The sequence below is a fragment of the Corynebacterium jeikeium genome (assembly GCF_000738175.1).
Lineage (GTDB): Bacteria > Actinomycetota > Actinomycetes > Mycobacteriales > Mycobacteriaceae > Corynebacterium > Corynebacterium jeikeium_C.
On sequence record NZ_JFCH01000007.1, the window covers coordinates 1 to 98,540 of the forward strand.

General features: G+C 63.1%; 78 protein-coding genes and 2 pseudogenes. 41 read left to right on the forward strand and 39 right to left on the reverse strand.

Annotation, left to right across the window (positions count from 1 at the left end; translation table 11 throughout):
* The first annotated feature begins 122 nt into the window (after positions 1–122).
* The gene (locus tag JQ46_RS00045) at positions 123–1,634 is read left to right on the forward strand and encodes an MFS transporter (protein ID WP_034984367.1); all 1,512 of its coding nucleotides are present in this window, start codon (positions 123–125) and stop codon (positions 1,632–1,634) included.
* A gap of 12 nt (positions 1,635–1,646) precedes the next feature.
* Here JQ46_RS00045 and JQ46_RS00050 read toward each other — a convergent pair whose 3' ends face one another.
* Positions 1,647–2,588, reverse strand: a complete 942-nt coding sequence (locus JQ46_RS00050) for a pseudouridine synthase (protein WP_034984368.1) — start codon at positions 2,586–2,588, stop codon at positions 1,647–1,649.
* Between the two features lie 96 nt (positions 2,589–2,684).
* Between JQ46_RS00050 and JQ46_RS11285 the strand changes: the two genes are divergently transcribed.
* The 3 genes from JQ46_RS11285 (at position 2,685) to JQ46_RS00060 (ending at position 4,792) form a co-directional block, all read left to right on the forward strand.
* The gene (locus JQ46_RS11285) at positions 2,685–2,840 is read left to right on the forward strand and encodes a hypothetical protein (protein ID WP_162145167.1); all 156 of its coding nucleotides are present in this window, start codon (positions 2,685–2,687) and stop codon (positions 2,838–2,840) included.
* Between the two features lie 161 nt (positions 2,841–3,001).
* On the forward strand, positions 3,002–3,913 hold the full coding sequence (locus JQ46_RS00055; RefSeq protein WP_034984370.1) for a universal stress protein: 912 nt from the start codon (positions 3,002–3,004) through the stop codon (positions 3,911–3,913).
* A gap of 135 nt (positions 3,914–4,048) precedes the next feature.
* On the forward strand, positions 4,049–4,792 hold the full coding sequence (locus JQ46_RS00060; protein ID WP_034984372.1) for a TetR/AcrR family transcriptional regulator: 744 nt from the start codon (positions 4,049–4,051) through the stop codon (positions 4,790–4,792).
* Here JQ46_RS00060 and yidC read toward each other — a convergent pair.
* The gene (yidC, locus tag JQ46_RS00065) at positions 4,789–5,730 is read right to left on the reverse strand and encodes a membrane protein insertase YidC (RefSeq protein WP_034984461.1); all 942 of its coding nucleotides are present in this window, start codon (positions 5,728–5,730) and stop codon (positions 4,789–4,791) included. The two genes, JQ46_RS00060 and yidC, sit on opposite strands and share 4 nt — an antisense overlap.
* 79 nt (positions 5,731–5,809) lie before the next feature.
* On the opposite strand from yidC, the gene JQ46_RS00070 reads away from it, so the two are divergent.
* Together JQ46_RS00070 and JQ46_RS11290 are read left to right on the forward strand one after the other, a co-directional pair.
* Positions 5,810–6,610 carry a class E sortase gene (locus JQ46_RS00070; RefSeq protein WP_034984373.1) on the forward strand — a complete coding sequence of 267 codons (801 nt, stop codon included), beginning with the start codon at positions 5,810–5,812 and terminating at the stop codon, positions 6,608–6,610.
* On the forward strand, positions 6,611–6,784 hold the full coding sequence (locus JQ46_RS11290; protein ID WP_034984374.1) for a hypothetical protein: 174 nt from the start codon (positions 6,611–6,613) through the stop codon (positions 6,782–6,784).
* Here the strand turns inward: JQ46_RS11290 and JQ46_RS00080 are convergent.
* From JQ46_RS00080 to JQ46_RS00095, 4 genes are all read right to left on the reverse strand, one after another.
* Positions 6,774–7,358, reverse strand: coding sequence for a DUF2020 domain-containing protein (locus tag JQ46_RS00080; protein WP_034984375.1), 585 nt, complete (start codon positions 7,356–7,358; stop codon positions 6,774–6,776). The genes JQ46_RS11290 and JQ46_RS00080 overlap by 11 nt on opposite strands.
* 37 nt (positions 7,359–7,395) lie before the next feature.
* Positions 7,396–7,740, reverse strand: coding sequence for a histone-like nucleoid-structuring protein Lsr2 (locus JQ46_RS00085; RefSeq protein WP_034984377.1), 345 nt, complete (start codon positions 7,738–7,740; stop codon positions 7,396–7,398).
* Positions 7,741–7,983: 243 nt separating this feature from the next.
* The gene (locus tag JQ46_RS00090; RefSeq protein ID WP_034984378.1) at positions 7,984–9,762 is read right to left on the reverse strand and encodes an alkaline phosphatase D family protein; all 1,779 of its coding nucleotides are present in this window, start codon (positions 9,760–9,762) and stop codon (positions 7,984–7,986) included.
* A gap of 54 nt (positions 9,763–9,816) precedes the next feature.
* Complete coding sequence (locus JQ46_RS00095; protein ID WP_034984379.1) at positions 9,817–10,443, reverse strand: DUF6474 family protein; 627 nt, start codon at positions 10,441–10,443, stop codon at positions 9,817–9,819.
* 380 nt (positions 10,444–10,823) lie between these two features.
* Here JQ46_RS00095 and JQ46_RS00100 point away from each other — a divergent pair, with 380 nt between their 5' ends.
* Both JQ46_RS00100 and msrA read left to right on the forward strand, forming a co-directional pair.
* Positions 10,824–12,293 carry a TM0106 family RecB-like putative nuclease gene (locus JQ46_RS00100; protein WP_080719461.1) on the forward strand — a complete coding sequence of 490 codons (1,470 nt, stop codon included), beginning with the start codon at positions 10,824–10,826 and terminating at the stop codon, positions 12,291–12,293.
* Positions 12,294–12,333: 40 nt separating this feature from the next.
* Entirely contained in the window at positions 12,334–13,038 is a 705-nt protein-coding gene (gene msrA, locus JQ46_RS00105; RefSeq protein ID WP_192817213.1) for a peptide-methionine (S)-S-oxide reductase MsrA, read from the forward strand.
* Positions 13,039–13,057: 19 nt separating this feature from the next.
* On the opposite strand, the gene JQ46_RS00110 is transcribed toward msrA, so the two are convergent.
* Positions 13,058–13,819, reverse strand: coding sequence for an LppP/LprE family lipoprotein (locus tag JQ46_RS00110; protein ID WP_034984382.1), 762 nt, complete (start codon positions 13,817–13,819; stop codon positions 13,058–13,060).
* Between the two features lie 267 nt (positions 13,820–14,086).
* Positions 14,087–14,689 (reverse strand): superoxide dismutase, encoded by a 603-nt coding sequence (locus tag JQ46_RS00115; protein ID WP_034984383.1) that lies wholly within the window; start codon positions 14,687–14,689, stop codon positions 14,087–14,089.
* A 313-nt stretch (positions 14,690–15,002) separates the two neighbouring features.
* Between JQ46_RS00115 and JQ46_RS00120 the strand changes: the two genes are divergently transcribed.
* From JQ46_RS00120 to JQ46_RS00130, 3 genes are all read left to right on the forward strand, one after another.
* On the forward strand, positions 15,003–15,932 hold the full coding sequence (locus tag JQ46_RS00120) for an L-lactate dehydrogenase (RefSeq protein ID WP_034984463.1): 930 nt from the start codon (positions 15,003–15,005) through the stop codon (positions 15,930–15,932).
* 109 nt (positions 15,933–16,041) lie between these two features.
* Complete coding sequence (locus JQ46_RS00125) at positions 16,042–16,968, forward strand: glycerophosphodiester phosphodiesterase family protein (RefSeq protein ID WP_034984384.1); 927 nt, start codon at positions 16,042–16,044, stop codon at positions 16,966–16,968.
* Between the two features lie 34 nt (positions 16,969–17,002).
* Complete coding sequence (locus JQ46_RS00130; RefSeq protein WP_424647989.1) at positions 17,003–17,875, forward strand: DUF5926 family protein; 873 nt, start codon at positions 17,003–17,005, stop codon at positions 17,873–17,875.
* A 44-nt stretch (positions 17,876–17,919) separates the two neighbouring features.
* Here JQ46_RS00130 and JQ46_RS11395 read toward each other — a convergent pair whose 3' ends face one another.
* The 3 genes from JQ46_RS11395 to JQ46_RS00145 all read right to left on the reverse strand — a co-directional run bounded on the left by JQ46_RS11395 (position 17,920) and on the right by JQ46_RS00145 (position 21,508).
* On the reverse strand, positions 17,920–19,335 hold the full coding sequence (locus JQ46_RS11395; RefSeq protein WP_237744652.1) for an LCP family protein: 1,416 nt from the start codon (positions 19,333–19,335) through the stop codon (positions 17,920–17,922).
* 81 nt (positions 19,336–19,416) lie between these two features.
* Positions 19,417–20,151, reverse strand: a complete 735-nt coding sequence (locus JQ46_RS00140) for a CPBP family intramembrane glutamic endopeptidase (protein WP_034984465.1) — start codon at positions 20,149–20,151, stop codon at positions 19,417–19,419.
* Positions 20,141–21,508 (reverse strand): amidase family protein, encoded by a 1,368-nt coding sequence (locus tag JQ46_RS00145; protein ID WP_034984387.1) that lies wholly within the window; start codon positions 21,506–21,508, stop codon positions 20,141–20,143. The genes JQ46_RS00140 and JQ46_RS00145 overlap by 11 nt, the downstream gene beginning before the upstream one ends.
* 120 nt (positions 21,509–21,628) lie before the next feature.
* Here JQ46_RS00145 and pheA point away from each other — a divergent pair, with 120 nt between their 5' ends.
* Together pheA and JQ46_RS00155 are read left to right on the forward strand one after the other, a co-directional pair.
* Positions 21,629–22,648, forward strand: a complete 1,020-nt coding sequence (gene pheA / locus JQ46_RS00150; RefSeq protein WP_051876171.1) for a prephenate dehydratase — start codon at positions 21,629–21,631, stop codon at positions 22,646–22,648.
* 3 nt (positions 22,649–22,651) lie between these two features.
* On the forward strand, positions 22,652–23,503 hold the full coding sequence (locus JQ46_RS00155) for a histidine phosphatase family protein (RefSeq protein WP_034984391.1): 852 nt from the start codon (positions 22,652–22,654) through the stop codon (positions 23,501–23,503).
* On the opposite strand, the gene JQ46_RS00160 is transcribed toward JQ46_RS00155, so the two are convergent.
* Positions 23,500–23,850 (reverse strand): metallopeptidase family protein, encoded by a 351-nt coding sequence (locus JQ46_RS00160; RefSeq protein ID WP_034984394.1) that lies wholly within the window; start codon positions 23,848–23,850, stop codon positions 23,500–23,502. The genes JQ46_RS00155 and JQ46_RS00160 overlap by 4 nt on opposite strands.
* 13 nt (positions 23,851–23,863) lie before the next feature.
* The gene (locus JQ46_RS00165) at positions 23,864–24,952 is read right to left on the reverse strand and encodes a septum formation family protein (RefSeq protein ID WP_034984395.1); all 1,089 of its coding nucleotides are present in this window, start codon (positions 24,950–24,952) and stop codon (positions 23,864–23,866) included.
* 149 nt (positions 24,953–25,101) lie between these two features.
* Between JQ46_RS00165 and serS the strand changes: the two genes are divergently transcribed.
* From serS to glf, 5 genes are all read left to right on the forward strand, one after another.
* A complete protein-coding gene (gene serS / locus JQ46_RS00170) occupies positions 25,102–26,376 on the forward strand; it encodes a serine--tRNA ligase (protein ID WP_034984396.1) in 1,275 nt (424 codons plus the stop codon).
* A 98-nt stretch (positions 26,377–26,474) separates the two neighbouring features.
* Positions 26,475–27,425, forward strand: coding sequence for a lysophospholipid acyltransferase family protein (locus tag JQ46_RS00175; RefSeq protein WP_034984398.1), 951 nt, complete (start codon positions 26,475–26,477; stop codon positions 27,423–27,425).
* A gap of 9 nt (positions 27,426–27,434) precedes the next feature.
* On the forward strand, positions 27,435–28,253 hold the full coding sequence (locus JQ46_RS00180) for an HAD family hydrolase (protein ID WP_034984399.1): 819 nt from the start codon (positions 27,435–27,437) through the stop codon (positions 28,251–28,253).
* A gap of 6 nt (positions 28,254–28,259) precedes the next feature.
* Positions 28,260–28,721: a TIGR02611 family protein gene (locus JQ46_RS00185; RefSeq protein ID WP_034984400.1), complete on the forward strand. Its 462-nt coding sequence runs from the start codon at positions 28,260–28,262 to the stop codon at positions 28,719–28,721.
* Positions 28,722–28,797: 76 nt separating this feature from the next.
* Positions 28,798–30,015 (forward strand): UDP-galactopyranose mutase, encoded by a 1,218-nt coding sequence (glf, locus tag JQ46_RS00190; RefSeq protein ID WP_034984402.1) that lies wholly within the window; start codon positions 28,798–28,800, stop codon positions 30,013–30,015.
* A 15-nt stretch (positions 30,016–30,030) separates the two neighbouring features.
* Here the strand turns inward: glf and JQ46_RS00195 are convergent, their stop codons facing one another.
* Positions 30,031–31,212 (reverse strand): ATP-binding protein, encoded by a 1,182-nt coding sequence (locus JQ46_RS00195; RefSeq protein WP_080719458.1) that lies wholly within the window; start codon positions 31,210–31,212, stop codon positions 30,031–30,033.
* Positions 31,213–31,378: 166 nt separating this feature from the next.
* Here JQ46_RS00195 and JQ46_RS00200 point away from each other — a divergent pair, with 166 nt between their 5' ends.
* The 11 genes from JQ46_RS00200 to JQ46_RS00250 all read left to right on the forward strand — a co-directional run bounded on the left by JQ46_RS00200 (position 31,379) and on the right by JQ46_RS00250 (position 50,538).
* The gene (locus tag JQ46_RS00200; RefSeq protein ID WP_034984403.1) at positions 31,379–32,260 is read left to right on the forward strand and encodes an EamA family transporter; all 882 of its coding nucleotides are present in this window, start codon (positions 31,379–31,381) and stop codon (positions 32,258–32,260) included.
* Between the two features lie 113 nt (positions 32,261–32,373).
* Positions 32,374–34,437: a glycosyltransferase gene (locus JQ46_RS00205; RefSeq protein ID WP_034984405.1), complete on the forward strand. Its 2,064-nt coding sequence runs from the start codon at positions 32,374–32,376 to the stop codon at positions 34,435–34,437.
* Between the two features lie 87 nt (positions 34,438–34,524).
* Complete coding sequence (locus JQ46_RS00210) at positions 34,525–35,127, forward strand: phosphatase PAP2 family protein (protein WP_034984407.1); 603 nt, start codon at positions 34,525–34,527, stop codon at positions 35,125–35,127.
* Positions 35,124–36,152: a decaprenyl-phosphate phosphoribosyltransferase gene (locus JQ46_RS00215; protein ID WP_034984408.1), complete on the forward strand. Its 1,029-nt coding sequence runs from the start codon at positions 35,124–35,126 to the stop codon at positions 36,150–36,152. The genes JQ46_RS00210 and JQ46_RS00215 overlap by 4 nt, the downstream gene beginning before the upstream one ends.
* Positions 36,153–36,471: 319 nt before the next feature.
* On the forward strand, positions 36,472–37,485 hold the full coding sequence (locus tag JQ46_RS00220) for an alpha/beta hydrolase (protein ID WP_034984410.1): 1,014 nt from the start codon (positions 36,472–36,474) through the stop codon (positions 37,483–37,485).
* A 519-nt stretch (positions 37,486–38,004) separates the two neighbouring features.
* Complete coding sequence (locus tag JQ46_RS00225) at positions 38,005–39,966, forward strand: alpha/beta hydrolase-fold protein (RefSeq protein WP_237744653.1); 1,962 nt, start codon at positions 38,005–38,007, stop codon at positions 39,964–39,966.
* Between the two features lie 2 nt (positions 39,967–39,968).
* A complete protein-coding gene (locus JQ46_RS00230; protein WP_034984412.1) occupies positions 39,969–40,568 on the forward strand; it encodes a DUF732 domain-containing protein in 600 nt (199 codons plus the stop codon).
* A gap of 124 nt (positions 40,569–40,692) precedes the next feature.
* Positions 40,693–41,625, forward strand: coding sequence for a cutinase family protein (locus JQ46_RS00235; protein ID WP_034984413.1), 933 nt, complete (start codon positions 40,693–40,695; stop codon positions 41,623–41,625).
* 216 nt (positions 41,626–41,841) lie between these two features.
* Positions 41,842–43,731, forward strand: a complete 1,890-nt coding sequence (locus tag JQ46_RS00240; protein ID WP_034984414.1) for a FadD32-like long-chain-fatty-acid--AMP ligase — start codon at positions 41,842–41,844, stop codon at positions 43,729–43,731.
* 97 nt (positions 43,732–43,828) lie between these two features.
* Positions 43,829–48,871 (forward strand): polyketide synthase Pks13, encoded by a 5,043-nt coding sequence (gene pks13, locus JQ46_RS00245; RefSeq protein ID WP_034984415.1) that lies wholly within the window; start codon positions 43,829–43,831, stop codon positions 48,869–48,871.
* 74 nt (positions 48,872–48,945) lie between these two features.
* Positions 48,946–50,538, forward strand: coding sequence for an acyl-CoA carboxylase subunit beta (locus JQ46_RS00250; RefSeq protein WP_034984417.1), 1,593 nt, complete (start codon positions 48,946–48,948; stop codon positions 50,536–50,538).
* Between the two features lie 9 nt (positions 50,539–50,547).
* Here the strand turns inward: JQ46_RS00250 and JQ46_RS00255 are convergent, their stop codons facing one another.
* From JQ46_RS00255 to JQ46_RS00270, 4 genes are all read right to left on the reverse strand, one after another.
* A complete protein-coding gene (locus tag JQ46_RS00255) occupies positions 50,548–51,315 on the reverse strand; it encodes a hypothetical protein (RefSeq protein WP_034984418.1) in 768 nt (255 codons plus the stop codon).
* Entirely contained in the window at positions 51,299–51,907 is a 609-nt protein-coding gene (locus tag JQ46_RS00260) for a DUF6114 domain-containing protein (protein ID WP_034984419.1), read from the reverse strand. The genes JQ46_RS00255 and JQ46_RS00260 overlap by 17 nt, the downstream gene beginning before the upstream one ends.
* On the reverse strand, positions 51,894–52,463 hold the full coding sequence (locus JQ46_RS00265; RefSeq protein ID WP_034984420.1) for a DUF6230 family protein: 570 nt from the start codon (positions 52,461–52,463) through the stop codon (positions 51,894–51,896). Before JQ46_RS00265 ends, JQ46_RS00260 begins: the two co-directional genes overlap by 14 nt.
* Positions 52,464–52,623: 160 nt before the next feature.
* The gene (locus JQ46_RS00270) at positions 52,624–53,856 is read right to left on the reverse strand and encodes an MFS transporter (protein WP_034984421.1); all 1,233 of its coding nucleotides are present in this window, start codon (positions 53,854–53,856) and stop codon (positions 52,624–52,626) included.
* A 197-nt stretch (positions 53,857–54,053) separates the two neighbouring features.
* Between JQ46_RS00270 and JQ46_RS00275 the strand changes: the two genes are divergently transcribed.
* On the forward strand, positions 54,054–54,962 hold the full coding sequence (locus JQ46_RS00275; RefSeq protein ID WP_034984467.1) for a LysR family transcriptional regulator: 909 nt from the start codon (positions 54,054–54,056) through the stop codon (positions 54,960–54,962).
* A gap of 10 nt (positions 54,963–54,972) precedes the next feature.
* On the opposite strand, the gene JQ46_RS00280 is transcribed toward JQ46_RS00275, so the two are convergent.
* The 5 genes from JQ46_RS00280 to trmB all read right to left on the reverse strand — a co-directional run bounded on the left by JQ46_RS00280 (position 54,973) and on the right by trmB (position 62,025).
* Complete coding sequence (locus JQ46_RS00280; RefSeq protein ID WP_034984422.1) at positions 54,973–57,075, reverse strand: PhoX family protein; 2,103 nt, start codon at positions 57,073–57,075, stop codon at positions 54,973–54,975.
* A 142-nt stretch (positions 57,076–57,217) separates the two neighbouring features.
* Positions 57,218–57,703: a DUF3054 domain-containing protein gene (locus tag JQ46_RS00285; RefSeq protein WP_034984424.1), complete on the reverse strand. Its 486-nt coding sequence runs from the start codon at positions 57,701–57,703 to the stop codon at positions 57,218–57,220.
* A gap of 30 nt (positions 57,704–57,733) precedes the next feature.
* Positions 57,734–58,804, reverse strand: a complete 1,071-nt coding sequence (locus JQ46_RS00290; protein WP_051876172.1) for a lysylphosphatidylglycerol synthase transmembrane domain-containing protein — start codon at positions 58,802–58,804, stop codon at positions 57,734–57,736.
* Positions 58,804–61,173 (reverse strand): MMPL family transporter, encoded by a 2,370-nt coding sequence (locus JQ46_RS00295; RefSeq protein ID WP_034984425.1) that lies wholly within the window; start codon positions 61,171–61,173, stop codon positions 58,804–58,806. The genes JQ46_RS00290 and JQ46_RS00295 overlap by 1 nt, the downstream gene beginning before the upstream one ends.
* Before the next feature lie 87 nt (positions 61,174–61,260).
* Positions 61,261–62,025, reverse strand: coding sequence for a tRNA (guanosine(46)-N7)-methyltransferase TrmB (trmB, locus tag JQ46_RS00300; RefSeq protein ID WP_034984426.1), 765 nt, complete (start codon positions 62,023–62,025; stop codon positions 61,261–61,263).
* A 52-nt stretch (positions 62,026–62,077) separates the two neighbouring features.
* On the opposite strand from trmB, the gene JQ46_RS00305 reads away from it, so the two are divergent.
* The 3 genes from JQ46_RS00305 (at position 62,078) to JQ46_RS00315 (ending at position 65,858) form a co-directional block, all read left to right on the forward strand.
* A complete protein-coding gene (locus JQ46_RS00305; RefSeq protein WP_155271062.1) occupies positions 62,078–63,067 on the forward strand; it encodes a hypothetical protein in 990 nt (329 codons plus the stop codon).
* Positions 63,067–63,759: a DUF6802 family protein gene (locus JQ46_RS10745; protein WP_237744654.1), complete on the forward strand. Its 693-nt coding sequence runs from the start codon at positions 63,067–63,069 to the stop codon at positions 63,757–63,759. Before JQ46_RS00305 ends, JQ46_RS10745 begins: the two co-directional genes overlap by 1 nt.
* A 278-nt stretch (positions 63,760–64,037) precedes the next feature.
* Positions 64,038–65,858 carry a phosphoenolpyruvate carboxykinase (GTP) gene (locus JQ46_RS00315; RefSeq protein ID WP_034984429.1) on the forward strand — a complete coding sequence of 607 codons (1,821 nt, stop codon included), beginning with the start codon at positions 64,038–64,040 and terminating at the stop codon, positions 65,856–65,858.
* 479 nt (positions 65,859–66,337) lie between these two features.
* Here the strand turns inward: JQ46_RS00315 and JQ46_RS00320 are convergent, their stop codons facing one another.
* The 3 genes from JQ46_RS00320 to ahpC form a co-directional block, all read right to left on the reverse strand.
* A complete protein-coding gene (locus JQ46_RS00320) occupies positions 66,338–67,585 on the reverse strand; it encodes a hypothetical protein (RefSeq protein WP_034984470.1) in 1,248 nt (415 codons plus the stop codon).
* Between the two features lie 902 nt (positions 67,586–68,487).
* On the reverse strand, positions 68,488–70,068 hold the full coding sequence (ahpF, locus tag JQ46_RS00325) for an alkyl hydroperoxide reductase subunit F (RefSeq protein ID WP_034984430.1): 1,581 nt from the start codon (positions 70,066–70,068) through the stop codon (positions 68,488–68,490).
* Between the two features lie 187 nt (positions 70,069–70,255).
* Positions 70,256–70,819, reverse strand: a complete 564-nt coding sequence (gene ahpC, locus JQ46_RS00330) for an alkyl hydroperoxide reductase subunit C (protein ID WP_034984431.1) — start codon at positions 70,817–70,819, stop codon at positions 70,256–70,258.
* A 392-nt stretch (positions 70,820–71,211) separates the two neighbouring features.
* Between ahpC and JQ46_RS00335 the strand changes: the two genes are divergently transcribed.
* Positions 71,212–72,666, forward strand: a complete 1,455-nt coding sequence (locus JQ46_RS00335; RefSeq protein ID WP_034984432.1) for a YeeE/YedE thiosulfate transporter family protein — start codon at positions 71,212–71,214, stop codon at positions 72,664–72,666.
* Between the two features lie 109 nt (positions 72,667–72,775).
* On the forward strand, positions 72,776–73,507 hold the full coding sequence (budA, locus tag JQ46_RS00340) for an acetolactate decarboxylase (RefSeq protein ID WP_034965553.1): 732 nt from the start codon (positions 72,776–72,778) through the stop codon (positions 73,505–73,507).
* Positions 73,508–73,625: 118 nt separating this feature from the next.
* Here the strand turns inward: budA and JQ46_RS00345 are convergent, their stop codons facing one another.
* From JQ46_RS00345 to JQ46_RS00355, 3 genes are all read right to left on the reverse strand, one after another.
* Positions 73,626–75,953, reverse strand: coding sequence for a 3-hydroxyacyl-CoA dehydrogenase NAD-binding domain-containing protein (locus tag JQ46_RS00345; protein ID WP_034984433.1), 2,328 nt, complete (start codon positions 75,951–75,953; stop codon positions 73,626–73,628).
* 107 nt (positions 75,954–76,060) lie between these two features.
* The gene (locus JQ46_RS00350; RefSeq protein ID WP_034984436.1) at positions 76,061–77,290 is read right to left on the reverse strand and encodes an acetyl-CoA C-acetyltransferase; all 1,230 of its coding nucleotides are present in this window, start codon (positions 77,288–77,290) and stop codon (positions 76,061–76,063) included.
* Positions 77,291–77,524: 234 nt separating this feature from the next.
* Entirely contained in the window at positions 77,525–78,373 is an 849-nt protein-coding gene (locus JQ46_RS00355; protein WP_034984443.1) for a class I SAM-dependent methyltransferase, read from the reverse strand.
* Positions 78,374–78,467: 94 nt separating this feature from the next.
* On the opposite strand from JQ46_RS00355, the gene JQ46_RS00360 reads away from it, so the two are divergent.
* Complete coding sequence (locus JQ46_RS00360; RefSeq protein ID WP_034984471.1) at positions 78,468–79,628, forward strand: glycosyltransferase family 4 protein; 1,161 nt, start codon at positions 78,468–78,470, stop codon at positions 79,626–79,628.
* Here JQ46_RS00360 and JQ46_RS00365 read toward each other — a convergent pair.
* Positions 79,625–81,436 carry a membrane protein gene (locus JQ46_RS00365; RefSeq protein ID WP_034984472.1) on the reverse strand — a complete coding sequence of 604 codons (1,812 nt, stop codon included), beginning with the start codon at positions 81,434–81,436 and terminating at the stop codon, positions 79,625–79,627. The two genes, JQ46_RS00360 and JQ46_RS00365, sit on opposite strands and share 4 nt — an antisense overlap.
* Positions 81,437–81,476: 40 nt before the next feature.
* Positions 81,477–82,754, reverse strand: a complete 1,278-nt coding sequence (locus JQ46_RS00370; protein ID WP_034984446.1) for a DUF3068 domain-containing protein — start codon at positions 82,752–82,754, stop codon at positions 81,477–81,479.
* Between the two features lie 171 nt (positions 82,755–82,925).
* On the opposite strand from JQ46_RS00370, the gene JQ46_RS10855 reads away from it, so the two are divergent.
* Positions 82,926–84,221 carry an acyltransferase family protein gene (locus JQ46_RS10855; protein ID WP_080719459.1) on the forward strand — a complete coding sequence of 432 codons (1,296 nt, stop codon included), beginning with the start codon at positions 82,926–82,928 and terminating at the stop codon, positions 84,219–84,221.
* A gap of 1,379 nt (positions 84,222–85,600) precedes the next feature.
* Here JQ46_RS10855 and JQ46_RS11400 read toward each other — a convergent pair.
* From JQ46_RS11400 to JQ46_RS00385, 3 genes and pseudogenes are all read right to left on the reverse strand, one after another.
* A pseudogene (locus tag JQ46_RS11400) lies at positions 85,601–87,673 on the reverse strand (DUF3367 domain-containing protein); the annotation flags it as partial.
* A gap of 14 nt (positions 87,674–87,687) precedes the next feature.
* On the reverse strand, positions 87,688–87,894 hold the full coding sequence (locus JQ46_RS00380) for a DUF2613 domain-containing protein (protein WP_005297166.1): 207 nt from the start codon (positions 87,892–87,894) through the stop codon (positions 87,688–87,690).
* A 98-nt stretch (positions 87,895–87,992) separates the two neighbouring features.
* Positions 87,993–88,532, reverse strand: a complete 540-nt coding sequence (locus JQ46_RS00385) for a universal stress protein (RefSeq protein ID WP_051876174.1) — start codon at positions 88,530–88,532, stop codon at positions 87,993–87,995.
* A 92-nt stretch (positions 88,533–88,624) separates the two neighbouring features.
* On the opposite strand from JQ46_RS00385, the gene JQ46_RS00390 reads away from it, so the two are divergent.
* Together JQ46_RS00390 and JQ46_RS00395 are read left to right on the forward strand one after the other, a co-directional pair.
* Entirely contained in the window at positions 88,625–89,830 is a 1,206-nt protein-coding gene (locus JQ46_RS00390; RefSeq protein WP_034984451.1) for a glycoside hydrolase family 3 N-terminal domain-containing protein, read from the forward strand.
* A gap of 41 nt (positions 89,831–89,871) precedes the next feature.
* Entirely contained in the window at positions 89,872–91,593 is a 1,722-nt protein-coding gene (locus JQ46_RS00395) for a VanW family protein (RefSeq protein ID WP_034984453.1), read from the forward strand.
* Positions 91,594–91,835: 242 nt separating this feature from the next.
* On the opposite strand, the gene JQ46_RS00400 is transcribed toward JQ46_RS00395, so the two are convergent.
* Both JQ46_RS00400 and JQ46_RS00405 read right to left on the reverse strand, forming a co-directional pair.
* Positions 91,836–92,195, reverse strand: a complete 360-nt coding sequence (locus JQ46_RS00400; RefSeq protein ID WP_034984455.1) for a hypothetical protein — start codon at positions 92,193–92,195, stop codon at positions 91,836–91,838.
* A 54-nt stretch (positions 92,196–92,249) separates the two neighbouring features.
* Positions 92,250–92,612: a hypothetical protein gene (locus JQ46_RS00405; RefSeq protein WP_034984456.1), complete on the reverse strand. Its 363-nt coding sequence runs from the start codon at positions 92,610–92,612 to the stop codon at positions 92,250–92,252.
* Positions 92,613–93,119: 507 nt separating this feature from the next.
* Between JQ46_RS00405 and JQ46_RS00410 the strand changes: the two genes are divergently transcribed.
* Positions 93,120–94,481, forward strand: a complete 1,362-nt coding sequence (locus tag JQ46_RS00410) for a UDP-glucose dehydrogenase family protein (RefSeq protein WP_034984457.1) — start codon at positions 93,120–93,122, stop codon at positions 94,479–94,481.
* Positions 94,482–94,531: 50 nt separating this feature from the next.
* Positions 94,532–95,098: a dCTP deaminase gene (gene dcd / locus JQ46_RS00415; RefSeq protein WP_034984458.1), complete on the forward strand. Its 567-nt coding sequence runs from the start codon at positions 94,532–94,534 to the stop codon at positions 95,096–95,098.
* A gap of 60 nt (positions 95,099–95,158) precedes the next feature.
* Here the strand turns inward: dcd and JQ46_RS00420 are convergent, their stop codons facing one another.
* The 3 genes and pseudogenes from JQ46_RS00420 to JQ46_RS11300 all read right to left on the reverse strand — a co-directional run.
* Entirely contained in the window at positions 95,159–96,403 is a 1,245-nt protein-coding gene (locus tag JQ46_RS00420; RefSeq protein ID WP_172457266.1) for a pyridoxal phosphate-dependent aminotransferase, read from the reverse strand.
* Between the two features lie 95 nt (positions 96,404–96,498).
* Entirely contained in the window at positions 96,499–97,386 is an 888-nt protein-coding gene (locus tag JQ46_RS11295) for a hypothetical protein (protein WP_034984460.1), read from the reverse strand.
* A 320-nt stretch (positions 97,387–97,706) separates the two neighbouring features.
* Positions 97,707–98,540: pseudogene (locus JQ46_RS11300) on the reverse strand (Fe-S oxidoreductase); the annotation flags it as partial.

Consider the following 98,540-nt stretch of genomic DNA (forward strand, 5'->3'; position numbering starts at 1 on the left):
GTAAACCTGCAGAGCTCTGCGTCGCTGCTCCTTGGTGTATGAGCGGTTCATGATGGAATCCTCCAAGATTCCGTCCGCATCCCCTTTTGACCCTTTAACCCGCAATTGCTAAAGTCTCATCTATGAATGCTCAGCCAGCTCTAAACACACCCCTCCAACGCTGGTTGCTACTAGCCGCAGTCGGCGTAGCTATTACCATCATTACGATCGATAACACCATCCTCTACACAGCGCTTCCGAGCCTCGTAGAAGATCTCGGTGCATCCAGCACCCAACAGTTATGGATTGTCAATATCTATGCAATTGTCATCGCCGGCTTACTACTCGGCACCGGAACCCTTGGAGACAAGATCGGGCATCGACGAATGTTCGTGGCGGGGCTTGTCATTTTCGGAATTGCTTCGTTCGTAGCAGCTTTCGCCCCTTCCCCCGGGATTCTTATTCTTGGCCGCGCCTTGTTAGCAGTAGGTGGCGCTACGATGATGCCGTCTACGTTGTCGCTTATTCGGCTTACCTTTTTAGATCCGGCAGAGCTAAACCTCGCAATCGGCATCTGGGGCAGTCTTTCAACCGTTTCCGCCGCTCTCGGACCTATCGCCGGCGGATTGCTTTTGGAACTGTATTGGTGGGGATCCTGTTTCCTGATCAACGTTCCCCTTGTTATCGCAGCGCTGATCGCTGTGCCTTTCGTCGCTCCGAAGGATCAGCCGCAGCGGGATAAGCATTGGGACTTTATCTCTTCCTTCTACGCAATGGTCACCCTGGTAAGCGCAGTGATGCTCATCAAGGAGGGCAGTCACTCCCCGCAGAATTGGCCAGTTATTGGCATAGCAGCCATTACGCTCATCCTCGGCGGTTGGGCCTTTACTCGGCGTCAAAACAAACTAGACCAGCCGTTGATCACCCTTGACATCTTTCGATTCCCTGCGTTTCGCGCCGGCGCGTTGGGAGCAGCGCTTTCCATGTTTGCTCTTGCTGGCCTGCAGTACGTCATTACACAAAAACTGCAGCTTGCCGACGGCTTATCGCCGCTGCGCTCCGGCGTCTACGTGACATTCGCGGCCATTGGCGCCCTCTTCTCGTCTATTTATGCCGGTGCTCGTTTAGCGCGCTTCGGAATCAGGCGACTGATCGCTGGCGGCTTCGGACTAGCCACCATCGGTGCGGTGATTGTGTGTCTTTATGGTCTTTGGGAGTCGACGCCCCTACTGCTCGGCGGCCTGTTTATTAAGGGTATGGGGTTGGGCGCGGTGATGGCGGTAGCCTCCATCGCCATGATCTCTGGCGTACCCAGCCATCGTGCAGGCATGGCCTCCTCAGTGGAGGAAGTCAGCTACGAATTCGGCTCCCTTACGTCCATTGCTGTTCTCGGTAGCTTGGTGACGGCCTTCTATTCGGCGCTGATTACTCTGCCGACCGGTGCTCCCGAGGAGGCTGCGGACAGCTTGCACGCCGCCGTGCATCTTGCGCATTCTTCAGACGCCAGCTGGGCGGAACCGCTGATAGCTGCCGCAGACACGGCCTACTCTCATGCCTTCGCGCTGATTACAGTCTTGGTCGTGGTGGTTTTGGCGGCCGGCTGCCTCTACACAGCCCGTATCCTGCGGGGCGTAACTGTGGAGCTGCAGGACTGATCTCGCAGATGGCTAGAAGCGGCTGACGAACTTCCGCTCCTGGCCACTCAAAGGGTCGGGGAAGCGGAGCTCCTTGGCGATAAGCCCCATTGGGGAGGAAAAGTCCTCGTCCTCCACGTAGACCGGCCGGGGCGTAGGGGCGTCAATAGAAAAGAGCGCCGCGTCTGTGAGTTCGGTGTACAAGGGATCATTCAGAATCGGCAGACCAAGCGAACGGAGGACGACGCGCAGCTGGTGGGTCTTGCCGGTGTGGGGTTCCAGGCGCCAAACAAGGATCTTGCGCCCCTCGCGCCGCTCCGTGCGCAGTCCTGTGACCAGGGTAAGAGCATTGGGTGGCCCGTCGGTAAGGATGGTGCTGAGGTGCCCGCGTGTCTTCGACATGCTGTGCTTCAGACGCCACGGACGCTCAGGCGTGGGCGGATCCCACGAGCGCCAGTCAGCTAGTGGAGCGATGGGAGCGAATGGAGCCTCCTCAGGCAGAGGAGTCAGTGCCTCGTAAACCTTGTGGGGGACTCGGCGCTCGAACATCGTCTGGTAAGCGCCGCGGATTTCTGGGCGGGCGGTCATCAACAGCACGCCGCGAGTGAGGCGATCGAGGCGGTGAGAGGGGGAGAGCTCCGGGATACCGAGCTGTACCCGGGCCTTGACCAGTGCGGTCTCGGTGATGTGCTGCCCCCGCGGGAGAGTAGCCAAGAAAGGTGGCTTATCTACTACGACGATATCCGCATCTTGGTGCAGTACTGCGATCTCACCGGGGACGGGACGCTCCGGGGCAGGGCGGCGGTAGAAATTGATAAAGCTACCAGGACGCAAAACGTCGTCCGGGGCGAGTGCCTCGCCTGAATCCAGGCACACTTCGCCTGCAGCGAAGCGATCTAAAACGGCGCTAAAATTATCATCTTCTGCGCGGTGGCGCTGGGAGGAAATAAGGTGCCACAAAAAATCTTTTGCCACCCACGGCGTGTCGGTAGCTGGGGGAACAAGAATCCGCGTAGGATTTAGTCCCTTTTTTACTGGTAATGGTCCCATCAATCCGTTATGCTACCCGGCATGGATATTGCTGCAATTACCGGTTCCCTGTCTTCCCTGTTCAAGAGCGAGCTTGGCGGTGTTCTGCTGAACATCTTCCGCACGCTCCTCGAGTTCTTCTCCCCGTCCAACGCGCCCGGCGCTGAGGACGTTCCGCTGCCCGACACCCAGGCCTAGTCCCTCAACCTAAAATCTATATTCCCACCCAAAGGGTGCCCGATTTGTCCCGAAAATAGGGGCAAATGGGCACCCTTTCTGCATTGATTAGCGCTTTTAAGGATAATGGGAAGTGTAGAGGATCAATCAAATAATGCCCTTGCAAGGAAGGATCGTTTCCCATGGCTACCACGAGCGATAAGGAAATCATCGTCGCAGTTGATGGCTCTGATGCCAGTAACGAGGCCGTTAGGTGGGCCGCGAACGCCGCCCTGAAGCGCAAGCAGCCGTTGAAGCTGGTTAGCGCTTACACCATGCCCCAGTTCATGTACGCCGACGGAATGGTTCCGCCGCAGGAGCTCTATGACGAGCTCGAGAGCGAGGCCGGCGACAAGATCGAAAACGCCCGCAAGATCGTCACCGACTTCAGCGCCGACGTCGAGGTCAGCTACCTCGTCAAGGAAGGCGCCCCGATCGATACTCTCCTGGACCTCTCCGAGACTGCGGAGATGATCGTCATGGGCTCCCGCGGCCTGGGCGGCCTCTCCGGCCTGGTCATGGGCTCCGTCTCCAGCGCTGTTGTCGCCCACGCCGAATGCCCGGTGGTGGTTGTGCGCAAGGACAACGACGTGACCGTCGACAACAAGTACGGCCCCGTCGTGGTCGGCGTGGATGGCTCCGAGATCTCCCGCCAGGCACTGAAGATTGCCTTCCGCGAGGCCGAGGCACGTGGCGCCCTGCTGCGCGCCGTGCACTCCTGGACCGACACGCAGATCCACACCACCTACGTTGGCCTGGTGGATGCGCAGAACCAGATGGATCGCATGATCGTCGAGCGTCAGAACATGATGGAAGACGAGCTGAAGGAGCTCATCAAGGAGTACCCGAGCGTACAGGTCGAAGAGATCGTCGAGCGCGAGCGCCCGGTGCAGTCTCTCACCGAAGCGTCCAAGGATGCGCAGCTGCTGATCGTCGGCTCCCACGGTCGTGGCGGCTTCAAGGGCATGCTGCTGGGCTCCACCTCCCGTACCCTGCTGCAGTACGCACCGTGCCCGATGATGGTTGTCCGCCCGAAGGACCAGAAGCGCAAGTAATTGAGCGCAAAATAATAGCGCGAGATAACACAAATCCTGTAGAGTCCAATGGGCTCTGCAGGATTTTGTAGACTTATGCGAGTAAGCGCGCTAAAGGCCGACGGTCAGAGATGACAAGGTTAAGGAGAGAAGTAGATGGCAACGGCAGAGGATAAAACCCGCACGGCGGGCTCCGCGGCCTCTACTGATTCCTCGGTCAACGCAGAGGGGGCGAAGGCGGCCAAGAAGGCCGTAAAGAAGACGGCTAAGAAAACCGGGAAGGCCACGAAGCAGACGGCCCGCTCTAGCCGCCGCAACCGGCCCGGGCCGCGCCAGCGTCTGCTGGCAAGCGCGACGAACCTCTTCACCACGCAAGGCATTCGCGTGATCGGCATCGACCGCATCCTACGCGACGCAGACGTGGCGAAAGCCAGCCTGTACTCCCTGTTTGGATCGAAGGACAACCTTGTTGTTGCTTACCTGCAGGAACTGGATCAGAAGTGGCGCGAGGACTGGCACGCGCTGGCGGATGAGCGCGAAAAGCCGGAGGATCGCATCATCGCGTTCTTCGACCTGTGTATTCAGCAGGAGCCAGAGAACAACTTCCGCGGCTCGCACTTCCAAAACGCAGCCAGCGAATACCCGCGGCCAGAGACCGATTCGGAACAGCGCATCCGCGATGCGGCGATGGAGTACCGTCGCTGGTGCCGCGACACGATGGCCGAGCTGCTTACGGAACGTTTCGGCTATGCCTCGCAGACGCTGGCTGACCAGTTGATGGTGTTCATGGACGGCGGGCTGAACGGCGCGAAGATGTCCCGCAACACTGTGCCGCTGGAAACCGCCCGCGGCCTGGCGAAGCAGCTACTGCTGACGGCGCCGATGAGCTACAACATCTAGCTATTTCGCTTGGCCTTCCGCGCCAGCTTTTTCTTCTCCTTCTTTTCCTTCTTCCGCTCGATGAGCTGGTTCTTCATCAGTTTGTGGTGCTCCAGGAACTCCTCCGAGTAGGGGATCTTGCGGTCCAGGATTCGCTGAATGGTGATCGTCTGGGTGGTGGTCCACAGGTTGTTACCCACCCAGTAGATCATCAACGCAACCGGGCCGACCGCGCCCAGAGCAATGGTGAACGGGGCAATCAGCACGATCGGACCGATCAGCCACATCAACTTCAGCAGTCCGCGGGCCACTCCTGAGTTGTGATCCACCGTGAGGTAATTCCGATACATGGAGTAAGCCCAGTTAGATGTGGTGAAAATCGCCGCCAGAATAGCCATGGGGAACACTACCCAAAAGACCTGCTCCTTGGTGGTGTGAATTTCCGCGAACTGCGAATCAGCCATCTGCACATAAGCGGCCATAGGCACTCCGAAGAGCTTTGCGGAAAGCAGTGACTGGACTTCCTCGGCATTCAGAGGGCCAAAGCCGTTGACGGAAGCGTTGATCTCTGGGTCCGGGCTGGTGACGTGGATGAGCATGCGGTACAGGCCAATCAGAACCGGAATTTGGATAAGCGCTGGAATACAACCGTCGGAGAAGCGATACTCGTGTTCCTTCTGTAGCTCGCGTCGCCTCTTGGCCAGCTCCTTGCGACCTTCGGCTGTTTTATCGTCGCTGTATTCCTGTTCCAGCCGATAAACCTTTGGCCGGATGTTAATCAGAATACGGCTGGAATAAGACTGCCGGTAGACGAAAGGCAAAAGCAGGGACCGAACGGTAACAATCAGAAGCACAAGCGCCAGCAACCAAGATTGTGCTGCATCCCAGCCAAAAATATCGGCAAAAAGGTAATGCCATGCCTTCAGGAATAGGGCAACGGGATACTCGACAATCTTCATGGAGGAGAGCTTACCCGCCATGAGAGATAGCTGCGGGATACGGTGGGGTAGCGCCCCAGAACGTAGTAGCATGTGACGCATGGCGCGACACCGACGACAGGCGGAAACACGACTCGACCCGATTAGTGTTTTCGGCGAAATCCTCATCACCTTTGGTGTTATCGCCCTGCTTTTCGGTTTCTGGGATGTTTTTTGGACGGATGTTCAATCCGGACGCGAACAGGCCGCAGTCGCCCAGGAGCTGGATGATCAGTGGGATGAGAAGAACCCCCGCCCGCTGACCGAACCGGCCGAAGGCGCCGCCTTTGCCCGGCTGTATATCCCTTCTTTCGGCTCGGACTTTAACTTCTCTGTGGTCAAGGGCGTGGCCGACGAGGATCTGAGCAAGGGGCCGGGCCACTACCAAGACACTCAGGCGCCGGGTAAACCCGGCAACTTCGCCATGGCCGGCCACCGCGTGGGCCGCGGTTCCCCCTTCAACGACCTAGGGCTTCTGAAAACCTGCGATTCCGTGGTGGTGGAAACCGCCGGCAGCTGGAATATCTACCGTGTGCTGCCGATCGACGTAGCTCCGGGTGATCGCCTGGCGGAGGCCGAGAAGTGCATGCCCCCAGAGCTGGCGCAGAAAATCTCCAGCGGTGAATACGCGGGCGTCAACGGCCGTTACATCACCACTCCGAACGACATCAACGTGATCAATCCCGTCCCCGGTCAGGAGCGCGTCGAGGTGCACCCCAAGGACGATGCGGCGTTGTTAACGATGACGACCTGCCACCCGCAGTTTTCCAACAAGGAGCGCATGATTGTCCACGCGGCGCTCGTCCGTTCGGAGCCGAAGAAGGGCGGCGAGGTGCCCGAGGAATTGACGGAGGGAGCTTAAATGTACGCGATGTTGTGGCGTAACCTGCCGGGCCCCTGGTGGGTCAAGCTGCTGATCGTCCTGGTGCTGCTGGTGGGTATCTTCTTCCTCCTTATGGAGGTCGTGTTCCCCTGGATCGGGCCGATGATGCCCTGGACCGATGTGGGCGTTTCGGAGGGACTGCTTAGAGCTTGAGGTTCTTGATCGTCTCTTCAGCGATCTTCTGCGCCTTCACTGACTGCTCCTGTGCCGTGGTGACCACCACGGCCGTTTCGTCCTTCCACACCGCGTACACTGCGCCGGATTCCCCGTCGCCACCACGGCGCCCGCCGCTCCACCCCTCTGGGTCAAGGGCCTTGAGCGTGGAATCGATCGGCGCGGCATGGTCGACCACCGCGATCGCATCGGAGTTAGTGCGCATGTGACGCACCATCACCGTGGCCTGCGGGTAGTCCTCGTAAGACCAGAAAACACAGGCGGGAGGGTCGAAGCGCTCGTCCGTGCCGGTGCCGGTGAGGCGCTGGCCGTTGGTGTTCTGCAACCATTCGCCGTCCAGGTAGGGACAAACCTCCTGGCCACCCTGCCCCACTGGCTCCGGGGCGGCGTCAATCGGCAGCTCCGTGCCCTTCACTGGGTCGACGGTGCGCTCTGCGGAGGTTTCTGAGGTTGGCTCGTCGTCCCCCGCGCTCCCACAGGCGCTGATGCTAAAGACCAGTGCGGTGCCTGCCACCAGCGCTAGGGAAGCTCTTTTTACTTTGTGACGCCTCATTTTCGACAACCTCGAATCTCTAAAAAGCGAAAAGCGGTTACTTGCCCCGAGCCTTTTCAAACTTTTCAATAACGTCGGCGGAGATGCGACCGCGCTCGGAGACCGGGACGTTGTTCTCGCGTGCCCACTCACGGATCATGCGGTTGCGCTCCGGGTTGGTGCTGCGGCCAGCGGCACGGCGCCCGGCACCACCGCGGGTCTTGCGGCGGGCAACCTGAATATAAGGCTCCAAAGCCTTTTCAAAAGCCTCTCGATTCTTGGTGGACAAATCCAGGGTGTAATCAATTCCGTTGACGCTGAAATCAACAACGTTGACCTCGTCCTCGGAAAGTGGGGCATTGTCCAGGTCGTCAAAGAACTGGGTAATTTCACGGCGTGCCATCGGAGAATTCCTTTCTTTTAAGTGTTTGTTGCCTATAGCTTCCAGGGGGGGGCTATCTGCGTGACTTAGTTAATAGTTTTTCACGCACTAGTCTAACCCATTAAAGGCAAGTCTCAATCATGAGCTTTGTTTAAAAGCTTAATGGGCAGTAAAGGCGCTGGAAAGGGTGGCGTCATTAAGGAAAGAATAAATAAAAATACCCCCAAGTGTGAACCTGAGGGTAATAAAGCGCTGTAAAGCTTTTTAACGAGCGGAGTGCTTAGCCGGGTCGATGCGCACGTTGGAAGTGTGAATGCCCTCGCCCCACTTGGTGGTGGCGGCCTTGCCGAAGTGCAGCGGCTGGTTCGGCTTCAGCTTGCCGTCCGGGGCCAGGAAGATCCAGTTAGCGTCCACCGCATCCTTCGTTACACGCACGACCGTGTAGCCGTGGGAGTCGAAGTCCAGGTACTTCACGTGGCGGTTCATGTTGGTGAAGGCGTACTCCACGGTGTGGGACAGCGCGTTATCCTCCGGCAGCTTCAGAATGTCGTCGATGTTGGAGGAGGTAACGGAGGTGCAGACAATCTCCACGCCTGCGGTACCGCCGTTCGGGTAGGTGCCCGGCTTGGCCGGAATGTCGTTGGCCCAGGAGGAGTGGATGTCGCCGGTCAACCAGACAGTGTTGCGGATCTTGTTGTCCACCAGGTACTTGATCACGCGGCGACGCTCGGCGGCGTAGCCATCCCACTGGTCGAAGTTGTAGGGCATACCCTCTTCCGGCAGACCCAGCAGCTGGGTGACGGCCTTGGTGGCCTCCGGATCCAGCGGCGGAATCAGAACTGGGCTGAACATGACGGAGTTGCCGATGAAGTTCCAGCGTGCCGTCGAGGTGGACAGCTTCTTGGTCAGCCAACCGAACTGCTCGGAGCCCAGCATGGTGCGGGAGTCGTCGTCGGTCTTGCGGGCAGCGGTGAAGCCGGGCTTTTCGTTGCGGTAGGTGCGCAGATCCAGCATGTTCAGCTCGACCAGGTTGCCGAAGGACAGGTTGCGGTAGATGTGGCCCTTCTCGGATAGCGGGGTGGCGCGGATCGGCAGCCACTCCAGGTAGGCCTGCATGGCGGCGTTGCGGCGGGCGATGAAGTCACCCTCCTTGTCCGGCTGGTGGTTCTCCGCACCGTGGGACCAGTTATCGTTGGCGACCTCGTGGTCATCCCAGGTGACGATCCACGGGCATGCAGCGTGCGCGGCCTGCAGGTCCGGGTCGGTGTGGTGCTGAGCATAGCGCTGGCGGTAGTCGGCCAGGGAGACGATCTCGTTGGCCGGCTCGTGCAGGCGGACGGAGCCGGTCTTACCGGTGTACTCGCCACGCGGGTACTCGTAGATGTAGTCGCCGACGTGCAGCGCGTAGTCGATGTCGCCGCGCTTGGCCATATCGCGGTAGGCGCTGAAGAAGCCAGCCTCCCAGTTGGAGCAGCTAAACAGCGCGAAGCGCAGCTCGGACACGTCGGCACCCTTGGCGGGGGCGGTGCGAGTCTTGCCGACCGGGGAGGTGTGACCCTTGCGGGGGCCATCGACGGTGGTGAAGCGGTAGAAGTAGCCGGTGTAGGGCTTCAGACCTCGAGCCTCTACCTTCACGGTCATGTCGCCGGCAGGCTCAGCCTTCGCTGTGCCGGAGGTGACGATCTGGGTGAACTTTTCGTCGCTGGCGACCTCCCACTTGACGTTGGTGGCCTGGCCTTCGCCGTCACCTGGGTAGTCGTTTTCGTTGGAGGTCACGCGGGTCCACAGCAGCACGCTATCCGGGTATGGGTCACCGGAAGCAACGCCGTGCTGGAAGGCTGCCTTGCCCATCTTCTTGTTGATGGGCGGGTTCGGGCGCTTGGCGGAACCCAGCGGCGCGGCGGAGGCGGTGGAGTTGGCGGCAACGGCGCCGATGCCGGCGGCAGCTGCACCGGCCGCACTGGTCTGTAGGACTTGGCGGCGGGTGAACTGGCCGGACCGAGCCGGGGTGGGGGTGGAGTTTTCCTGAGGCTTGTTCGTCATAGCCCAATGAAACCACGCTCAAACGCGTTTCGCTGGGTGAGATCCCCCCAAGCTCTACTTGCGCTTGGCCTTAATCTGGGCCTCCACCAGATCCAGCTCGTTGGATACGGAACGCAGCACACGCTTTGCCTGGCCGTCGTTCATAGAGCGGGAGTTCTCGACGGCCTTATCCAGGTCGTCCATACGCTCGGAGATGTCCTTGGCGAAGCCGGTCGGCACGCCATCGTCCAGGGACTTGCGGATCTTCTTGATGCGTGCCTGCTGCAGACCCCCATCGCCCGGGAACTGAGCGGTTGCCTTGGTGGCCAGGCCGCTGCGGCGGGCCGCGGAGCTATTGGAGGCCTCCTGCAGTGCAGTCATGCCACGGTAGAACAGCGGGATTGCAAAGGGTGCGGCCACGCGGGCGGCGCCGGCGACCTTCAGTACCTTCTTAGAGTTGAAGCGACCGGCCTTGATCTGCTCCAGCGAGGCCTTTGCCATCTTCTCGTTGTGCTTGCGCTGTGCCTTGAGCTCCTTGGCATCCATCTTGCGCACCTGCTTAGCCGTCTTGCGCAGGTAGGCCTCCTTGCGCTTCTCCAGCTTCGAGTCGGCCTTTACCTGTGCCTTGGCGCGAACCTTCGCTGCCTTCTCGATGGCCTTCTTTTCCTGACGGCGCTTGCGCATACCGCTGAGCAGTCCCATGTCACTCCGATGCGAATTGATCTGTCTTGATCTGTCTTACTGTTCAACCAGATTACTTAAGAAACATCTTTACTGTACTTGCTTCACTGTACTCCGACACCCCGAGGCGCAGGCTTAGCCACTTGGGGAGGCGCGCTGACTGTCCGGAGGACGCGCTAGGCTTAGAAACTATTGTGAGCCTGCCTGAAGATTTTCCGCCGCTTAGCCCTAGCGACCTCGTGGGCTGCCGCCACCGTGCGGTACTGCGGCGTCATCAAAAGGCGCGCCACGAAGATCAGCAGGAAGCATCGGCCACCCCGCGTATCCACATCGCACAGGATCTCGAGTCCTACGTGGAGTCCGTCCAGCGCAAGGCCAACGCGGCGCTCCGGCGGGAACAGGTGTTTCGGCGCCTGCCGACGAAGCCGCGGATCGGCGACAAAGTGTTCCCCACCAGGGTGGATATCGACCCTAGCGAGCCCGACACCGCCGTCGAACAGACCCTGGAGGCGCTGGCTTCCGGAGCTCGACTGATCACCCGCCCCATGCTGGCCGAAGGGCCTTTCCGGGTGGAGTTGGATCTGCTCGTCCGCGCGGACCGGGGCAAGGGGGTCGACGAGTTTATGCAGTACACGCCCGTCGCGATCTCCTTGCACTCCGTGGCGCGCCGCGCGCGGGCCACGCAGTTGGCGGATTGTCGGGTGACGGACATTAGCGCCCTGGGTTTGGCCGTGCCGGCGCCGATCGACTTCCGCCATCGCGCCGCCGCCGGGGACGCCCAGAAGGTGGCCATCGCCCACGTTGTACTGCGACAATGGGGTTTTGCCGCCAGCACCGTTGCGCTGATCGGTCGCGCCGGGCCGGACAGGCCGCGCTGTTTCTTTTTTGACGCCCCCTCCGTGCTCCCCGGCCTGCAGGCCGCGTTAGAGGAGCCGATCCCTACCGGGCCGCGCAGGATCAAGGAATGCCAGACCTGTGAATTTCACAATCACTGCCGGGCCCAGTTGCTGCAGGCGCGGGAGATCAGCCTGCTGCTGCCGGGGGATAAGGCCCGCAAGTGGCGGGAAAAGGGGATCGAAACTCTGCCGCAGTTGGCGGCCTCCGGGAACGGGGAACAGGCAGAGCTGGCGCAGGCCTGGATGGACGGGCAGGTGGCTTTGCGCCGCCCGAAGAAGAACTGGCTGGAACAGCCGGAACTCTGGGGCGGCAGTGAGTGCAGCGCCGCCGGAGCCTTGCGCGACTGGGTGGAGATTGACGTGGACATGGAGGCCCACCCCAACCGCGGCACGTTCCTTTGGGGTACCTTCGACGGCTCGCGCTACATCGGGTTCGGGGACTTCAGCCGGGATGGCGATGAAGGCCAACACGTAGCCGAATTTTGGCACTGGATGCAATCGCAGAAGGACCGCGCCCTGGAGGACGGAAAGAACTTCCAGGTGTGGGTGTATGCCGCGCAGGGGGAAAACTACTGGCTGCGCCACGCCGCCGAGCGCTACGGCGGGCGCCGCTACGAGGTCGCGGGCACCAACATGAAGGTGACCATGCCCACGCTGGAGGAGGTGAATGCCTTCATCGCCTCCGAGCACTGGTGCGACTGCTTCGGCCTGGTGAAAAAGGCGCTGGCGCCCACGGATTCGCTGGGGCTAAAGACGGTGGCGCCGCTGGCGGGATTCGAGTTCAGCCAGGCGGGCATCAACGGCAAGGCGGCGGTAGAGCTGTTTGAGCAGGCCATCGGCGGATCCCGCACCACGGCGCAGGCGGCCAGGCGTAAGCTGGAGCGCTATAACGCCGACGACTGCGTGGCGACCTCGGCGGTTCGCGCGTGGCTGCGCCGGGGCGCGCCGGGCTTGCGGGAGCTGTGGCGTCAATAAGAAAGAGGGAAAGGGCATGACGAACTTCTTCGAACGCATCATGGCGCTCAACAGTCAGGGGCCGTATCGGGCTGAAAGAGTCGGTCCGGGGGACGCGCTGAAGGGCGGCCGCACGCCCGTGCTGGAGAATCCGCAGCCGAACGTGGTTCTGGGCACGCCGCTGACCGGCCTGGAGGATAGCTACTGGGCCGAGGCCGACGGGCTAGAGCAGCCCGCGCAGATCGTCCTGGGCCTGGGCTGCTTCTGGGGTGTGGAGCGCATGTTCTGGGGCATGGACGGAGTGTGGGGGACCTCTGTGGGCTACGCCGGAGGCTACACCCCAAACCCCACCTACCGCGAGGTATGCACCGGGCGGACCGGCCACGCCGAGGTGGTGCGGATTGTCTTCGACGCTGCCGCGGTGAGCCTGGAACAACTGCTGCAGGTGGCCTTCGAGAACCACGACCCCACTCAGGGCGACCGGCAGGGCAATGACGTGGGTACGCAGTACCGCTCGTGCGTGTATACGCAGGACGCCGAACAGTTGGGGCGCGTGCGGCAGGCCATCGCTGGCTGGCAGCAGCGCTTTAGCGACGCGGGCTTCGGGGAGATCACCACAGAAGCGGCCGAGCTCGCGAAGATTGGCGACGGGCAGTACTACCTGGCCGAGAACGAGCACCAGCAGTACCTACACAAGCACCCCGGCGGGTACTGCAACCACGGCCCGAATGGTGTGAGTTGCCCCGTCGGGGTGCTGGGGGACTAGCGAGCCAGCGACTGCGAGCCTACTTGGAGAGGTTCTGGTTCGGAATGCGTCCCTCTGGCACGACCTTGCTGCCGTTCCAACGGAAAGTGACGTCCGAGTAGTAGTTGGGGGCCTGCGCGTTGGCCTCGCCGGACTCTTGCAGTGCCTCCCAGTCGCGCATGCGCACGGTGACGGAGGAATCCGTGGCGGAGAGGATCTCCGTCTGCTGAACCGTGTCGGAGCCAACGCCGATGTACTTGCCCTTGTGGAAGAGCATCAGCTGGGTCGCAAACTGGCTGTTACCCTGCTGCGCCTGGGTGATCAGCGCGTAGCTGAGGTCGTTGCAGGGGTTGTAGTTTGACTCGCCCGTGGGCTTCCAGCCGAACTGGTTCGGCGGCAGCTTGCTGATGTTGTTCGTGATCTCTGGGGAGTCTGGCTGTTCGGAGCAGTCCTGGTTACCGCCGTCGGCGCCACCTTCGTTAGCGTCGCCTTCGGCATCCTCGCCTTCAGCGGGGTTTGGCACTGCGGCGTTTTCGGTGTTCGCACCTTCTGCGTTCTGGTTGTTGCCTTCCTTAGGCGCTTCGCCCTTGTCGGCGGAGCCAGCGTCCGTGGTTTCCGCGTTGGAGGTTGCAGATGCAGCGGGAGCACCTTCATCGTTGCCGTCGTCGCCGCAGGCTGCAGTGCCCAGCAGCAGGCCAGTCAGGGCGACCACGGCACCAAACTGACGGGTGCGGCGACCACCGCGCGTGCGCTGGGAATCGGGGGAGTGGTTGGAACGGATGGTTCGTACTTGAGCCTTCATGGTTCTTCTCCAATCTCAGGTGGGTGTGTAGTTGACTTGTGAGCCAGCTGCGAAAGTCCAATCGAGCGCGTGAAGTGAGTGAGTGCTCGTTTAAGAAACCGTTCGCCGGGCCCGTTGCGTTTCTAGGGGTGCGTTTCTAGGGACGCAAAAGGCCCTGTATCAAATGGCCGGAAGATGCTTCCGGCTGATACAGGGCCAGCTCCATTTAGTTTTCAGTGCTGGGGAAGCGCCTACGCGGGCGCTCCCTTGAGGCAGCTTAATTCTGGGCTACTTCTGGGCAGCCTCGTAGCGCTTTGCAACCTCGTCCCAGTTGAAGACGTTCCAGACAGCCTTCACGTAGTCTGCCTTAACGTTCTTGTACTGCAGGTAGAAGGCGTGCTCCCACATATCCAGCAGCAGCAGCGGGGTCAGGTTGATGGACAGGTTGCCCTGCTGGTCGGTCATCTGCTCGACAACCAGGCGGCCAGCGATGTGGTCGTAACCCAGGACTGCCCAGCCGGAGCCCTGCAGACCCAGAGCAGCGCCGTTGAAGTGCTCCTGGAATGCCTCGAAGGAGCCGAAGTCGCGGTTGATAGCCTCAGCCAGCTCGCCGGTCGGCTCGCCGCCACCGTTCGGGGAGAGGTTCTTCCAGAACAGGGAGTGGTTGGTGTGGCCACCCAGGTTGAAAGCCAGATCCTTGGACAGTGCGGTAACTACGCCAGCGATGGAGCCATCCTTGCGGGCAGCCTCCAGCTTCTCGAGGGCAGCGTTAGCGCCGTTAACGTAATTCTGGTGGTGCTTGGTGTGGTGCAGCTCCATGATCTCGCCGGAGATGTGGGGCTCCAGAGCGTCGTATGCGTAATCCAGCTCGGGAAGTTCGTACTTAGTCATAGTTTCTAAAATTCCTTTCACACGTCGGGAGTGCTTATGACAACAAGTGTGGCGCGAAAATATGGTTCCTGCAAGGTTTTCTATTAGGAACTTATTAGTTATTGACGCCACGTATCAAAAGTTCAATGCCCAGAAACTCTTGTGGTGAGCGTGTCTGGGCCGAGCGCTATGCTGGCCGTGGGCGTCAATAAAGAACGAAGGCACCTACAGGGCAACCAGAAGGAAGAAGGCCACAGTGACTGCTCCACAACCGCACAATGACACCAACGGCGACACCAACGGCACCACCACGCCACCGACCCCCGGCTCCAAGATCGTGCTCATCGGCGCGGGCGACGTCGGCATCGCCTACGCATACACCCTGGTCAATCAGGGTTTGACCGACCACCTGGCCATCATCGACCTGGACGAGCGCAAGACCTGGGGCCACGTACAGGACCTCAACCACGCAGTGCCGTGGTCGCACCACAACACCCGCGTGACGGTTGGCACCTACGAGGACTGCCGCGATGCCGCAATGGTCTGCATCTGCGCAGGCGCGGCGCAGAAGCCCGGGGAAACCCGCCTGGACCTCGTTGCCAAGAACACCGCAATCTTCAAGACGATCGTCGGCGACGTGATGGAACACGGCTTCAACGGCATCTTCCTGGTCGCCAGCAACCCGGTGGACATCCTGAGCTACGCGACGTGGAAGTTCTCCGGTATGGACTCCAGCCGCGTGATCGGCTCCGGCACGATCCTGGATACCGCGCGCTTCCGCTACGCGCTGGGCCGCTACTTCGACCTCGCGCCGACTTCCGTGCACGCCTACGTGATCGGCGAGCACGGGGATACCGAGCTGCCGGTGCTATCCGCCGGTTCGGTGGCAGGCACTTCCATCCACCACCGACTGGAGTTGATCGGCGAATCCGCCGACGAGGACGTCGACGAAATCTTCGTGAAGACCCGCGACGCGGCCTACGAGATCATCCAGGCCAAGGGCTCTACCAGCTTCGGCATCGGCATGGGGCTGGCGCGCATTACCCAGGCGGTGTTCAGCAACCAGGATGTCGTGCTTCCGATCTCTACGCTTTTGCAGGGCGAGTACGGATTCGAGGACATCTACATCGGCACTCCCGCGGTGATTAACCGCCAGGGCGTGCGCCATGCCGTGGAGCTGCAGCTGGATGCCGAAGAAAAGGAGAAGTTCGACCACTCCGCGAACGTGCTGCGTAAGGTGATGGGCGAAACAGGCCTGATCTAGCCCGGGCTGATCTAACCGGGGCTGATTTAAGTAAACAATAAGTGAAACTTGGAGGGTGCCCGGCGTGAGCGGATGCCGGTTGCAGGCCGGCGCACTAAAAATAGAGGGTATGAAAATTGTCGCCCACCGCGGAGCCTCCAAGGAACGCCCAGAACACACCCTGGCAGCCTATGAACTGGCCGAGCAAAGGGGAGCGGACGGCTTCGAATGCGACATCCGCCTGACCCGCGACGGGGAACTCGTCTGCCTGCACGACCGCACCATCGACCGGGTGGCGGTGGACAAGCCCGCGAAATCCAACGGCGTGGTCAGCGAGATGACGTTGGCGCAGCTGCGGGAGCTCAATGTCGGCACTCCTGAAGAGCCCGCGCAGGTGCTTACTCTGCGCGAGCTTCTGACCTTCTTTAACGACGTGAATTCCTCGCGGATCGATGCCAGGCAGGAGCACAGCCAGAGGCCGGACAATGCGGCGGCTGGAGAGGGGGCGTCACTAAAGAAAGACATCTTTATCGAGACCAAGCACCCGAACCGCTACGGCCCCAAGGTCGAGCACGCCCTGCACTACGAACTGCAGCGGGCGCACCTTGCGGAGAGCGCGCACGTGCACCTGATCAGCTTCAGCCCGCAATCGCTGGTGCGCTTCAAGATGATCAACCCGGCAGTCCACCGCATCCTGCTGCGGCGCGAGTACCAGCGCATGCTCAACCCGGGGCTTGAGGCACTGCATGTTGTGGACGCCCACGGCCTGTCGGTCGCACGTGGTCGGATTCGCCCCGACATCATCGGCCGCTTTGGCGATGGAACCTACGTGTGGACCGCCGACAAGGAAGATGAGGTGCGGTGGGCTGCGCGCCAGGGAGTGACCTGGCTGGCGACGAACTACCCCGGGCGGGCACGGATGTGGCGTGACAGTGAACTGGGACTGGATAGGCCGGTGTCTGCCAAGCTAGCGGCAGACAAGCCGGGGCCAGCCAGCGAAACCAGTGCTGCTGCATTTTCCTTGGTGCAGCCAGGTACAATTAACGACCGTGGCTAAGAAGAAAAAGAATCAAGAGAACCTGCCCGAGGGCATGAGCCGCCGTCAGGCGAAGCTCGCCGCCCGCGCCGCGGAACGCGCGAAGCTGCAGAAGGACCCGCGCCCCTTCGACGGATTCGCCATGGAGGCCGACCTGATCGCCCTGCAGGAATTCGTCCCTTCGGCGCACTTCGTTGCCGACGTGAAGGACGCAGAGCACAAGATCTCCATCGTTACCGTCCTGCCGGGTGCGGTTGCAGCGCTGCGCCGCTCGAAGGAAGACGGCGGCGAGGCCTTCGTCGCACTGCAGACCCAGCGCCGCGGTGATAACCCGAACCGTGACCTGGCATTCGCCCTGAACTGGGTAAAGCAGGCCGAGCCGGGCCAGTCCCTGGAGGTCGGCGTGGCCGACGGCACCGAGCCCGCCCTGGCGGACATCCTGAACAAGGACGCTGCCTCCGAGATCACCGTCGCCCAGGACTTCGCCTGGTGGCTGACTGAGGAAAACCGCAACAACCCGCAGATCGCCGCTACCCTGCAGCGCGCTAACGAATCCGTGCTGCCCTCCGAGCGCGTGGAGGCGGACATCAAGGGCGCCGCATGGTGGATCGATCCGTCCGACAAGGCGCACATCCGCTGGGTTCGCCAGGAGGGCGAGGAGGAGCTGCTGAACGCTCTGGCCCGCCTGCACGCCGCTGGTGAGCTGCACCTGGGCGAGGGCTCCAAGTTCGCCGGTGTGTTCCGCACCCACGGCATCCTGGTTCCGGTGTGGGACCTGGATCGCAGCCGCGAGTCCGCTTCCTGGAAGGAGGGGCTGGAGGCTCTGGATCCGAAGATCGCAGAAGCCCTGGCCAAGGATGCTCCGCTGACTGCCGACGAGCAGAAGGCCAAGCAGACCATCCAGTCCCGCGAGGTCACCATCCGCTAGCAGCGGCTGGCTTGTAGCTGGCTAGCGAATTAGCCAGCTACTGCTTAACGCAGCTTCGCGAACATCTCCTCTGCGCCGGCATCGTCCCACAGTGCGACGTTGCCGGCGTAAGTGTTTTCGTAGCCTGCGATCGGCACGGTCTCCTGTTTCGCACCGCCGGCCATAGCCAGGCCCAGCGAAGCGAGGTTCCACACGTGGTCGTCCTCGTTGACCGTCATGTTCGCGCTGAGGGCGTCGGCGACCTTCAGGTTCTTAAATGGGTTCAGTAGCGTACCGGGGGACTTGATCTTCTCGGACAGCGCGGCCAGGAACTTGCGCTGGCGCTCCACGCGGTCCAGGTCCCCCTGCGCCGAGGCGTAGCGGGAGCGCACGTACCCCAGCGCGGTCGGCCCATCGAGTTCCTGGCAGCCGGCCTGCAGGTTGATGCCCGCCATCGGGTCTTCCAGCGGCTCGTCCAGGCACATCTCCACGCCGCCGACAGCGTCGACAACATTGGCGAATCCGCCGAAGCCGATCTCTGCGTAGTGATCCAGGTGGATGCCCGTCGCCTGTTCCACGGTCTGCTGCAGCAGCGCCGGCCCGCCGAGGGAAAACGCCTGGTTGAGCTTGTTCTGCCCGTAGCCGGGGATGTCCACCCAACTATCGCGCGGCAGGGAGAGCATGGTCGCGTCCCCTCCGAAGCGGGGAATGTGCACCACCATGATCGTGTCCGTGCGCCCCACCGAATCGTCGAGCTCCCCAGCCATCAGACGGTCGGCGTCCTCCTCGCTCAGCCCGGCACGGGAGTCCGAGCCCACCAGCAGCCAGTTGGTGCCGGAGGTGCTCCCCAAGCGGCCGTCGTAATCCTGCAGGGCATCGGTGCGCTGCAGTTTCGTATCGATCCACACGGCCGCGCCGATGCTGAACGCCAGCACGATGGCCAGGAGCAGACCTAGCGCCTTGAAGAAACCGAAGCGCTTGCGCTTCCTCGGCCGCGGGGTAGCCCGCCCGCGGGGGCGCCGAGTGGGGCGCGGGGGCTCGCCCCTGCCATCGCGGCCCCTGCCGGAGCGGTCGTCGGGGTAGCCGCCGAATTGCGGCTCGCCGAAAGGTTGACCCTGTTGGGGCTGTTGGCCCGGATACTGGCTCTGATATTGGCCTGGCTGTGGCTGGTAGCCCCGGTCGGCATTGAGGGTGGCATCGCGCGGCGGGAGCGGCTCGGCTCGGCGGTAGCGCGGCCCTTCGGGCTGATTCGGGATCTCGCGGCGCTGGGGCTGGTTGCGCCTGGTGGGTTCGTTGCCCGTGGGGCGCGTGTGGCCCTCCTTGTTGCTCGGAGGGATGACGCCCTTACGCACCGGGCGCCCGTAGCGATCCAGGATGGGCTTGCCGTGTCGATCCCGGGCGATCTCCATGCCTCCGGTGCCATCCGTACCGCCGGCATTGTTGGCGGGGCGGCGGGAGCCGAAATTATCGCGAGAATTCATGGGGACAATAATAACGGGTTCCGGGGCTAGGGCTGGCGTCAATGCAGTGGTACGGCGGCGCTCGAACGGCCCAACCGCGCGCTAGAACAGCACAGCGTAGCCGACGAATGCGACGGTATCGATCAGCCCGTGTCCGATCACGAGAGGCCAGATCCGCCCGGTTCGTTTGAAGTACCAGAGGTAGATGACGCCCATGATGACGTTGCCTAGTCCGGCGGAATACCCCTGGTAGAGGTGGTAGCTGCCGCGGAGCAGCGCGCTGGCGGCGAACACCCACGCCCAGCTGATGCGCAGCTGTCGGAGGCGCGTGCTGAGCCAAGCCACGACCACCAGCTCCTCGGCGAATCCATTGACCCAGGAGTTCACTATTAGCAGCGGGATCCGCCACCAGGATTCGTCCAGGCCCGTGGGTACGACTTGTTTCGATAGCCCCAGGTGAACCGCGCCGAGATAAAACGCCAGCCCCGGCAGCCCGATGAGCGCGGCCAGCCCCGCCCCGTGCAGCCAGTCGCGGCCCCGGAGCCGCCAGCTGCGCACCAGCGCCGGGGTGGGCAGGTGCCGTAGCAGTAGGAATATCGCCAGCCCGCCCCAGGCGAAGAGCACGCCGCTGGAGAGCAGCTGCAGTATCGGATCCAGCCAGGGCAGCGTCGATTGCGCCTGGTTGAGGGTGGCCTTTTGCTCGTTGAGCGCCTCCGGGCTGACGGTTGCCTCTACCAGCCGGGCGATGGCGCGCAACCCGGAGGTGCCGAAGGTGATGCCCAGGATGAGCAGTAGCTCCCACCGCAGTGCCGTGCGGTCGCGGGTACTAGTGCTCATGTTCATGGCTGTGGCTGTTGTCGGGCTTGGCGCGGAAATCCAGGGTCTCGATATCGCCCGGCACCGCAACGCTGAGGCTCTCGGCGGGCAGGCGCGAGGCGGCGTCCATAATAAAGGCAGCGAGGGAAAGCAGCGTGGCGGCGCTCGTGCGATTGCCGACCGCGCCCAGCATCAGGGCGATCGGCCAGCGGCCGGGCACGCGCTCGGGGGCGACGAGCGGCAGCGTGACGGCCGCCCAGCCCGTCAGGTTCCACAGGGTGCCCCACGGTGTCCAGGCGGTTTGTGCCCAGAAATTATCGGCGGGCTTGAGCTGCGAAAATGCCCCGGGAGGCGGCGGGGCGCAGGCGAGGGTCGGGGTGGCGATCACGTCGAAGTGCGGCCATGCCCGCTGTGGGTCTAGCCCGACTATCTGTTTCTCTAACTGTTGACGCCGCCATTTCGGCACCTGCCGGCCTTCCTCACGCAGCCACGATGTGATGGGCGACAGTGTGCCCGGCAGATCCGCACAGCGGGCGGCGATGAGGTCGCGGAAGAGCTGGAAGGTGGCCGGGGGATAGGGCGCGGGCGCCTGGGTGACGGACTCGACGCGCGGATGCGTGGTGGCCAGAGCTGTGGCCGCGGCGGTGGCGGCGGCGATCTCCGGGGAGACAACGCTGCGAGTGTGGAAGGGCTGGTTGGTATAGCCGATGCGCAGAGGCTGTGGTGATTGGGTGGGCTCCAGGTGCAGCGTGTTCATATCCGGCTCGGGCAGGCCGTAAGCGCGGGCAGTGGTGGGCAGGTCGGAGGCGATAAACCCTTGCGCGACCGGCGTAAAAGAGCCGAACCGGTGGTTGTGGGCAGGCTTCAACGCGGCGAGCCCGCAGCAGGCCGCGGGGATGCGGATGGAGCCGCCGCCGTCGGTGGCGTGGGCAATGTTCACCAATCCACGGGCGACGGCCGTGGCCGCCCCGCCGGAGGAGCCGCCGACCATCATCGCGGAATTCAGTGGGTTAACGGGCTGAGGCATTCCGACGGGCTCGGTGTAGGCGGCGGTGCCGTACTCCGCGGAGGAAGACGCGCCGACCAGCGTGGCTCCGCCCACCAGCAGGCGGTGGGCGGCCGTGTCGTGATAATTGGCCACGAAGCTGTGGTGAACCGAGCCCATGGTCGTGACCTCGCCCGCCACCTGCTGCAGGTCCTTGATCAGCACCTCCTCGCCGCCGAGGGGAAGATCCGGGTGACTGCGCAGGAAGTCGTAGCTGTGGGGGTTGTCGTAGACGCGGGCCACGCCCAATTGTGCGTTGCTGAGGCCGGTATCGCGCCGGGCGCGGGCGAGCCGGGCGGCGAAAGTGCTGGGCTGGTCGGGCGTGCGGTTCATTGCTATCCAAGGATATACCCGGGGTATGGCCGGGGAGGCTTCGTCTCCGGGAATCGCAGGGAATCCAACTTCGGGAATCTTCGGGAATCCCTGGTGGGCCTCTCCACTAGACTGCGTTGCATGAGTGGTTGCAAGAACGGTTCGACGAGTGATTCTTCTGTGCGCGTAGCATTCCTCGGCCCCGAAGGGACCTTCACCGAGCAGGCGCTGAAGCAGTTTAAGCAGCTCGGCGCGGTGCCGGAGGAAGCCACCGAGATTCCTGTCACCTCCCCACGTGAGGCGCTGGACATGGTGCGCGACGGCGAAGCGGACTTCGCGTGCGTGGCGCTGGAAAGCTCCGTGGACGGGCCGGTCTCGCAGACGGAAGATGCGCTGACCTACGGTAAGCCGCTGCAGATCTACCGTGAGGTGCTCGTCCCGGTGGTGTTCTCTATCCTGGTACGCCCCGGCACCAAGTTGGAGGATATTAAGACGCTGACCACGCACCCCGTCGCCGAGGCGCAGGTTCGCAACTGGGTGGCGGAGAATCTGCCGGACGTTTCCTTCGTCCCCGCCTCCAGCAACGGTGCGGCCGCGGCCGCGGTGAAGGTCGGGCAGGCGGATGCCGCCGCAGCGCCGGCCCGTGCGGGGGAGATCCACCAGCTGGATGCCGTGGCCGAGGGGGTGGCCGACGTCGCCGGCGCCCAGACCCGCTTCATCCTGGTCGGCAACCCCGGTAAGCCCACCGAGCGCACGGGCAATGATCGCAGTGGCATGGTGCTCTGGCTGCCGAATGTGCCTTCCAGCCTGCTGGATGCGATCGCCGAGCTCTCCACCCGTCAGGTGGACATGGCGCGCATCGGCTCCCGCCCCCGCCGTACTGGGGAAAAAGGCGAGGGCGCGGCCAACGGAAACTACGTCTTCCACATTGGCATCGTCGGCCACATCGAGGATGCCGCCGTGGCTGAAGCCCTGGCCGGCCTGTACCGCCGTGCGGAGGACGTGCGCTTCCTGGGCAGCTGGCCTTCCGCGGAACCACTGCCGGTCGCGGAGTCCTCTACCACCCATCCACTGCATCGCCATGCGGGTAGTGCCCCGCCGAACTACGCTGAATCCAGTAGATGGATTGAGGAACTCAAGAGCGGTCAGAAGGGTAGCTAGGCAATGGCACAATCGACACGTCTTTTCCTGGTCAGGCACGGCCAGACGACCTCCAACGCCATTCACGCCCTGGATACCGCGCTGCCCGGCGCCGACCTCACCGAACTGGGCTGGGAGCAGGCCGCAGAGGCTGGCCACTGGCTCAGCGAGCGCACCCAGCGCCTGAAGATCGCTTCCTCGTTTGCTGCGCGCGCGCAGCAAACTGCCGTGGGTCTGGCCGGTGCATTCGGCGGAGAGATCGTTCCTGCGGGCTTCTCCCGCGGGGAATCCTTAGATGACGCCACCGCCTCCGCCCGTGCGACGGATCACATTCAAGCGGCGCTGCAGCGCCTGCCTCGGGTCTCCGAGATCCCAGCCGGGCAGTACGAGATGAAGAACGACGAGGACTCACACGAGGCCTACCACTCCATCCTGGGCACCTGGATGCTCGGCCGGGTGGACAAGGTCGTGCCCGGTGGCCTGTCCGGCGCGGAGGTGCTGCGCGAGTACCTGGCCACGTTGCTGGTCGCACTGGCCGACAATGAGGCCGCGAACCGGGAGGCAGTACAGAACGGTGGCGAGCCCACCGATATTGCGCTGGTCAGCCACGGTGCCGTGATCCGCCTGGTCGCCCGCTTCCTGGGCGGGGTGGATCCGGAGTGGGCCTTCATGCACTACCTGGCCAACGGCAACGTCATTACCCTGCGCGTGCCAGACAACATTGCCGAGTTGGCTGATGTTGCGGTGGGCCGGCCTGGGGCGTCACAAAATAAGACAGAAACGAACAAGGCCGAAGCAACGGCGGCGCGCTCCGGTGTGCTCGACAGCCTGGAGGGCTCCTTCGAAGTGCTGGGGTGGGGCGCGGCGACGCTCTAGCCCCAGCCGAGCTCGTGCAGGCGGTCGTCGTCGATGCCGAAGTGGTGGCCGAGCTCGTGGATGACGGTGACGGCGACCTGCTCGACTAGCTCTTCCTCGTTGTCACAGATGTCCTCGAGGGCGTGGCGGTAGATCGTGATCTTATCGGGCAGGGCAGATGTGTACTCGGAGGTGCGCTCTGTCAGCGCGATGCCCTCGTAGAGCCCCAGGATGTGCGGGCTTTCGGGGTTGTAGTCTTCGGTGACGATGGCGACGTTGCTGACGTTATCCAGCAGCTCGCGGGGGATGCGCCGAAGGCCGAGGTCAACGAGCTCTTCGAAGCGCTCGGGGGAAACGTCGATGGCCATGGGAAGTGTCCGCCTACGGCGCCGGGGCTGGGTTGGCGTTTGGGTCCTCTGCGGCCGGGGCGCCTCCGTCCGGTGCTGCATCTGCGCCGGGGTTGCCAGCGTTGTCGGGACTTGCATCCCGGCGCAGCGGGTTGCGCTTCGGCGGGGTCTTCGGCGGGTGGCCGTCGATGGTGAATTCGCTGCGCACATCGCCGACGAGGGTGGCGAATCCGCCGCCGGGGCGACCGAACGTCAAGGCGCAGTTCACGGTGCGCGACCCAGCATCCCAGGACTGGCGCTGCAGCGTGGTCCAGAACGGCGTGAGCGTGGAGTTGTACAGCGCATCGTCGCCGCCCAGGTAATCCTGCGCGGCCTTGGTGCAGACCTTGTTCAGGAACTCGTTCTGCTTCTTCGTATCCGGCCAGGCGCCGGGGAACTCCTCGCCGAGGTTCACCACGGAGGTCACCTGCCAGGCGTGCTTCTCTTCGCACGGAACCTCATTGGTCAGATCGCCGTCTACCTGTACGCAGCGATCCTTTTCGAAGTAGCGCGACTGGTCCTGCTTTGCCGCAAAACCGGTCGTCTCGGTGGTGCGGCCGGTAGCATCTGGAACCATCACGCCGCACAGCATCGTGCGATCGCCGTCGTTCCACGCGGATTGCGGGGGCAGGATCGGGGAGATGGAGTAGCGCCCCTCCGGGTCGAGCTTGCCCTCGAGGTACTGCATCGTCGGTCCGGTGCATAGCTCGTTGGTCAATTCTTCTTGACGCTTCAAGTCCGGCTGCTTTGCGGATGGGCCAAACTCGCTGGTGGGGTACTGGCCGAGGTCTTCGCGGGAGCTGACCTCGAAGCGGTGGGGCTGTTCGCAATCGACGGTGGCGAAGTCGGAGTTCACTCCGTCTTGGCCGGGCTTCCAATTTACGCAGTCGCCGTTGCTGGCTTCGGTGAACGTGGTGTTGTTCACGTGCTGCCCCTGCTTTTCATCAGCCGGTACCAGCGGGGTGCTGCCCTCGGGGGCGACGAAGGCGAACGCAGCGGCGCTGACACCACCGCACAGGGCGGAGAACAATGCGATGGTGAGGCTGCGTGCTCTGCGGCGGGTTTTCGCTTCGCTGGTGGTCATGGGCTCGCTCTAAATCTGCTTCGGGTTTCGGCTGTATTCGTGTATTCGACAGTATTGGACTCTAATTGTGAGGCCAGTCTAGTAGGGGTTGTGCCATAGGGGGGAACTGGGCAGACAACTACGAGGGCGAACCGGCTAAGCTAAGCACCATGATTGATCTGAAGTTTCTGCGCGATAACCCCGATGTAGCCCGTGAATCCCAGCGCACTCGTGGGGAGGATCCGGCGCTGATCGACCAGCTGCTGGAGGCCGATTCCCAGCGCCGCGAGGCCATCAGCGCCGCCGACGCGGCCCGTGCGGAACAGAAGGCATTCTCCAAGGAGATGGGGCAGAAGATGCGCTCCGCCTCCGACGAGGAGAAGCAGGCCTTGCGCGAGGAGGGCAAAGAGAAGGCGGAGGAAGTCAAGAAGGTGGAAGAGGCCCAGTCCAGCGCCGAGCAGGCCGTCTACGACCTGCAGATGCAGATCTCCAACATTGTGGAGGAAGGCGCGCCGGCCGGTGGCGAGGAGGACTTCGTCACCCTCGACGTGGTGGGCGAGCCGCCGCAGTTCGACTTCGAGCCGAAGGATCACCTCGAGCTGGGCGAATCCCTGGGGCTAATCGACATGAAGCGCGGCACGAAGGTCTCCGGTGCTCGCTTCTACTTCCTCACCGGCGACGGTGCGCTGCTGCAGCTGGGCATGCTGCAGCTGGCGGCTCAGAAGGCTGTGGAGCACGGCTTTAAGCTCATGATCCCGCCGGTGCTGGTGCGCCCCGAGATCATGTCCGGCACCGGCTTCCTGGGGGCTCACGCCGATGAGATTTACCACCTGGAGGAAGACGACATGTACCTGGTCGGCACCTCCGAGGTGGCGCTGGCTGGTTACCATTCCGAGGAGATCATCGACCTTTCCAACGGTCCGCTGCGCTACGCCGGCTGGTCCTCTTGCTTCCGCCGCGAGGCCGGTTCCTACGGCAAAGACACCCGCGGCATCATCCGCGTCCACCAGTTCGACAAGGTGGAGATGTTCGTTTACTGCAAGCCGGAGGAGGCTACGGAGCTGCACCAGGAGCTGCTGGCCATGGAGCGCGAAATGCTGGCTGCCATTGAGGTGCCCTACCGCGTGATCGACGTTGCCGGTGGCGACCTCGGCTCCTCGGCGGCCCGCAAATTCGACACGGAGGCGTGGGTTCCCACCCAGCAGACCTACCGCGAGCTGACCAGTACCTCCAACTGCACCACCTTCCAGGGCCGCCGCCTGAAGACTCGCTACCGCGATGCCGACGGCAAGGCGCAGACCGCCGCTACCCTGAACGGCACGCTGGCGACAACCCGCTGGTTGGTGGCTATTTTGGAGAACCACCAGCAGGCCGACGGTTCCGTGGTTGTGCCGAAGGCGCTGCGTCCTTTCGTTGGTAAAGATATTCTGAAGCCCAGCGAATAACCCAGCGAATCCGGTGCCTAAAGCGCCGACTCGGCCGTGCCCCCGGCGCGCTGGCCGAGCCACAGTTTCAAGGATCCCAAGAGAGGTAACCGCCACCCATGTCGTTGCTCGATAGCTTCAGCTTCCCCGATGGCTACCAGCCCAAGATCACCGGCCACAAGGAAGCCAAGGAGTTCCCCTATGGTTTTCCGACGATCGGCATCGCCAAGCTGTGGTTCCGCTACATGCAGCACCTAGATTGCGCGGTCTACGGCGCGGAGAACATTCCCGCCGACGGGCCGGCGATGATCGCAGTTAACCACACTGGCTACTGGGACTTCACCTACGGTGGCGTCCCGGCGCACGTGCGCGGTGGACGCGTGGTTCGTTTCATGGCGAAGAAAGAGATCTTCGACGTCAAGGGTGTGGGCGCGCTTATGAGCTCTTATAACCACATCCCGGTCGACCGCGCGGACGGGCAGGCCTCGGTGGACCAGGCCATCAAGCAGCTGAAGGCCGGCGACCTGGTGGGCATCTTCCCGGAAGCCACGATCTCTCGATCCTTCGAGATCAAGGAGTTCCGCCAGGGCGCCGCGCGAATTGCCTACCAGGCTGGTGTGCCGCTGATCCCGCTGACGATTTGGGGTTCCCAGCGTGTGTGGACGAAGGGGCGCAAGCCAATTTGGCGGCCGAAGGAAACCCAGCTGGTGATCACCGTCGGCAAGCCGGTCGAGGTCACCGAGGATGCCCAGGCTACTACCGAGCGACTGCACCAGGCCATGGTCGAGCAGATGGACCTGACCCGCCAGCGTTGGGAGGAGCGCTTCGGCCCCATGCCCAAGGGGGAATTCTGGGTGCCGGCTGCTCTCGGCGGAACCGCGCCGACGCTGGAGGAAGCCACCGTCCAGGATCGCGCCGATGCCGCAGCCCGTAAGGAAAAGCGCGCCCAGGAGAAGGCCGAGGCCGAGCGTCGCGCCGCCACCGAGGCTCGCGAACGCGAGCAGGCCACGGGCATCAATAAGATCCTGGTGCCGCTGCGCCAGCGCATTAACCGTCTGCGCAAAAAGTAGGCCCGAGCAATGCAGGATTCCCCGTTGCTGGTGGTCAGCGACGTTGACGGCACCCTGCTCAACAGTAGGGAGCGAGTCTCGGAGCGCATGCGCCGTGCGGTGAATTCGATGCTGCGCCGAGGCACCGTCTTCACCATCGCCACCGGCCGCCCGCCGCGCTGGCTGATGCCCGTCTTCGAGCAGCTGCCCGTCCGGCCCGTTTGTGCCTGCGCCAACGGTGCCATTATTTATGACGCCGACCGGGATCAGATCGTGCACGCCGCGACCCTCCAACCCGACCTCATCCGGGCACTCATTGAGCAGCTCAGCGAGTCCGTCCCTGGGGTGGGTTTCGCCGTCGAGCGCGCCGGGACCAGCGCCTTCGACCGCGCCGACGAGCTATTTTCCGTCTCTCCCGGCTACGACCACGCCTGGGATTCCACCGAGCATGCCGTCCAGTCCCTTGAAGAGCTCGCCGCCACGCCCGTGGTGAAGCTGCTGGTCCGGGACCCCAATCGAACCTCGGCCGAGCTCTTTGCCGCGGTGCGGCCTTTTATTGACGCCACCCAGGCGAAAGCCACCTACAGTTATGAAGGGGGTCTGGTGGAGGTTGCGGCAGCGGGGATCTCCAAGCGCTCCGCGCTGGAATGGATCGCCGCGCAGATCGGCGTGGAGGCCACGCAGACCATTGCCTTTGGGGATATGCCCAACGACACGGAGATGCTTACCTGGGCAGGGCACGGCGTGGCGATGGGCAATGCCGAGAAATCGCTGAAGGAGATTGCCGACGAGGTCACACTAACGAATGACGAGGACGGCGTGGCCACCGTCCTCGAACGGTGGTTTTAGGCAGCCGTGTCTAAGCTGAGCGAAAACGTACGTCGGAAGGTAGCCCAGCTGCAGGTGCGCCACGAGGGGCTGAAGAAGCGCAGCTATGGATTCCTGGTCGGCCCTCTGACGCTGCTCATAGGGTGGCTGCTGGTGGTCGGCGGCATCCTCATTATCCCCACTCCCGGGCCAGGCTGGTTCATGCTGTTCTTCGGCATCGGCGTGCTCTCCTTCGAAATGACCTGGCCCAACCGACTGTTGGATTGGGGACTGCGGAAATATGACAGCTTCGAGGAGCATTGGAAGCGGCAGGGGGCGGCGACCAAGAGCTTCATCGGCGTGGGGTTCCTGGCGGGCTGCGCCGTGGTCTTCAGCGGCATCTTCTGGGTGATGTGGAACACCGGGATGCTCGGCTTTGCGGAAGCCTGGCTGGGGGAGTGGGTGGAGGAGCTACCCGACTGGGCCGGGTTTAAAGAACCGCTTGCCTGAAATCGCTGCACCGGGCGGCACACCGAGGTGGCGTCATGACCAAAAAACAGTGAGCTAGCGCGGTAACCTGGCAGGCATGACTGAGCAGACACAGAGCGGACAGAACTACGACCTCATCGTTGTCGGCAGCGGCTTCTTCGGCCTTACCGTGGCCGAGCGCGCGGCAACCCAGGCCGGCAAGAACGTGCTGGTGGTGGAGAAGCGTTCCCACATCGGCGGTAACGCATACTCCGAGGCCGAGCCGGAGACCGGCATCGAGATTCACAAGTACGGTGCGCACCTGTTCCACACCTCCAACAAGCGCGTGTGGGATTACGTCAACCAGTTCACGGACTTCACCGACTACCAGCACCGCGTGTTTGCAATGCACAAGGGCACCGCCTACCAGTTCCCGATGGGGCTGGGACTGATCAACCAGTTCTTCGGCAAGTACTACAGCCCGGACGAGGCTCGCCAGCTGATTAAGGACCAGACCGACGGGCTGGACCCGGCAGAGGCCAAGAACCTCGAGGAAAAGGGCATCGCCCTGATTGGGCGCCCGCTGTATGAAGCCTTCGTGCGCGACTACACCGCCAAGCAGTGGCAGACCGACCCGAAGGAACTGCCGGCCTCTAATATCTCCCGCCTGCCGGTGCGCTACACCTTCAACAACCGCTACTTCAACGACACCTACGAGGGCCTGCCGGTGGAGGGCTACACCGCGTGGCTGGAGAACATGGCCGCCGACGAGAAGATCGAGGTGCGACTGGATACCGACTGGTTCGAGATCCGCGACGAGGTTCGGGCGGCCAACCCGGATGCGCCGGTTGTTTACACCGGCCCGCTGGACCGCTACTTCGACTACGCCGAAGGCCACCTGGGCTGGCGCACCCTCGATTTCGAAACCGAGGTGCTAAATACCGGCGACTTCCAGGGCACCCCGGTGATGAACTACAACGATGCCGAGTTCCCGTACACCCGCATCCACGAGTTCCGCCACTTCCACCCGGAGCGGGGCGACAAGTACCCGAAGGACAAGACGGTCATCATGAAGGAGTTCTCCCGCTTCGCGGAGGAGGGCGACGAGCCGTACTACCCGATCAACACCCCGGAGGACCGCGAGAAGCTGGAGGCCTACCGCAAGCTGGCGGCGGCGGAGGCTGCGGAGAACAAGGTGCTCTTCGGCGGTCGCCTGGGCACCTACCAGTACCTGGACATGCACATGGCCATCGGCGCGGCACTGTCGATGTACGACAACAAGCTGGCGCCGTTCTTCGAGTCGGGCGAGCCGCTGGAGCAGGAGCGCGGGCACTAGGCGCCGGTTTGGGGGTTACTCCGGCCAGATGGAGAACTGCTCTAGTGCATCGGTCGCGTGATGGGAGCGTAAATACTCGCGCATATATGGCAGCTCGTAATCGACGAACCCGTGGGCTGTTGGGCGAATCATTTCTGCGTCAATGAGGCGCTTGCGGTATTTTCCCGCGTACTGCGCATCTACGCCCATTCGAGTTGCGATGTCCGACATGCGAGAGGGGCCATCGTCGGTCGACATTGCGATGAGAAAGGTCCGGTCGACCTCAGAGAGATCCGCAATCGAAGGCTCGTGCACGAGCTGTCCGAGCTTTCTCCGGGCGGCACCAACTCCGCGAGATACTGCTTCTTCGTCGATCGCGTTGCCGGTGTAGTTACGGAAAGCGTGTTGCCCAACTAGCTGAATCATGAAGGGGTAGCCACCGGTCGCCTTGGTTGCGTTGTCGAGTGCTTGAAGGGTCCACGAGACCCCGACTTGTTCGGTGGTCTTTTCAAGCGCTGTGCGTACTTCTTCAATCGGCACCATTCCGGTTTCAATTTTGTTCGCGCGACGCAAGAAGGTCACAGGGTTACGACCTTCGTCAGCGGCAAGAAGTGGTTTCACGGCGCCAGGAATGCCAGCCATCGCAATCGCAATCTCCCGGTCTTCGCGGACGAGATGTTGAATGGTTGTCCCGAACTCAATGATTTCGTCCATGTGGGCGTAGTGCAGCTCGTCCAGGGTGATAAGTAGGCCGACTGGTTCTTGGTTGAGTCGGGTGTCAAGCTCAGCCTGTCGGTCGGAAAGCTCTTCGAGTACCGACCTCAACGTCGGTGTGGGCGAAAAGGAGGGAATAGCTTCGGTCTCGAAGCCCAAGGAAGGGAGCTTGATGCCCGACAGGCGGCGTGTGGGCTCATCGGAAAGATCCTGTAGGAGTCTGAAGGCGCGGTCGCGGATGCGATCGTTGAAACCACGAGTCGTGGTTTCGGAGATAACGTGCCACGAGTGGGTCTTCGCGACCGCTTCAAATTCATTCAACAAAACAGTCTTGCCGATCCCTCTAGGGCCGGTAATGATGGAGATACGTTCATGACTTCCGGGACCATCCTGGATGGCGGCGTCGAAGTCGTGGAGGTATTCACTGCGTCCCGCAAGCACCAGCGGCGTCTTCCCAACTGTTGCGGTGAAGGGGTTCTTAGGTCGAGCTGGAGTGGGCGGCATCTTGCCTCCTTACTATCTCTTACTATCTTTACTATTTTTACTATCTTTACTATTTTGTTGCTAGATCTCGATTGCCTCAACTAGAGGAAGCTGCACTAATGTTGCACGGGTGTCGCGTGAGAAAACCCAAACAAAGGCAACCAAGCAAAAGCCGTTGTCGCAGGGAGTGAGCAAGTTCCTCACCCTGCCAGTGGCACCGGTCCTCCTGGTTCTCATCGGCTCGATTGGTACCCAAACCGCGGCGGTACTGGTCACAGACATGCTTTCTACGGTCGGTGCGCCGGGCGTATCAGGCCTGCGCATGACTGCCGCCGCCATCATCATGGTGGTCATCTTCCGTCCGAAGCTGTCTGGCATGACGCGCACCCGCGCCCTCAACATCGTGGTCTACGGCATCGCAATTGCCATGATGAACATGATGGTTTACGCAGCCATCGCCCGCCTGCCCCAGGGCGTCGCCGTCACTATCGACTTCCTTGGCCCCTGTGTCGTGTCTTTTCTAGGACTGACCATGTGGCGCTCCCGTATGTGGGCCATCGCCGCGTTCGTCGGCGTTGCTCTGATCGCGCAGCCCTCCAACGACCTGGACATCGTCGGTCTTGGATTCGGCGCTGTCGGCGCGATTTTCTTCGGCGCCTACACGCTGTTTGCTGTCCGCGTTGGCAAAACCGAGGGTGGTGGCATGGCGGATCTGGCGCTGTCTGTGGTTGTCGCGGCACTTGTGCTCGCGCCGTTCTCTGTCCCGGCGGTGCCGCATGTTGACGGCTCGATGTGGGGCATCATCGTCATCTCTGGTTTCATCGGCGCCGTTGTTCCCTATGTAGTGGATACGATCGCTGCTGGAATTGTCTCGGCGGCGGTTGTCGGCACGCTCTTCGCGCTGGATCCTGTGATCGGAGCAATCCTGGGCTGGGCTTTTTCCGGAGACCAGCTCACCTGGTCCATGGTGATGGGCATCGTCCTGATCGCGACAGCCGGTGCGGTTATTACCTGGCGCGGAGCCCAGGAATCTCGGGAGTTAGATTCGTTGTCCGAAGTAGGGGCCTAGCTAACTCGGGCTGAACTGGGGCTGTGTCGCACAAGCTCTTGTGACGGGCTTTCGTGGATAATCGGGTATATTCCAATGTCTTTATTGCCTATGCGGAGGTCTGTGTTCAGCAAATGAACGCTCAGCCAGTGAAAGCCAATACCAACGATGAGTTCGACGCCACCCGCTTGGCGCGCATCTTGCTGCCGAAGCGTGGCGAACCACGCAACGTGCGTTCCCTGTACTTCGTAGAGAACGAGGCCACCACCCCCGGCCGCGTAAACGCCATCTCCCGCACCGAAGCGATCCTGCCAGCGGGCAGCGAGACTTCCTTCGAGACTTACTTCAACGCCTTCCCCGCCTCCTACTGGCGCCGCTGGTCCCAGCTGGACGAGGTCAAGCTGCGCATCGAAATCACTGGTGAGGCCCGCGTAGACCTATACCGCTCCAAGTACGACGGCTCCCGCATTGGCATCGAGGGTGCCCAGATCGAAACTGACGAAAGCGGCCACGGAATCGCCGAGTTCACCATCTCCCTGGCTCCTTTCGAGGACGGCGGCTGGATTTGGTTCGACCTGACCTGTGAGAAGGAAACCCGCCTGCACTCCGCGGGCTGGTACGCCACCGTCGATGCCGGCGAGCAGGCCTTCGAAGGCGAGACGCTGCCGGTTGCTGAACCGAGCGTCACCATCGGCATCCCAACGTTCAACCGTCCGGCCGACGCGGTCGCAGCACTCCACGCACTCGCTTCCGACCCCGAAGTCGACGGCCGCATCGAGGCCATCATCATGCCCGACCAGGGCGACAAGCACCCCGCCGACGAGCCGGACTTCGACGAGGTTGCGGAGCACTTCGGCGACCGCCTGCACATCGTGCAGCAGGGCAACTTGGGCGGATCCGGCGGCTACTCCCGCATCATGTACGAGGCTCTCCACGAGGAGCGAGGCACCACCAGCCCGTACATCCTGTACATGGACGACGACATTGCCATCGAGCCTGATAGCGTGCTGCGTGCCCTGGCGGCTGCTCGCTACGCGAAGTCCCCGATGCTGATCGGCGGCCAGATGCTGAACCTGCAGGAGCGCAGCCACCTCCACACCATGGGCGAGGTCATCGACCGTGGCTCGTTCATGTGGACCGCCGCGCCCCACACCCACTACGACCACGACTTTTACCAGCACCCGCTTCGTGACCTGGGTGATGGTGCTGCCCACAACGCGGCAGGCCAGCCCATCGCGCCGGTGGCCCGGGACGTGGTGAGCAAGGGCTACGGCACCCCGAATAGTTCGGAGAACTCCAAGGATCTGCACCGCCGCATCGACGTTGACTACAACGGCTGGTGGATGTGCATGATCCCGCGCGTTGTCGCGAAAACCATTGGTCAGCCCCTCCCGCTGTTCATCAAGTGGGATGATGGCGAGTTCGGCCTGCGCGCGAAGGATGCTGGCTTCCCGACCGCCTCCTGGCCGGGTATCGCGATCTGGCACATGGCCTGGTCCGATAAGGACGATGCCATTGACTGGCAGGCATACTTCCACCTGCGTAACCGCCTGATTGTCGCTGCGATCCAGCACGATGGAAGCCCGCGTGGCATCGTTGCCTCGATGGCGAAGGCCACCGCCAAGCACCTGCTGTGCCTCGAGTACTCCACCGTCGCAATCCAGAACGAGGCGATGAAGGACTTCCTGGCTGGTCCGGATCAGCTGTTCGACATCCTGGAGACTTCTCTGCCGCGCATCGCGAAGCTGCGCAAGAACTACTCCGACGCGGTCGTTATCCCGTCAGCCACCGACCTACCCGCCGCGACGGGCGCCCCGGCCGACCTCACACGCATCCCACTGAGCAAGAAGGCCAAGATTGTCACGCTTGCCAAGGGGCTGCTGAACAACGCTAAGCCCGCCGACGCCCGCCACCACCACGCACCGCAGGTGAACCTCCCGCCCATCGAGGCGCGCTGGTTCAGCCTCTCCCGAGTGGACGGGGCGACCGTGACCACCGCCGATGGCAAGGGAGTGGTGTACCGCAAGCGAGACCGCGGCCAAATGCTCGCGTTGGCACAGGAGTCCATGCGCCTGCAGAAGCAGGTCGCGGATCGCTTCGACGAGCTCCGCGATGCCTACCGGGCAGCGCACCCGTACCTGACCAGCCGGGAAGGCTGGGCGCAGATCTTCGAGCCCGAGAGCGCGATTGAAAACTAACGCCCCATACTGAAGCCGAGCCAGACCGAAGTTACTGAAGTCACTGAAGTTACCGAAGCAACTGACATTAAGGACAACGCAGAAACAATGAGCTCCACACGCATAAGCGGCGATCCGCTGGGCGAATCCGACCTGCTGGTCGCACTGCAAAAGCAGCTGACCGACAAGCCGGGAGTGCTGCCCACCGCCCGAGGCATGAGCCACTTCGGTGAGCACGCCCTTGGTTGGATGGGGTCCGCCGCCCTGGGCTACGGCCTGGCCGCCGCGCAAGGCAAGCCCGCTGACGGGCCGGAACGCCGCGGATGGCTGACCGTGGGCGTCAGCGCCTTCCTGGCGCACGCCGCCAGCGTGGTGCTCAAGCGCATCATTCGCCGCCCGCGCCCGCACGATCCGCGCATTAAGATCGGCGTGGGTACTCCCTCGAAGCTCAGCTTCCCGTCTTCGCATGCAACCAGCTCCACCGCCGCCCTTGTGGCCTTTACTCAGTCGGCGAACAACCGCACCGGGGCACTACCCCTCGTGGGCATCCCGGCGATGGCGCTGTCGCGCATGGTGTTGGGCGTACACTATCCCTCTGACGTCGCCCTCGGAAGCTGCATCGGCGCTGCCACGGCCATCGCCGTGCGCGGGGTTGTAGATGGGGGACGTGGGGGCGTCACAAAGAAAAACAGTGAGGAGAAAAGCCAGTGAGCGAACAGCCTAGCAACGGCCGCACGGAGCCGTTGATCGGCGCAGAGCCACACACGTCCGGGCTGGAAGATCCCAACCAGGCGACCAGCACCGCCACCGAAACGAAGAAGCTGCGCCCGCCGCGCAACCTGCCGGAGGCGATGATCAAGGCGCTGCGTCCGAAGCAGTGGGTCAAGAACGTGCTGGTCATCGCAGCTCCTGCGGCGGCTGGTGGAGAATTGCTCTTCCACAGCCGGGTGCTGTTGGACGTGCTGATCGCATTCGTTGCCTTCTGCCTGGCGGCCAGCTCGATCTACCTGATCAACGATGCCCGCGACGTGGAGGCCGACCGTGCGCACCCGACTAAGCGCTTCCGCCCGATCGCGGCGGGTGTGCTGCCGGTGGGGCTGGCGTATGCGATGTCGGTGGTGCTGATCATTGCGGCGATCGGTGGTTCACTGTTGGCCTCGTCGGGCACGAACCTGGCGATTGTCGTGGCGGTGTATATCGCACTGCAGCTGGGTTACTGTTTCGGATGGAAGCACCAGCCGGTTATCGACATTGCGCTGGTGAGCTCCGGTTTTATGCTGCGCGCGATGGCCGGCGGTGTAGCCGCTTCGATCCTGCTTTCCCAGTGGTTCCTGCTGGTCGCGGCGTTCGGCTCGCTGTTCATGGCGGCGGGTAAGCGCTACGCGGAGCTGAAGCTTTCGCTGCGTTCGGGCGCGAAGATCCGCAAGTCCCTGGAGAGCTACACCCCCACCTACCTGCGCTTTGTCTGGACACTGGCCGCCACCGCCGTGGTGCTGAGCTACGCGCTGTGGGGCTTTGGCCTGGCACAGACGGTCGAGTCCGGTGTGGCCGCCGTGTGGTACCAGGTCTCGATGGTGCCGTTTACCATCGCGATTCTGCGTTATGCCGCGGACGTCGACCGCGGTGAGGGTGGCGCGCCCGACGAGATCGCCCTCGAGGATCGCACCCTGCAGCTGCTGGCTCTGGCCTGGCTGTTCTGTGTAGCGATGGCGGTTTACATCGTGCCGCTGTTCTAGGTTTAACTCTCTGTTCTTTCTTTGTGACGCCGACTTCTCCTTTGTGGGGGAGTCGGCGTTCTGCACTTTCGGGGGTGGGGTGGGCTCCTAGATTGCTATCGATGGGGCCGCAGTGAGGAAAGTGAGAAAAGAGAGTTATGTGACTAGGTGGCTCTAAGGGTGTGTTGAGGGAGCTTTAGGGATGTAGCGTTTTGCGAAAGGGATTCGTTCATTACGTTGAGTGGGATGGTAAAGGTTTGATAACGTACACGCATCCTGTGTTTCGAGATGAGCCTTCGGCGCGTCTCTCGTCAGAACGTTTCAAGACATTTAGGACTACATGAACACGACTAAGAAGACCAAGGGTTTGGGCTCTAAGCTCACTGCATTCCTGGTAGCTATTGCCACTGCGCTGGGCATGGCCGTTGTCACTGCACCCACCGCTGCTGCTGACAACCGTGGCCACCTGCGTCCGGGCTGCCACTGGAGCAAGCACAAGTACTACCTGCAGAACTGCTGGGTTTACTCCCCGGCGATGGGTCAGAAGATCCAGGTGCAGATCAAGCCATCTTCCCGTGGCGGTAACGCTGGCGTTTACATGCTGGACGGTCTGCGCGCACGCCAGGACTGGAATGCGTGGGTCTGGTCGGGCAACGCTGTGAAGAAGTTCGTCAACGACGATGTGACCCTGGTCATGCCGGTCGGCGGCCAGGCTCAGTTCTACACGGACTGGATGGGCCCGTACGGCGGTAAGGGTGGCCCGAAGAAGCCGCGTTGGGAGACCTTCCTGACTCGCGAGCTGCCGGGCTACCTGCAGCGCAACTTCGGCGTGAGCCCGACCCGCAACTCCATCGTTGGTCTTTCCATGGGTGGCACTGCTGCAATGAACCTGGCTGCATGGCACCGCAACCAGTTCAAGCAGGCAACCTCCCTGTCCGGTTACCTGAACCCGACTTGGCCTGGTATGTACGCCGGAATCCAGTACGCGATGTCCGACGCTGACAAGGGTGCGAACATCTGGGACATGTGGGGCAGCCCGGTCGACCCGCGCCGCTTCCGCAATGACCCGACTGTTCAGGCCGGCCGCTTCCGCGGTATGCCGCTGTACCTGGCCGCCTCCGGTGGTGTGCCGTCCCGTGGTGAAAAGTTCCTGGATAACCCGCGGGGTGTTGCTGCTGGCATCGGCCTGGAGTGGATGGCACGTACTTCCACCGCAAAGTTCGAGATGGCCGCCCGCGCAGCTGGCGCTCGCCCGGTTGTGAGCTACCCGATCAACGGCCTGCACGCATGGCCGTACTGGGATGCGGAGCTGAATAAGGCTCGTCCGCACATTCTGCGTGCACTGGGTGCCTAAACTTAGGTCGTTCTAGCGATCTCCTAAACTCTTAAAGCCACTGCCCTAGGTACTGCCTGGGGCGGTGGCTTTTTGCTTGCCTGAGGGTTGACGCTGCGCGTGAGGGGGGTGGGGTTGAAGGCTGGGGTGCGGATGGCGCTGGTGGGGGATTGACGCTTAATGGCGAATGAAGTGTGGGGGCGTCAATAAGAAAGAACATCAAGAGTCACATAAGCAACACTGGCAACATGGTAGGCTAACCCTCAAGTAAAACTTTAAATGTTCCGCGTGTTGTCCATGTGAAAGCGCTTTTGCTTGCCATAATTGCTCACGTGCTAGAAGCGCACCTGCGATAAAAGCTCGAAAAGCTTGAGAAGATCCAGGTCGTGATAGACGCAAACGTGAATACAGAATGGCCTAATGAAGCGCCCGGTGGTGTTCGAAGCAGGAGGGGAACCTGCTTCGAGGCAACCAGACCACAGCAGCTAAAGCCACCAAAGCTACTAAAACAACCAAAAAGCAACAGAAAGAATGAAGACTATGCGCCTTGCAGCGAACCTCTCCCGTCGCACTCGCTCCGCCCGCAGCCCCCGCCGTATGGGCTCGGCAATCCTGGCCCTGCCGCTTTCCGTTGCGCTGGCAATGCCAATGATGCCGGCTGCCACCGCGCAGAGCTCCCTCGGCGGCTCCATGGGCCCGGGCTCCGGCACCAGCTACCTGGATCCGGACAGCATTCCGAAGCGCACCCCACGCCAGGTCACCGAACAGCACCTGGAAGGCCTGCCGGAGGGCGTAAGCGTGGACCGCGTTGAGTGGATCACCGAGCGCTGGGCCAACGTCTTCATCAACTCCGCTGCCATGCCAGACAAGCCCATCAAGGTGCAGATCCTGCTGGCACGTGACTGGTACTCTCAGCCCGACCGCAAGTTCCCGACCGTATGGGCCCTGGATGGCCTGCGCGCCCGTGAGGACGAGTCCGGCTGGACCCTGTCCACCAACATTGCCAACCAGTACGCCGACCGCAACGTCAACGTGATTCTGCCCGTCGGCGGCGAGTCTTCCTTCTACACGGACTGGCAGCAGCCGGAAAACGGCAAGCACTACAAGTGGGAGACCTTCCTGACTAAGGAGCTGCCTTCCGTGCTGCGCGAGGGCTGGCGCGCCAACGAAGATCGCGCCATCACCGGCCTGTCCATGGGCGGCACCGCCGCAATGAACCTGGCCGAGCGCTTCCCGGACATGTGGAAGTTCGTCGGCTCCTTCTCCGGCTACCTGGACACGACCTCCTACGGCATGCCGGAAGCCATCGCCTACGCCACCAATGACGGTAATGGCTACGACGCGAAGAAGATGTGGGGCGAGTTCGGCTCCCAGGACTGGATCGACCACGACCCGAAGCTGGGTGTGGATGCGCTGAAGGACATGACCGTCTACGTCTCCGCGGGTAACGGCAACGCTGGCAAGTACGACAAGCCGGGCACCATTCCGGGCATGCCCGACAACATGGCCGGCTTCGGCCTGGAGGTCATGTCCCGCATGACCACCGAGACTTTCGTCAAGTACGCAAAGAAGGCCGGCGTGAAACCGATCACGGCCTTCCGTCCGTCCGGTACCCACGACTGGCCGTACTGGCAGTACGAGATGATCCAGGCATGGCCGCACATTGCGGACGCTCTGGGCATCCCGGAAGCTGACCGCGGCGCGAAGTGCAAGATTGGCGGTGCCATCGCGGAGAACATGAAGAACGCCCCGGAGACCCTGGGCGCCTGCATCTCCAACGAGTACGACGCCAAGGACGGCGGCAAGGTTCAGGACTTCCGCGGTGGCCGTGCCTACTGGTCCCCGAAGACCGGCGCCCACTTCGTATGGGGCCGCATCGGCGCCCACTACGCCTCCATGAACGGTCCGGACTCCTGGTTGGGCTACCCGACCTCCGAGGAGCACGTCATCTCCAACGGTCGCGGCCGCTACACCACCTTCGAGAACGGCGCGATCTACTGGACCCACGAGACCGGTGCCCACGCTGTGCCGAAGGACTTCATGGATGAGTGGGGCAAGACCGGCTGGGAGAACGGCCCGCTGGGCTACCCGATCTCCGAGCTGGAGAAGGTCGGCGATAGCTACATGCAGAAGTACCAGAACGGCGTGATCATCCGCGACAAGGACAACAAGACCAACTACGTCCAGGGCAAGATCGCCGAGAAGTACCTGCAGCTGGGTGGCGTGACCTCTAAGCTGGGCAACCCGAAGAGCGGCGAGAAGGCCATCAAGGGTGGCCGCTTCTCCGAGTTCGAGCACGGCAACATCTACTGGTCCCCGTCCACCGGCGCACACGTGATTTACTACGGAAACGTGTTTGACGAATGGGGTAAGCGTGGCTGGGAGCAGGGCAAGCTCGGCTACCCGATCAGCGACCACGAGGACATCCCGGAGGGCGGAACTCGGATCAAGTTCCAGCACGGCGAGATCCGCGAGGTCAACGGACGCGTTGAGGTGCTCTAACTGTGGGCGTCACAAAGAATAGGCAGTTTCGTGTGGCCGCCGGTGCCGCGTGTGCGGCGCTACTGTCGCTGGCCACGCTGACGGCGTGCGGCGGCGATGAGACGGTCGACAATTCGGCGGAGTCCACGACGGTACCTTCAGTGACGGAGTCCGCGACCGAGACTGAGAAGTCCGACGGCGACGACAAGGACGGCAAGGACGCTAAGGACGACAAGGACAGCGACTCTGGTTCTTCGGAAAGTAATGACGCCCCAGAACCCGCCGGTGACCGTGGTGGCGCCCCGGCACAGGATGGCGCCGTGGACGAGGTCGACGACATTCCATCCGGTGCGCAGCGCAGCGATGAGGACAAGGATTTCCTGAAGCGCCTGAAAGATAGTGGCATCGACCTGGCGAAGGCCAACGACGCAGCGGAGATCGGTGGTCTGGAAGATCAGCTCATCGCCGCTGGTCACGCCCACTGCACCGCCGAGGGTGGCGGACAGGCCGATGTGTACACCCCGTTGGCTGCGGGACAGCTGGAGGCCAACGGCGTGATCGACGGCGATCCGAAGAAGGCCGAAGACGCTATTCGCAAGGCCGCGAAATCCGCGTATTGTTAGTGGTCACTCGTTTCCCATAACCAGGTTGTCCGCCATTGGTGGCGAGGACAGCCTGGTTTTGCTTTAGAAGCTCTACAAGTTTTAGAAGCTCTAGAACCCCTAGAGGAAGGTCTAGAAAGAAGCTATGAAGAAAGTTTTGACCATCCTGGCAGTGCTGGTCCTGCTTGCGCTCATTGTCGTGGGCGTGGGCAATTGGCTGCTCACCGACGACGATGTTGATGGTCCGGGGCCGGGCAAGCCCACCTCTCCGCCCGCCCCGGAGGCACAGAACCCGCCCGGGTGCGTGGATGTAGAGGTGCTGGCCGCGCCGGGCACGTGGGAATCCAGGGCCGACGACGATCCGCTGGCACCGCACGCCAACCCTCACTCGCTGTTGCTGAACGTCACTCGCCCGCTGGCCGACGAGTTTTCTCCGGACAAGGTGAAGGTGTGGACCCTGCCGTACACCGCGCAGTTCCGCAACATGAACGCGAAGCACGAGATGAGCTATGACGACTCCCGCAACCAGGGCTTCGAGCGGATGAAGGAGGAGCTGCGGGCGACGCACGAGAAGTGCCCAGCAACGTCCTTCATCCTGACCGGCTTTAGCCAGGGCGCAGTGATCACCGGCGACCTGGCGGGAGAAATCGGCAATGGGCGCGGCCCCGTGCCCGCCGACCGGGTGCTGGGAGTATCGCTGATCGCTGACGGTAGGCAGGAGCTGGACAAGGGCAAGCTCATTGGTGCGCAGGGCATCCGCGGCACCGGAGCGGAGATCGCGCTAAACCCGGTCAGTGGGCTGATTCAGACGATCGTGCCGGGCGCTACGATGCGCGGCCCGCGCCCGGATGGGTTCGGCGAACTGAACGATCGGGTGAATAACTACTGCGCCCCTGCGGATCTTATTTGTGACGCCCCAGCGGATCTGGGCAACGCTCTTGTGCGAGCCAAGGACCTGGTGGCCGCTAACGCTGTGCATGCGGAATATGCGACAAACGGGAAGGTCGTGGAGGGTCAGACCGTTCCGGAGTACATCGTTGGATGGGCGCGGGATCTGATTAACGAGCGAGTGCAGTAGCCGCTCGCCGTTTCGGCGGGCCCATGCGTGCCGATGTGCCGGAGCTGGGGGCACACGGCACACGGGAATGCGAAATTGCCGGGTAACAGGAGCGGTGCCCGGTACGATGTGTTTCACAAGTGAAACTAAATGTTTATGGCGTTAGAGCTATGGCGCTGGAGCTAGGTAGCTAACCCGATACCGTTTGAACCGAGTGGATAAGTAGAGGAGACCCGCGTGGACATCACTGCAGCAATGGGCCAGTTTTACGACGAGCAGGGCGACATCAACGTCCCCGACCAGCTCACCCTTTCCGGCATGTGCGAGATGCTTTACACCATGGCGCAGATGGAGGGCACTGTAGATAACGTGCTGATCCGCCACTGGGACTTCAGCGAGTCCCGCGAGGGCACGGTGCATGAGATCACCCGCGCGCAGGTAAACACCCGCATCAAGGCCGTGTGTGTCCGCCTGCAGCAGATCGCCAAGCCCGGCGACCGCGTGGCCATCCTGGCCAACAACTCCCCGGAGTACATGTACGCCTTCCTGGGCGCGATGTATGCCCGCATGGTGCCCGTGCCGCTGTATGACCCGAACGAGCCGGGCCACACCGGCCACCTGACTGCCGTGCTGGGTTCCTCCGAGCCGACGGTGGTGCTGACGAATAAGCGCTCCGCCACGGCCGTGCGCAAGCACTTCGCCTCCACGCCCACCACCGAGCGCCCCCGCGTGCTGACGGTGGATGCGCTGCCGGATGCGCTGGCCGACGACTGGCAGAACCCCATGGCTGCCATCATGGCGGACCCATCGCTGGCGCCGAAGTCCAGCGAGGAGGCGTTCCTGCAGTACACCTCCGGCTCCACGCGCACCCCGGCAGGCGTGGTGCTAACCCACAAGTCGATCGTCACCAACGTGCTACAGATCTTCAAGGCAGCGAACCTGCAGACTCCGCTGCGCCTGAGCACCTGGCTGCCGCTACACCACGACATGGGCGTGATCCTGTCCGCCTTCGTGATCATCTTGGGCCTGCCTTTCGACCTGATGTCCCCGCGTGACTTCATCCAGGACCCGACCCGCTGGGTCCGTCAGTTGAACCGCCAGAGCGAGGAAGAGAACGTCTACACCGTCGTGCCTAACTTCGCCCTGGAGCTGGCCGTGCGCTACGCCGACCCGGCGAAGGTCGCGGAGCTGGCCGACCTGGACCTGTCCGCCATCGACGGCATCATCAACGGTTCCGAGCCGGTCCACCACAGCTCCGTGCAGAAGTTCCTGGATACCTTCGGCCCCTATGGCTTCAAGAAGGAGGCCATGCGTCCGTCCTACGGCTTGGCCGAGGCCACGTTGATCGTCACCACCCCGCAGACCGACGAGCGCCCGCTGACGAAGTGGTTCAAGCGCGAGGAGCTGTCCGACGGCACCGCCGTGGAAGGCAGCACGGACGACGCAGACAGCCTCTCCCTGGTCTCCCTGGGTCAGGTGTGCGAGCCGCAGACCATCGCAATCATCGACCCGGAGACTGGTAAGGAGCTGACCGACGGCAACGTCGGCGAGATCTGGGTCCACGGCGACAACATGGCCGCGGGCTACCTGAACCGTCCAGAGGAGACCCAGGAGACGTTCCGCAACTCCCTGCCGACCGCCAACCGCTTGGATTCCGATAGTCGTGCGGGCGACGCTCCGGAGGATAACTGGATGCGCACCGGTGACCTGGCCGTCATCGTGGATGGTCACCTGTTCATCACCGGACGCCTGAAGGACCTCATCATCGTCGCCGGCCGTAACCACTACCCGCAGGACATTGAGGCTACTGCCGATGAGGCGACTGAGCAGACCGCGCCGGCCGTCATCGCCGCCTTCGCAGTGGAGGCCGGTGGTTCCGCAAGCGGTGCCGCCGACGGCGAGTCCGTCGAAGGTCTCATCATTGTCGCCGAGCGCGATCCGGACGCCAGCGAGGACGGGGACGCGGAGGCAATCGAGGCCATGCGCGCGGCCGTCACCGCTACCCACGGCGTGCAGCCTTCCGATGTGCGCATCATCGCACCGGGCACCCTGCCTCGTTCCTCCGCCAACAAGATCGCCCGCCGCGTGGCCGCGAAGGCGTATCTGGAGGGCACGCTGGGCGCTTAATCCATAAAGCGACCTCGGCGCGTTAAAATATAGCGCTACGGTGACTCACTCACGCCTTGCATAAGGCATTCCGGCACGAAAGGAAACGCGACCTTCCATGGCAGACAACCAGCAGGGCGCCCCCACAGCTGACCAGCAATCCCGCCCCGCCACGATTCAGCAGATGCGGGAGTGGTTACGCACCTGGGTGGCGAACACCACCGGTTTGGATGCCGCGGAGATCTCCGACGAACGCTCGATGCAGGACTTCGGCCTGTCTTCCCGCGACGTCGTGGTCCTTTCCGGCGACCTGGAGCGCCTGCTTGGCACGACCCTCGACGCGACGATTGCCTACGAGTTCAACACCATTGCCGCCCTGGCCGAGCACCTGATGCAGGGCCGTGGTTCCGGCGCTGTTTTTGGTAGTGACGCCACCGCCTCCGCGGGCGCGGCTTCCAGCGCAGGTGGCCCGCTTCCACTGGGCCAGCGCGACATCGCTGTGGTCGGCATGGCGGGGCGCTACCCCGGGGCGGACAGTGCGGATGAGATGTGGGAGCTGTTCTCCAACTACCGCTCCGGCGTGGGCGAGCTGCCCGCGGGCCGTTGGTCGGAGTACTCCCGCGACCCGGAGATGACCCGCCGCATGGAGCAGGCCCAGCTGACGGGCGGCTACATTGAGGACATCGCCTCCTTCGACGCGGAGTTCTTCGGTCTCTCCCCGCTGGAGGCTGCGAACATGGACCCGCAGCAGCGCATTATCCTGCAGCTGACGTGGGAGGCGCTGGAGGATGCGCACATTCCCGCCAATCAGCTGCGCGGCAAGCCCGTCGGCGTGTTCATGGGCAACACCAATAACGACTACGGCATGTTGATCTCCGCCGACCCGGCGGAGGCACACCCCTATGCGCTGACTGGTAACTCCAGCTCCATCATCGCCAACCGCGTTTCCTATGCTTTCGACTTCCGCGGCCCGTCCGTGGCGATGGATACGGCCTGCTCTTCGTCGCTGGTGGCAATTCACCAGGCGGTGCGCTCCCTGCGCGATGGTGATTCTGAGGTCGCTGTGGCGGGTGGCGTCAACCTCCTATGCAGCCCCTTTGCAACCGTGGCGTTTTCCGAGCTCGGCGTGCTCAGCCCGACGGGCGGCATTCGTGCCTTCAGCGATGATGCCGACGGCATCGTGCGTTCCGACGGCGCGGGCGTGGTTGTGTTGAAGCGCCTGGAGGATGCGCGCCGCGACGGCGACAACGTGCTGGCCGTGATCAAGGGCTCGGCGGTGAACTCCGATGGCCGTTCGAACGGCCTGACCGCCCCGAACCCGGATGCGCAGGTGGACGTGTTGCGTAGCGCCTATGCCGACGCGCGGATCGATCCGCAGGCCGTGGACTACGTGGAGGCGCACGGCACCGGCACCATCCTGGGCGACCCGATCGAAGCCACTGCCCTGGGGACTGTCCTGGGGCGCCAACGCGACGTGGCCGAGCCGCTGCTGCTGGGTAGTGCGAAGACCAACTTTGGCCACACCGAGGCCGCCGCGGGCGTCGCGGGCGTGATGAAGGTCGTGCTGGCAATGCGCGAGGGCGTGCTGCCGCCGAGCCTGAACTACAGCGGCCCGAACCCGTACATCGATTTCGACCGCGAACACCTGGAGGTCGTGGAGGATCCGCGCGAGTGGCCGGAGTACTCCGGGCGCGCTATCGCCGGTGTGTCCGGCTTCGGCTTCGGTGGCACGAACGCGCACGTGGTCATCGCGGCGCCGAATCTGGAAGAAGAGGCCGCGGCGGGTGTTGGGGCGGCCACTGCAAACTCCGCTGCCCCCATCGGCCTGGACCGTGAGGATTCCGCGGGCGAGGCCCCGCGCGTGCTGCTGCCCGTCAGCGGGCTGCTGCCTTCCCGCCGCCGTCAGGCTGCGGAAGCGCTGGCCGCGTACTTGGAGCAGAACAAGGAATCCTTCACCAAGGCAGGCGATGAGGCCGACCAACTGCGCGGTGTAGCTCTCGCGTTGGCTGGCCACAACCACGGCCGTTCCCGCGGCGTGGTTTCCGCCGCCACCTTCGACGAAGCCATCGCCGGGTTGCAGCGCATCGCCGCTGGCAAGCAGGGCGCGACGGTGAAGACTGCCGACTCGCCCTCGGCAAATGGTCCGGTGTGGGTGTTCTCCGGCTTCGGCTCCCAGCACCGCAAGATGGCCAAGGACCTCTACGAGCTCTCCGAGTTCTTCGCCGCCCGCCTGGACGAGCTGGACCAGGTCGTGCTGGCGGAATCCGGCTGGTCTTTCGTCGAGATGGTGCTGGACGACGAGCAGAACTACGATACGGAGCGCGCCCAGGTGGGCATCACCTGCGTGCAAATTGCGCTGAACGACCTCATGCGCGCCCTGGGTGCCAAGCCCGCCGCCGTCGTCGGCCAGTCCATGGGCGAGATCGCGGCGGCCTACGCCGTGGGCGGTATCACCGCCGAGGAAGCCGTGCGCACCGCCTGCCACCGCGCCCGCCTGATGGGCGAGGGCGAGCGCCTGCTGCCAGAGGACAAGCAGGGCGCCATGGCTGTGGTCGAGTTCGGCGTGGAGGAGCTCGCTACCTTCACCTCCGAGCACCCCGAATACGCCCAGGTGGAGCCCGCCGTGTACGCCGCGCCGGGCATGACCACCGTCGGCGGCCCCGCCGAGCCAGTGCAGAAGCTGGTGGAGTACCTCGAGGGGGAGGGCAAGTTCGCCCGCCTGCTGAAGGTCAAGGGCGCAGGCCACACCTCGATGCTGGATCCGATTCTGGGCGAGCTGTACTACGAGATCAGCGACCTGGATCCGCAGCCGATCCACACACCGCTGTACTCCACCGTGGACCGTGGCCGCGTGTACCAGCCGGGCGAGGTCGTCCACGATGCCGAGTACTTCCTGCGCTGCACCCGCCAGCCCGTCTGGTTCTCCGAGGCGACGGGCGAGCAGTTCGACGATGGTTACCGCACCTTCATCGAGTTCTCCCCGAACCCGGTGGCCTTGATGCCGCTGATGAACAACTCCTTCGCGCACAACGCCAGCGATTCCAAGCTGATGTTCCTGCTCAAGCGCAAGGAGCCGGTTTCCCAGACCCTACTGTCCACCCTCGCGGAGCTATACGTGCAGGGCGCGGATCTGAACCTGAAGACTCTGGCAGGTGGCTCCCGCGCGAGCCTGCCGAAGGTGCCGGGCACGCAGTGGAACCTGCAGCGCCACTGGACGAGCGCTCGACCGTCTTCCGGCCCTGCCGTGGATCTGCCGGGCGCGCGCGTGGATCTGCCCGACGGCCGCGTTGTCTTCAGCGTGCCGGCCGAGGATGTGCCGAGCATCGAGCTGCTGGCCGAAGCTGCGGCGGAGGTGCTGGCCGACGGTGCCACGGTGGCCGCCACCCGCGACCACGCCCCGCTGCCGACGGCGGGCCAGCTGACGACCATCGCCGCCGGTTCCCTCGGCGGCTGGTCCCTGTCCGTCTACGCCGCCGATGCGCCCGGTGCGCAGTCGATGCCGCTGGTCGCGGAGGCCTTCGTCGCTACTCTCGGCGGCGCGGTTGGGACCCTGGGTACTGAGGGTACTGACGCCGCCTCGGCTCCAGCCGCCGCGAAGGCCAGCGAGGCGCCGAACGCCTCCGCCGCTGGGGCTTCCGCAAAGGAAGGCGCGGGTAACACGCTGCCTGAGGTCGACCAAACCGCCGACCGCTGGGATCCGAACTCCGGCGAGTCCGCCGGGGATCGCCTGCGCGCCATCGTCTCCGAATCCATGGGCTATGACATCGAGGATCTGCCGGGCGAGCTGCCCCTGATCGACCTGGGCCTGGATTCCCTGATGGGCATGCGCATCAAGAACCGCGTGGAGTATGATTTCGACCTGCCGCCGCTGCAGGTCCAGGCACTCCGTGATGGCTCGGTGGACGACGTGATCGCGCTCGTGGAGCAGATGATTGCGGAGCGTCACGCAAGCGCTGCCGGCGCTAATGGTGCCGACAGTGCTGAGGCCGCTGCCGGGGGAGAAGGTGGCGTCACTAAACAAGACAGTGGTGTAGAAGACGGCGCAGCGACCGACTACACCGCGACCGGGGGCGGCGTGGCACCGCGAGATGCGAGCGAGCGCCTGGTGTTCGCCACCTGGGCAAAGGTCACCGGCAAGGCAGCCCAGGGCGTAACGAGCCAGCTGCCGAGCATCGATGAGGAGCATGCGCGGGGCATCGCGGACCGCTTGACCGAACGCTCTGGAGCGGAGGTCAGCGCCGAGGATGTGCTGGCCGCCGAAACCCTCGAGCCGCTGAGCGAGAAGGTGCGCAGCAGCCTCGAAAGCGAAGTGGAGGGCAACATCCGCGTGCTGCGGTCGCGCCCCGAAGGCAGCACTCAGCCTGCGGTGTTCCTGTTCCACCCGGCCGGCGGGTCCTCGGTGGTGTACGCGCCACTAATGCGCCGCCTGCCGGACGACGTCCCGGTCTACGGTGTGGAGCGCCTGGAAGGCGAACTCGCGGACCGCGCGGCGGCTTACCTGGAGGAGATCATCGAGCTGGCCGACGGCCGTCCGGTTCTGCTGGGAGGCTGGAGCTTCGGTGGAGCCCTGGCGTACGAAGTTGCCCACCAGCTGGGTAAGCGCGCCGCAGCGGGCGAACCGAGCGCAGAGGTCGAGCGCATCGTGCTGCTGGATACCGTGCAGCCGAAGAACCCCGCCCCGGATACGAAGGAAGAGATGCACGCGCGCTGGGATCGCTACGCGGCGTTCGCGCAGAAGACCTACGGCCTGCCGCTAGAGGTTCCGCACGAGCTGTTGGACCAGCAGGGCGAGGGCGTGATGATGCAGATGTTCCAGCAGTTCTTGACCTCCCCGGAGGCCAAGGGAATGGGCCTGCCCGCGGGTGTGTTGGAGCACCAGCGCGCCAGCTTCGTGGACAACCGCATCCTGGAATCCCTCGACTTCTGGGCCTGGGCGGATGTGAAGGCACCGGTCACGCTGTTCCGCGCGGAGCGGATGCACGACGGCGCGATCGAGCTGGAACCGGCCTACGCCGAGGTGGCACCAGATGGTGGCTGGGGTGAGATCGTCCAGGATCTGGAGATCGTCCAGCTGCGCGGCGACCACCTGGCTATTGTGGACGAGCCAGAGATCTCTAAAGTGGGACGTGTGATCGCTAAGCACATTGCGGACGGCGTTTAGCTGAAACGCGCACGGCGACTAAATAGATAGCCCCTTAGTAGAAGGGGTTTGTCGAATACGAAGGGACTTTCACTGTGACTGCTGCCGATGAGGGAGCAACCGCCGCCAACGGCACCGAAGCCACCGGCGCTACCGCCGAGAAGCTGGCGGAGCTGCACCGGAGGCTGGAACAGGCGCAGGACCCGGGCTCCGAGAAGGCCAAGGCCAGGCGCGATGAGGCCGGGCTGACCACGCCCCGCCAGCGTATCGACGCGCTGCTGGACGAGGGCACGTTCGTGGAGATCGGCGCGCTGGGACGCACCCCCGGCGAGGAGGATGCCCCCTACGGCGACGGCGTGGTCACCGGCTACGGTCGGGTCGGCGGCCGCACCGTGGCGGTGTACGCCCACGATAAAACGGTGTACGGCGGCTCGGTGGGTGAGACCTTCGGCAAGAAGGTCTGCGAAGTCATGGACATGGCCATCCGCATCGGCTGCCCGGTCATCGGCATTAACGATTCCGGCGGCGCCCGCATTCAGGATGCCGTGATGTCCCTGGCGATGTACTCCGAGATCTCCCGCCGCCAGCTGCCGCTGAGCGGCCAGTCCCCGCAGATCTCCATCCTGCTCGGCCCGTCCGCCGGTGGCGCCGTCTACGCGCCTGTGACCACCGACTTTGTAGTGGCAGTCGAAGGCCGCACGCAGATGTTCGTGACGGGCCCGGCGGTCATCGAATCGGTGACGGGCGAGAAGATTTCGATGGAAGAGCTCGGTGGGGCGCGTCAGCAAGCCCGCAACGGCAACGTCTCCTACGTCGCAACCAGCGAGGAAGACGCTTTCAACTACGTCAAGGACCTGCTGGACTTCCTGCCTTCCAGCTCCTTCGACGAGACCCCGGAGTTCTGGGCGCCTAACGACGAGCTCACCGAACGCGACTTCGAGCTGAACGACATCATCCCGGACGATCCGAACGCGGGCTACGACATCATGGAGGTGCTCACCCGCATCTTCGACGACGACAACGTGCTGGAGGTGCAGGGCGACTACGGCTCCAACGTCGTCACCGCCTTCGCACGCATCGACGGCCATGCGGTGGGCGTGGTGGCCAACCAGCCGATGGAGCTGGCCGGTTGCCTGGACGCCGACGCTGCGGATAAGGCCGCGCGTTTTATCCGTATTTGTGACGCCTACAACGTCCCCCTCGTCTGGGTCGTGGATACACCCGGGTACATGCCCGGCGTGGAGCAAGAGAAGGCCGGCCTGATTCACCGTGGAGCGAAGCTGGGCTTCGCCACCGTGGAGGCGACGGTGCCGAAGGTGACCGTGGTCGTGCGCAAGGCTTTTGGCGGTGGCTATGCCGTGATGGGGTCGAAGAACCTGGGCGCGGACATCAACCTGGTGTGGCCGACGGCGCAGATCGCCGTGATGGGCGCGGAGGCTGCCGTGGTGATGATGCAGGGCAAGGCCCTGGCCGCCATGCCGGAAGAGCAGCGCCCGGCGGCGAAGAAGATGTTCATGGACTTCTATAACGCGAACATGACCAGCCCTTATGTGGCGGCCGAGCGCGGCTACGTGGACTCCGTCATCACCCCGGACCAGACCCGAATCCGCCTGCGCCAGGCGATGCGTCAGCTGCGCAACAAGCAGGTGGTGGATACTCCGAAGAAGCACACCATCATGCCGATGTAGTCGGCTGCCCTAGAGGCCGATGTTGGTTCCCGCGGGCAGTTTCAGAGTGTCGGCCTTCACGAAGTAGGTGTGCATCGTGCCATTCGTCATCTCCAAGTGATTGGAGAGCGCGTCCGGCGTGCCGAGGCCGATCTTCTTGGCAGCTTCCTGCAGCTCCTTCGGCGCCATGTTTGCGTCGATGGGCAGCGGGATCAGCGGCAGCCCGGCCACGCGTGGCGTGACCTCCAGGGAGCTCACCACGATGTGGAAGTTCCCAGTCAGCGTGGTGGTCTGCCCCGGGCCGGTGCGCTGCCAGATGCCACCTTCCGGACCTGCACCTGCGGTGGGGAACTGCACGGACAGGTTCGTCAGAACGGCCTTATCGGCATCGATGCGCAGCGCCGGCTTCGGACCTTGCGGGGTGGATTGTTGAATCAGCGACATCTTCACGTGCCCCAGCAGGCGCGTGTTATCTGCCTTGATGATGTACGTCCCCTGCTGGACCGGCTTTTCGCCCTCGATCGGCCCCGGCGGGGTGAGGTCCATCCGCAAGTCCTCCGGCACCTCGGGCGGTGGCGGAGGTGCCGGCAAATCCGGCAGCGGTGGAAGCTTTGGCGCCTCGTTATCCGGAGCCTGCCCCGGGAGTGGAGGCAGCGGCGGCGGAGGCGGAAGCTGCAACTGCGCCTCGGCGCTCGGCGTGGACTCGACAGTCAGCGCCGCCACCAGCCCGCACATCGACGCCACCGCGACGACGGCCTTCGCAGCGCTGGAGCTGCCGCGTTTACGCTGCTTGCTCATCTACCTTCCTTTTCTTGCCCTTGTTCTTGCCCTTGCCGTTCTTTCTGACGCCCTTAGGCGCCCTTTCTTCATCCGTCCACGACAGCGCCAGGGCTCCGCCGATAACGGCGCACAGGGTGCCCAAAACGAAGCCGCCGATATTCGACATAGGCAGAGCCACGATGCCGAGGATCAGGGAGGCCACGCCCGTGAGCAGGCGAGTATCCGGCTTGAACCATGTCATGAGTGCCGAGGTGATCAGCAAGGCACCAATCAGCAGCGTGGATACGCCGGAGATCGTGGACACCTGGATGACGATGTTCGATACCTCGAAGGACAGGTATGCCGGGACGATCATGATGATGCCCGACAGCAGCATGAAAAGCCCTGCCGCGAACGGACGCCGACGGCGCCAGTTGCCGAAGCCGCGAGTGTTCTTTATCGCGGGAACGTCCTGCTCCTCGACCTCTTGATATGCGGTGCCTTGTATCTCTGTGCCTTGGTTGGCATCGGCCTCTAGGTCTGACTGCAGGTCGTCATCCAGGTCGGGGTCGTAGTTCGGATCTAGCTCTGGGGTCGTGTTGGGATCCGTGCCGGAGTTAGCACTCGGCATTGTCGTTATCCACAATCGCGATCTTGCTGCCGCCGGCGGTCATCTTGTCCGCCGACAGAGAGCTCGCCTCGATGCCCTGGCCCTTCGCAGACAGGGAATCGGCGACGATGCCCCAGGCGCCATCCGGGGCGTCCTTGTCGACCTTGCCCGCATTAATGCCGATCTGCGGTTTGACCAGAGTCAGGTCGCCCGTTAGCTTGCGGGCGCCGATCAGCATGTTCTCCGCGGAGAAGTTCTGGCCGGGAACGGTCATTTGGAACTTCTTATCCCCAACGCCGGGAATCTTGATTGGTGCCGTCATGCAGACGTCGGTCACCTTGGCATCGTTGATGCGCAGGCGGGAGATCGCCTGGTCCCCATTGTGCATTTTGTCGACGTCGGTGAAGAGGTCGAAGCCTTTACCGTCCAGCTCCCCGACATGCATGTTGAAGATGGTGCCGGAGAGCGCCAGGTGAGCTGACACGCCGCCCTGGGCAACTGCGACGCCCATGCCTGCGGTGGCCAATAATCCCACGCCGAGGATTGATGCGAAACGTAGTTTGCGAGTATGTCCCATGCGGGTGATCTTAAACACACTTTTGGGCAAGTGGGAGGTTTTTCATCTAAAAAGATCTGATAGTTCTAATAATTTTTCTCGCAAACTCGAGAGTGTACGAGTTATTCGCTCAAGAGTTAAGAGCCTGCTGAAAGGGTGCGGGTTGGAGCTAGGGGCGTCATTAAGAAACAGCCTTATCGCGCCGCATGGCGGCAAAGGCGGTGACGAGGGCGATGAGAGTCAACAGCATCAACCACCCGATAAACAGGCCCCAACCGTGGGCGAAGAAGTAACCGGAGACCCAGCCGATGAGGGAAGAGCCCAGGTAGTAGCTCAAGATGTACAAGCTGGAAGCTTCGGCGCGATCCTGCTCGGCGACCTCGCCGACCCACGCGCTGGCGATCGAGTGGGCGGGGAAGAAAGTAGCGGTGAAGATCAGGACTGCCACCAGCGTGGTGGGAACCGTCGGGATGAAAGCCAACAAGAGACCCGCAAGAGCCATGGCGATGCAGGCGACCACGACCTTCGCCTGGCCATAGCGGTTCACCATCTTGCCCGTGCGTGTGGAGGTCCACGTGCCCGACAGGTAGATGACGAAAACCAGCGCGGCCAGGGACTCCGGCAGGCCGAAGGTATTAATCAGCCGGAAGGTCATGTAGTTGTACATGGAAACGAAGCTGCCCATCAAAAGGAATGGCAACAGGAAGAGCTTCAGCAAGATCGGGTCGCGCAGGTGGTTGGCGAAAGCATGCACCTCGTGGGACAGGGTGATCTTCTTCGGGGTGAAGAAGCGCTGCTGTGGCAGCACCCAGGTGGTCACAAGTGCCATCGAAAACGCGAAGAGGGCGCTGAGCAGGGTGGCAATGCGCCAATCTGTGAACTCCAGCGCGATGCCCGGGATCAGCCTGCCGATCAGGCCGCCCAGCGAGTTGCCCGCAATATAGAACCCCATGATGCGGGGCAAGTAGCTGCGGTCGATCTCCTCGGAGAGGAAGGCCATGGTCACCGCCGGGACGCCCGCCACCGCGAAGCCCTGCAGCAGGCGCAGCGCGATGATCGACTGGATCGAGGGTAGGGCGACCAAGGCGATGGAAAGGAGGGTGGCTGCCAAGACAGATGCCTGGATCACGCGGCGGCGGCCGAAGCGCTCGGAAACCACGCTGAGCGGAATGACCATGAAAGCCAGGCCGCCCGTGGTGGCGGAGACGGTCAGTGCGGCCAGTGAGGGCGAAATGCCGAAGTCTTCCGACAGTGCCGGGAGGACAGCCTGGGTGGCGTAGAGAGCGTTGTACGAAGCCAGGCCTGAACACAAGGAGGCGATGAGTGCCATCTTGTAGCCCTTATCCTCCGGGGTGAGGGGGCGAACGTCTGCGGTGTTCGCAGTGTCTGCAGTGTCTGCGAGGGTGTCCGTCACCGATGAAGGTCCTTCCTGCGGGTCTGGGTAATTCTCTAGCGGCTCATGCCCACAATCGATGTATCTAGTGTGGCGCAACCAGTATCAATTCACTAAATGCAATAAATAGCTTTAGCTGTCCCGGAAGGCGCATATGCTGAGGTGTGGGCGTCAATAAGAAGGGCAAGAAGGTAAGGCAAAAAAGGAAGATACAGAGCGTGAAAGACCTAACGTGGCTCCTGGACCTGGCTGAAACCCAGAACATGGTGGATACGTCGCTGCGCCTGGGGATCAGTCAGTCGGCGCTTTCGCGGAGGCTATCGGCGCTGGAAAGAGAGCTCGGTGCGGAGCTGTTCGACCGCAACGGCAGGCACCTCGCCCTCAACGAATGCGGAGCCGCGCTGGCCAGGTATGCCCGCGAGGCCGACGAAGCGTGGCAGCGGGGAGTCGACGAGGTACACCGGCTGATGGATCCGGAGCGGGGAACCGTGCGCGTGGACTTCATGCACTCGCTGGGAACGTGGATGGTGCCGCAGCTGCTGCGGGAGTTCAGAAACGCGCACCCGCAGGTGAAGTTCGAGCTGGTGCAAGGCGCCGCACGGCCACTGACGGACCGTGTAATTGCGGGGGAATCCGACGTGGCGATGGTGGGGCCGAAGCCCCATGCGCTGGTGGAGGACGGCGAAGTGCGATGGCAGCAGCTGGCCACCCAAAGGCTGGCAATGGCGGTGCCGACGAACCACCGCTGGGCGGGGCGCACAAGCATCAGCATCACAGAGGCCGCGGACGAGCCCTTCGTGGCCATGCTGCCGGGGTACGGAACCCGTATGCTGTTGGACGATCTGGCGGCCGCGGCGGGCTTCCGGCCACGCCTGGTATTTGAGTCGATGGAGCTGACCACGATGGCGGGACTGGTAAGCGCCGGACTGGGCGTGGCCCTGCTGCCGATGGGGGACCCGAACCTGGTGGTCGCGGGCATAGAAATGCTCCCCCTCGAGGAAGACCGCGAGAGGGAGCTGGGAATGGTCTGGAGCGCACGGGCCCGGTCGGCGCCCGCCGCCGAGGCGTTCCGTGCGTTCGTTGTGGACCAGGCGGTTCGGCGCGACGGCAGACTGCGCTTTGGCTAGGCGCTGAACCTTAAGCGCCGATGGTGCCGAAGTCGTCCTTCCAGGCAACCACGGTCGCCGGGCGGGCGATGGAGTCGCCGCCATCCGGCCAGTGGGAGGTAGAAGTCTTGACGGTAGCCTCTTCGTCCTCACCCGGGTGCTGAACGTTGACGATCACGCGCTTGTCGAAGACCAGCGGGCCACAGGTCTCGGCGCCAGCCGGGACAGTCAGGAACTGCTTGGTCAGGCCGCGGGTCTCGCCCTCCAGGGCGACAGCGAATAGGCCGTCATTGGACTCCAGGGCGTTGCCGTCGGTGGAAACCCACAGGTTGCCGAAGGAGTCGAAGGTGACGTTGTCCGGGCAGGAGATCGGGGAGACCTTGGACTTGTCGAAGCCGCCGAAGTAGGTCTCGGCCTCGTCCGGGTCACCGCACACCAGCAGCAGGTTCCACTTGAGTTCCTCGCCGGTGAAGTCGTCCTCGATCTCGAGAACCATGCCGTTCTTGTTCTCCTTGATCGGGGCGTACTCCTTGACTTCTTCGTAGTCCTTGCCCTCTTCCTGCACGCCGCGGTACTTGTTGTTGGTCAGAGCAGCGTAGATCTTGCCGGTGGTCGGGTGCGGTTCGACATCCTCCGGGCGGTCCATCTTGGTAGCGCCGACCTTGTCGCCAGCCTCACGGGTGTAGATGATGACCTCTTCAGCGGACATGCCGTCGACGTGGGACTCGGCGGAGCCGTCCTCCTTGACGGTGACCAGCTTGATCCACTTGCCGGTGCCGTCGCACTCCTCGCCCTTCGGCGGGTTCTCCGGGTCGAAGTCCTTGTTGTTGCCCTCGAAGGTGGCAACGTATAGGGTGCCCTCGTCCAGGATCTTCATGTTCTCTTCGCGATCCTTGTCGGTGTTGCCGCTGCGGATCTTGCGGGAGGAGACGAACTTGTAGATGTACTCGAAGCGGGAGTCGTCGCCGGAGTACGCAACCACGGTGCCGTCGTTGGTGACGTGGATGTTGGAGCCCTCGTGCTTGAAGCGGCCCAGAGCGGTGTGCTTCACCGGGGTGGACTTCGGATCCCACGGGTTCACCTCAACCACGTAGTTGAAGCGGTTCGGCTCGTTGGGCTCCTTGGTCACGTCGAAGCGGTCGTAGTGCTTCTCCCACTGGCGAGCGGTCTTGGCATCCTCGATGCCGTAACGGCTCAGGCGCTCGCGGACCTTCTCGTCCTTGACGTTCTCGCCACCGGCGAAGTACTGGTCCACGTTCTCCTCACCGGAGAGGATGGTGCCCCACGGGGTCACGCCACCGGAGCAGTTGTTGAAGGTGCCCTTGACGATCTTGCCTTCCTTGTCGTCAGAGGTCTTCACCAGCTTGTGGCCAACAATCGGGCCACGCAGCTCGAACTCGGTGTTGCCGGTCAGGCGACGGTTGTACTTGCCCATGACGGGCTTGAGCTTGCCGTCCTTATCGTTGCCCTCAACCTCGACGATGGACATGCCGTGGTTGGCCAGCTCGATGTCCACGTGCTCCTTGGAGGGGTTCTCCAGGTCGTAGTCCGGGATCATCTGCTGCGGGGTGGTGTACTCGTGGTTAGAGACCAGCAGGAAACGGTTGTCCTCGCCCTCGATCGGCAGCAGTGCCGCGAAGTCGCAGTTGAAGCCGTACTGCTTAGCGGCCTGCTCCGCGGTCTGGTTGTCTACGTCGAACTCCTCGGCGCCTTCCTCGACCGGGTCGCCCCAGCGGATAACAACCTCGGACTTGTAGCCGGCCGGAACAACAACCTCGTCCTTGGTGTTCGGCTCGACCATTTCGAACTTCAGGCCGTCCGGAGCGTCTGCGCTGTTGCCGGAACCGCCATTGTTCTCGCCGTTGCCGCCCTTAGCGCTGTTGCCCTCACCGTTGTCGTCGCTGCAAGCTGCCAGGAAGGAAGCGCCGCCAACGGTGACCATGGCGGCACCACCGGCGCGCAGTGCGGTGCGGCGCGAGAAGGTGCCCTGGATCAGGTCCATGAAGTAGTTGTTGTCGGACTTGTTGTTCACCGGCTTGGAGCAAGCGTCGCCGCACTTGTACACGCAGGTGCGGTGGGAACGGCTGGACGTGAAGTCCATCTTCTTCAGCAGGTTGCGACCCTTAAGGCCCATGGGGATCTCTCCTCAGTGTTCGTCAGTCTTTGTCAGAGTTCGTCAGCAGCAGTGTGCAGATTGCTCACAAGACTCTAAGCAACGCGAAAGAACCTGACGTAGCGCGAAGATGTACGTCAGGTTAATTAAGCTGAAATGTGTTTCACTTGCCGAACATTCGGCCCATGCGCTTCATGCGAGAAAGTCTGCGCAGCCGTCCCAGGCGGAAAGCACCGCGCCAACCGAACAGCAACAGGCCGCTCATCACGGTGGCTACGATCATGAAAGACCAATGGGGAACCTCCCCGTGGCGCACGCCCCAGATCCCCAGCCCGGCGATCACGTTGACGATCCAGACCAACGCACCGGTGGAGAACTCGAAACCGCTGAAGCCTGTCCCCTTGGCACTTCCCGGCCGAATCACGCCGATCCACAGCATCGCCCACGCGATCGCCACACCGATGAGGAAAGGCCAGGAGGTATCCAGCCAGCCGCCGAAGCTCAGCGGCATCTCCGGAGTGTTGTGTGCAATGCGCGCCAGCAGGGCGAACAGTAGGACGGCGATTACGTCGAGAAACAGCGCGACCCCCGGCGATCGTTGGGTGGTGCCAGGGGTGTCTCCAGTGGAGGTGCTATCGAGGTTGCTCATGACCCTAATCTTACTGTGCTCGACCGAGCCTTATTGTGCCCTGCCGACGGGTTCTTCCTGCTTTTCTTCTTGACGCCCCTTCTCCGCGGCTGCATTCTCAGCATTGCTTTTGGGGTTGACCATCTTGGTGGCGAAAAAGACGATCCATCCCACCAACGTCAGCCCCACGAAGCTGAGCATGCGGAAGACGATGACGGCTCCGAATGCCTGAACGGAGGTCAGGGTGCCGAATCCGACCAGGGCACTGGTCAGTGCGACATCCACCGTACCAAGACCGCCGGGGGTGACCTGTGCCTGGCCCACCAGTTTGGCGGTGAGGAAGGCCAGTACCACGCCCGCGATAGGAGGGGTGGCGCCGACGGCGTAGATGCAGGCCAGTAGGCAGAGGATCTCGAAAACCCAGTTGCCCAGGCTGGCGGCGATCGCGACGGCCAGTTTGGTCAGTGGCAGTTCCACGGCCGACAGCTGGCGGGAGAACCCGCGGACATTGTCGGTGAAGCGGTCAACGGGCTTGCCACGGCGGGCGTTGAAAGTCCGCAGTCGGTTGACTAGCCAGCGCTCCACCTTGTCCCGGTTCTTTGCCACCCAGTTGGTGAGGATCGCTAGTGCAACAAGGGCGATCAGGGACATCGCCAACGTCAACGGCTTAACTGGCAGCCCTAGGAAGAACACAGCACCGATGGCCAGGATCGCCATGCCGCCGCCAGCTAGCGCTCCCGAAAGCAGCATGTACCAGCTGGCAATTACGGCAGTGGCGCCCCACTTGAGTTGCTCGCGGAAGATCATGGCCGCCGACAACGCGGGTCCGCCGGGGAAAGTCGAGGACCAGGCGTTAGCTGCCAGACCCAGCGAGTTGGCGCTGATGCGCTTCACCTTCACTCCGGCGCTGCGCAGCAGCACCACCATCACCTCGGCCTGCGCGACCATGGAGACCGCGAGTGCCAGGATGGCCAGACCGATCCAGCGCTTGTCGGCGTGAGCCAGCTCGCGCCAGCCGTCGCCAATGAAGTGCAGGTGCTCCCGGGCGAGGAAGGCGATGATGCCAATCAGCGCCAGGCTGAGCCGAGCCCTGACTTCTGTGCGCCGCCACAAATCACGCATTAGCGCTCGCCTCCGCCCCCGCCGTCGGCCTGGGTGTCGGCCTCGCTGTTGGCTCGGCCGTCGGCATTCTCGCGGCTTTCTTCGACACGTCGCATCAGCTCCGCGAAAGGCAGGTTCCGCTGACGTGCGGGAGCCTCACCGGGGCGCTGGGCGGGCACGGGGGCGATGGCGTCCACACCAGAAAGTTCCGCAACCGTCACCCGCGACGAACGGGCAGCAGGGGCTGCCTCGTGCGGCGAGGATTCCAGCTTCTCGTTGTGCCCAACCTTTTCCGATAGGCGCTTGACCCACTTTGGCGTCCACCAATTGTCGGTGCCCAGCAGGTGCATGACGGATGGGACGAGGAGCATGCGGATGATTGTGGCGTCGAGTAGTAGCGCGATCACCATGCCGAAGGCGATGTACTTCATCATCACGATCGAGGAGAACCCGAAGGCGCCGCAGACCACGATCATGATTAGCGCGGCGGCGGTGATGATGCTGCCGGTGGTGGCTGTGCCGAAGCGGATCGCTTGATCCGTCGACGCACCCCGGGCGCGGGCCTCCACCATGCGGGAGACCAGGAATATCTCATAGTCGGTCGAGAGGCCGAAGACGATGGCGATGATCAGCACCAGTACCGGGGAGGTCAGCGGCCCGGCGGTGAAGTTAAACATGCCCGCGCCGTGGCCGTCGACGAAGATCAACGTCAGCAGGCCGAGGGTTGCGCCGGTGCCCAGGATGTTCATGATCACAGCCTTGGCCGGAATGATCAGCGAGCCGAAGATCATGGCCATCAGAACGAAGCTGACAAGCACGATATACAGCAACATCCACGGCAGTTTCTCGAACAGCGCGTCGATGGATTCGACCTCCAGGGCCGGAGTGCCGGCGACGTACACGTTGGCGCCGTCGACGTTGATGTCCTCCAGAGCGTTGACAATGCGGTCATTGTCATCGCGGTCGGCAATGCCGGTGGACAGCACCGTCACGTCGTCCTTCGTGGGGCGCGAGACCTGGAACGGGGCCGTCAGTCCCGGAATCGCGTTGGCCTCCTTGTAGACCGCAGCCACGGTCTTGGAATCGCCCTCGATGACCAGCTTGATCGGGTCGGTGCGGAACTGCGGGAACTTCTCGGTGAACTCCTCCTGGTTCACGCGCGTCTGGTTCGACGGCGGCAGGTAGGTCTCGTTCATGCCACCCAGCTTGATGCCCGCAATCGGCACCGCCATCAGCAGCATGCCGCCGACGATCACGACCGTAAACAGCTTCGAGTGGCGCATGGCGAAGGCTGGGATGCGGCCCCAAATGCCTGCAACCTGCTCGGAGCGACGGCGGGTCCGCTTCTTCTTAAACGACCACTTGTCGATGTTCGGCCCCAGCATCGCGAAGATACTCGGCAGCACAGCCACGGAAAGCAGTGCGGCCAGACCCACCGCGGAGATCGCGCCGAAGGCCACGGACTTCAGGAAGGCCTGCGGGAAGATGAACAAACCGGACAGCGCAACGGCCACCATCGCTGCAGAGAAGACCACGGTCTTGCCCGCGGTGGCGGTGGTGTTGCGCACGGCGGTGCGAGTGTCGTGGCCCTCCGCCATCTCCTCGCGGAAGCGGGAGACCATGAACAGGCCGTAGTCGATGGCCAGGCCCAGGCCCAGCAGCGTGACCACGGACTGCGCGAACACGTTGATCTGCGTGAAGCTAGCCAGGATCGCCAGCACACCCATGGAGCCCAGGATCGACAGGCCGCCCACCAGCAGCGGCATAAATGCGGCGATCAGGCCGCCGAAAACGATCAGCAGTAGCAGGCCCACGGCGGGCAGCGCGTAGATCTCGGCACGGTGAATATCGCCGGCCATGCCCTCGTCCAGGGAGTCCGAAACCGCCGTGGCGCCGGCGATCTTCACATCCACGCCCGGGGCACTGATGGCCCGCAGGTCGTCCTCGATCTTGCGGAAGTTGATCAGCACATCGTCTTCGATGCCCTGTAGACCGATGGAGGCGAAGGCCGCGGTGCCGTCCGGGTTGGCCATGGCCGCCGGGCCGCGGTTGAAGTAGCTGGTCACACCCCCGATCTCGTCGGGGTGATCCTTGCGCAGCTGCTCGATCTGCTGGGTTATGGACTGCTTGACCTCGTCCGAAGTCGCAGACCCCGGCTTATCGCCGGTGACCATCAGGATGACGTCCCCGTTGGCGTCACGACCAAAAACCTCTTGCTCGATCTGCGCAGCCTTCGTCGACTGCGAGTTCGGGTCGTCCCACCCCTCCTGGCTCATCCGGTCGGCCAGTTTCAGCCCAGCGACGACATACAGCACCAGGATCGCCGCGATGATCACCAGAGGGATCAGCCGGCGGAACCGGTAGGCGACATCGCCCCAAGAGCTAAACAACGTGAGTGGTCCTTTCTATAACGCCAGAATTCCCTCTAGTCTACGAATCCGACCAGGGCGAACAGCAAATTTTCCGGGGCGTGTTAGCTATTTCTTCCGCCACAGGTACTCGCGGATGATGTGTTCCTTGTCCAGGCCCTTGCCCTCGAACTTGGTGATTACCTGGCGGTCCGTCAGCTGTGGAATGTCCGACTGGTCCTCGGGCCAGCCCAGGTATTCCAGCTGCTCTTCGATCTCCACCAGCTCTTCGATCCACTCTGCGTAGTCCGCGTGGTCGGTGGCGATATGCAGAATGCCGCCCGGCTTGAGGCGGGAGGCGATCAGGTGCAGCGTGCCGGATTGCACGATGCGTCGCTTGTGGTGGCGGGCCTTGGGCCACGGATCCGGGAAGTAGATGCGCACGCCGGACAGCGACTCGGGTGCGAACATGCGCTGCAGGACTTCTACGCCGTCGCCGCGGATCATGCGCACGTTGTGAATGTCGCCGCGCACCACGGAACCCAGCAGCTTGGCCAGCCCGGGGCGGTAAAGCTCGACGGCGACGATGTTCTTTTCCGCCTCCAGCGGCGCCATCGCGGCGGTCGAGGTGCCCGTCCCGGAGCCAATTTCCACAATTGTTTCGGCATCGCGGCCGAACCATTCGGGCAGGTCAATGACCTCGTCGGCGAGGACTTTGCCCAGTTTAGGCCAGTGTTCGTTCCATAGGGCCTCCTGGTTGTCGGTCAGGGTGCCGCGCCGGAAGCTAAAGTTTCCCAGTCGCGGATAGTCGCGACCGTCGTTAAACTCTGTCTGTAGTGGGCGGCCTGGGGGAAGGCTGCCTGGCGTGTTATCGGAATTATTCATCCAGACCATTCTTGCAGATGGCCTGCGGAATGTCTTAAGCCAAGTGGGGGACTTAACAAAGATGTTGAAGACCATTTCGGTCATTGGCCCGGATGCGCGCGCGGTCGCCGAGTGCGCCGCGCAGTTGCGCACGCGGGTGGAAGCTAAGGCAAGCACCAGCACGGCGGGGGAGCGCTTCGAGGTTGTGGAGGGCGCCGGCCCAGAGCAGCACCCCGACATCGTCGTTGCGGTGGTGGGGCACGCCAGCGCGGAGGATCGCGAGGTCGCCCGGGCCATCGCGCAGGCTATGGGCGTGGTGTTGCTCTGGCCCTTTGGTAGTGACGCCCCCTCGTCTGAATGGGGCCACACCCCAGGCTGGGTCTGGTGCGAGGACGTGGACGAGGTGTGCGGGTGGATCCGGGCGCTGGGCGTGGATGTAAACGAGTGGGAGGTGCAGGCGCGCCGGGCGGATGCCGAGCGGCTGGACCGGGTGCGTATCGCCACGCGGCTCAGCGCGACCCGGATCGCCCAGGAAGTGCTGGAGGATACCGACGCTGCTGACCAGGCGCGCGACGCTAGTGGAGCTAGGCGAGTTAGGGGAGCTCGGGGCGCTTGGGGTGCTAGTGCTGCTAGGGGTGCCGACAGGTTCGAGTATCTGCATGCTGCATTCATGGCGCGTTTGCGCTTGGCGGTACTGGAGCAGGGAGTGGTCTTCCCCGCACTTCCGGAAGCACAGGAGGAAGTCCCGGCTCGGCCGTCTGCTGTGGTGGGCTCGCGGGCGAGTGTGGTGCTGGCCGCCGCGGCCGGCCTGGCAGCGGGGCTCGGGTTGGGAACTATGGTCGGCCGACTCTCTGGGCCGGTGGCCGGCGTGATAGTCGGTGTGCTGGTGACCCTGGCAGTGTTGGGGGCGCGGCTGGTCATGCTGCGCTCTGAGGCGCTGAAAGCCCGCGCCGCCAAGGAGGACGCGGCCTTGCGACAGCATTGGGCGACGGTGGTGACGGAGGTGGTCACCCGGCTGGAGATCCCGCCGGTGGCACCCCGCATCCGCAGCCTTGCGATGGAGGCGAACTGATGGGTGAACTAATGGGTGCCGGCATGTTTGATTTCCCGGATGACGGGCTCAATGGGGCAGGCGGTGCCGGGGGTGCTGTTCCGCAGAACCCTCTGGCAGATCTGATTGGCAGCCACGAGTTGCACGAGCTACACGGTGGCGCGCCGGGCACCGTGGGTGGGCTGACTGACGGGCTCGGCGGAGTGGGAGAAGGTGGCGGAATTACCGGGGGCGGCAGCGGCCTGACTGTCGAGTACGGCGGGCGCGAATACTTCGTGGATGAACTCAACTCTCACGACCCGAATGCCCACGACCCCAACCGGGCGCCCGGCCAGCGCAATGGTGACAACTCTGGCGCCCATGCTGGCGCCCGCCCTGAAAGCCAATCTAGCGCCAGCCCGGGGAGCAACTCGAGCGCCGACCCAGGTGCCGGCCCAGGCGCCCGCTCGTGGCACGGCAGCGGAGGCGTGGAAGAGTCCGTCACCATCGCCGACGACCAGGGGATGAGCATCCTTAGCGATACGGACGGCGACGGCAAGGTGGACTACGTCTCTTCAGTTTCCTACGACGGACAATGGTCAGCCTGGCGGTGGATAGAGACCGGTGAGGCTGAAGGGGCGTCAGAAAGAAAGAACAGCAATACCCCCGATACGGGGAACAATCAATGGCAGGCAGATGCCTGGAAATGCGTTGATCGGGGGGAATGGGGTTAGCCGGGGTGTGATGTACAACCACTGGCCACGGAACCAAACCACGGCCCCGGCGCTTCACGATAGTCTGGGGGCGGAAGGGATACCTGTGTCTTTGCGCAGACCCGGATAATTACAGATCACAGCTATATTGAATGCCCAAAAACCGCAGGATTTAGTAGAGTTAATAATGAATACAACCGGGTTTGAACTGGAAGTTTAAACCGACGGTCGGCTATTGAATGCTTGTGCATATTTGGCCGGGCCGGGTTGTGGGACACAAACACGTAGGGAGAAAATCGATGACCATTCGAGGGCTTGTCGGCGAGGCGCCCACCAAGAACCAGGAAATGCTGAACTGGATCGAGGAGGCCGTGGAGCTCTTCCAGCCAGAATCAGTCGTGTTCTGTGATGGCTCCGAGGAGGAGTGGAACCAGCTGGCAGAGCAGCTGGTCGAGCACGGCACCCTGATCAAGCTGGATGAAAAGGCGCAGCCGAACTCCTTCCTGGCACGCTCCAACCCGGCCGACGTTGCGCGTGTGGAGTCCCGCACCTTCATCTGCTCCAAGACCGAGGAAGACGCCGGCCCCACCAACAACTGGATGGATCCGGAGCAGATGCGCGCCGAGATGCGCGAGCACTTCTCCGGCTCCATGAAGGGCCGCCGCATGTACATCGTGCCTTTCTGCATGGGGCCGATCACTGATCCATCCCCGAAGCTGGGCATCGAGATCACCGACTCCCCGTACGTGGTTATGTCCATGCGCATCATGACCCGCATGGGTAAGGAAGCCCTGGACAAGATCGGCGAGAACGGTGAGTTCGTGAAGGGGCTGCACTCCGTGGGTGCTCCGCTGGAGCCGGGGCAGGAAGACTCCACCTGGCCGTGCAACGACACGAAGTACATCACCCAATTCCCGGAGGATCGCGAGATCTGGTCCTACGGCTCCGGCTACGGCGGCAACGCCATCTTGGCTAAGAAGTGCTATGCACTGCGCATCGCCTCCGCCATGGCGCGCGACGAGGGCTGGATGGCAGAGCACATGCTGATTCTGAAGCTGATCAGCCCGGAGGACAAGGCCTACTACATCTGTGCGGCTTTCCCATCCGCGTGTGGCAAGACCAACCTGGCCATGATCCAGCCGACCATTCCGGGCTGGCGTGCAGAGGTCGTCGGCGACGACATCGCATGGTTGCACTTCGGCGAGGACGGCCGCCTGTACGCCGTGAACCCGGAGAACGGCTTCTTCGGCGTGGCGCCGGGCACCAACTACGCCTCCAACCCGATCGCCATGAAGTCCATGGAGCCGGGCAACACCCTGTACACCAACGTGGCTCTGACCGATGACAACAACGTCTGGTGGGAGTCCAAGGAAGGCGAGCCGCAGCACCTCATTGACTGGCTGGGTAACGAGTGGACCCCGGATTCCGGCAACAAGGCCGCACACCCGAACTCCCGCTACTGCGTGCCGATCGAGCAGTGCCCGGTTGCCGCACCGGAGTTCAATGACCCGAAGGGCGTGCCGGTTTCCGCCATTCTGTTCGGCGGTCGCCGTGCAGACACCGTGCCTTTGATTACTCAGGCTCGCGACTGGAACCACGCCACCTTCATCGGTGCCACCCTGGCTTCCGGCCAGACCGCCGCTGCAGCCGAGGCTGCCGTTGGCTCCCTGCGCCACGACCCGATGGCTATGCTGCCGTTCATCGGCTACAACGCCGGTGACTACCTGCAGCACTGGATTGACATGGGCAACAAGGGCGGCGACAAGATGCCAGAGGTCTTCCTGGTGAACTGGTTCCGCCGTGGCGAGGACGGCCGCTTCCTGTGGCCGGGCTTCGGCGAGAACTCCCGCGTGCTGAAGTGGATCGTTGACCGCATCGAGGGCCGCGTGGAGGCCGACGAGACCGTCGTTGGCTACACCGCCCGCTACGAGGACATCGACACCGAGGGCCTGAAGGAGACCGAGGAGGACATCCGCGAGGCGCTGGCCGTGAACCCGGCTGACTGGGAGCGCGACCTGGCCGACAACGAGGAATGGCTGAAGTTCCTGGGTCCGAAGGTTCCGTCCGAGGTCTGGGACGAGTTCCAGGGTCTGAAGGATCGCGTGCAGGCTGCGAAGTAGCTGTTTAGGCGCTGCGCCTGATGGCGAGGCGCTGCGTAGCGCTAGTGGCTCGCGTGCAGTGCTGGTAGCTCGCGTCCGCGAGCGTGCTGGCGCTAGGCGCTGAACTAGGCGAGGCGCCGGGAGGAGAACCTTCCCGGCGCTTTCTTTATGCCTAGGCCTCTGGGGGCTGTGTTTGTTAAACCGTCCCAGCGCCGTTTCTGCGCGCCGCGCCGCCACTTCCTCCCTCGGTTAACTCCAGGGCTAGGGTCAAATGTCGGAAAAGTTGCAAAACGTAATTCTCGGCGCACACCTCTGGTTGAAGAAAACGCTCTGACCAGGCATTTTATGTAGATGAAAAATGTGCCCAATAACGTTTTGCAACTTTTACGACATTTAAGCCGAAGTCCCAGCCGACTGGGAGCACGACCAGGCTCACGGCGTGGCGGTTGACCTACGCGCCGGCGCGGATTGCCGCAACAAACACCGCCAGGGCGGTGTAGTTAGCCGAAGAAATGGGTCCGCTCGCGGGTGATGAATGCACCCTTGCCAGTATTAGAGTTCCAGCAGGTCAGGCCCTCATAGGCGGAGTGACAGGCGTAGCGGCCATAATAGACAGTGGTGCCGTAGGGGACGGTTTCTGTTGGTGCGTGGTCATTGATATCTGCACCTTGGGGAAAATACGCGGGAGGGTCGTTCTTAGACCCAACAGTCTGAGCGTCGACTTTCACCCACCAGTTAGCGTATTGTCCTGACTTTCCGTGGGGTTTGCTTTCCCGGTATGACGCGACACCACAGTTCAACGAATCTTTCTGGATGTCACAGCCTATATTCTCGCTCGGGGTCTTGAAGACCGCGATATCTCCTAGGCTGTTGTGCTTAATCGTCCGCACCGGACGAGCATCCGAAGGAATCGGCCCACCGGCCTTCGCGTAAGCGCCTTCGGGGAGGTCCTTACTCGCGGAGGCTGAGGCGTCGCCATCAGGATTGGGTTTGTTGCCTTCCTTTCTGTCACCCTTCTTCACGTAACCCGCAGGCAGATCGGGATTAGGCTTTTTCCCCTTCTTTTTCTTACTTTTATCCTTGCTATTGGAGCTATCGGATTTCGCGGAAGATTCGCCGGATCCGAAGTTAGAGCCAGACTGGTTCTTCTTCAGTCCGTTCGCGTCGTCGGTGACGTACCATTCCAACTCAACCTGCTCAGCTGGAGTGCCCGTGACCTGGCTCCATTCGCTTTTCTCGCCCTCGGTGAGCTGCTCGCCGTCGAAATTGTAATGAATCGTTGGTACTTCCGGGCGCCCGCTTGTGTAAGACCATTCGTAGATTCCGTCGCCCTCGCTGGAAGCCGCTACGTTAGCCCGAGCTGCAGTGGTTCCCGCGCCCGTCACCAGTTCTTTGTCCACGGCAAAGGGCTTTCCATCCTGGCCAATTGCAATAAAAGTCACCGGTGAGAAATACTTGCAATCATTCTTGAGCAATAGCTCCGGAACTTCATCATTATTCGCCTCAATCAGTGCATAGGAATAAGTCCCAGTCGGGTGATAATCGTCGCGTTCGGAATGGTCGCGCTCGTATTTTTCCGGATTATCTAAAACATCCTTGTACGCATCGATCGCCTGCTGCGTCGGGTCGGCCTTTGCTTCCGCCTTCTCGCCGCTCTTCGCATCGCCCCTATTTGTACTGCTTGCCGCCGTGTTGTCCTGCGGTTCGTCGCTCGAACAGCTGGTCATTGCTAAAGCCGCTATGGTCATGACGCCCACAGCCCCAACTCGCCACCGACCCCGCTTCGCGTGGACGCCTCCGTGGCCATTGGTTTTCGAGGTGAGATGGGTGAGGGCGGAGCGCAAACGCATGGTGGTCCTTTGCTGGTAGTGAGAATTGCATTAAGTTTCTTAAATAGTACTCACACTTCCGCTATTTCCGCTGGGTTTGGCGCGGTCTGCTAGCGCTTGATATTTGCGCCATGCTGTCAGTAATTGCCGAGTTTCCTGGGGTGCTGTGTAGGTCGGAAAGGGGTGAAGAAAGGACCTAAAGTAGCGATCGGAAGTCTTGCAGGCTTCCTCGGGAGGGGTGGGAGTGGCGGGTTCGTCTTGGCGGGAGGGAGCTAGCTCCCCCGTGGACGGTTGAACCTGCTCCACGGAGGGGTTCTGGGATGCGGAATTGTCGGGAAAGTTGCAAAACGTAAATCTCGGGACACATCTCTGGTTGCGGAGAAGGCTCTGACCAGGCATTTTATGTAGATGAAAAATGTACCCAATAACGTTTTGCAAATTTTCCGACAATTAAGCCCCAGTGTTGGGCTTTATGGGTGCGCTCGACGGCGCAGAGCGGAGTCAGTCTGGGTGGTTAGAGTGTGCCGAGGGGGATCAGGGTGTGCTGGGCGTTGGCCTGGGTAGATCGAGATGTGCTGGGGTGTCGGCCTGGGTAGATCGAGGTGTGCCGAGGTGCTGAAAATGGGGCTTCAGGGGCGGAAATGTCGCTAGAACGGGAATGCGCAACCGTGTGCCATGGGCACCCTCCCAGCCGCAAGTCGCTGACCTGCTGGTTTGCGGTAGTGCAAATTGTTTGCAGTAACGCATTCCCGTTCTAGCGACATTTGAACTGAAGGCCTGGCGGCCACCATGCCAGCCAGACCGCCAAACCAGTTAGTCCCCTACGCCTTCGGCGCAGTCACCGTGTACTGCCACGCGCCCAGCGCAGCGTTTGCGCCAGCACCCTGGGCAATCACGATCTGCTTGAAGGGCACTTCCGTGCAGTCGCCGGCGGCGTACACGCCAGGGATGTTGGTGGCATTGTGCTCGTCCACCACGATCTCGCCCATCTTGTTCAGCTCCAGGCCACTCTCGCCCAGCCACTGGGTATTCGGCACCAGGCCGATCTGGATGAACACGCCCGCGACGTCTAGCGACTTCGACTCGTCGTTAGTGCGGTCCGTGTAGGTCAGGCCGGTGACGTTCTTGCCGTCGCCCACGATCTCCGTCGTAGCTGCCGACGTAATCACGTCGATGTTCGCGGTTTCCTCCACGCGCTGCATCAGGATGTCATCCGCGCGGCAGGCCTCGCCGAACTCCAGAACCGTCACGTGCTTCACCACACCTGCCAGATCCAGCGCGGCCTCGATGCCCGAGTTTCCGCCGCCGATCACGGCCACGGACTTCCCCTTGAACAGCGGGCCGTCGCAGTGCGGGCAGAAGGTCACGCCCTTGTTGCGGTACTCTTCCTCGCCTGGAACGCCCAGGGTTCGCCACTGTGCGCCCGTGGCGATAACGAGGGCACGGGCGCGCAGGGTGGCGTCATCTCCAAAGTGCACCGTGTGCAGGCCACCCTCCTCGGCGGCAGGGGTCAGACCGGTCGCGGCCTGGGCCTTCACCACGTCAATGTCGTACTGGCCGACGTGCTCCTCGAACTCCGCCGCCAGCTTCGGGCCTTCGGTGGAGGGCACGGAGATGAAGTTCTCGATGGAGTTCGTGTCCAGTACCTGGCCGCCGAAGCGCTCGCCGATCAGGCCTACGTTCAACCCCTTGCGGGCCACGTAGATGGAGGCTGCGGCACCCGCCGGCCCCTGGCCGACGACCAGTACCTCGTAGGGATCCTTCTCGTTCAGCTTCTTCGCCTCACGCGCGGAAGAGCCGCTGTCCAGCTTGCGTACGAAGTCCTCGATGGTGGTGCGGCCTTGGCCGAACTCCTCGCCGTTCAGGTAAATGGTCGGCACGGCCAGGACGTTGTTTTCCTTCACCTCGTCCTGGAACAGCGAGCCCTCCACCGCGGTGTGCTTGATGCGCGGGTTCAGTACCGCCATGGTGTTCAGTGCCTGCACGACGGTCGGGCAGTTCTGGCAGGTCAGGGACATGTAGGTGACGAATTCGTAGTCGCCGTCCAGGTTTTCTACCTGCTCGATCAGGTCCTTGTCTTCCTTGATCGGGTTGCCGCCGACCTGCAGAAGCGCCAGCACCAGGGAGCTAAATTCGTGGCCCATCGGGATGCCCGCGAAGGCCACGGAAATGTCGCTGCCGGTGCGGACGATGCTGAAGGAGGGCTTGCGCTCGTGCGCGTCGTCGTCGCGGCGGGCAGTGATCTTGTCGGAAAGCTCGGCGATGTCCTGCAGCAGCTTCTCCAGGTCCTCGGAGGCCGAACGGTCGTCCAGGCTGTACACCAGCTCGATGTCCTTGGTGATGCGGGGGACGAGCTGGCCGAGCTGCTTGCGTAGGTTGTCGTCCAGTAGTTGCTTAGCCATGGGGTGCTCTCTTTCTTTGTTTATTGACGCCACCCCAAGGGGATGCGCGCCACACGTGGGTTCTTCGGGGGATGGGGATTTGTTGGTGGGTTAAAGGCGCTAAAAACGGCGGGCGGGATCCGCAAGTGGAAAGCCCGGCCCGCCGTGGGTTTCCCGCCTGGGTGCGGCGGGGGAGTGGAAGGGGAAGTTAGATCTTGCCAACCAGGTCGATGCCCGGGGTCAGGGTGTCTTCGCCCTCTTCCCACTTGGCGGGGCAGACCTCGCCCGGGTGCTCTGCAACGTACTTAGCGGCCTTGACCTTGCGGACCAGCTCGGAAGCGTCACGGCCGATGCCCTCGGCGGTCTGCTCGATGTACTGGATCTTGCCCTCCGGGTCTACCAGGAAGGTTGCGCGGTCTGCCTGGCCGGCGCCGGGACGCATGTTCTGGAAGTTGTTGGTCAGCTGGCCGGTGGAGTCGCCCAGCATGTAGTAGTTAACCTTGCCGACCTGCTCGGACTCTGCGTGCCATGCCTTGTGCACGAAGTGGGAGTCGGTGGATACGGCGTAAACCTCTACGTCCAGGCCCTTCAGCTCTTCGTAGTGGTCAGCCAGGTCGCCCAGCTCGGTGGGGCAGACGAAGGTGAAGTCGCCCGGGTAGAAGAAGAAGATGGACCACTTGCCCAGGACGTCGTCCTTGGAAACCTCGGTGAACTCACCGTTGAAGAAAGCGGGGTTCTTGAAATCCAGAATCTCGGTGTTGATGAGGGACATGCTGTGCCTCCTTGGGGGCTTGGTTTCGGGTTTAAGTTGGCAGTTATTCACAACCGTCGCCACAAAGCCTACCGATTTTCTTCAGTCTTGTTTTGAAGTTGAAGTGGATCATCGGGGGCGGCAATGTGGGCTGCTTGATTGCGATCCACCACCCATTATAGCGATGGCTTTGTAAAAGTCAAGGATTGATAGGTTTAGATTGGTGGCGGGCTATGGGTTTAAATCGGAGGTCGCTATCAATGCTGATTTATGGGGCCTTGCGTGCGGTTTGCGAGGCTTCGTATGTGATGAACCTCTCTTAGGGCTTGAGGGAGAGTTGCCCGGGAGGCTAATATTGCGCATTCAAACAGACAGACAGATCGGTTCATTTTTAGTTTGGAGTAGGGGAACCCATGATTGTCACCGGATTGGCTTTAGGTGCTGTCCTTGGCTGGGTCATGCAACGCGGCAGGTTCTGCGTAACCGGCATGATTCGCGACATTTTCTTGAATAAGACCTGGCGGGGCTTCACCGCCCTGCTTATCGTCATCGCAGTCCACGCGGTCGGCCTTGCCGCCCTCACAACTGCGGGAGTGATTACACCTGAGTACAAGCAGTTCGCACCGCTCGCCGTCGTGCTGGGTGGTCTGCTTTTCGGCATGGGCATCGTGCTGGCGGGCGGCTGCGCATCCGGCACCTGGTACCGCTCCGCCGAAGGCCTTATCGGCTCGTGGCTGGCGCTGATCTTTTATGCCGGCAGTGCTGCAGCTATGAAGGGCGGCTCGCTTAACGCTCTCAACGAGGGGATGCGCAGCTGGACGCTGCCCATCACCACCATCCACGGGTCTCTGGGAATCTCCGTCTGGTGGCTCGTTATTCCATTTGCGCTAGGGGTTGGCTTCCTGACCCGCCACTTCCTCGCTCAGGAAGCTAAGGCGCCGAAGATGGCGACCCTGAAGTCGAAGAAGACAGGCCTCGCGCACCTGCTGGCGGAAAAGCCCTGGCATTTCTATCCCACCGCGGCCATCATCGGTGCGCTGGGTGTGCTCGCATGGCCACTGTCGGCAGCGACGGGCCGCAACGACGGACTAGGTATCACCAGCCCATCGTCCAACCTCTCTAAGTTCCTCGTCAGCGGCGAAGATACGGTGGACTGGGGAGTCATGTTGGTGCTCGGCCTGCTGGTGGGCGCATTCTTCGCTGCCAAGGCGTCTGGTGAATTCCGCCTGCGCGTTCCCTCCGGCGAGCAGGCTGTTCGTTCCGTCATCGGCGGCGTGCTGATGGGCGTGGGCGCCTCCGCTGCCGGCGGCTGCACTGTGGGCAACGGCATGGTGCAGACCTCCCTGTTCAGCTACCAGGGCTGGGTTGCGCTGCTGTTTATCGCCATCGGCATCTGGGCAGCCGCCAAGCTGTGGCTCAAGCCCACGGATGTGGTGCCGGGCCAGGAAACTAGCCCGAAGACTGGCCAGGATCAGTCTTCCGCACGCACCGCTCAGCCAGCCGCAGAGCAGAAGGCCATGGCGGCGCAGCTGGGCTTCCAAACCACGGGCACCCTGCTGCTGGATCGCAAGGCCACGGTTGCGGAAAGCGCCGAATCGGTAGGCGCCAGCGGAGATAGCGACCTCAAATTGGTCGGCGACCGGACTTATAAGCTCGACACCCTCGGTGCGGTGTGCCCGTTCCCTCTGATCGACGCCAAGGTGGCGATGGCTGACCTTTCCGTCGGAGATTCGCTGCAGATCGACTTTGACTGCACCCAAGCCACCGATGCCATCCCGCGGTGGGCTGCCACCGATGGCCATGAAGTCACGAACTTCGAGCAGACCACCGACGCTGGCTGGACCATCACCGTTAAGAAGGGCAGCTAGGCTGCCAGCAGCCTATCCGGCCCCACCGCCCCATATTGGGGGTGGTTGGGGCGAGAGGGGCGTCACTAAGAAAAGCGAGTGACGGGCGAGCACGGCAACAATGGGGCGCATGAGTGACTCACCGGTAACTAGGCACACAATCTTCCAGAACTCCCTGATGACCGCCCTGCTGGACGGTATTTACGACGGTGAGATGACCGTCGGCGAGCTGTTGGGAAAGGGCAACTTCGGGCTGGGGACGTTCGATGCGCTGGATGGCGAGATGGTCATCATTGATGGCGTTTGCTACCAGCTGCGCCACGATGGCAGTGCCACCCGCGCCGATCTGGAAACCCGCAGTCCCTATGCCGTGGCGACGAACTTCGTGCCGCGCATCCGCCGTCGCGCCCCGGAAAACATTCGTCGCGCGGATCTATCGAAGTTCATCGACGGCATGACGCCCTCCTCGAACTACATGTATGCCGTCCGCATTACCGGACACTTCAGCAGCGTGGTCACCCGCACGGTCGTGAAGCAGAAGCCGCCCTATCGGCCGATGGTTGAGGCGACGGACGATGACGCCGAGCAACACTTCACCGACGTGACGGGCATTATCGCGGGCTTCCGCACGCCGGTCTACGAGAAGGGGATTTCCGTCCCCGGATGCCACGTGCACTTCATCGACGACTCGCGCACCGTGGGCGGGCACGTGCTGGACTTCACCCTGGAAGAGGGCAAGATCGAGCTGTGCCCCGGCACCGACCTGGAACTACGCCTGCCGCTGACCAGTGCGTTCTCCGAGGCGAACCTGGACCCGGAGGATCTAGACGCCCAGCTGCACAAGACGGAGGTTAAGGACTAGCGTTACAAAAACAAGCCCCCAACTCCAGCGGAGGTAATCCGCAAAGGGAATTGGGGGCTTTAAGCGTTCTCGCTCTGGGGGACGCCCTTGGGGGCGATGCCCTGGGGCGGAAGAAGAACTACTTCTTCAGGGACTCCAGCGGGGTGAAGCGCTCGCCGTACTTGGCGGCCAGCTCCTCAGCGCGGGCAACGAAGCCTGCAACGCCGCGGGTCGGGTAGTCGCCACCGTCGCGGTCCGCGACCTTGCCCTCGGGGAGGGTAGCGGCGGCCGGGCGGTCGTAGTTCTTGATGTACTGGCGGGTACCGCCGGTCCATGCCGGGAAGCCGATGCCCATGATGGAGCCGATGTTGGCATCCGCATCAGAGGTCAGCACGCCCTCGTCGATGCACTTCTGGGTCTCCAGAGCCTCGGCGAACAGTGGGCGCTCCACCAGGTCGATGAAGGCCGGTGCGTCAGCCGGAACGTTGGAGCCAGCAGCCACGCCGCTCGGGTCAGCGGCAGCCTTCTGGGCTGCGCCAGTGGCGGCCGAGTCCAGGCCGGTGCCTGCAACGGTGGACTCGCCGTCGGCGACCTTCACCTTGCCGGCGCCCAGCTCGTCCCACAGGCCGCGCCACAGGCCGGTGCGGCGGCCTTCCTCGTTGTACTCGTAGAAGCCCTTGCCCTCGAGCTTGCCCGGGCGGTCGTACTCGTCCAGCATCTTGTCCACGATCTCGGTCACGCCACCGTCGTCGACGGTCAGGCCAGCGGCCTCCTGAGCAGCGCGGGTCTCGGCGCCGATCTTGCGGGCCAGCTTCAGGTTCAGCTCGTCCTGCAGCTGCAGCGGCGGTGCCGGGTAGCCAGCCTGGCGGCCAGCGGCCTCGATGACGGCCGGGTCGATGCCCTCAGCCAGCATGCGCATAGCCTCGTTCAGGAAGAAGCCGATGACGCGGGAGGTGTAGAAGCCGCGGGAGTCGTTCACGACGATCGGGGTCTTGCGGATCTGGCCAGTGAAGTCCAGGGCCGCAGCCAGGGTCTCGTCGGAGGTCTCCTCGCCCTTGATGATCTCCACCAGCGGCATCTTGTCTACCGGGGAGAAGAAGTGGATACCGATGAAGTCCTTCGGGCGCTTCACGCCGGTAGCCAGCTCGGTGATCGGCAGGGTGGAGGTGTTGGAGCCCAGCACGCAATCCTCCGGCACGGCTGCCTCGATCTCTGCCCAGACCTTGTGCTTCAGCTCGGTGTTCTCGAACACGGCCTCGATCACGATGTCACAGTCGGACAGGTCGGAGTAGTCGACGGAAGGCTTGATGCGATCCAGCAGAGCCTTGGACTTCTCCTCGGTGGTCTTGCCACGCTTCAGCGCCTTGGCCTCCAGGCCCTCGGAGTAGGACTTGCCCTTCTCGGCAGCCTCCATCTTGATGTCCTTCAGCACGACCTCCATGCCAGCCTTCGCTGCCACGTAGGCGATCGCTGCGCCCATCATGCCGGCACCAACCATGCCCAGCTTCTTGAACTGCTTCTTCTCAACGTCCTTCGGGCGGGAGCCGCCACCGTTGCAGTACTGCAGGTCGAAGAAGAATGCCTGCATCATGTTCTTGGAGGTCGTGCCGGTGACCAGCTCCACGAAGTAGCGGGTCTCCACAGCCAGGGCCTCTTCGATGTTCTTCAGCTGTGCGCCCTCAACGGCGGCCTTCAGAATGGCCTTCGGTGCCGGCATCGGTGCGCCCTTGATCTGCTTGGTCACGTTAGCCGGGAAGGAGGGCAGGAACTGCGCCAGCTTCGGGCTGGTCGGGGTGCCACCAGGGATCTTGAAGCCCTTCTGATCCCACGGCTGGGATGCTTCCGGGTTTTCCTTGATCCACTTCTTTGCAGCGTCGATCAGCTGGTCTGCCGGGACGACCTCGTCGATCAGGCCGGTCTTCAGTGCGTCTTCTGCACGGAACTGGCGGCCAGTGGTCAGGACCTTCATCAGTGCGTCCTGGATGCCCAGCATGCGGACCACGCGGGTCACACCGCCGCCACCCGGCAGCAGACCCAGGGTGACCTCTGGCAGGCCAACCTTCAGGCCCTTGGCGTCCGAAGCGATGCGGTGGTGCGTGGCCAGAGCGATCTCCAGGCCACCGCCGAGCGCCGCACCGTTGATGGCGGCGACAACCGGCACGCCGAGGGTCTCGATGGCGCGCAGGCCGGCCTTCATGCCGTTGATCTGCTTGGTGATTGCTTCTGCGTCTTCCGGGGTGGACTTGATCATCGACTTGATGTCGCCGCCGGCGAAGAAGGTCTTCTTCGCGGAGGTGATGACCACGCCCTTGGCCTCGCCGGATTCCACTGCGCCCTGCAGCTTCTCCACCAGCTCGGGCAGCTCGCCCTGGAAGGTGTCGTTCATGGTGTTGACCGGCTGGTTCGGGTCGTCCATGGTGATGGTTACGATGCCGTCGCCATCCTGGTCCCACTTGAACATGCTCATGTGTGATGCTCCTTGTTTTATTTATTGACGCCCTCACGCTTGCGTCCGCGGGAGGTTGTCAGAGGAAAATTGAGTGTTTCTTGTGTTTTGGTCTGCGGGAAGGTCGGTTAGACGCGCTCGATGATCGTGGCCACACCCATGCCGGCTGCGACACAGAGGGTGATCAGGGCGTAGCGGCCGCCGGTGCGGTGCAGCTCGTCGACGGCGGTACCGGTGATGATCGCGCCGGTTGCACCCAGCGGGTGGCCCATGGCGATGGCGCCACCGGAGACGTTCAGCTTCTCGTCCGGGATGTCCAGCTCGCGCTGTGCACGCAGGACGACGGAGGAGAATGCCTCGTTGATCTCCCAGATGTCGATGTCCTCGGGCTTCAGGCCAGCCTTGGCCAGGGCGGCGCGGGAGGCCGGAGCTGGGGCGGTCAGCATGATGGTCGGCTCCACACCGGAGGTGGCGACGGAGACAACGCGGGCGCGCGGGGTCAGGTCGAAGTCCTTACCGGCCTGCTCGGAACCGATGGCCAGCAGGGCTGCGCCGTCGACGATGCCGGAGGAGTTACCTGCGTGGTGCAGGTGGTTGATGCGCTCCAGCTGCGGGTACTTGGTCTGCGCGACAGCGTCGAAGCCACCCTGGTCGCCGATCATGGCGAAGGCGGGCTTCAGGCCGGACAGGCCCTCGACGGTGGTGCCAGGGCGGATGGTCTCGTCGCGGTCCAGCAGGGTGATCCCGTTCTGGTCCTTCACCGGAACGACTGTGCGGTCGAAGCGGCCCTCTTCCCATGCCTTGGATGCGCGCTCGTGGGAGCGGGCAGCGAAAGCGTCGAGGTCCTCGCGGGACAGGCCGTCCAGGCTGGCGATGATGTCAGCGGAGATGCCCTGCGGGATGAAGTCGTTGTAGAAGTTGGAGGCGGGATCCATAGCAAGGGCGCCGCCGTCGGAGCCCATCGGGACGCGGGACATGGACTCCACGCCGCCGACGAAGACCAGGTCGTCCCAGCCGGAGCGGATCTTCTGTGCGCCCAGGTTCACGGCGGTCAGGCCGGAAGCGCAGTAGCGGTTCACCTGGAGGCCGGTGGCGGTGTACGGCAGGCCGGCGTTCAGCGCGGCGGTGCGGGCGATGTCCATGCCCTGGTCGCCGACGGGGGTGACACAGCCAGCGATGACGTCGCTGATGCGGTTGGGGTCGATGCCCGGGTTGCGCTCGATGATCGATTCGATCAGGCCGGAGAGCAGGTCAACGGGCTTTACGGTGTGCAGGGAACCGCCCGGCTTGCCCTTGCCACGGGGGGTGCGGACGGCGTCGTAAATGAATGCCTCAGGGGCGCCAGTGTTACTGGTCATGTCAGTCCTATTTCCTATCGTTCTCGACAGTGATCCTTTAGTGCAGCGATCGACTAGGGCAGTGGTTCATGAACCCTGTGGTTCATAAAACCAGCGGCTCATGATTCCAGTGGCTTAGCAGGCCGCAGCACTAGACTTGTGTCTCACGCCACATTACCCGTTCTTCGAGGAAGTAGTTGTAGTCTTATGTCTTTTTCTTCCCCTATAAGGTGCCCCCGCTAGGTTGAGGCTGACCTAGCGCTTCTGAAACACCAGCACCAGGTTGGAAACCGCGAACTCGCGGAACCCCGGCACTCGCACCATCCACCACGCCCACCAGGGGTGATAGCGCGGGAATGCGGCCACCAGCTCGGCGCTTTCGCCGTGCACCTTGCGTGCATACTTCAGGCCTGCGGCTGCGGAGACGTTGAACAGGCTCTCGCCCCAGCGGTTCTTTGGCGGCTTGCCCATCTTCTTCTCATAGCGCCGGGCGGCGAATTCCCCGCCCACGTAGTGCTGCCACAGCCCGGTTTCGTGCCCGCCGAATGGACCCAGCCACACGGTGTAGCTGTAGATCATCACTCCGCCTGGCTTCGTCACCCGCAGCATCTCGTCGGCCATCCGCCACGGATCCGGTACGTGCTCGGCGACATTGGAAGAGTAGGTGATGTCGAAGGCGTCACTAAGAAAGGGGAGGTCCAGCCCCGAACCCCGCACCGAGGTCTGCAACTTAATGCCCGCGGCGGCCATCTCGCCGACGTCGGGTTCGCAGGTGTAGTAGTCCGCGCCGGCCTTGTCGAAGGCCACGCCGAAGTAGCCGGGGCCGCCGCCGACGTCCAGGATCTTCGTGCCGCGCAGGGGCTCGCTCTGGTCTTCAGTTTGTCTAGCCTCCTGCCCAGAATCCTGCCCCGCGCCGCGCACGCCCGCATAGATGTCGCGGATCAGCCCGACGGTGTCCTCGGCCAGGTGGCCGTAGAAGATGTCGGGTCGGGTCTGCTCGTACTTGAAGTCGCTCAGCAGGCCGAAGGAGCGGCGCAGAGTGGCGCGGCGACGGAAAACGCTCAGTGTCTGGCGCTGGCGGGCGGGGCGGTTGTTCGGGCTCATCGAGTGTCTATCTTTTCAGGTTGTGCTGACTCTTTCCGCAGATTCACCAAACCCTGCAAAGTCGCAGGCGGTGGCTACTAACATAGTGTCCATCATGAAAGTACTGCTTCTCTGCTGGCGCGACACAAACCACCCCGAAGGTGGCGGCAGCGAACGTTACTTGGAGCGCGTGGGGGAGTACCTGGCCAACCAGGGCCACCAGGTGGTGTTCCGCACTGCCCGCTATCCCGGCTCCACACGATCGCAGCAGGTCGGCCGTAATTTCCGTTTCTCTCGTGGCGGCGGCAACCTGACGGTTTACCCGCGCGCGCTGGCTGCGATCCTGGCCGCCCGACGGGGGCGTGGGTCCCTAGCGGACATTGGCCGTCCGGACGTTGTGGTGGATACGCAAAACGGCGTGCCATTCTTTGCCTCCCTGGTCAGCGGCGCGCCCACCGTCGTCTTGACCCACCACTGCCACCGCGAACAGTGGGCCGTCGCCGGCCCGATCCTCTCCCGCATCGGCTGGCTGATCGAGTCCACCATCTCGCCCTGGATCCACCGGCGCCGCCGCTGGGTCACCGTCTCTGCCCCCTCCGCCGAGGAATTGGTGGAGCTTGGCGTGCCGCGCGGCAACATCGAGATCATTCGTAACGGCATCGATCCGGTCGCTCCTTCTTTGATTCCGGACGCCCCCAGCCCCAACTCCGACAACGCCAGCGAGGAGCAGACGATCCACCTGGTGGCGTTATCCCGACTGGTCCCCCACAAACAGATCGAGCACGCACTGGACGCGCTGGCTGCCGTGGCGCGCACCCACCCGAATGTGCGCCTGGATGTTATCGGCGACGGATGGTGGGCTGACCGCCTGCGCGATTATGCCCGCGAGCTGGGGATTGAGCCGCTGGTAGTGTTCCACGGCTTCGTGTCCGAGGAGCTGAAGCATCGCATCCTCAACCGCGCCTCTGTACACGTGATGCCCTCGCGCAAGGAGGGGTGGGGCCTGGCCGTGATCGAGGCGGGGCAGCATGGGGTGCCGACGGTCGGCTATGAGTCCTCCGCCGGGTTGCGCGATTCCGTCATCGACGGGGAAACCGGCTTGCTGTGTTCTTCCCCCGGTGGGCTGATGAACGCGGTCGAGTACCTGCTGGATAATCCGGAGAAGCGCCGGGAGATGGGCCGGGCCGCGAAGCGCCGGGCCGAGGAGTTTTCCTGGGATGCCACCGGCGCCGCCTGGGAGAAGTTGCTGCGCCAGGAGGTCGCGCGCGGTCGCTAGTCAGCGCTGTCGGCGCTGTGAGTTTTGCCTGTCTTGTCGGGCAGCGGCCGGTTACGGCCGTTGAGCTGCAGCCGGCGGGTGACGCGCCACAGCCACACGCACATGCCCCACATCATGAGCATCCAGTAGAACGTCATGCCCACGAACAGTGGCGCGCGATCTTGGACCGGCGAGCGCGGCAGGGTGGGGCTCTGCACCCGGTAGAGGTCGTAGTTATCGGCACTGAGCACGCGCCGGATGCCCTTGGAGTTCAGCACCTGCAGCGCCTTGGTCATCGCCGCGCCGTCGGTGATGGAATACCAGTCCACCAGCACCCAACTCACGCCATTGCGCTTGAGGGTGTTCTTGCCGTTCATAAGATCCGACAGGATCCCCATGCTGGTCGGGTTGCCATCCACCACCTGGCCATCGACGACCAGGAACCCAGGATCCATCGGTGAACCCGGCAGCAACTTCAGCCCCGGATCCACGTGCGGCCGGTCGCCGCGGGTGCGGTAGTTGCCCGGCGGGAGCAGCACAATCTTGCCGTTCGGAGCGCCGGAGATGATGGTGAACATCTGGCTCCACGTCTCCGAGATCTGTACCCGCTTCAGCGGCGCCATATCCGCCGGATATGCGGGGACGGTCAGTACACACGCAATCGCCAGGCCGGTCGCCGCGGCACGCGGCGCCCACCGCGAACGGCTGGAACTGTCTGCCTTAGCCGGGGCCTCTCGGACGTCCCCAGCGCGGCGGCGCGGGTCCATCCGCTCCACCGCCACGGCGATCAGCAGCACAAACCCCGGAATCGCCAGGCACACGAACTTCGAGGTATCACGGAACATGCCCGCGCCGGGTACGTGGCTAATTGCAAAGCCCATAAGATCCACGCCCCAGCCGGTGGCCAGCAGAGGGGGCGTCACTAAGGCAAGAACAGTTAGCACCGCAACGCCGCGATAGACGCGCCACAGCTCCTTGAAGCCGAGCAACAGCACCACGCAAAGGATCACACTCACGACCACCGAAAACAGGGTGCGCGACGGCGGGATGGCCTCGGCATTCCAAATCCCCGAAAGCCCCATAGTGGAGGCAAGCGGGCCTAAGAAGCTTTCGCCGCGGGCGGAGAAAAGAGCGGCGGACAGGGCATCGGAGCGGGTCTGCGAAGGATTAGAAATCCAGATCGCCGGCAGCAACCACGGCAACGCGGCGATGATGCTGGCAATGAGGCTGCGCAGGCGCTCCCCATGCGAAGGTGCGAACACTAGCGCCGTGATCAGCGCCAGGATCAAACCAGTCGGCACAAAGCCACACAAACAGATCGCCACATACAGCAGACCGTGGGAGCGCGCGGCGGCCAGAAAAGCGACCGCAGGCAGCAACATGCCTGCAGTGGCGACGGTCCACTGGCCCTGCAGAAAACGCTCGATGACGAACGGATTCCACACCACAAACAAAGCGGCAACCAGCTGCGCGGACAGTCGCCCGCCCGCCATATCCCGCACCATCGCGGCGGCGAAGTAGCAGCCCATCAGGCAGGAGACCAGCACGAGCATGCTGGCCAGGAGCGTAGCGGAGACGGTGGGGGAGAAGAGCGTTAGCACCGCATCCTGTGGCAGGGCGCGCGGGGCGCCATCGTTGATGCCCAGGTTGTTGGAATTCTCCGGTAGGGAATCGGGCACGAACATGTCCCGCAGCAGAAACGCCTTCGAGGAATCCGGGCGCAGACCCAGCCAGAACGGCCACAAAGTGACGATAGAGACGAGGAAAGACCACCCCAGCGCGATCCTTTGATCGCGCTTGGCGGTGGTCTTCGGGGGCTGCGTTTTCACAGCCAATAGTCTAGTGGCTCAGCGGAAATAATTGCGGGAATTACTTAGCCGCCAGGCGTGCGGAGCGGTGAGCGATCCAGCCGACTACCAGCAGGATCAGGCCAACCACGCCCAGAATCCACGGCAGGATGGTGCCCATCAGCTTGATCTTCTGCAGACCGTCGGTGGCCTTCTTCATCTGGCCGTCGCGGGACTCGTCATCCCAGGCACCCGGGAAGTACACGGCGGTACGGGTCGGGTTGTTGATCTCCTCTTCCTTGTTCTCGAAGATCTCCTGCGCCTCTTCGTCATCCTGCGCGTAGTACTGGAAGACTTCCTCGGAACCGTTGACGATCACGCCGGTATCCGGCTGCACGCGTAGCACGCGGTGGACGGTGTAGTAGCGGGACAGCTCGACCTCCGGGCCGAGGTCCTCTTCCTTCTCGCCGTCTTCGCCTTCCTTCTTTTCGTCGGCCTTCTCGTCCTTCTTGTCCTCGGCCTTCTCGTCGCCCTTGTTCTTGATGTCGTCCGGGTCGATGCCCCAGACCTTCGCCGGGAACTTCAGACGCAGCGCGGCCAGGGTGCCCTTGTCGCCCTTGGACAACTCACCGTCGGCCTCCAGGCGCTCGCGCAGAGCAGGGTACAGCTCGGTCGGGGGAACGGTCTGCTCGAAGCGGTAGACCTTCTCGCCGTCCTGCTCTTCCTCACCGACGTAGTCGATCGGCTGGGTCTTCAGGATCTGCATGTCGAAGTAGTCGTAGGACTTGCGATCCGTGCCCATCGGGAACTGGTAGGTGATGCCCGGACGGGTGAACGGAGCGACGGAGGCCTCGACCTCTTCGTCCTTACCCTCGTTGGCAGCCGCATCCAGGGCCGGTGCGTTCAGCTCGATCGAGGACGTCGGCTCCGGCACGGGCATCTGGGTCTTGCGATCCAGGGTGATGTGGTCGATCGACGCTCTGATCAGGTTCTTCGGCTCTTCCCGGTCCGTGCGGAACAGGGTCTGGCCGGACTCGAGGGTCACGACGTCATCGTCTGACGGCTCCTGGGCGGTGGTGAAGCGCTGGGACTGCATCTCCAAGTCCTTGTTGATGAAGCAGCTCACCTGCGGGTTGTCGCCCTTACACTCGGGCTTGTCCTTGTTGTTGCCCACCGGCTTGCCGGCAGCAAGCGCCCCAGAGTCCAGCAGATTGCCGGGGGTCTTCGGGGTGATGGTGGTGGATACGAGGTCCAGCGGCAGCACCTTGCCCTTCGGGACGACATAGGTGGGCAGTGCGATGGCAAAGACCAGCATGGCTACACCGAGCACGATCGCTACGGAGGAGAGGATTCTCTTCATAGGATGGGGTTTCCTGACTCTATCTGTCTATATCTATCCGGTGACTGTAGTTAGCCTGTAAAGCTTCCAATACTTTAGCCAATCAAAACTAGATACTTCGCAGATTTAAAATATTTCTCTAGAAAAGTCTTCGGGGGTGTTTTCGCTTGCCGGTCGGTTAAGCTGATCCCGATGAGCACGAAGATTCCCTCCGCCCGCCCCGCGCCCTTCCTACCTGCACTGGAAGGCCTCCGCGCGATTGCCTGCTCTGGCATCATCATCACGCACGTTGCGTTCCAAACCGGCGCGGATACGGGGAACCTGCTGAACCGCATGATGGCGCGCACGGACTTCTTCGTGCCCGTGTTCTTCGCTCTTTCCGGGTTTCTGCTGTGGCGCCGCCACCGCGCGGACTTTGCGGTATCTACTTCGCAGGACAATCTGCTGACCTTAGCGGGTTACTACGTGAAGCGCCTGGGGCGCATCTTCCCGGCTTACCTGGTTACCGTCGCGGTTGTGTTGCTGTTCTTCCCGGTTGCGGGCTCGCCGACGGTGTGGCAGATGATCTCGAACGTCATCATGGTGCAGATCTACGTCGACGGTGGGCTGATCGGCGGGCTGACCCACCTGTGGAGCTTGTGCGTAGAGATGGCTTTCTACCTGGTGCTGCCTGTGATTGCGGTGGCGTGGGGGCGTCGAGAAAGAAAATGGCGCATCGTGTGGATTGTCGTGGTGGCCGTGGCGAGCTTCGGCTGGGCCTTCATCCCCGCCTTCGCCGAGCCGCCGGCGCCGGGTGGATTGAACCCGCACATCATGCCACCTGCGTTTATCGCATGGTTCGGGGTGGGGCTGCTCGGCGCGGAGCTGGAGTCTATCGTGCAGGATCGTGCCTACGCGCGCACGGGCAAGGATGGAGCCGAGGGTATTGACGCCCGGTACCAGCTGCCGGAGGTGAGATTTGTAGCGAAGTTTCGCTGGGTGTTCTGGTTGCTGGCCATCGGTGCGCTGGCGGTCGCGGCCTCGGACGGACCGGAGGGCCTGACGCACGCGGCGCCGGCGGAGTTCGCCCGCCGGACGCTATATGGCCTGGTGTTCGCTGCCGCGCTGATCATTCCTTATACGCTGGCACCGCGGTCGAAGTTCCTGGAGTCGGCGCCGATGCAGGCGCTGGGCCGCTGGTCGTACGCGATCTTCCTGTGGCACATGTCGCTGCTATCGCTGGTGTTCCCGCTGCTGGGCGTGCAACTGTTCAGCGGGCACACCGCCCTGGTGCTGGTGGCAACGTTCGTGCTGAGCGTGCCGGTGGCCGCGTTGAGCTACTCCTTGGTGGAAGAGCCCGCGCGCCGGTCCATTAATTCCTGGTGGCGCTCGGCGCGGGATGCCAAGCGCGAGGCTCGCGCTGCAGAGGCTGCAGTAGCGAAGACAGAGACCACCACGGCCAGCAGCACGACTGCGAGCGCGCCGTTTACCACGAACCCGCCCGCGTAGTAGATTTCGCTGCCCCAGGCGCCCCGGATGCACAGCAATAGCGCCAGGAACGCGGCCGCCCCGGTGATGGCCTTGCCCGCCTGGATGGTGCGGCGGAAGGCACGACTGCGTGGGGTGCGCTCTGTAGGCTGGGTCTTGCTTGCTGCCGCTGTCTCAGCTATCGCTGCCGCCGCACTATCCGGCAGCGCCGGCATCCGGCGGGTCCGCCGCACCACGAAGATGCACAGTCCCACCAGCACCAGCGCCGCCACCAGGCCGATGGCCAGCCATGCGCGGTATAGTTTCGTGCCCTCGAAGTGGATCTTGACCAGCCCGGACTTGCCCTCCGGGACGATCCACCCCTGCTGCCAGCCATTCACCGTGATTGGCGTGAGCTGTGTGGTTGCGCCGCCTTCTTCCAGCGTGGCGATGCGCCCAGGGTTCGCCTGCGAGGGGCTGAACAGCACGCGCTTCTTATCCGAGGCCTCCAGGCGGGTGGATTGCTCGCCGGGTGCCAGCTGCTCCCGCGGGCTGGCCTGCTCCACCGGCTGTGCTGCCGGGGTTTCCCGCACCGCCGCGCCGTATAGCGGCTCGGCGACGGAGAGCGCCGCCCAGCGTGCCGTGGTGGACAGCACGTGCTTGCCCGCGGGCAGGTTCAGGGTGTCTCCGCAGGTGTAGTCCTTGCCGTCGATGGTCACGGGTGCTGGGTTCTCGCGGGCGCATTCGGAGGTGTGCACCACGACCGGCAGCTCGCCCGCACCGTTGCCAATTGCCTCCGGCACCTCGAAGCCGCGAAGCATGACGGATTCGCTGATTTCCTGGCCGAATACCCACCGGTTCAGTGTTGCCCCTGCGTTGCCCTGTGAGTCGTCGCCGCCATCCACCGGGGGCACCGTCGGCACACGCCGCGGCGTGACGTCCTTCTCTCCATCGGCCAGCACCTTCGCCTCGGCCACGCCGAAGTCGCCGAAGGAGCCCACGATCGTCACGCGGATCGCATCGGCCCGCCCGGCGGGAACCTTCACCTTGTTGGTTTCGCCGGTCTTAAGGGTTGCCGACGTGCCCGACACGATTCTCCCCTGCAGGTACGTCGTCACCTGCACACGCGCAGGCCGGCCCTGAATGTCCAGGTGCAAGCCCAGCCTGTTGTATGCCTCGTCCATGCGGAACTCGATGTACTGCCCCGCCACGTTGCCGACTGTCGGCCGCCATGCTGTCCTGTGCGAACCATCCACCGCGGAGGTTGCGGAAGAGTACGTTTCCGCCCCGCCGAAGCTCGTCGGGTCCGCGGCGGTGGAGGAGACCCGCACCTCGCCGCGGCCTTCCACGCGCGTCATCTGCTCCGGCGGAACCTCCTGCCCGTCCGCATCGCGCACGGGGTAGTCGCGCACCGGGTTCAGCACCTGCACCGGGTCGTCTTCGCTACGAATCTCGCTGTCCGCGCCCACCACGTTGCCGTAGTTGTGGTCGCGCAGCGCGGGCGTGTCCGTCACCGTTTGCGCGGGTAGCTCTAGTTCCTTGCCTTGTGACGCCCCCACACGCGCCCGTGCTGCACCCTGCCTACCCAGGGCCGCGTCCGCCGCTGCCAGGCGGGGGAGGGATTCGGCGCTGGAATGGGAGACGTCGAGGCGTTCGGCGTCAATAATCCGCAGGTCACCCGCAGTGCCCTCAGTACCCTCAGTGCCTGCAGTGTCAGAAGCGACAGGATCGACCCGATAGATCCGCACCTGCTCGTCGTCGCCGAAGGCGGCGGCCTTGCTGAAACCTCCGGAGCGCTCGAGGGTGCGTTCGATCCGCTTGGCGCCGGGGGTGTCGGCGGCGGTGGTCAGGTCGTAGCGTAGTGCCAGGTAGCCCACGCCCTGCTGCCACAGTGCGGCGGCGAGGGAGGGGATGGCGGTGCCGGCTTCCAGCTCCCGCTGCACGCCGTCGAGACCGCGGATGGCCTCGGGCTGTACTAGCGGCACGGAGTCGCGCACGACCCACGGCACGTCCAACAGGGGCTGGGCGGGTTCGTCGCGGGTGTTTCCCCAGGTCTGGCGAGCAAAGCGCGCCTTGGGGAGAATCATGGTGCGGGCGGGGGCGTGGGTTTCCCCTGCTTCCTTGGCGACTTCCGAGTTCAGCCAGTCCGCGGCCTCGGTCCAGTAGTCGGGCACGCTCCGGTAGGCGTCCGCGGCGGCGATGCGCCCGGACCAGCCCGTGGCGGTGACCACGACGACGAGCAGGCAGATGGCAATGGCGCGGGGGACCTCCGCGTGCTTCTCCGGGTGGAGCCACCGCGCCCAGCGCTCACGGCTAAGCCCCGGCCAGGGCCGGCGCGCCAGGCCGTGGGCGATGCCCACCACCAGCGCCAATCGCACCAGGGGGTCGAACTTGTGCAGGTTGCGCAGCGGCGCGCCCGCGCCATCCAGGAAGATTCGGCCCCAGGAGGCCAGCGGGGAGATCGGGGCGGTGGCGAAGACCATCGCGGCCACGCCCAGCAGCAGGATCGCCAGCCAGCGGCGGGCGAAAGGTAGCTGCGGGCGGGTGAGCCCCCATAAGCCCAGGAATGCCACCAGCAGGGTGCCGGCGACGAAGACGGGCTCGCCGACCAGCTCGTAGCCGCCCTGGCGTTCGGCGGAGAGGAAGGGGGTCCAGCTGGTGGTGCCGCGCAGGATCTCCGCGAGGTTCATCCAGTTGGTGGTCAGGGATGCGGACTCGATGTAGTCCGTGAACGGCGGGGAGTATTTGCCCAGCAGGAGCAGTGGGCCGATCCACCAGAACGTGGCCAGCAGGCCTGCGGGCACCCACCACAGCGCGAAGTACAGGCCCACGCGCGGGCGGCGGATGCACATGCCCAGCCAGAAGATCACGGCGGGCAGGATGGCCACGGCGGTGGCGACGGCGTTCACCGCGCCCAGGCACAATACGGCCAGGGCGCTCAGCAGGGCGTATTTCGCCAGGTAGGAGCGTGTACGGCGGTCTAGCTGGGCATCTCGCGTCACCATCGCCGCGCTCGCCACGGGCAACAGCACCCACGGCACCAGCGCGCACACCCACGCCTCGGAGCTAATGGCCCCGAGTGTGGTGAGGATCCGCGGGGAGAGCGCAAAGAGAATGCCCGCGATCACGCGCGAGCCGCGGCTGCCGATGCTTAGCCGCTGCAGCAGCAGGACCGTGCCGGCGAACGCGAGCGCCAGCAGCAGCCCCCACCAGAGACGCTGCGTGGCCCAATCGGGCAGGAAAGAAAATACGGCGAAGAACAGGCCGTGCGGGAACAGGTACCCGTAGGCCTGGTTCTGCAGTTGCCCCAGCGGGAAGGTATCCGTCCAGGGGTATAGCGCTTGGCGGAGGAATCCCCAGGGGTTGGCCGTGAGGTCCAGCTTCGTGTCGGCCGAGGTCAGCCCGGGGGACTGTAGGAATGCGAAAAGAAACCACGCGAGGGTGCTATACACCCAAGCGCGGCGAGAAAGGGGGCGATGCGCCGTGGTTGGCACGTGATGGTGTGCCTTTATTCGGAAATGCGGCCGCCGTACTGGACGGCGCCCAGGAATGCGTTGTCCTGGTTCACGGCGATCTGTTCGTCGGTGGGCAGTTCAGTGGTATCGGCCATTGCGCCAGCGCCGAAAGTTGCGGCGCCGCCCAGGACCAGGCCTGCAACTGCGGAGGCGACCAGTGCGCCCAGGCCGCGACGGTTAGAGGCGGTTTCGTTAGCCATGTTAATTCCTGTTCCTAGTGGGATTGTTGTGGTTTTAGCGTACTAGCTTCTTGTAGATCGTACCCAATCAAACGCCAGCAGACCTTCGTTTGGGAAAACTAGTCCTCATCTTCGATCGGCGGGACGATGAGTACGGGACGACCGGCGTTCTTGATGATGCTCTCCGACACGCTGGACTGTAGGAAAGACTTCCAACCCGATAGCGCGCGAGTACCTGCGACGATCAGGTCCACGTCCAGTTCATCGGCAGCGTCAACAATGGCGCTCCAAATAGCTGTTCCGGACTCTACCAGAAAGGGTTCGGTAACAAAACCATGGGAGTTGGCCAGATCCACGCCCTCGTTACAGATGTTCACGGCCTCTGCGTACGCCGGATCGTCGTCCTCCGGCTGCTCGCCGGTTTCGTTGGACCAATCGTGCTGCATCATGCCGCTCATGCCCGCCGCGCGCGCAGCCTGGCGGTGGATCGGCTCCCATACGGTCAGAATGTAGGCGTTCTTGGCGGACAGGAAGCGCCCGGCGTGCTCCACAGCGCCGCGGGCTTCGGCGGAGCCGTCGTAGGCGATCAGGACGGTATCGCCGCTCGCGTCGAAGGCCGGCTGGTGTGCTTGCTGGGCTTGTTCTGCCTGCTCGGTCATGTGTATCGCTCCTCGGTGGGCACTTCGGTGGCAACTCAGTGGCACTGCACGATTGGTGCACTGCTTGTTGCGTTTGTTACTACGTTAATACTATGCCCCGTAGACACGTAGCCGCTGGCGCTTTAGGTTTCGTTCTTGTTGTTGCCTCTAGCGCTTGTTCCTTATCGACGCCCACTGACCAGCCAGCCGATACCTCCACATCCGCAGCCACTTCCGCCGCGCCCAGCTCCGAAAGCTCCGACGCTGCCGAACCCAGCGCGCCCCCAGCGGAGAACCAGCAGGCGTGTGCCCGGGTGGAGGGCATGGCCCCGAGGGAGATGGCTGGCCGGATGCTTGCTGTGGGCGTCACCACCTACGAATCAGCAGAACAAGCCGTCGACGAAGGTGTGCGCCACCTTTTCATCGGCTCGCAGACCGATAAATCCATTCTGAATGGGCAGGGCGATCCCGCGCGTAGCCTGGCGGCGCTCGAGGAACGCGCGGGCGAACCGTTGACGGTGAGCGTGGACGAGGAAGGCGGGCTGGTGCAGCGCCTTTCAGAGATTATTGGTGAGCTGCCGAGTGCGCAGCAGATGGCGGAGACGATGAGCCCCGAGCAGGTGCGCGACCTCATGGCCGAACACGGCAAGAAGGTCCGCGACCTGGGGATCACCGTGGACTTCGCGCCGGTGGTGGATCTGGCCGGCGGCCAAGAGGTTTCCGATAACGCGATCGGCTCGCGCTCGTTCAGCGCCGACCCGAAGGTGGCGGCGGATTACGCGCGCGCGTACTCGGAGGGCCTGCAGCAGGCGGGCGTGACCCCGGTGCTGAAGCACTTCCCAGGCCACGGCCACGCCACGGGTGACTCGCACATGGGTGCTGTGACCACCCCGCCGCTGGAGCAGATGCAGGGCAACGACCTGCTGCCTTTCCGCGAGCTGGTGGATGTTGAGGGCATGGCCGTGATGGTTGGCCACGTGGAGGTGCCGGGGCTGGGCGAGCCTTTGCCGTCTTCGGTGAATCCTGCGGCCTACAAGCTGCTGCGGGAAGGTGGTTATGGGCCGAAGCATGACGCCCCAGGTTTCGACGGCGTGATCTACACCGACGACCTAACGGGTATGAAGGCCGTGACGGATCGTTACCCCGGCCCGGAGGCAGCCGTGGCCGCGCTGGAGGCGGGAGCGGACGTGGCGCTTGCCGCAGCGGGGGCAGTGGAGATCCCCGATGTGGTGGAGGCCATCCGCGTGGCGATCGACGAAGGGCGGATTCCTGAGGATCAGGTGCGAGATTCTGTGAATCGCACCTGTGTAACGGAGTAAAAGAATTCCCTGTTCGGGGGATTCGCGATACACTAACCTGCGTGAATTCTCAGGATCAGACTAACCGGAGCCGTCGGCCCGTCAAGCCACGCAAGCGCCGCGGCATTCCGTGGTGGGCGTGGTTCTTCGTCGGCTTGATCGGCCTGGGGGGCCTGCTCTACGGCGTGGATCTGGCCATGAGTGAGGGCAAGGTGCCGCGCGGCGTGACCGTCGGCGGCGTGGACATTAGTGGTGTGGATAAGTCCCAGGCGGAGCAGCGTTTGCGCAATGACCTGGGCGAACGTACCCGCCAGCCGGTGACGGTTCTGGCGGGCAACATGAGCTCCACAATCGAGCCTGCCAAGTCTGGCATGCAGGTGGATTGGGGTGCCACGGTGGACCAGGCGGGCCAGCAGCCACTGAACCCGATCACGCGCATCCGTTCCTTCTTCGAGACCCGCGAGGTGGGCATTATCTCGAAGATTACGGACGAGGGCCTGAACCGGTCCCTGAACCGCGTGGAGCGGGAGCTTACCCGCGACGCGGAAAACGCCAAGTTGTCCGTCGGTGCTGACGGCAAGGCGGATATTAAGGAGGACAAGCCAGGGCAGACCGTGGATCGGGAGCTGCTGGATACCGAGGTGCGGGAAAACTGGCTGAACACCGATGGGCGCGTGAACGTGGAGGCCACGATCACCCCGGCGGATGCGGATAAGGACGCCGCCGAGCGAGCCGCCAAGCAGTATGTAAAGCCGGCGACGGCGAAGAACCTGGTGTTCCATGGCCGCGACAAGGTTGACGGTGTGATCACTCCGCAGAATTGGCACGAGATCCTGACCTTCAAGGTGGACGGCGGCGAGTTCATGCCGGAGTGGAACACGGAGAAGGCGCAGGAGATCCTGAGTGAGCAGCTTTCCAGCACTGAGGTGGAGTACCGCGACGCGAGCTTCGAGTTCCACGGCGATGACATCACGGTGGTGCCGTCCAAGGATGGTGTGGAGATCAAGTGGAAGGAAACGCTGGGCGACCTGCAGGCCAAGGCGTTGGATAAGAAGAAGCGCGACCACGAGGTTGTGTACGAGGATAAGAAGGCCGAGTACACCACCGAGCAGGCGAAGAAGGCCCACTTTGACGATGTGGTGGGCACCTTCACCACTGGCGGTTTCAGTGGCCCTTCGGGTACCAACATTCGCCGCGTGGCGGAGATGGTCAATGGTGCGATTGTGCTGCCGGGGGAGACGTTCTCTCTGAATGGTCACACCGGGCCGCGCGGTACTGCACAGGGCTTTGTGGAGTCCGGAATTATTATCGACGGCCACGCCGGTAAGGCGGTTGGCGGCGGTATTTCGCAGTTCGCAACCACTCTGTACAACGCCTCGTACTTCGCCGGCATGGAGGACGTGGCGCACACCCCGCACTCCTATTACATTTCCCGCTACCCGGCTGGCCGCGAGGCGACCGTGTACGAGGGCGCGATCGACCTGAAGTTCAAGAACCCGTTCGACACGCCCGTGCGCATCACCACGGACGTGAGTGGGGATTCCGTCACAGTGCGTCTGCACGGTGTGAAGCAGGTGGATGTGGAATCCATCCCGGGCGAGCGTACGAACCCGACGTCTCCGAAGAAGATGGAATTGGACGGTGACGACTGCTCGCCATCCTCCGGCGCGCCGGGCTTCACCACCACCGACACCCGCGTGGTGAAGGACCTGAAGGGCAAGGAGCTTTCCCGCGAGACCCAGCGCACGGTCTACGACCCGCAGCCGATCGTGAGCTGTAAGTAGGAGCTAAGCCGCCTGGCCCTAGCCCTAGGGTTGTGGGCCGGGGGGGGGGGACGAGCAGCCCAACGCTCACTATCTCTGGAACCGGCCTACGTCGTGCTTCAGACAGAAGCGTGGAGAGCAGTTTGTGGGTGCGAAGGACGCTAGAACAACCGGTGTTGTGCACATGCTAAAAGGGGCGGGAACGAAGTCTCGTTCCCGCCCCTTTGCGTATCAAAGCCTGGAGCTTAAAGCTCTAACAGGTCTTAGATGATGATGCCCTGGTTCTTCAGGTAGTTGCCGATGGCGATGCCAACACCAGCGATAGCGCCAACAACAGCGGTGAAGGACAGGGTCTTGGTCAGGATCCACCAGCCCGGCTGGTTCTCGATCTGCTGCGGGCCGAAGACCTTTGCGCCGCTGATCTTACCGGTCGGGTTCAGGGTGTCACCGTAGTTCTTGGTCTTGTCACCGTCGTTGGTCACCTTGTCGCCGCAGTGCTCCGTGGAGCCGTAGAGCGGGCAACGGTATGGATCCTCGGTCTGTGCGGATGCAACAGCGGTGCCACCCAGAGCAACGGAGGAAGCAGTGGCGATGGCCAGAGCGGCCTTGCGGAAGTTCTTCATGTTAGAAATCCTTTTCCTTGAAATCTTGTGATGAAAGAGAATTGCAGCTCTGGATTAGCCCAGGAAGCCGTTGTACTTCAGGAAGTTGTAGGCCGGAGCAACGATCAGGCCCAGAACGGAAGCAGCGGCAGCAGCGATGCCGCCACCGATGAACAGCTTGGCCCACCAAGGCGTGTTGTTATCTTCACCCTTGAACCAGTTAGCAACGTCGTTGGCGTCGAATTCCTGGGTCCAGCCCAGCTTGCCCTCGGAGCCAGCCAGCTTCTCCTTCACCTTGGAGGAGCCGGAGGCGCCGTCCTGCTCCTTGGTGATGGAGCCCGGGGTGGTGTCATTCTCAGCAGCAGCAACGGAAACGCCGGAGATGGCGACGGTGGTAGCGGTAGCAACAGCCAGAGCTGCGTTGCGGAACTTACGCATCTGAAATGCCTTTCTGTAAGTGTGAGTGGTTCGAAGTCAAGGACTTCACTTAAGTTTCTCTTGGCTCCTTGATCGCCACTAGCTCTTTCATAAGAGATTCCGGCTACGAAGCTGTTGAAACGCTGGCAAGTCCTAACAGATAGCTACCTTAACAGGGGTTTTAATGTTCCGCTAAGCGAAGACGGGGTTTTCTCGGTGATATGGGTCACTTATGGTAGAGCGCTAGGGAATGCTTCCTGAATTCCACGTCATTTCCCCAGGTATGCGCATAAAAATATGTCGATAAGAACTCTTTGTGCCTGCTTCACATTAGGGGGTGAATTAAGGGGGTGCAAGAGGTCGTGTCTCCCAAAGAAGCTCAGGATTTAGGGTAGAGCGCGACTATTCAGTGCCCAGTCCCGCCTCAGTTTTCGTTCACCTGCACTTAAGTCCCGTTAACCTAGAACTGCCCGCAAGGTCACCTGAAGGTCACTTTCTGTTCATCTGGCAATTGTAAATTTGCCTGCTATGCGTATGACAGTGTTTGGAACCGGATACCTTGGCGCAACTCACGCCGCCTGCATGGCCGAAATGGGCCACGACGTGCTCGGGGTCGATGTCGACCCGGATAAAATCCAAGCTCTCTCCGAAGGTCGCGTGCCCTTCTTCGAGCCCGGCCTGCCGGAGATCCTCACCCGCAACATTGAAGCCGGCCGCCTGCGCTTTACCACCGACTACGCCGAAGCCGCCGAGTTCGCCGACGTCCACTTCATCGGCGTGGGCACCCCGCAGCGCAAGGGCTCCTATGCAGCGGACACCACCTATGTAAATGCCGTCATCGAAACGCTTGCCCCACTGGCTAGCGGCAACCACACCATCTTCGGCAAGTCCACCGTCCCGGTCGGCACTGCGCACGAGCTGCAGCAGAAGGCGGATGAGATCGTGGCGGCGTCCCCAAACAATGCCCAAATCACCATCGCGTGGAACCCCGAGTTCCTGCGCGAAGGCCACGCGGTGAAAGACACGCTGCACCCAGACCGCATCGTCCTCGGTCTCGGCGACGATAGCTCCAACAGCGACGATCGCGCCGAGCAGCAGCGGGTAGAGAACCTCGCCCGCGAGATCTACGCCCCCGCGCTCGACGAAGGCACCCCGTTCCTGGTCATGGACCTGCCGACCGCAGAACTGGTCAAGGTCTCCGCGAACGCCTTCCTGGCCACCAAGATCTCTTTCATCAACGCTGTTTCGGAGCTGTGCGAGATCGTCGGCGCGGACGTCACCGCACTCGCCGACGCGATCGGCATGGATGAGCGCATCGGGCGCAAGTTCCTCGGCGCCGGCCTGGGCTTCGGCGGCGGTTGCCTGCCGAAGGATATTCGCGCGTTCATGGCGCGCGCAGGTGAGCTCGGCGCGGACCAGGCGCTGACGTTCCTTCGTGAGGTGGACGCCATCAATATGCGCCGCCGCGAGAAGACAGTAGAGCTGGCGCGGGAGACGCTGGGCGGCTCCCTGATCGGCCGCAACGTGACGGTCCTCGGCGCGGCCTTCAAGCCCAACAGCGACGATGTGCGCGATTCCCCGGCCCTGGCCGTAGCGGGTTCACTGTCCCTGAGTGGTGCGAACGTTACCGTGTACGACCCGCAGGGTATGGAGAACGCCGCGAAGATCTTCCCCACACTGACCTACGCACCGAACGTAGAGGAAGCCCTCGAAGGCGCGGAGATCGTGATCGTGGCAACCGAGTGGAAGCAGTTCCAGGAGCTCGACCCGGTAGCTGCCCGCAAGTTCGTGGCCGGGGACAACCCCACAGTGCTGGACGGCCGCAACTGCCTGCCGCGCAAAGAATGGGAAGCCGCGGGCTGGAACTTCCTGGCGCTGGGGCGGGGCTAGTACACGGCTAGCTGGCTGCGCACAGCGCCACACCCGCTAGGCTATAGAGCGTGTTACTTTCAGACCGAGACATCCGCGCCGCCATCAACTCCGGCGAGCTGACGATCGACCCCCACGACGATCAGATGGTCCAGCCATCCAGCATCGACGTGCGCCTCGACGGCCTGTTCCGCGTGTTCAATAACTCCAAGTACACGCACATCGACCCGAAGCAGCCGCAAGAGGAACTCACCACCCTGGTGGAAGTCCCCGACGACGAAGCCTTCATCCTGCACCCCGGCGAGTTCGTCCTGGGTGCGACCCTGGAATGTTTCGGCATCCCCGCCCACCTGGCCGGCCGCCTGGAGGGCAAGTCCTCCCTGGGCCGCCTGGGTCTGCTGACGCACTCCACGGCCGGGTTCATCGACCCGGGCTTCACCGGACACATCACCCTGGAGCTTTCCAACACCGCCAACCTGCCCATCGCCCTCTACCCAGGCATGAAGATCGGCCAGCTGGCACTATTCACCATGACCAGCCCGGCGGAAGCCCCCTACGGCAGCGGCGCCCTGGGCTCCAAGTACCAGGGGCAGCGCGGCCCGACCCCCTCCAAGGCCTACCTGAACTTCCAGAACTAGCTGGGGCGCGAGGTGGCGTCAATAAAAAAGGCGCCCCAAAAGGGCGCCAGCCTGTAACAGCTACTGCCGGTAGCTGGCCAGGAAGTTACCCAAGCGCTCGATCGCGGCACGCAGATCCCGAGCCCACGGCAGCGTAACCACGCGGAAGTGGTCCGGGGTCGGCCAGTTAAAGCCCGTGCCCTGCACCAGGTGGATCTTCTCCGAGCGCAGCAGGTCGAACATGAACTGCTCGTCGTCGTGGATCTCGTGCACATTCGGATCCAGGCGGGGGAAGGCATACAGCGCACCCATCGGCTTCACGCAGCTCACGCCCGGGATCTCGTTCAGTGCCTCGTAAGCGGCGTTGCGCTGCTCCAGCAGGCGCCCGCCCGGCAGCACCAGATCGTCGATGGACTGGCGGCCGGAAATAGCCACCTGGATCGCATGCTGCGCCGGCACATTCGGGCACAGGCGCGTGCCCGCCAGCACGTTAATGCCCTCGATGAAGCCATTCGCATGCCCCTTCGGCCCGGTAATCACCATCCAGCCGGAACGGTAGCCCGCCACGCGGTACGCCTTCGACAGGCCGTTGTAGGTGATGCACAGCAGGTCCGGGCATAGGGAAGCAATGTTGATGTGCTGGGCATCGTCGTACAAGATCTTGTCGTAAATCTCGTCGGCCAGGATCAGCAGGGAGTGCTCGCGCGCCACGTCCACGATCTGCTGCAGGATCTCGCGGGAATACACCGCACCCGTCGGGTTATTCGGGTTGATAACCACGATGGCCTTCGTGCGCTCCGTGACCTTCGCCTTGATGTCCTCGATGGAGGGCATCCAGTCGTTCTCCTCGTCGCACAGGTAGTGCACAGGGCGGCCGCCGGACAGGGAGGTGGAGGCGGTCCACAGCGGGTAGTCCGGGGAGGGGATCAGCACCTCGTCACCGTCGTTGAGCAGCGCCTGCATCGTCATGGTGATCAGCTCGGATACACCATTGCCCAGGTAGACATCCTCGACGTCGAACTGGGGAAAGCCCGGGATGACCTCGTAGCGGGAGACGATTGCGCGGCGGGCGCTGATGATGCCCTTCGACGTGGAGTAGCCCTGCGCCGTCGGCAGCGCGGCGATCATGTCGCGCATGATCACATCCGGCGCCTCGAAGCCGAACACCGCGGGGTTGCCTGTGTTGAGCTTCAGGATGCGGTGCCCGTCGGCCTCCATTCGCTCCGCCTCGGTGTTCACCGGGCCGCGAATTTCGTAGAGGACGTTTTGCAGCTTCGTCGATTGATCCAGCGTGCGCAGTTCGCTTGGGCGTTTGGGGGTACTCATTCTCCCCATTGTGCCATTGTGGCTGCTATTTTTATAGTTTTTCTTATTGACGCCCCCTCGCGGTTCGACCGGTAGAGGTGAGGCTGTCGGGTGGGTTAGTTGTTGCGCGGGGCGGGGTTTTCGTCGGGGTTCGGGGCGCCATTGCCAGGACCGTTGCCAGCGCCAGCGCCATTGCCGTTGCCGTTGCCGTTTCCGTTGTTGCCGGTGCCGGGGGAGGGGTTGCCACCGGCATCTCCGCCGATGCCACCGGGGCGAGGAGTGCCTCGGTTTGGCGAGCTGGGGCGCGGTTCGTTATCGCGTGGCGGGCGAGAGGACTTCGTGCTGCTAGACGGCTTGGAGCTTTCGGATTCGGACTCGGACTCGGTGGGGGTTTCCTGCTCCGTCTGCACGGGCTCCTGGGGCGCGTAGTAGTTCTGGTTGCCGCCTCCGTAGCCGGGACCCGCGTCTGGGGTTGGCGGCGTTTCGTCGTCATCGTACTTTCCGGTGGTGGTGGGCTTGGGGTACGAGGGCTTCAGCTGCTCAGTGTTGCTAGAGCTTCCGGGGGCGCCGGTTTCTGTGGAGCGCATGGTGGCGAACGCACCGATGGCGACGACGATGGTGGCGATCAGGCCCAGGGTGAGTACCCAGGCCCAGAAGGGCATGATCCCGAAGAACTTCCGGAGGCCGGATTTTGGCTTTTCTTCTTCCAGCTCGTCTGGGTTCTCGGGGTCTTCTGGGGTCTCCGGGGCCTCGGGGTTCTCCTGGGCTTGCGGGGTATTGGGGTTAGCGGCCGCGCCCGAGGCTTCGCCAGCAGCCGCGCTACCGGACCCCGCATCGGCCGCCGTGCTACCGGTCGCGCTACCGGCCGCGCTACCGGCAGCCGCGCCACCAGCGTTTAGGTCAGAGTCGGTGACAGCCTTCATTACTGAGGTTTCTTCAGCGTCGCTGACGGACTTCCCCGAGTTGAGGGGGTTGTTCTTGTCGTTCGAATCAGCGTCAGTCATGGAAACCTACCTCTATCTGTGGGCGTGAGGCTTGTGCGCGTGGGCTCTTTCTATGAGATTTCATTCTAGAATATTGCGCGCCACGGGTACATTCTCAGCCCCGGGATTGGCCGGAGGGCGGATGTCCCAAATCTTCCACGCTGTTTTTATAACTATTCCATGTGTGCAGGTCAAAGAGTTTTGACGGTTCCGTCATTTCAGTGAAAAACGTCGAAAATGGAAGATTTGGGACATCGCGCTGGCGGCGAAAGCAACAGCGGCGGCAGATCCAGCGTGTTGCTGGACCCGCCGCCGCTATTCAGCGTGCGAGCTAGTCGCTTTTACTGTGCGCCCGGTGCGCCAGGAGCACCCGGAGCGCCGGGGACGATGTTGGTCAGCTTAATCGGACCGCCATCGTTGGCCGGCTGTGCTGGTTGGGCTGGCTGAGCCGGAGCTTCTTCTGCCGGGGTTTCCTCGGCCTGCTCGGTGTCGGCCTGCTCGGCCTCAGTCTGATCGGTCTCAGCCTGCTCAACTTCGGCCTGTGGCTCCTCGGTCGGAGCCTCTGCCTCAGCCTTCTGATCCTCTGCCGGAGCTGCCGGGGCAGCAGCGGGAGCAGCAGCTGCAGCCGGGGCTGCAGGAGCCGGGGCACCCGGTGCGCCCGGAGTAGTGGCCGTCAGCTTGATCGGGCCACCATCCTGTGCGGGCTGAGCGGCCGGTGGTGCTTGCTCTGCCGGTTCTGCCGGGGCTGTTGGAGCTGCCGGTGCGGCCTGCGGAGCCTCAGCGGACTCAGCCTTAGCCTCTGCCGGTGCGGCTTCCTGTGCCTCTGCCTTGTCCGAGTCGTCGGAGGCAGCGGCTGCAGCAGCGCCCGCGCCAGCGGCGGCGCCTGCACCAGCGGCGGCAGCCGGAGCTGCGGCCGGAGCGGCAGGAGCACCCGGTGCGCCCGGGGCACCCGGAGCGGTGGCGTTCAGCTTGATCGGGCCACCATCCTGAGCCGGCTGTGCAGCCGGTGCCGCCGGAGCGGCCTGCTCAGCCTTCGGAGCCTCTGCAGACTCGTTGGACTCAGCAGCCGGAGCAGCAGGTGCTGCCGGTGCGCCCGGGGCTGCTGGAGCACCCGGGGCAGCCGGAGCACCCGGAGCTGCAGGTGCGCCGCCAGCCTTCGGTGCTTCCTGAGTGTC

What these genes read in the sequence shown, in the direction of transcription:
- glf (WP_034984402.1), top strand. Translation starts at nt 28,798, where the DNA reads ATGACTGAGCAGACACAGAGCGGACAGAACTACGACCTCATCGTTGTC.
- JQ46_RS00060 (WP_034984372.1), top strand. Translation starts at nt 4,049, where the DNA reads ATGGCAACGGCAGAGGATAAAACCCGCACGGCGGGCTCCGCGGCCTCT.
- JQ46_RS00420 (WP_172457266.1), bottom strand. Translation starts at nt 96,403, where the DNA reads ATGAGTACCCCCAAACGCCCAAGCGAACTGCGCACGCTGGATCAATCG.
- JQ46_RS00115 (WP_034984383.1), bottom strand. Translation starts at nt 14,689, where the DNA reads ATGACTAAGTACGAACTTCCCGAGCTGGATTACGCATACGACGCTCTG.
- JQ46_RS00280 (WP_034984422.1), bottom strand. Translation starts at nt 57,075, where the DNA reads ATGGGCCTTAAGGGTCGCAACCTGCTGAAGAAGATGGACTTCACGTCC.
- JQ46_RS11290 (WP_034984374.1), top strand. Translation starts at nt 6,611, where the DNA reads ATGTACGCGATGTTGTGGCGTAACCTGCCGGGCCCCTGGTGGGTCAAG.
- JQ46_RS00210 (WP_034984407.1), top strand. Translation starts at nt 34,525, where the DNA reads ATGAGCTCCACACGCATAAGCGGCGATCCGCTGGGCGAATCCGACCTG.
- JQ46_RS00370 (WP_034984446.1), bottom strand. Translation starts at nt 82,754, where the DNA reads ATGAAGAGAATCCTCTCCTCCGTAGCGATCGTGCTCGGTGTAGCCATG.
- JQ46_RS00095 (WP_034984379.1), bottom strand. Translation starts at nt 10,443, where the DNA reads ATGGGACTGCTCAGCGGTATGCGCAAGCGCCGTCAGGAAAAGAAGGCC.
- pks13 (WP_034984415.1), top strand. Translation starts at nt 43,829, where the DNA reads ATGGCAGACAACCAGCAGGGCGCCCCCACAGCTGACCAGCAATCCCGC.
- budA (WP_034965553.1), top strand. Translation starts at nt 72,776, where the DNA reads ATGAGTGACTCACCGGTAACTAGGCACACAATCTTCCAGAACTCCCTG.
- JQ46_RS00080 (WP_034984375.1), bottom strand. Translation starts at nt 7,358, where the DNA reads ATGAGGCGTCACAAAGTAAAAAGAGCTTCCCTAGCGCTGGTGGCAGGC.
- JQ46_RS00405 (WP_034984456.1), bottom strand. Translation starts at nt 92,612, where the DNA reads ATGCGTAAGTTCCGCAACGCAGCTCTGGCTGTTGCTACCGCTACCACC.
- JQ46_RS00160 (WP_034984394.1), bottom strand. Translation starts at nt 23,850, where the DNA reads ATGGCCATCGACGTTTCCCCCGAGCGCTTCGAAGAGCTCGTTGACCTC.
- JQ46_RS00110 (WP_034984382.1), bottom strand. Translation starts at nt 13,819, where the DNA reads ATGAAGGCTCAAGTACGAACCATCCGTTCCAACCACTCCCCCGATTCC.
- JQ46_RS11395 (WP_237744652.1), bottom strand. Translation starts at nt 19,335, where the DNA reads ATGAATTCTCGCGATAATTTCGGCTCCCGCCGCCCCGCCAACAATGCC.
- serS (WP_034984396.1), top strand. Translation starts at nt 25,102, where the DNA reads ATGATTGATCTGAAGTTTCTGCGCGATAACCCCGATGTAGCCCGTGAA.
- JQ46_RS00255 (WP_034984418.1), bottom strand. Translation starts at nt 51,315, where the DNA reads ATGAGCAAGCAGCGTAAACGCGGCAGCTCCAGCGCTGCGAAGGCCGTC.
- JQ46_RS00315 (WP_034984429.1), top strand. Translation starts at nt 64,038, where the DNA reads ATGACCATTCGAGGGCTTGTCGGCGAGGCGCCCACCAAGAACCAGGAA.
- JQ46_RS00345 (WP_034984433.1), bottom strand. Translation starts at nt 75,953, where the DNA reads ATGAGCATGTTCAAGTGGGACCAGGATGGCGACGGCATCGTAACCATC.
- JQ46_RS00355 (WP_034984443.1), bottom strand. Translation starts at nt 78,373, where the DNA reads ATGAGCCCGAACAACCGCCCCGCCCGCCAGCGCCAGACACTGAGCGTT.
- ahpF (WP_034984430.1), bottom strand. Translation starts at nt 70,068, where the DNA reads ATGGCTAAGCAACTACTGGACGACAACCTACGCAAGCAGCTCGGCCAG.
- JQ46_RS00130 (WP_424647989.1), top strand. Translation starts at nt 17,003, where the DNA reads ATGAGCCGCCGTCAGGCGAAGCTCGCCGCCCGCGCCGCGGAACGCGCG.
- JQ46_RS00350 (WP_034984436.1), bottom strand. Translation starts at nt 77,290, where the DNA reads ATGACCAGTAACACTGGCGCCCCTGAGGCATTCATTTACGACGCCGTC.
- JQ46_RS00145 (WP_034984387.1), bottom strand. Translation starts at nt 21,508, where the DNA reads ATGAACCGCACGCCCGACCAGCCCAGCACTTTCGCCGCCCGGCTCGCC.
- JQ46_RS00155 (WP_034984391.1), top strand. Translation starts at nt 22,652, where the DNA reads ATGGCACAATCGACACGTCTTTTCCTGGTCAGGCACGGCCAGACGACC.
- JQ46_RS00205 (WP_034984405.1), top strand. Translation starts at nt 32,374, where the DNA reads ATGAACGCTCAGCCAGTGAAAGCCAATACCAACGATGAGTTCGACGCC.
- JQ46_RS00390 (WP_034984451.1), top strand. Translation starts at nt 88,625, where the DNA reads ATGCCCCGTAGACACGTAGCCGCTGGCGCTTTAGGTTTCGTTCTTGTT.
- JQ46_RS11295 (WP_034984460.1), bottom strand. Translation starts at nt 97,386, where the DNA reads ATGACTGACGCTGATTCGAACGACAAGAACAACCCCCTCAACTCGGGG.
- JQ46_RS00410 (WP_034984457.1), top strand. Translation starts at nt 93,120, where the DNA reads ATGCGTATGACAGTGTTTGGAACCGGATACCTTGGCGCAACTCACGCC.
- JQ46_RS10855 (WP_080719459.1), top strand. Translation starts at nt 82,926, where the DNA reads ATGAGCACGAAGATTCCCTCCGCCCGCCCCGCGCCCTTCCTACCTGCA.
- JQ46_RS00260 (WP_034984419.1), bottom strand. Translation starts at nt 51,907, where the DNA reads ATGCCGAGTGCTAACTCCGGCACGGATCCCAACACGACCCCAGAGCTA.
- JQ46_RS00140 (WP_034984465.1), bottom strand. Translation starts at nt 20,151, where the DNA reads ATGAGCACTAGTACCCGCGACCGCACGGCACTGCGGTGGGAGCTACTG.
- msrA (WP_192817213.1), top strand. Translation starts at nt 12,334, where the DNA reads ATGGCGCTCAACAGTCAGGGGCCGTATCGGGCTGAAAGAGTCGGTCCG.
- JQ46_RS00290 (WP_051876172.1), bottom strand. Translation starts at nt 58,804, where the DNA reads ATGCGTGATTTGTGGCGGCGCACAGAAGTCAGGGCTCGGCTCAGCCTG.
- JQ46_RS00125 (WP_034984384.1), top strand. Translation starts at nt 16,042, where the DNA reads ATGAAAATTGTCGCCCACCGCGGAGCCTCCAAGGAACGCCCAGAACAC.
- JQ46_RS00045 (WP_034984367.1), top strand. Translation starts at nt 123, where the DNA reads ATGAATGCTCAGCCAGCTCTAAACACACCCCTCCAACGCTGGTTGCTA.
- JQ46_RS00055 (WP_034984370.1), top strand. Translation starts at nt 3,002, where the DNA reads ATGGCTACCACGAGCGATAAGGAAATCATCGTCGCAGTTGATGGCTCT.
- JQ46_RS00085 (WP_034984377.1), bottom strand. Translation starts at nt 7,740, where the DNA reads ATGGCACGCCGTGAAATTACCCAGTTCTTTGACGACCTGGACAATGCC.
- JQ46_RS00265 (WP_034984420.1), bottom strand. Translation starts at nt 52,463, where the DNA reads ATGGGACATACTCGCAAACTACGTTTCGCATCAATCCTCGGCGTGGGA.
- JQ46_RS00090 (WP_034984378.1), bottom strand. Translation starts at nt 9,762, where the DNA reads ATGACGAACAAGCCTCAGGAAAACTCCACCCCCACCCCGGCTCGGTCC.
- yidC (WP_034984461.1), bottom strand. Translation starts at nt 5,730, where the DNA reads ATGAAGATTGTCGAGTATCCCGTTGCCCTATTCCTGAAGGCATGGCAT.
- JQ46_RS00165 (WP_034984395.1), bottom strand. Translation starts at nt 24,952, where the DNA reads ATGACCACCAGCGAAGCGAAAACCCGCCGCAGAGCACGCAGCCTCACC.
- JQ46_RS00195 (WP_080719458.1), bottom strand. Translation starts at nt 31,212, where the DNA reads ATGCCGCCCACTCCAGCTCGACCTAAGAACCCCTTCACCGCAACAGTT.
- JQ46_RS00305 (WP_155271062.1), top strand. Translation starts at nt 62,078, where the DNA reads ATGTTGAAGACCATTTCGGTCATTGGCCCGGATGCGCGCGCGGTCGCC.
- JQ46_RS00180 (WP_034984399.1), top strand. Translation starts at nt 27,435, where the DNA reads ATGCAGGATTCCCCGTTGCTGGTGGTCAGCGACGTTGACGGCACCCTG.
- JQ46_RS00320 (WP_034984470.1), bottom strand. Translation starts at nt 67,585, where the DNA reads ATGACCATAGCGGCTTTAGCAATGACCAGCTGTTCGAGCGACGAACCG.
- JQ46_RS00285 (WP_034984424.1), bottom strand. Translation starts at nt 57,703, where the DNA reads ATGAGCAACCTCGATAGCACCTCCACTGGAGACACCCCTGGCACCACC.
- JQ46_RS00235 (WP_034984413.1), top strand. Translation starts at nt 40,693, where the DNA reads ATGAAGAAAGTTTTGACCATCCTGGCAGTGCTGGTCCTGCTTGCGCTC.
- JQ46_RS00360 (WP_034984471.1), top strand. Translation starts at nt 78,468, where the DNA reads ATGAAAGTACTGCTTCTCTGCTGGCGCGACACAAACCACCCCGAAGGT.
- JQ46_RS00220 (WP_034984410.1), top strand. Translation starts at nt 36,472, where the DNA reads ATGAACACGACTAAGAAGACCAAGGGTTTGGGCTCTAAGCTCACTGCA.
- ahpC (WP_034984431.1), bottom strand. Translation starts at nt 70,819, where the DNA reads ATGTCCCTCATCAACACCGAGATTCTGGATTTCAAGAACCCCGCTTTC.
- pheA (WP_051876171.1), top strand. Translation starts at nt 21,629, where the DNA reads ATGAGTGGTTGCAAGAACGGTTCGACGAGTGATTCTTCTGTGCGCGTA.
- JQ46_RS00400 (WP_034984455.1), bottom strand. Translation starts at nt 92,195, where the DNA reads ATGAAGAACTTCCGCAAGGCCGCTCTGGCCATCGCCACTGCTTCCTCC.
- JQ46_RS00175 (WP_034984398.1), top strand. Translation starts at nt 26,475, where the DNA reads ATGTCGTTGCTCGATAGCTTCAGCTTCCCCGATGGCTACCAGCCCAAG.
- JQ46_RS00380 (WP_005297166.1), bottom strand. Translation starts at nt 87,894, where the DNA reads ATGGCTAACGAAACCGCCTCTAACCGTCGCGGCCTGGGCGCACTGGTC.
- JQ46_RS10745 (WP_237744654.1), top strand. Translation starts at nt 63,067, where the DNA reads ATGGGTGAACTAATGGGTGCCGGCATGTTTGATTTCCCGGATGACGGG.
- trmB (WP_034984426.1), bottom strand. Translation starts at nt 62,025, where the DNA reads ATGGTCTGGATGAATAATTCCGATAACACGCCAGGCAGCCTTCCCCCA.
- JQ46_RS00070 (WP_034984373.1), top strand. Translation starts at nt 5,810, where the DNA reads ATGGCGCGACACCGACGACAGGCGGAAACACGACTCGACCCGATTAGT.
- JQ46_RS11285 (WP_162145167.1), top strand. Translation starts at nt 2,685, where the DNA reads ATGGATATTGCTGCAATTACCGGTTCCCTGTCTTCCCTGTTCAAGAGC.
- JQ46_RS00225 (WP_237744653.1), top strand. Translation starts at nt 38,005, where the DNA reads ATGCGCCTTGCAGCGAACCTCTCCCGTCGCACTCGCTCCGCCCGCAGC.
- JQ46_RS00385 (WP_051876174.1), bottom strand. Translation starts at nt 88,532, where the DNA reads ATGACCGAGCAGGCAGAACAAGCCCAGCAAGCACACCAGCCGGCCTTC.
- JQ46_RS00335 (WP_034984432.1), top strand. Translation starts at nt 71,212, where the DNA reads ATGATTGTCACCGGATTGGCTTTAGGTGCTGTCCTTGGCTGGGTCATG.